Below are 114,277 nucleotides of genomic sequence, written 5' to 3'. Positions count from 1 at the left end.
GGCGGCATCGACGGGCATCGCCTGCCGCAAACCCGCAGCCTGCCGCTCGATGCCATCCGCGGACAGGTGACGCATCTGTCGGCCGCTTCCGTGAAAGCGCCGCCGCTGGTGATCTGCGGCGACGGCTACGTCACGCCGGAAGTGCAGGGCATCTGCACCGTTGGCGCCACGTATGACGACGATCGAGAGACGGTCCTGCGCCGGGACAGCCAGGAAGAGAACCTGCAGCGGCTGGCGCAGCTGCTGCCGGCTGCGGTGACTGTTACTCTGGGCGCGGAACTGCGGGGGCGGGTCGGCTTTCGCTGCGTGACGCCCGACCGCATGCCGCTGGTCGGCGCGCTGCCGGATGCCGATCTTCCGATCACCGGCAGCCGCCTGCGCGATGTGCCGCGCCATCCGGGCTTATACGGCCTGATGGGGTATGGATCGCGCGGATTGATCTGGGCGCCGTTCGCGGCGGAACTGCTGGCGTCGATGCTGGAAGGGGCGCCCTTGCCGATCGAGCGCAGCTTGGTGGATGTGATCGATCCCGCGCGGTTTGCGTTGAAGGCGTATCGGCGGGGGTAGGCAAATGAACAGAAGGGTTGGGGATGAGGGCGGCTGCAAGGGAAAATGACGTGGCAAGCACTGCTACCCCCGGCCCCTCCACGCGGACGAAAGAATCTTAGAGTTTTCGCTCGCGCTTACCGTTACTGCACATTGAAACGCGTCATCGCAATCGTGGTGAAATAGGAAAGCAAACTCCGCCCAGCCTCATTGCGCACCACCTTCAATGATGCGCTTTCTTCATCACCCCCAACGCGCGAACTGCGCTGCCTTTACGCTCCAATTCCCTTGATCGACGCTTCACTCTCCGCATCGGCACGCGAGGCGTCCAAACGCCTGTCGCATTTACGCAGCGCTGCTTAAAAATCGGGCATTGAAAAAGCGTTAAAAATTGACCGCCGCTGACCGCATCCGCACTAAAAAGTTTTGCGCAATCGAATCAAAAAATCAAAAAATCTCACGATAAATAATCGTTTGAAAAGAGTATTTGAAAACTCATTTTTTTAAGCTTCGGCGCTTACAAAAAAAAGCCGAAAATTTCCTAGCGACCAGCGAAATTCGGGCGTAGTATGAAATTGCGGAGTGGAAATTCAGTCTTGAATCCGACCCCGAAGCACCGGCATTTACATCAAAGGAAACCCCATGAAAATCTTTGACAACTACGCAGCACGGTATGAGCGGACTCGGGAAGAGGAATACTCCCTGCAGGAATATCTGGAACTGTGCAAGCAAGATCGTCTCGCCTACGCCACCGCTGCCGAGCGCATGCTCGAGGCCATCGGCGAGCCGGAGATGATCGACACGCGCCACGACTCGCGCCTGTCACGTGTCTTCGCCAACAAGGTTATCAAGATCTATCCCGCCTTCCGTGAGTTCTACGGCATGGAAGAGGTGATCGAGCAGGTGGTGTCCTACTTCCGTCATGCGGCCCAGGGCCTCGAAGAACGCAAGCAGGTTCTCTATCTGCTCGGCCCGGTCGGCGGCGGCAAATCCTCCATCGCGGAAAAGCTCAAGTCGCTGATGGAGCAGGTGCCCTTCTATGCGATCAAGGGCTCGCCCGTCAACGAATCGCCGCTCGGCCTGTTCAATGAACTCGAGGATGGCGACATCCTCGAAGAAGACTACGGCATCCCGCGCCGCTATCTCAAGACCATCCCCAGCCCGTGGGCAGTGAAGCGCCTGCACGAGTTCAACGGCGACATCAACCAGTTCCGCGTGGTCAAGCGCTATCCGTCGATCCTGAAGCAGGTCGCGATTTCCAAGACCGAGCCGGGCGATGAAAACAACCAGGACATCTCCTCGCTGGTCGGCAAGGTCGACATCCGCAAGCTCGAGGATTATTCCCAGGACGATCCGGACGCGTACAGCTACTCCGGCGGCCTGTGCCTTTCGAACCAGGGCCTGATGGAATTCGTCGAGATGTTCAAGGCGCCGATCAAGGTGCTGCACCCGCTCTTGACCGCAACGCAGGAAGGCAACTACAAGGGTACCGAGGGCTTCGGCGCGATTCCCTTCGACGGCGTGGTGCTGGCGCACTCGAACGAATCCGAGTGGAAGGCCTTCCGCAACAACAAGAACAATGAAGCGTTCCTCGATCGTATCTACATCGTGAAGGTGCCGTACTGCCTGCGCGTGTCGGAAGAGATCAAGATCTACGACAAGCTGATCCAGAGCTCCTCGCTGTCGAAGGCGCCCTGCGCTCCCGGCACGCTGAAGATGATGGCGCAGTTCGCGGTGCTGTCGCGCATCAAGGATCCGGAAAACTCCAGCATCTTCAGCAAGATGCAGGTCTATGACGGCGAGAACCTGAAGGACACCGATCCGAAGGCGAAGTCGCGCCAAGAGTACACCGACTACGCCGGCGTCGACGAAGGCATGAACGGCCTGTCCACCCGCTTCGCGTACAAGATCCTGTCCAAGGTCTTCAACTTCGACAACACCGAAGTCGCGGCCAATCCGGTGCACCTGCTGTACGTGCTGGAACAGCAGATCGAGCGCGAGCAGTTCGCGCCCGAGGTCGAGCAGCGCTACATGTCCTACATCAAGGAATACCTGGCGCAGCGTTACGTCGAATTCATCGGCAAGGAGATCCAGACCGCCTACCTGGAAAGCTATTCCGAGTACGGCCAGAACATCTTCGACCGCTACGTGACCTTCGCCGACTTCTGGATCCAGGATCAGGAGTTCCGCGATCCGGATACCGGCGAGAGCTTCGACCGCGATTCGCTCAACAATGAACTGGAGAAGATCGAGAAACCGGCGGGCATTTCCAATCCGAAGGATTTCCGCAACGAGATCGTCAACTTCGTATTGCGTGCCCGCGCGCAGAACAACGGCAAGAACCCGGCATGGACCAGCTATGAAAAGCTGCGCACCGTGATCGAGAAGAAGATGTTCTCGAACACCGAGGAACTGCTGCCGGTGATCTCGTTCAACGCCAAGGCCAGCGCCGACGACGCCAACAAGCACCAGGAGTTCGTCGCCCGCATGGTCGCCAAGGGCTACACCGCCAAGCAGGTCCGCCTGCTGTGCGAGTGGTACCTGCGCGTGCGCAAGTCGTCGTAATTGGTTGTACTCCTCTTCCGGACTAGCTGTTCTTAGCCGCAAGCTGCAAGACCTCGGTGGCTCCTTCCGCTTCAAGGGGACGTAGCAGGGAATTCGCAATGCATGCATTGCGCCTGCGAAGTCCGAGCAGCTTGCAAGCTGCGAGGTGGAAGGCCGGGATGGGGATGGGTTTGAATGCTGTTGGCTTGTAACCCATCCCCACCCTAACCCTCCCCTTGAAGGGGTGGGAACTCCAAGGTCTTGGCGAGTCGCAGTCAATGAACCGCGCTCCAGGAAGACGGATATAAGAAACAAACGCCCAACCCAGTTTCAGGAGGCATCTTGGCTCACCTCATCGACCGGCGTCTGCAAGGCAAGAACAAGTCCGCTGGCAATCGCGAACGCTTTCTTCGGCGTTACAAGGGCCAGATCAAGGACGCGGTTGCACGCGCCATCAAGGGCCGCTCGATCAAAGACATCGAGAAAGGCGAAAAAGTATCCATTCCCGTCAAGGACATCAACGAGCCCTCGTTCGGCCATACCCATGGCGGCGTCTGGGAAGTGGTCCGTCCCGGCAACAAGGAATACCAGAAGGGCGACCAGATCCAGCGTCCGAAGAGCGGCAGCGGGTCCGGCAAGGGCAAGGGCGGCAACAGCGAGGAAATCACCGAGGACGATTTCGCGTTCGAACTGACGCGCGAAGAGTTCATGAATTATTTCTTCGAAGACCTCGAACTGCCCAACCTGATCAAGACCCAGCTCAAGTCCATCACCGAGTTCAAGCAGCAGCGCGCCGGTTATACCGTGTCGGGCACGCCGTCCAACATCCATGTGCTGCGTTCGCTGCGCGGCGCTCTCGGACGCCGCATCGCGGTCGGAGCGAAGTCGCGCAAGCGGCTCAAGGAAGCGGAAGAGGAACTGGAAGCGCTGATGAAGACCGCGTTCGAGGACGATCACCGCATCCTCGCGCTGCGCAAGGAGATTCATCACCTGCGCACCCGCCTGCATGCGATTCCCTTCCTCGATCCGATCGACCTGCGCTACAGCAACCGCATCAAGGTGCCCAAGCCGTCCAGCAGCGCGGTGATGTTCTGCGTGATGGACGTGTCGGGCTCGATGGACCAGGCCAAGAAGGATGCGGCAAAGCGCTTCTTCATCCTGCTCTACATGTTCCTCGAGCGGGCGTATGAAAAGATCGAGGTGGTGTTCATCCGCCATCACACCCAGGCGACCGAAGTCACCGAGGACGAGTTCTTCAATTCGCGCGAATCCGGCGGCACCGTGGTGTCGTCCGCGCTGGTGCTGCTCGACAAGGTGATCCGCGAGCGCTATGCCAGCGGCGACTGGAACGTGTACGTCGCGCAGGCTTCCGACGGCGACAACTGGGACAACGATTCGGTGACCTGCCGCGAGCTGCTGATCAACAAGATCATGCCGCTGGTGCAGTACTACGCCTACGTGGAAATCACCGACGGCGAACCGCAGAACCTGTGGCACGAGTACACGCAGGTCCCCGACATCTGCCCGCACTTCGCGATGCAGAAAATCGAGTCGCCGGCCGACATCTATCCGGTGTTCCGTGAACTGTTCAAGAAGCAACCGAAATGACTACCGACATCATTGCGACCGAACCCACGATCAGGAAGCCTGCGCGCAAAGCTGCCGTGAAGGGCACGCGCAAGAAGGCGGCCAAGCCGTTCCGCCTGCCTGAGCAATCCGAATGGACCTTCGAGCTGGTCCAGCAGATCCATGACGAGATCCGCCGCGTGGCCGAAGGCTTCGGCCTCGATACCTATCCGAACCAGCTCGAGATCATCACCGCCGAGCAGATGATGGATGCCTACGCATCGGTCGGCATGCCGGTGTCGTATGCGCACTGGTCGTTCGGCAAGCAGTTCCTGTCGACCGAGAAGAACTACAAGCGCGGCCACATGGGACTGGCGTACGAGATCGTCATCAACTCCAATCCCTGCATCGCCTACCTGATGGAAGAGAACAGCCTGATGATGCAGGCGCTGGTGATCGCGCACGCATCCTACGGCCACAATTCCTTCTTCAAGAACAATTACCTGTTCCGCACCTGGACCGATGCTGAAGCCATCATCGATTACATGGTGTTCGCGAAGAACTATATCGCCGACTGCGAACAGCGCTACGGCATCGAAGCGGTGGAACTGCTGCTCGATTCCTGCCACGCGCTGCAGAACTACGGCGTGGACCGCTACAAGCGTCCCGCCAAGCTGTCGCTGGCGGAGGAGCGCGAGCGACAGGAAGAGCGCGAACGCTATCTGCAGTCACAGGTAAACGACCTGTGGCGCACGGTGCCGCGCCGGCAGGAAGTGGTGCAGGAAACCGGACCTTCGCGCTACCCGGCCGAGCCGCAGGAAAACCTGCTGTACTTCATCGAGAAGTCGGCGCCGCTGCTCGAACCCTGGCAGCGCGAGATCGTGCGCATCGTGCGCAAGATTTCCCAGTATTTCTATCCGCAGCGCCAGACCCAGGTGATGAACGAGGGCTGGGCGACGTTCTGGCATTACACCATCCTGAACCAGCTGTACGACGAAGGCGTGGTCGGCAACGGCTTCATGATGGAATTCCTGCAGAGCCATACCAATGTCGTGTACCAGCCGCCGGTCACCAGCCGCTACTTCAACGGCATCAATCCGTATGCGCTGGGCTTTGCGATGATGCAGGACATCCGCCGCATCTGCGAAAACCCGACCGACGAGGATCGCCACTGGTTCCCTGACATCGCCGGCAGCGACTGGAAGAAGACGCTCGACTTCGCGATGCGCAACTTCAAGGATGAAAGCTTCATCTCGCAGTACCTGTCGCCGAAGGTGATCCGAGATTTCCATTTCTTTTCGGTGCTGGATGACGACAAGAAAGACAAGCTGGCGATTTCCGCGATCCATGACGAGGCCGGTTACCGCTATCTGCGCGAGCAGCTCGCCGGGCAGTACAACCTCGGCAACCGCGAGCCCAACATCCAGGTCTGGTCGGTCGATACCCATGGCCACCGCGCGCTGACGCTGCGCCACAACCAGTACCTGCGCCGTCCGCTCAATAACCAGACCGGGGAGGTCCTGAAGCACGTGGCGCGCCTGTGGGGGTTCGACGTGATCCTGGAAACCGTCGATCCCGAGGGCAAGGTGCTGGAATCGATGGAATGCAAATGCGAGAAAAGGCAGCGCGGTAGCTGAAGCCGATTCCGGGACGGCCGCATGAAAGGGGGCGCATTGCGCTGCGGCGGATTCCGGAACGGTGGCATTGCGTTGTGAACCCTCGCATCGCGGTGCAGGCGACCGCAGCTCTTTTCATGGGCGCTTGCCGGGGCAATCCGGCAAGACTTGATGCCAAGGCGCAAGCCTTGGCATTTTTTTATGGCGGGCTCGAATCGCTACCAGGCGTTCCGCTCAGAAGTTGATGATGGATCTGTAATTTTTTCCGTCGCTCTGTACTCTCTTCCATCCCCTTACTTCCACTACGGCATTTCTATTGCGACAACAGGAGGCGAACGAGCAGGAAAGATCACTGGCATGCGGCTTGCGTTAACAGAATTTCCACATCAGGCGATGTTATCCGGTGGCGATTGCCATCACGTTCCAAGGAGATTCCAGATGCAACAACGCAAACACATCAACCGCATGCTCGGCATTGCCGCATTGGCAATGCTGTTCGGCGGCAGCTCCGTCTACGCGCAATCGACCGGCACCACCTCCGCCCAAGGCAGCGGCAGCAGCAGCGCCCAGGCTGGCTCCGGTTCCTCCTCCGCTTCCGCCGCCGCCAAGGGATCGAACGGCAGCGTCAGCAAGGCTGACCAGCGCATGATGAAAAACCTTGCTGAAGCCAACTTCGCCGAGATCGAGACCGGCAAGCTTGCGCTGCAGAAATCCCAGAACGACCAGGTCAAGGCTTATGCGCAGAAGATGATCGACGATCACACCCAGGCGCAAAAGGAACTCGAGCAGCTCGCCCAGCAGAAAGGCGTGACCCTGCCGACCGAAACCGACATGAAGCACAAGGCCGCTGCCAAGGCGCTGAGTGCGCTGGAAGGCGAGAAGTTCGACAAGATGTACATGAACCAGGTTGGCGTGCGTGATCACAAGAACACTCACCAGCTGCTGACCAAGGCGCAAAAGGATGCGAAGGACCCCGACCTGAAGGCGCTGGCCGCCAAGATGACCCCGACCGTCGACGGCCATCTGACCATGGCGCAGGAGCATACCGGCAAGAAAGGCGGCAGCTCAAGCGGCTCAAGCGGCTCCAGCGGCTCCGACAAATCCGGCGGCAGTTCTGCTTCCGGCTCCGGCAGCAGCTCCGGCTCCAAGTAAGCAGCGCGGTCAAGCGCGGCAGGCGGTCTTCGGGCCGCTGGCGCGTCCGCGCAACCGGCCACCGAATCCAACAGACGGGAGTGACATATGAATAACGACGACATCGTTTCCACCCTCAATGACCTGATCGAAACCAGCAAGGACGGCGAGGAAGGCTTCCGCACCTGCGCGGAAGATGCAAAAGATCCGACCCTGAAAACCTTTTTCTCCAACCGCGCGCAGAGCTGCGCGGCGGCGGTGATGGAGCTGCAAAGCCTGGTGCGGTCCTACGGCGGCGATCCCGAAACCACCAGCGGCCTGGGCGGCGCGCTGCATCGCCGCTGGGTCGACATCAAGTCGCTGGTCACCGGCATGGATGACAAGGCCGTGCTCAAGGAATGCGAGCGCGGCGAGGATGTGGCGGTATCGAGCTACCGCCGCGCGCTCGACAAAAGCCTGCCGGAAGAAGTGCGCTCGGTAGTCGAACGCCAGTACCAGGGAGTGCTGAAAAACCATGACCAGGTCAAGAGCCTGCGCGACCAGTACCGCAGCGCCTGACCGATCCGGTTCGAGCCGCCCAGGCGGGCAAGGGGGCAACAAGGCCCGCTTGCCCGCTTTTTCATGAGGACGCTCGCATGCCGCTCATTCGGCCCGACCCCATGGAGTAAAATACCGGCCTGCCGGCGACGCCCCTCCCATCCCGCCGGCAGCGGATTGCTGTCAGACTGCCAACGCATCGGCTCGCCGAGAGCCTGCAGGCCGTGCCCTTGCACGCATTGCGACAGTCCGCTCCCCATTTTTCCGGATTGCCCGCATGCTGCGATTGACCAACGTTATTCTTCCGCTCGACCATCCCGAAGCCGACCTCAGGGCCGCCATCCTCGACCGCCTGCAGATCGCCGATGCCGATCTCAACGGCTACACCGTCTTCCGGCGCGGCTACGATGCGCGCCGGCGCAGCGCCATCACGCTGGTGTACACGCTGGATGTCGACGTCGCCCGGGAGGATGGGGTACTGGCCCGCCTGCAGGGCGTGCCCAATGTCGTTCGCAGCCCGGACACCAGCTACAAATTCGTGGCGCAGGCGCCCGCCGCACTGCCGTCGCGGCCGGTGATCATCGGCTTCGGCCCCTGCGGCCTGTTCGCGGCGCTGATCCTGGCGCAGATGGGCTTCCGGCCCATCATCCTCGAGCGCGGGAAGGTGGTGCGGGAGCGCACCAAGGATACCTGGGGCCTGTGGCGCAAGCGCGAACTCAAGCCCGAGTCGAACGTGCAGTTCGGCGAAGGCGGCGCCGGCACCTTCTCCGACGGCAAGCTGCACAGCCAGATCAAGGATCCGAAGCATTACGGCCGCAAGGTACTGACCGAATTCGTCAAGGCCTATGCGCCCGAGGAAATCCTGTTCGTCAGCAAGCCGCACATCGGCACCTTCCGCCTGGTCAAGATGATCGAGGCAATGCGCGCGACCATCGAGTCTCTCGGCGGGGAATTCCGCTTCGAGGCCAGGGTGACCGACCTCGAGATCGACAACGGCAGGATGCGCGCGGTGATCCTGGAAAACGGCGAGCGGCTGGCTTCGGACCACGTGGTGCTGGCGGTCGGCCACAGCGCGCGCGACACCTTCCAGATGCTGTACGACCGCGGCGTCTATATCGAAGCCAAGCCGTTCTCTGTCGGCTTCCGCGCCGAGCATCCGCAGTCGCTGATCGACCGCGCCCGCTTCGGCAAGTTTGCCGGCCATCCGCTGCTCGGCGCGGCCGATTACAAGCTGGTCCATCATGCGAAGAACGGCCGCTCGGTCTACAGCTTCTGCATGTGCCCGGGAGGCACCGTGGTGGCCGCCACCTCCGAGCCGGAGCGCGTGGTCACCAACGGCATGAGCCAGTATTCGCGCAACGAGCGCAATGCCAACAGCGGCATCGTGGTCGGCATCACGCCGGACGACTATCCGAGCGATCATCCGCTGGCCGGCATCGACCTGCAGCGCGAGCTGGAGTCGCGCGCCTATGTGCTGGGTGGTCGCAACTACGATGCGCCCGGGCAGCTGGTGGGTGATTTCATCGCCGGCCGGGCGTCGACCGAATTGGGCTCTGTGATTCCTTCCTACAAGCCGGGCGTGCACCTGACCGACCTCGGCCCCTCGCTGCCCGATTACGCGATCGAGGCGATCCGCGAAGCCCTGCTGGCGTTCGATCGCCAGATCAAAGGTTATGCGATGCGCGATGCGGTGCTGACCGGGGTGGAGACGCGCACTTCTTCGCCGGTGCGCATCAAGCGCAAGGACAATTTCCAGAGCCTCAATACCGAAGGGCTGTTCCCGGCGGGCGAGGGGGCGGGTTATGCGGGAGGGATTCTTTCGGCGGCGGTGGATGGGATCAAGGTGGCGGAGGCGGTGGCGCTGAGCATGGTGGGGAGTGCGGATGCTAAGGGTGGGGGGATGGCGGGGGATATGCTGTATTGAGGTAGTGCAGGCCTCCGTGCCTGCACAAAGGCCTCTGGTCCGGAGAATGCTTGAACATTGCGCTCTCCGTGGAGGCTTGCTTCGCCGGGACTGGCCCCGGCGGGCCACCTACTTTTTTGCTTCGCCAAAAAAGTAGGCAAAAAAGGCGACCCCGCTACCGTCGCCCCTGCGGGGTTCCCAAAAGAGCGCAATGCAAAGCGGGAAGCGCGGAAACTCGCCTGCGGCTCAGACATCCGCGCTTCTTTATCCGCTTGGCATTGCGCTCTTTTGGCGTCGGCAGAGGGGGAACGTCTACAGCCTCTAAGCGGTAGCGTGGTCTCCGATAGACTCCCTTCTCCCGCAGGCGAGAGAAGGGCTGGGGATGAGGGGGCCGGCCAAACCCACATGCCTCATTGCTAGCTTAATGACGCCCCCTTTGGACTCACCCTAAATTATCTTCCACGCAAACCCTAATCCACCTCCAGCATCTCCAACTCCGCCTTCGCCACCCCGTCCCGTATATCCAAAAAACCCACCGAGATCGGCAGCCGGAAGCGGCGCGGACCAGCGCTGCCTGGATTGACGAAAAGCACGCCGCGCTCCTTCTTGACCACCGGCCGGTGCGAGTGGCCGGAAATTACCACCTTGATGCCTTCGGCGGCCGGATCGACATTCAGATCCTGCAAGTCGTGCACCACGCAGACGCGCACGCCGCCGATCTCGAGCACTTCCTTATCAGCCAGCCGCTGCGCCCACTCGCCGCGGTCATTGTTGCCGCGCACGGCAACGACAGGCGCAATCTCTCCCAGCTGTTCCAGCACGCCGGCATTGCAAATGTCGCCGGCATGAATAATGCGACTGACGCCCGACAGCGCGAAGCGCGCTTCCGGCCGCAGCAATCCGTGCGTATCGGAAATCAGTCCGATGCGATAGTTCTCCATATGATTTCGCTCAGGCAAATACGTAATGCTGTGTGAAGCGGGCCGCGGCGGCCCGCACGGGAAAAATGGAATTGTGCTCTAATGCGCTAACAGATTTCGCATATCGATATTCTCTTTTCAGTTTGACGCATGAGCTCGCAACTCGTTTCCGTGAATACTCCGGTTCTCCCGTGTTGTTGCCGATCGCGGCCCTGGATGGCAACGAACGGGTGCGTCGGCTGACGCCGTCTTTTCCCAGCTTCCCATGGCCGCAGTGTCTCACGACCTGCGGCCATTTTGTTTTTCGAGCGCCTGCCGCTTGAAACAGACGAAAGGATCCCAGTCATGAACAAGCCGTCAAGCCAGCCAATGCAGCGATTGTCGCAAGGACTTCGCCTTGCGGCGCGCCCGATCAGGATAGGCGCCGGCATTCCGCTCAAGCCGGACCGCCGCACGCCTGTCTGGGCCAATATCCTGGCGGCGGCCGACGCGCTGGCGCAGCGCGAACCCTTGCTGGCGAAGCGCCTGCAGACGCTTATCCTCGCCCACGACCGCCTCGGCGCCGGCATTGCCGCCATGCTGGCGCACCGGCTAGCCAGCGCCGACCTGGATGAAGCGGCATTGCGTGAGCTGTTCCTTCAGATTGCCGACGATGCCTTTGCGGAAAAAGTTGCAGCCGACCTGACCGCCGTCAAGGAGCGCGATCCGGCCGGCGGCGACGACTTGCACGTGCTGCTCAACTTCAAGGGCTTCCAGGCCCTGCAAACCTATCGCATCGCCCACGCCTTGTGGCAGCAGGGCCGGACCGAACTGGCCCATGCGCTGGCCAGCCAGGCCTCTGTCGTGTTTGCGGTCGACATCCATCCGGCGGCGCGCATCGGCACCGGCGTCATGCTCGATCATGGCACCGGCATTGTGATCGGCGAGACCACGGTCATCGAAGACAATGTCTCGCTGCTGCAGAACGTGACGCTGGGCGGCACCGGCAAGGAACACGGCGACCGCCATCCCAAGATCCGCAGCGGCGTGATGATCGGCGCCGGCGCGAAAATCCTCGGCAACATCGAGATCGGCACGATGAGCAAGATCGCCGCCGGCAGCGTGGTGCTGCACCCGGTGCCGCCGCATACGACGGTGGCCGGCGTGCCGGCAAGGGTGGTGCGGCGGCATGAGGATGACAGTTGTCCGTCGGTGGAGATGGATCAGAGGATTTGAGGGGGATATTTACGTAGATGGTCTTGGCGGGCCTCCTCATCCCCGGCCCTTCTCCACGAACTGGCTTGCAAGCCAGTTCGGCTACGGCAGCGCAAACCATGGTTTGCGAAACCCTGCCTTCGCCCCGCCTGCGCGAGAAGGGAGTCTATCGGAGACCATGCTAGCGCTTAGAGGCTGTAGACGTTCCCCCTCTGCCGACGTCAAAAGAGCGGGTGCCAAAGCGGATAAAGAAGCGCAGATGTTTGGGGTCGCCGAGGTGAGCCGAAGGCGAGTTTCTGCGCTTCCCGCTTTGGTACCCGCACTTTTGGGAACCCCGAAGGGGCGGCGGTGGGGGTGTCGCACCTCGGCGGCCCCCTTTCTTTGCCTACTTTCTTTGGCGAAGCAAAGAAAGTAGGTGGCCGCCGGGCCACCCCCGGCAAGCCTCCACGGAGAGCGCAATGTTCAAACCATCTCTGGACGAAAGCCCTCTGTGCAGGCACGGAGGCCTGCACTACCAAAACACTCAGGCATCAATCGTCCGCCTGCTCTGCCGCAGCAGCATCTCCGTAAACTCCTCCGCCGACACTGGCGCGCTGTAGTAAAACCCCTGCCCCGACGGACATCCATGACTCTGCAGAAAGCACCTCTGCTCATTGGTCTCCACTCCCTCCGCCAGCACCTTCAGCCGCAGGCTGTTGGCCATGGAAATGATCGCCGCCACCAGCGCCGTATCGTTGGAATCCTGCCCGATGCCGCTGACGAAGGATCGATCTATCTTCAATGCATCCACCGGAAAACGCTGCAGATACGCCAGGCTGGAATACCCGGTCCCGAAATCGTCGATCGACAGCTTGATGCCCATGTCCGACAGGATCTTCAAGGTCGCCACATTGTCTTCGGTGCGCTGCATCAGTATGCCTTCGGTGATCTCCAGGTCGAGCCGGTTGGGCGGCACGCCGGCGTCGTCCAGCGCATCGCGCACCATCTGCTCGAAGTTCGGCTGGAAGAACTGGCGCGGCGACAGGTTGACCGCCATGGTCAGGCCGCCGAAACCGCTTTCATGCCACTGCCGCAGCTGCTTGCAGGCTTCGCGCAACACCCATTCGCCGATCGGCAGGATCAGGCCGGTTTCCTCGGCGATCGTAATGAATTCGTTGCAGCCCACCGGCGCTTCGCCTTCGCGCTTCCAGCGCAGCAACGCCTCGGCAGCGAAAATGGCGCCGCTTTCGAGATCGACCTGCGGCTGGTAGTACAGCACGAATTCATTGCGGTTGAGCGCATGGCGCAAGGCGATCGTCAGCTGGTGCCTGCGCTGCGCCGCGCGGTTGAGGCTCTGGGTGAAGAACTGGAAATTGCCGCGGCCCTTTTCCTTTGCGTAGTACATCGCGGTATCCGCCGTGCGCATCAGGGTCGCGACATCCTTGCCGTCGTCGGGATACATGCTGATGCCGATGCTGCCCGACACATGCAGCTCGTGATCGCCGCAGTGGAACGGCGCATCGAGCGCGTCCAGCACCTTCTGCGCGACGAGGGCGACGTCCTGGCCGCCGCCCACCAGCGGCAGGGCCAGCACGAACTCATCGCCGCCCAGGCGCGCCACGCTGTCGCCCTCGCGCACGCAGTGCAGCAGGCGCCTGGCAACGTCGCGCAGCAGGCTATCTCCTACCTGGTGGCCGAGAGAATCATTGATGTGCTTGAAATAGTCGAGGTCGATGAACATCAGGGCGACCAGGGTATGCGTGCGCGCCGCATGGGACAGCGCCTGCTGCAGCCGGTCCTGCAGCAGCACCCGGTTCGGCAGGCCGGTCAGCACGTCGTGATCGGCCATGTAGCGGATGCGTTCCTCGGCCTGCTTGCGTTCGGTGAGATCGAGTACGAAGGCCACCCCGGATTGCTGGCGCTTGCTGATGACGGTGCCGCCGACCAGGATGGGCACGCGGCTGCCATCCTTGCGCAGATACTCCTTCTCATACGGCGCGAAGCTGCCGCTGGTGCGCAATTCGCTCCATGCACGTTCGCTGATCTCGCCGTACTCCGGCGGCGTGAGCGTATCCCAGCGCACGCGGCCCTGCTTCACGTCTTCCTGGTTGTAGCCGAGCAGCCGCAGGAAGGCATCGTTCGCTTCCACCACCAGGCCGTCGACCGACCAGAAATAGATGGCAATGATGTTGGCTTCCACCAGCCGGCGCATGCGTACCTCGCTGCGCCTCAGGTTTTCCTCGACGCGCGCGCGCTCGCTGATTTCCGCGGTCAGCATGGCATTGGCATGGGCCAGTTGCTCGGTGCGCTGGGCGACCCGCTCCTCGAGCATTTCGTACGCATGCTGCAGGTAGGATTCGATCTGTCGCCGCAGCGCGCTTTCATGCTGCAGCGCCGCTTCCAGTTCGTCCAGGCGGCGGCGCGCCGCATGCAGCGAAAGAAGGGTGTCGATGCGCGCCAGGGCCGCATCCGGTTCCAGCGGCCGGGCGAGATGGTCGGCCGCGCCGGACTGCAGGCAGCGCGTAGCGTCGGCGCGGGGATGTTCGGTCATCAGCAGCACCGGGACCTTGTGCAGCCGTTCATCATCCTTGAAGGCCCTGCAGGCCGTGAATCCATCGAGTCCGTCCGGTCCACGCTGCGCCGCATCGAGCAGGACGAGATCGGGAACGGCAAGGCCGGCTTGCCGCAGCGCCTGTTCGCCGTCGGGCGCAACGAGCACCCGGTGTCCCCGGCATTCGAGCGCATGCCTGAGCGCTGTGAGGTCGGGCGCATCGGGCAGGTCGGCTCCTGCCATCAGGATGAGGTGTCCGGAGTCCGATGGGCCGGCTGCTTCGGTCATGTACGGGCCCTCGCGGCGGGTGCCGCCGGCAGGCAACCGGAGTGAAGGTGCGATGGCTTTGTGCGTTGCAGGTTCATGGGCGGAGTGTCTGCAGGCAAGAAAAAATCCTGCCGGCGTTGCAAACAATGCAAATTTAGACGCGGCACCGCCGCCCGAGTTCAGGAGTCATGCCCTGGCGGCATCGGCTCCGGGTCTTTGCGCTTCTTCCTGCGCGTCCGCGGGCGGAATGTCATGCACCAGGATGCCGGCGCCTTCCGGCGACTGCTGCCGCCAGGCACCTTCGCCGATGGCGCGCAGGGCGTCGCGATAACCCTGTTCCCAGCGCCATTCGATCGAGCCGCGCGAAAAATTGATGTCCTTGGAAGCCATCTGCCAGTCGCGTCCCGCATAGGCCAGGCGCACGATGTGCACCGTGCTGTCGGCGCCGACGGCATCGATCTGGCGTCGCTCCTCGTCGCTCAGCGCGTCGCTCGGCAGCTTGTCGCGCAGCATGCGCACCATGCGGCGCAGCTTGTGCCCGCGCAGGTAAGCATCGATGTGCCGCTGCGAGCGGGAAGCGAACATCACGTCCTTCTGCCGCGTCTGTACCTGCTCCAGCGTCTTCGGCTCGGGTCCGTCCGCGCTCCACAGGTCGACCATGAAGCAGGTGGTATCGATGCGCGGCTCGTCGGCCAGCAATGTTTCCAGCGGGGTATTCGAATACAGGCCGCCGTCCCAGTACAGGTGGCCGTCGATTCGCACCGGCGGAAAGCCGGGCGGCAGTGCGCCGCTGGCCAGGATGTGCTTGAGCGTCATCCGCCGCGATGCGCTGTCGAAATTGTCGAGCTGGCCGCAATCGACCCGGATCGCGCTGACGGTCAGCCGGATGCCGCTGCCGCCGCCGATGCCATTGATGCAGTCGAAATCCACCAGCCCGGCCAGGGTCTTCTCGAGGGGCGCGGTGTCGAAGAAGCTGGCGGCCTCCGGCGCCACCGGCCAGCCGGCGGCAAAGGGATTGCACCAGCGCGGCGAATAGAAGCCCTGCACCCCCTGGGTGAGGGCGCTCATGGTATTGAACATGATATTGAACTGGCGAACCGGGTCGGGCACGCGGCGCATGTCGAGCAGGTCGTTCTGCGCCACCTCGTCCCAGAACTGCCGGAGCCGTGTCACGCGCTGGCTGCCGCGGTTGCCGGCGATCAGCGCCGCATTGATGGCGCCGATCGAGGTGCCGATGACCCAGTCGGGCGTCAGTCCATGTTCGTCCATCGCCTGGAACACGCCGGCCTGATAGGCTCCCAGGGCGCCGCCGCCCTGCAGCACCAGCGCGATGCGTGGCCGCGCGGCAATTGGCTTGACCGTGGCTGTCATGGTTTCCCTCCCTCTGCGTTGTGCCGGTTTCGGCGCTTACTGCTGCGGTTTCATCAAGCCTTCGGCCTGCAGGGCCGCGTGAACCGCCGGCCGCGCACCGGCGCGGTCGAAGAACGCCTGCACCTGCGGCCAGCGGCCAAGATCGATCTTCATCGCGCCCGCCCAGCGCAGCACGGTGAACAGATAGGCATCGGCCACGCTGAACTGCTCGCCGGTCAGGTAAGACTTGCCTTGGAGCTTCTGGTCGACGAAGTCCAGCCGCGAGGAGATGGTATCGAGTGCGGCCTTCTTTGTTTCCTCCGGTGTGTTCGGCTTGAACAGCGGGGAAAAGCTCTTGTGCAATTCAGTCGAAATGAAATTGAGCCATTCGACCAGGTGATACCGTTCCAGCGTGCCGGCCGGCGGGACGAGCCGCTTGTCGGGATGCTGGTCCGCCAGGTACTGCACGATGGCCGGACCCTCGGTCAGCACGTCGCCGTTGTCGAGCTGCAATGCGGGCACATAGCCCTTGGGGTTGATTGCGCGGTAATCATTGCCGCCGGCGGTGGTCTTGTCCGCAAGATTGACCTTTTCCCTGTCGAAGCCGATGCCAAGCTCGTGCAGGACGATATGCGGCGACAGCGAGCAGGCGCCCGGCGAAAAATAAAGTTTCATGGAGAATCTCCTTGTGGTTGCCGGCCGGTCGCTGGTGGTCCTGGCCGGAAGGGAAGCACGGGTTTAATCCGCGTCAAATTGTGAAGCCTTTGACATTCCCAATAGTAGTTCAGGGTGCAGAATCCTGCTGTTGGATGCGGCAACAGACATGCCCTTATAATCACCAGACACCATAAAAACCGGACGGAGACAATGAACACGCTTCACTATGCCCATTGGCCGGCAGGCATGCCGCGCGCCATCACCACGCCCGATACCAGCGTCTACGCCAACCTGCAGGTCTCGGCCCTGCGCTATCCGAACAAGCCGGGCATCATCTTCTACGATACCGTGCTGACCTATGCGCAGATCCATGAACAGGTGCTGGCGCTGGCCGGCTACCTGCAGCAGGTCTGCGGCGTGCAGCGCGGCGACCGCGTATTGCTGGACATGCAGAACAGCCCGCAGTTCATCATCAGCTATTACGCGGTCATGCGCGCCGATGCGATGGTGGTGCCGGTCAATCCGATGCTGATGACCGATGAGCTGCAGCATTACGTGGAAGACAGCGGCGCCAAGGTGGCGCTGGCATCGCAGGAAATTTTTGCGCGCATCGCGCCGCTGATCGGCAAGACCTGCCTGTCGCACGTCGTCGCGGCCGCCTACTCCGATTACCTGATCGCGCCGACCGAACTCAACGTGCCCGATTTCGTGCGCGCACCCTATGCGGTGCCGGCCATGCCGGGCGTGACGCCATGGAAGGAAGCGCTGGCCGCCGGCCACGCGCCCGGCCCGCACCAGGTCGGTCCCGATGACCGCGCCTGCATGCCCTATACCTCGGGAACCACCGGCAAGCCCAAGGGCTGCGTGCATACTCACCGTTCGGTGATGTTCAATGCCGTCGCCAGCCCGACATGGTCAGGCCCGATGGCGCCCGACCATGTGACGCTCGCGGTGCTGCCGTTCTTCCACGTGACCGGCATGCAGTCGGTGATGAATGCGATGATCTACACCGGCGGCACCATCGTGGTGCTGCCGCGCTGGGACCGCGACGCGGCCGGGCAGCTGATCACCCGCTACAAGGTCACCACCTGGACGCTGATCCCGACCATGATGATCGACTTCCTGTCCAATCCGCGCCTGGGCGAGTACGACATCTCGAAGCTGCAGCGTGTCTCCGGCGGCGGCGCGGCGATGCCGGCGGCGATCGCGCAGAAGCTCCTGCAGCTGACCGGCCAGACCTACATGGAAGGCTATGGCCTGTCGGAGACCATGGCGGCTTCGCATGTCAATCCGCCCGGCCGCATGAAGCAGCAATGCCTGGGAGTGCCTTACCTGAATGTCGATGCGCGCATCGTCGATCCGGTCACCCTCAAGGAAGTGCCGCAGGGAGAGAACGGCGAGATCTGGATCCATGGCCCGCAGGTTTTCCAGGGTTACTGGAACGATCCGAAGAAGACCGCGGAAGCCTTTGCCGAACTCGACGGCAAGCGTTTCTTCCGCTCCGGCGATCTCGGCTACATGGACGAGGAAGGCTTCTACTTCTTCACCGACCGCCTCAAGCGCATGATCAATGCCAGCGGCTTCAAGGTGTGGCCGGCGGAAGTGGAGTCGATGATGTACCAGCATCCGGCGGTGCAGGAATGCTGCATCATCGCCGCGCGCGATCCTTACCGCGGCGAGACCGTCAAGGCGGTGATCGTGAAGCGGCCAGGGGCCGACGCCGGTGCCGAGGACATCATCAAGTGGGCGCAGGAAAAGATGGCTGCCTACAAGGTGCCGAAGATTGTCGAATTCGTCGATGCGCTGCCGAAGTCGGCCACCGGCAAGGTGATGTGGCGGAGTCTGCAGGAGAAGGAGATGGCGGCGCAGGAGGCGGCGAAGGTGTGAAAAGCGGTTTAAGCAGGTGGAGCCGCATTAATAAATTCATGCCTTGAAGCTGATCACTAATCGCAATTTGCCAAGACATCGAAACTCCCTCCCCTTCAAGGGGAGGGCTGGGGTGGGGATGGGGTCCAAATGGCATACTGATCGCTGTCATAATCCATCCCCATCCCAACCTTCCACCTCGCAGCTTGTAAGCTGCTTGGACTTCACAGGCGCAATGCATGCATTGCGAATTCCCTGTTACGTCCCCTTGAAGGGGAAGGAGCACAGAGGTCTTGCAAACTTGTGAGGCAAATTTCAATCTCACGATGCAAGCGTTTCGTAGCAGAAGTCTTTTATTTTGCCGAGTCGAAGTAACTCCGAGCGAACGCTGAACCCTCAGCTCTTACGTCTCCATCCCCCCGCCCGGCGTAAAATAGCAGTTCTTCCTCCCGCTGTTTCCAAATGACCATCCTGCTGTCCACCCTCAACGCCCGCTACACCCATGCCTCGCTGGGCCTGCGTTACCTGCTTGCCAACATGGGCGAGCTGCGGGACATCACCCTGCTGCAGGAATTCGTGATCGGAGCCAAGACCGCCGACGTGGTCGAGCGCCTTCTCGTGCATCGTCCGCGCATCATCGGTTTCGGCGTCTACATCTGGAATGTCGAGGAAACCACGCGGGTAGTGGCACTGCTCAAGCGGGTTGCACCGGAGGTGGTCATCGTGCTCGGCGGGCCGGAAGTGTCGTACGAGCCGCAGGAGCAGCGCATCGTGCAGCTGGCCGATTATCTCGTCACCGGCTGGGGCGACGTTACCTTTCCGCAGCTGTGCCGCCAAATTCTAAACGGCCCCAAGCCGCTGATGAAGATCCATGCCGGCGCGCAGCCGCCGCTCGACGAGATCGCCATGCCCTACGGCCTCTATAGCGACCAAGACATCGCCCACCGCACGCTGTATGTCGAAGCATCGCGCGGCTGCCCGTTCAAGTGCGAGTTCTGCCTGTCCTCGCTCGACAAGACCGCCTGGCCCTTCGATCTCGACAACTTTCTCGGCGAGCTGGAAAGCCTGCATGCACGCGGCGCGCGGCTGTTCAAGTTCGTCGACCGCACCTTCAATCTCAACATCAAGTCCAGCCTGAGGATCATGCAGTTCTTCCTCGACAAGCTGGCGGCCAGTCCCGACGACCCGGTGTTCGCGCATTTCGAGGTGGTGCCCGACCATCTTCCGGATGCGCTCAAGGAAGCCATCCGGAAGTTCCCGCCCGGAACGCTGCAATTCGAGATCGGCATCCAGAGTTTCAATCCGGAGGTGCAGTCCACTATCAGCCGCAAGCAGAACAACGACAAGTCGGCCGACAACATCCGCTGGCTGCGCGAGCATTCGCACGCCCATCTCCACGTGGACCTGATCGCCGGCCTGCCGGGCGAGGATATCGATAGTTTCGCGCAGGGCTTCGACCGGCTGGTGGCGCTGGCGCCGCACGAGATTCAGTTCGGCATCCTCAAGCGCCTGCGCGGCACGCCCATCATCCGCCATACCGAAGCCTTCGGGCTGGTGTTCGATCCGTATCCGCCGTACAGCATTCTTGCTACCGACCGCATCGACTTCGCCGCCATGCAGCGGCTGGTGCGCTTTGCGCGCTACTGGGACCTGGTGGCCAACTCGGGGCGTTTCGCCAACACGCTGCCGGCGATCCTGGGCGATGCGCCGTTCGCCAATTTCATGGCGCTGTCGGACTGGCTGTATGCGCATACCGATGCCACCCACCGCATCGCGCTCGACAAGCTGGCGGCGCTGGTGGCGCAGTGGCTGGGCAGCCGCGGCATGGACGGCAAGGAAGCAGAGGCGCTGGTCGGCAGCGACTATGCGGGACAGGCGCACAAGGCCAGGCCGGAGACCGAAAAGGCGGAAAGGAAGGGCAAGGCGGACGCCGCGCCGCAGCGGCAGGCGCGGCATCTGGCGGCTTGATTATTGTTGCCGATTATCCTTGCTGCGCGCGCCAGTTTTCGAGTACCTGGCGCGTCGGCGCATCGAGGCTGTCGAGCGGAAGAGAGCGCGAACGATTGAAGATCATGATCGCGTAGACGGTGGCAAGCAGGTCGACTTCCGGCGACAGCGCGCGTTCTTCGCCGGTCGAAGGACGCAGCGCGCGCCAGTAATTGATCGCCTGTTCCAGTTCGGGGAGTGTGATGTCCATCCGCGTATTGTAAAACACCGGGACGGGCAGGGCCCCAGCCTGCGGGAACCGCGGCAGGAACCCGGTTCATGCCAATCAGAACTTGCCGTTCCTGTTCTTCCATTCCGATTGCGGCGGGATGGCCTCGATCGTGTCCCAATGCTCGACGATCTTGCCGTTCTCGACGCGGAACAAATCGTAGAACGAGGTCCATTTTCCGGCGAAGCTGCCTTCGCTGACAATCAGCACGAAATTGCCTTCGCCCAGTACCCGGTGGATGCGGTCGTATTTCATCGTGATGCCTTGCTTGGCCATCGCCTGCAGGGCGGTGGCAAGGCCGGACAGCCCGTTGCCGATCTGGGGATTGTGCTGGATGTAGTTCTCGCCTTCGATATAGCTGCCCAGCTTTTCCATGCGGCCATTGACCAGGATGTCGTCGACGAAGCTGCGAACCAGCTCCTTGTTTTGCGCAGTCTTTTCCAGGTCCTTGGAAGCTGTCGGCCCGTCGATCATGGTATTGCCGCTGGGGTTGGGCGAAGCGGGCGTCTCCTGCAGGTTATCCCAATGCTCGACAATCTTCCCATTCTCGAAGCGGAAGATGTCGAAGCCGATTTTCGGTCCGAAGAAGTTGTAGTCAGTGTGTGCGAAGACGAAATCGCCGTCGCCGAAGACCCGGACCGTATTCACTTTCGCGCTGCCTTTCGGAAGCTGCTGCAGCACCGCGCCGAAACCGGCCAGGCCGTCGCCCACCGCCAGGTTGTGCTGGATGTACTTGTCCGGATTGATGTATGAAACCGGCTTCGGATCTCCGGTTTCGATACTCTTGAGCAGTTCAACGACTTGTTTTTTTTGAATGGCGGAGACTTCGCTTTCCTGTTGAACGGGATCGGCACCGCCGGCGCAGGCGGTAAGGGCGATTGTCATGGCAGCGAAGCCGGTAGCGGAAATAAATTGAGATAGTCGGAAATTCATAGGTGTCCCAGAGAGCGGTTGAGTTATTAAATATTGGAAACTGCACTGGTAAGTATAGGAATCTGGATTGATTAATCACGGTACAATCAAGCCATTGAATGGTAGATTTCGGACAATCTCATGGGTGCCATCAAAACCGGGAGTTCGGAAATCCAGCGCATCGGCTATCTTCCCTCTGGCGATTATCAGCTTGACCTGGAAGTGTTCTTGATCGAGGAATTAAGGCGTCGTGTCGACAGCGCCAAGCTGCGAGCGCCGCAGCGCATCGAGTTTTATCAGCTGATCTGCGTTTCCGAAGGCACCTGCGTGCATACGGTCGATTTCAAGCCGGTAAGGTGCGAACCGGGCACCCTGCTGATGCTGCGCCCGGCGCAGGCCCAGCAGTTCGGCGCCGAAACCGACTGGAACGGCTGGATCGTGATCTTTCGCCCGGAGTTCCTGCTGCCGTTGAAGACGGACGGCGTCCTGTCGGACATGAAGATGACGGTGGATCTGGAAGCGCTGCCGAATGCCTTGCAATTGAACGAAGACGAAGCCCAGGCCCTAGCCTCGACCATGATGCAGATGCACAGGGACACGGCATCGCCTGCCTCGTCCGACCTGCATAACCTGCTGCGGCACCAGCTCTATGCACTGCTGCTGCGCCTGAAGATCTTTCATGGACAGGAGGAAGCCAGGAAGGGGACCACCTCCGCGACCCTGACGCGCTTCAAGCGATTTCAGCTGCTGGTCGAGCGCAATTTCAGCCAATGGCATCAGGTGGCCGACTATGCCAAGGTGATCGGATGTTCGGAAAAAAGCCTGAACCGCGCGGTGTCGGACACTGTCGGCATGACCGCGAAAGTCTTCATTGCGTCACGCATCAACCTGGAAGCGAAGCGCTTGCTGGCGCATACCGCCATGCCGATCGGCCTGATCAGCGATCAGGTCGGATTTGATGAGGCGACGAACTTCGTGAAGTTTTTCAAACGGGAGGTTGGCTGCTCGCCGGGAGATTTCCGCCGCCAATACGCGGGAAGCCGGCAGGGCAGGGACGGCTGATGCCCGCAGCCAGGTCAGCGGCGCAGGAATTTTTCCAGCCGCTGCGCGCCGTCTTCCAGCCGGTCGAGAGAACTGGCGAAGCACCAGCGGATATAGCCTTCGCCTTCGGGGCCGAAGGCGCTGCCCGGCGCAAGGCCTAGCCGCGCTTCGACCACCAGCCGCTTGCACAGGTCGAGCGTATCCCCGGCGCCGTCGACCCGGAAGAACAGGTACATCGCGCCCTTGGATTTCGGCGCGCTGATGCCCGGCATGGCATTGAGCCGCGCATGCAGGAAGTCGCGCGCCGCGCGATAGCGTTCCACGGTATGCGCAATGATTTCCTCGCCGCGCTCGACGGCAACGATGCCGCCGCGTTGCGCGAAGCCAGGCGCGCAGGAGGTGTTGTACTCGATCAGCTTGCCGAGATCGGCCATCATGGGTTCCGGCGCGATCACCCAGCCGAGGCGCCAGCCGGTCATCAGCCACGACTTGGAAAAGCTGTTGGCCGAGACGATGCGGTCGTCGGGATGGGCGAGGTCGAGGAAGGACGGCGCGCAGGCACGCATATCGGGCGCGCCGGGTGTGTCGTAGACCAGGCGTTCGTAAACGTCATCGGCAAGAATCCAGATGCCATGCCGGCGGCAGTGGGCCAGGATGATTTCCTGCTGCTCCCGCGTGATCACCCAGCCGGTCGGGTTGTTGGGCGAGTTCAGCAGCACGGCACGGGTGCCGGGCGTGAGCGCGTCGAGCAGCTGCTGCACATCCAGCTCCCAGGTCTGGCCGAAACGCAGCGGCACCTTGACCACTTCGGCGCCGAGGATCTTCGGAATCTCGACCAGGTTAGGCCACAGCGGCGTGACGGCGACGACCCGGTCGCCGGGATTGACAATGAGCTGCGACAGCAGCATCAGCGCCGACACGCCGGACGACGTGACTGCCACGCGGCCCGGCTCCACCGGCCGGTGCAGCGCGGAGACATAGTTCGCGATCGCTTCGCGCAGCGGCGCAATGCCGAAGTTGTGGGTGTAGAAGGTGTCGCCCGCATCCAGCGCCTGCTTGGCCGCGTCGCGGATGAATTCCGGCGTCTGCTGGTCCGGTTCGCCGAACCAGAAGGGTAGCACGCCTTGCATGCCGATGCCGGCATTGGCGACTTCGCGGATGCGCGAGGCCCCCAGGCTTTGCACGACGGCGCGGGCGGACGGCAGTGCGGCGGACAGCGCAGCGGAAGGCGCGGATGGATTCAGAAGCATAGGATGATGCGGTTGGCGAGATCGAAGACGAAGGAAGGCCGCAGGTAACCGACGAAGGCCAGCGCCAGCACCGCCGCCAGCACGGCGCCGAGCAGCAGGCGGAGCAGGCGGGAACGCATGGCGACGGTATTCATGATGCCTCCGGCTTCAGGTTTTGGGTTTCGGGCTTCAGGCCAATGCCGGCTGCTGCCGAACGATGGCTTTTTCATTGATCGGCAGGTTCACCAGCGCGGCGAATACGCCGAGCGCGATGATGATGCCCCATACGGTGTTGTAACTGCCTTCGAGCGTGAACAGGTAGCCGCCGAGCCAGACGCCGAGAAAGCTGCCGACCTGGTGCGAGAGGAACACGAAGCCCGACAGCATCGACAGGTATTTGACGCCGAAGATGCCGGCGATCACGCCATTGGTCAGCGGTACGGTGGACAGCCACAGCAGGCCCATCGCGCAGGCGAACACATAGACCGAGGCCGGCGTCAGCGGTGCCAGCAGGAACAGCGAAATCACCACTGCGCGGGTGAAGTAGATCGAGGACAGCAGATAGCGCTTGGGCAGCTTGCCGCCGAGCTTGCCGGCGTAATAGGAGCCGAAGATGTTGAACAGGCCGATCAACGCCAGCGCCATCACGGCGACATTCGGATCCATGATGCCCTTGTCCTTCAGGTAGGACGGCATGTGCACGCCGATGAAGACCACCTGGAAGCCGCAGACGAAATAGCCGGCCACCAGCAGCAGGAAGGGACGGTAGGCGAAAGCTTCGCGGGTGGCTTCCATGATGCTCTGTTCGGTGCCGTTCGATCTTTCCGCCGGCATCTCGCGCAGGAAGAAGGCCATCGGCACCATCACCAGCGCCACCATCGCGGCGAGGATATAGAAGGCGTTCTGCCAGCCGGCCTGGGCGATGAGCTGCTGCTCGACCGGCATCATCACGAACTGGCCGAAGGAACTGGCCGCGGAAGAAATGCCGAAGGCCCAGGAGCGCCGCGATTCCGGTGCTGCCCGTCCGATGATGCCGCTGACCGCACCGAACGCGGTGCAGGCCAGCGCCGCGCCGCCGAGCACGCCGGAGCCGATGACGAAGGCGGCCGGCTGCGACACCACGGCCATCCAGACGAGGCCGCCGACGTAGAAGGCCGCGCCCGCCAGCACCACGCGCGCGGTGCCGATGCGGTCGGCCGCCATGCCGGCGAAGGGAGCGAACACGCCCCACATCAGGTTTTGCAGCGCCAGCGCCAGCGAGAAGGGTTCACGCGTCCAGCCATATTCCTGTGAAATCGGCTGCAGCCAGAAACCGTAGCCGTGGCGCACGCCCATGGCGAGCGTGAGGACCAGTCCGGAGGCGATCAGGACGGTTTTCAGTTGCGGAGGGCGTGTGGCTGTCAGCATGGCTAAATCTCGGCGCGAAGGGAAAATCGAGTGTAGCGCAAAGCCGTGAAGCATGTGGCCTGCCGGTTTGACCGGGCCTGTTGGGGTGCGGATGCGGACGGAAACCAGCCGTCAGGGCTGGGACAGGCGCTGTGCGGCGAGCCATGTCCGCATGTCGGCAAGGCCCTCCTGCAGTGCCTGCGCGGTGGCATCGAACAGGGTTTCGATGGCGTCATCCGCAGCGGTGTCCCCCGGTTGCAGGCCCAATGCCTGCTCGGTCGCCAGGGCCGCCGCCGCGAAACGCCGCAGGCCGAAGGAGCCGAGCGAGCCGCGCACCGTGTGCAACTGACGGGCCGCATTGCCGGCCTTGCCTTCCTGCCACGACTGCCGGGCGGCATCGAACGGGGCGGTGCCGTTGCGCAGTATCGAATCGAGCAAATCGAACACCATGGCTGTGTGTTCCTGGCCATCCTGCATCAGCAGCAGGAGCTGGGTCGGATCGAAGGCGGGTGTTGAGGAAAACTTGGACGCAGCGGACACGATAAGCGGGATGAAAACAAGACAGCCCCATCATACACGCGGACCTTGCGCGAGCGCATGCAACAATCGGCCTGGCAAGCGGCCCCTGAAAAAAGAAACCGCGGAAGCTTGCGCTGCCGCGGTGGAGTTGCTGCCTGGTGCCGCACCGGCTGCGGTGCGGCGACTTCACTTATTGTTGTTGACCTGACTTATCGGGATCCGGGGGCTGCCGCCATGAATCCGCCCACCACCATCTGGCCGGTTGCAGGGTTGGTCATCCGGAAGGTGCCGCCCATTTCCGCCGGTGCGCCGTTGGCCACCGGTCCGAAGTAGCGTCCGCCGACGCCGCCGCTCAAGTTGCCGGCGGTCACGGTACCGGTCAGGTAGTTGGCGACGTTGGTGTTGGCCGCGCCCATGTTGACGGTCGTGCGGAACGCGACCGGCACTGCCACGCTGTTCTCTTCATTGGTGTTGGTGTTCTGCACCTCTACCGTGACCTGGCGGGTGGCGAAGTTCACGGTGATCGTCGCCGTGCCGCGGAACACCGATGGATCCGCTGAAGAGTTGGGCGAGTACCAGCCGTAGGAGAAGCCGGTGTAGGTGAACGTGCCGGTCGACGGCACGGCAGCCGGATCGGTGACCGCGCCGTAGGCTACGACGCCGCGGCGGTTCTTGTTGTGCTCGTTGCCGGCCCTTGCCCACTCCTCGATGATCACCGTGTCCTGCGTCACCCAGGCGCCGAGGTTGGCGTAGCGCAGGCTCCAGTTGTCGAAGCCGCGGTAGCCCTTGGAGCCGGGGAAGGGGATGCCGATGCCATTTCCGCCATCCAGCCATGCCGGGGTGGAACCGGGGGTCGCATTGCCGGAATGGATGTCGCCGTCTTCATGCAGGCGGGTTGCATACAGATTGTCCGGCGCGGCGGTATTGCCGGTTCTCCATTCGCCCGGGGTCAGGCGCGGGCCGGTGGTTTCCACGGTCGGGCAGGAGGTGACGCCGGGGCCGCAACGCGACGGATCGGCGCGCGGGAAGTAGCGGTTGTTCGCATAGTTGGCCTGGGTCGCGGCCGGGCCGAGCGTTGCGAAGTTGTAGTAGTTGAGATCGGTCGGGGCGGGCAGCGCGGCGGAGGAAACCGTGCCGTCCGCCGCCAGGATGGTGCGTCCCTGGGTGGTGTTGAAGGTTTCGACGATGGGCGGACGGTCAACCCTGTTGTCCCAGGACAGGCCGAGATTGCGCAGGATGACGATCGGCGCGGAAGGCGTCGCGCTGGCATCCACCTTGGAAATACGGATTTCGGCATGGCCGCCGGAAGCCGGGGCGAAGCCGGATGCCCCGGTCCTGACGACGATCGGGTTGGCGAGGTCGCTGGTGGACTGGCCATAAGCCTGCACGCCCGAACTGGTCAGCGTGATGTCGTTGTCGGTGCGGATGATGGAATCGCCGCTGCACTGGACGGTCGCGCCGCCAGGGCAGGACATGACCATGGACGCGGTCGAGGAAACCGGCGGCACCGCGGTGGACGGCGTGCCGGTGTCGGGCGTGGTACCGCCGGGCGTGGTACCGCCTGGAGTCGTGCCGCCCGGCGTTGTACCGCCCGGCGTTGTACCGCCCGGCGTTGTACCGCCTGGAGTGGTCGTACCGGGAGAAGGGGCGGCGCTGTCGCTTCCGCCTCCACCGCCGCAGGCAGACAGGAAGCCTGCCGCAAGCAGCGCCAGGCAAAGCGGTTTCAGATTCAGGCCGAATGTTTTCATCATGTTCTCCCAGTATCGCGGTACCGTGCCGGCGCCGTCGGTGTTGGCTTCATTGTTGGAAATCGTCGTTGGTTTAGGCTGCGATCGGCAAGGCCGGTAAACCGCTACCCTGGAAATCACCGCGCCGCTGTGTTCCGCAGTGTTATCGCATGTGCCGCAGGCACTGCATGTATTGCAGATGCGATGCTTCATGCATCGTGTCATCTTGCCGCGCTTTAATTGCCGTAGTCTTGATCAGCGTTAAGCATTCCATTGAGAATCCTCAGGCAAAGCACGTCATTGCCGCCGCCTGGCGTCGGAAATTGCACCATCTTTGAAACGCTCGGTGGCGGCGAAGGTACCGATACAACACTCCTGCAAAGATAATTAAAGACTTAGCGCTGCCGTTTGAGGACTCACAAGCCAGCCGTGTCTCGTACTGGAAAAGCCATCGCGCCCCCAGCATGATGATGTTGACTGTCGCTGCAGAGCGATCCTTACGGTTGACACCGGGCCTTGTCACGTCTTGCGCTTATGAATTCCGACCGCGTCCTCATTTCCGATTTCGAAAACGAATTTCCCGATGAACTGGAGCATGCGCTCGAAAGCCTGTATCACAGTCCTTTCGCAACGCTGGCGCATCACAGGCACTATTGCGATCTGCGGCGTGGCGTCCATGCCTATGTCGCGCGCGGCAGCGACCGCCAGGTGCGCGCCGCGCTGCTTTGGCGGCGTGAAGGACGGGTCGCGCGCGTGCTCAATGAACAGATCGAACTGACGAAGGAAGAGCTGGGGCGCTTTGCGCGGCATGTCTTTGCGACGCGGAAGGACATCGACATCATCGAACTGCATGCGGTGCATGCGGAACTGCCTGAGCGGGACGAACTGCCGCTTCCCCGCCAGCGTTTCGATTGCGCGGAAGATATCGTGCTGTCCCTTCCGGATTCGGTCGACGCCTATCGCGCCAGCCTCGGCAAGTCCACGCGCAGCTATCTCAACCGCTATATGAACAAGCTGCGGCGCGATCATCCCGGCATGCGCCATGAAGTGATCGAAAAGGATGATATTAGTGAAAGCCAGGTGCGGCGCATCGTCGCGCTCAATCATGCGCGGATGCGGGAACGATGCAGGGCTTCCGCCATCGACGAAGACGAGCTGGCGCGCATTCTGGAGCTGGTCAGGCGCTATGGCCTGCTCACCCAGGTGCACATCGACGGGCAGGTCCGCGCCGGCACCATCGAACTGCAGCTGGGCCAGCATTACTTCCTGCAGATGATTGCCCACGATTGCGCCTATAACGACTATGGCCTCGGCACGCTCTGCTGCTATCTGGCCATCTGCGAATGCATCGCGCGGGGCGGTACCGAATACCATTTTCTCTGGGGCCGTTATCCTTACAAGACACGGCTGCTCGGCCGGCAGCGCAGGCTTCAGCACATCGCGCTGTACCGCGATGGCGCCCGGCTCGCGCTGCACTGCGGATTGGCCGCGGCCAATGCATGGCATGCCGGGCAATTCCGCCGCCACGACTGGCTGATGAACCACCTGCATCAGCCCGACCTGCTGGGAGCGGGACTGCGCGCCGCGGCCCGGGGGGCGCATGCCGTGCGCGGCATGCTTGCGTTTCCCCGCTCGATCGCACATGCCGCCGCCCAGGCGGCGCGATCGCACCGGAAAGCCGGCTGATCAGGCCGCTCCCAGGCTTCTTTCGAACTCGTCCGGCGGCACCGCCCGGGAGAACAGGAAGCCCTGGCCATAATCGCATCCCGCCTCGATCAGCGCGGCTTTCTGCTCGGCTGTCTCGATACCCTCGGCGATCACCTGCAGGCCGAGTTCATGCGCCATCGCGATGATCGAGCGCACGATCGCGCGGTCGCCGGTATCGGATGCCACGTCGCGCACGAAGGATTGATCGATCTTCAGGTAATCGATATCGAACCTGCGCAGGTAAGCCATCGATGAATAGCCGGTGCCGAAGTCGTCGATCGCCACCTGGATTCCGGCATCGCGGTATTGCAGCAGCCGCTCCGTCACGCGCGAGGACGCATTGAGCAGCAGGCCCTCGGTGATTTCAACCGATATGCTGCTGCCCGGCAGGCCCAGGCTCTTCAGGTACTCCGGCCAGTCCACCTGTTCCGAGCGTGACATGAACTGCACCGGCGACTTGTTGACGCTGATCTGAAAAGGCTTGCCGAGGCGGCTGCCGAAGCGGCACGAACAGCGCGCCGCTTCCTGGAACACCCACTCGCCGATTTCATTGATGAGACCCGACTCCTCGGCGAAGGGAATGAAGCGTGGCGGATCGATCATGCCGAGCTTGGGATGCTGCCAGCGCAGCAACGCTTCCGCCTTGCTGACGGCGCCGGTGCGCAGGTCGATCACCGGCTGGTAATACACCCTTAGCTGGTTTCCGGACAGCGCATTGCGCAGGTCGCCGATCAGCCGCAGGCGGGTATGGGCTTCCTGCTGCATGGATCGGGTGAAGTAGCTGAACTGGTTGCGGCCGTTGCTCTTGGCCGCATACATTGCCTGGTCGGCGTTGCGGATCAGGTTTTCAGGCGTGGAGGCATCGCTCGGAAACAGGGTGATGCCGATGCTGGCGGACAGGTAGACCACTTCATTGCCGAGGCAGAAGGGCGATGCCAGGGAGTCGATGATTTTCTGCGCCAGGAATTCGACATGCGCGAGATCGTCGAGGTCGGTGAGAATCGCGGTGAATTCATCGCCGCCCAGCCTGGCCACGGTATCGGATGCCCGCACGCAGCCGTTGATGCGCCTGGCCGCCTCGATCAGCAGCTGATCGCCGATATCGTGGCCCAGCAAGTCGTTGGCTTCCTTGAAGCGGTCGAGATCGATGAACAGCAGCGCCAGCGGATCGCCGCTGCGCCTTGCCTTTTTCACGTCGTGGTCGAGACGGTCGCGGAACAGCCGGCGGTTGGGCAGGCCGGTGAGGGTATCGAAATTGGCATGGTGCCAGATGATTTCCTCGGAACGCCGCTTTTCCGAAATGTCGGAAACCGTGCCGGTCATGCGCAGCGGATGGCCGGCAACGTCGCGCGCCACCACCACGGCGCGCGTCATGACCCATTTCCATTTGCCATCCTTGCAGCACATCCTGTACTCGCTCTGGAACGACGCAGCCTTGCCGGCGAGGCAGGCGCGCAGCGCGGTCAGAGTGGGATGCAGATCGTCGGGATGCACGCGACGCTCCCAGTCGTCATAGCCTTCCAGCATGTCGTCCTCGGCCAGTCCCAGGATTTCCTTGAAACGTGGCGAGTACAGCATCTTGTTGGTAGGAATGTCCCAATCCCAGACGCCATCCCCCGATCCTTCGATGGCCAGCTTCAGGCGCTCATTGCTGATCAACAGTTCCTGCTCCGCCATCACCGTTTCGGTGATGTCGAGCGAGATGCCGACATGTCCCGCATAGCTGCCGTCTTCCTGGAACCAGGGCGAGGCATGGGTGGCGAGCCAGTGCCATTGATTTTCCTTGCCGCGCACGCGAAAGCGGTGATGCAGGGGTTTGCGCTCACGCTGCGCCTGCGACAGCGCGGCGACATAGGCGGGTCCGTCCTCCGGATGCAATAAATCCAGCCAGCCGGAGCCGAGCAGGTTTTCCATCGGCACGCCGGCCAGTTCGCTGGTGCGCTGATTGAGGTACAGCGCATGGCTTTCCGCATCGAGATGCCAGATCAGGGCGGGCGACGCTTCCGCCAGCGCGCGAAAGCGCGCTTCGCTGTCGGCCAGCGCCTGCTCGGCCAGCTTGCGCGCAGTCAGGTCGACGGTAACTGCCAGCAGCGAGCTGGGCCGTCCCTCGTCGTCATCGAGCCGCGAAATGCTGCTGCGGGCATACACGATGCCGCCGTCGCTATGCACATAGCGCTTGTCGAGCGATACCGATTCGCCGCTTTCGAGCAGTGCCGTCAAGGCCCTGATGCTCGGCGGAATATCGTCGGGATGGGTCACGTCCGGGACGCCTTGCGACAGCAGATCGTCGCGTGAGCGACCGAGCATGCTGCAGATCTCATCGTTGACCCGCAGGAAGCGGCCCTCCAGCGACAGCTCCGACAGGCCGACCTTGGCGCGCGCAAAAATCGCCGAGAGCTTGGCTTCGCTGCTGCGCAAGGCCTGTTCCATCGATATGCGCGGCGTGGTGTCGGTGACGATGGCAAGCGCGCCGGCCGCTTTGCCGTCCTCGCCCGGCACCGGTGAAAAATCGAGATCGAGCCAGACCGGCTGCAAGCCGCCGTTGCGCCCGACCAGGAATTCCCGATCGCGATAAACCAGCGAACAGCCGTCCAATACGGTCTTGAGTGCGGTTGCGTGGAAATCGGTATGCCCGATAGCACCTTCCTGCACCTTTCGCCCGAGCAGCCAGGGATGCCGGTCGCCAGCCAGGTCGGCATAGGCATCGTTGTAGAGCATCACGCCGTCCACGCTCCACAGCAGGATGGCCGGCATGGGCAGCGACAGAACGATGTCGGCCGCGGTGCGCAGGCATTGGGGCCAGAGCGGCAGCGGGCCCAGTGCGGTGGCGCTCCAGTCGCGCGCGCGGATCAGGCTTCTCATTTCACCGGTACCGACCGGCCATTCCGGATGAACCATCTGTCTCATGTCTCCCCGCTCAGCCGCCCCGCACCTCGTGCAAGGGCCGCAAGCTGCCATGAACGACAGGGTCTTGCGACCCTGTCGGCCTGATGCGCTCCGGTACGCATTTCATCGATGACATGCGCCAAGTCTGATTATTTCCTGCCTGTACGTGCATGTTGCATCGCAGGCGGAGTGCGCATTCATGGTAGGAAGAGCGGAATGTGATGCAAAAGTTCAGAAGCCGGGCCTGCAGGAAGTACTATTGGCATCCCGATGCACGCCTGGTAACAACTACACAAGGGAGATCGATATGCTGCTCGCGCGAATACTCATCGGCGCCGTACTTCTGATCCACGTCTACATCTTTCTGCTGGAAACCGTGCTTTTCCGCACGCGCGGGCGCAAGGTGTTCGGCCTCAATGATGCGCAGGTCGAGGCGATGGCGCCCGCGATGTCGAACCAGGGCTGCTACAACGGCTTTCTCGCCGCCGCGCTGGCCGTCGCGCTGCTGCATGGCGAACCGGCGGTGGCCAATGCCTTCGCGGTATTCGGGCTGCTGTGCGTGGCGGTTGCCGGCATATGGGGAGCGCTGACTGTGCAGAAAAGAATCCTGTATGTGCAGACCGTGCCGGCGGTGCTGGCGCTGGCTGCACTGTACGCCGGCATCTAGCGCCCAACATCCCGGCGCTGCAGGAAGTCGCGGACCAGGCCAATCTGCTGCGGCACGTTGAGCGCCGGGGCATTTCCTTGGCGGCCTCTGCAGCAGCAGGCCGGAACCGATGCCCTGCATCACCAGAGTCGGCATGGTCAGCGTGTCGTGGAAATCCCACGGCGCATAATCGTCTGGATAGAAGAAGAACTGGCGAAGAACTGGCGCACCATCGCCGGATCGTAATGCGGCGTGATCTTCCCGTCCGGCATGCGCCGCTCCGGCCGCGCAGCGCCAGCAGGCGGCCGGCGAGCGTGGCGAACACCGCCGCCAGCACATTCGACCAGGTGCGGAACACCACGGCGCGGTAGCCGATCGCGTCGGCGCGGACCATGGAAAGCCGCGCCGGATGGTGTCCGAAAACGGCTAGACGCTGCCCGGGCCCGGGCGTATAACGTCGCATATGGATACCTCGGCCACACCCCTTCACGACAGCCTGCGCGGCCTCGACAGCGACAGCTGCTACCGCGCGCTGGCCGCCCGCGACACGCGCTTCGACGGCGTGTTCTTCACCGGCGTCACCACCACCGGAATCTATTGCCGGCCTGTCTGCACCGTGAAGACGCCGCGCCCCACCTCCTGCCGTTTCTTCGGCAGCGCCGCCGCCGCGGAAGCGGCGGGTTTTCGTCCCTGCCTGCGCTGCCGTCCCGAACTGGCGCCGTATGCACTGCAGGAGAACCTCGCGCACGCGGTCTGGCAGCGCATCGCCGGCGGCGCACTCAACGACGGCAACGTCGAACGGCTGGCCGACGAAGTCGGCTTGTCCTCGCGCCAGCTGCGGCGCGTGCTGATGCAGCATTTCGGCGTGACTCCGGTCGAGCTGGCGCAGACGCAGCGCCTGCTGTTCGCCAAGAAGCTGCTGCAGGAAACCCGGCTGCCGATGGCCGACGTCGCCTTTGCCGCCGGCTTCGGCAGCGTGCGCCGCTTCAATGCGCTGTTTGCGCAACGCTACGGCATCGCGCCGGGAGATATCCGGCGCGCCGGCGAAGGAGCGGCGCCGGCAGCGCCCGGGGCGCTGACCCTGCGGCTCGCCTACCGGCCCCCGCTCGACTGGACGCAGATGCTTGCCTATCTGTCGCACCGAGCCATCGCCGGCGTGGAACAGGTGAGGCTCGATGACGGCAAGGGAGGCAGCTATGCGCGCAGCGTCTCCATTGACGGAAGCCTTGGCTGGCTGCGCGTAGCGCATCGGCCCGAACGCTCGCAGCTGGAGCTGGAAGTGGCACCGTCGCTGGCCGGTGTGCTGATGCCGCTGGTGGCGCGAGTACGGGCCCAGTTCGATCTCGATGCCAATCCCGCCGTCATTGCCGGCCACCTCGGGCGCGATGCCCTGCTCGGCGAAAGGCTGAAGAGCATGCCGGGATTGCGCGTGCCAGGCGCCTTCGATGCCTTCGAACTCGGCATACGCGCCGTGCTGGGCCAGCAGGTCAGCGTGGCCGGTGCCACCACCCTGTCGGGCCGGCTGGTCGAGCGCTTCGGCACCGGGATGGAGGCGCCGTTCGACCGCGTCACGCACCGCTTTCCGCTACCGGCCGCACTGGCCGGGGCAAGCGTGACCGATATCGCCGCGATCGGGTTGCCGCTGTCGCGGGCGCAGACCATTCTCAATCTCGCGCGCTTCGCCGCCGATGGCGGCATGCGCATGCGTCCCGGCCTTACGCTGGAAGAAAGCATTGCCCGGCTCAGGAGCGTGCGCGGCATCGGCGACTGGACCGCGCACTACATCGCCCTGCGCGCGCTGCGCTTTCCGGATGCTTTTCCCGCGGGCGATCTCGGCCTGCAGAAGGCAGCCGCCGATGAAGGCGGTCGCCTGACCGAAAAACAGCTTGCCGCTCGCGCCGCCGCATGGTCGCCGTGGCGCGGTTATGCGGCACTTGCACTATGGATGGGATAAACCATGATCAGCTATACCGAATATGACAGTCCGCTCGGAAGGCTCCTGCTGGCCGCAAGTCCACGCGGCATCACGGGCCTGTACTTCGAGGAGCACAAGTATTTCTCCGGTCCCGGCGACTGGAGGCGCGATGATGCGCATCCGCACCTGGTCGCGGCGGCAGCACAATTGCAGGAATATTTTTGCGGCGAACGCCAAAACTTCGATCTTGCGCTCGATCCTTCGGGTACCTCGTTCCAGCAAGCGGTATGGACGGCGTTATGCTCGCTGCAGTTCGGCACCACTACAACGTATTCCGCGATTGCGCAGCACATTGCCAAGCCGAATGCGATACGCGCAACCGGAACCGCCATCGGCAGGAACCCGATTTCCATCATCGTGCCATGCCACCGTGTGCTGGGATCTTCGGGAGGTTTGTCGGGTTTCGCGGGCGGCTTGCCGCGCAAGCGCTACCTGCTGGATCTCGAGAGCCGCCACGCGCGGACATGACCACGGCTTCAACCTGCACCGCACCGTGGCGCGGCAGGCAAGGGATTCGGATGTTGGGGTCGTGATGCGCAGTACGTGCGGGATGTGCGAAGCATGGCGATGAGGCTTCCATCGCGGAGCAGGAGGCAGTGCGGTGCCCGGGGGGGGGGCAGCATGAAACAAGGCGGAATGCATGCATTCCGCCTTGAGTAAAAGTCACATTCGTAAGTAGCGCAAGACTCGAAAGAGCCTTGCCGGCTTACAGGGACATAGGATTACTTGCCGCTTGCGCCGGAGCCGGCAGTGCCGGCTGCATTAGGACCAGTGCTGCCGCCAGGGCCGGTGTTGGTGCCGGTACCGATGCCTACGCCAGGGCTGGTGTTGATGCTGCCGGAGCCGCCAGTGGTACCCATGGTGCTCGAGGAACCGGAGGTGCCCATGGTGCTAGAAGAACCGGAGGTGCCCATGGTGCTCGAGGAGCCTGTGGAGCCGCTTGTGCCGTAGCTGCCGGAACCGCCGGAGCTGGATGTGGCGCTCGGAGAGCTGGTAGTGGAACGTGTGCTGGAATTCATGCCGGAGGTGCCGCATGCGCTCAATACCATGGCGCATACCAGGGGAATAGTCCACTTCATCATGAGAGTTCTCCTTAAGGAATCAATCGATAGTCGGTAACATGTAGCAGCAATTTGTCATGCCAAAATTGCATGCTGCGAGTGTGAGAATCTTTCAATAAGCGAAAGTTCCGACCGATGCATTTGGTTACACCGGGATGATGACCTGCGTTGATCTGCGTTGAAGAGGGAAGGAATCGTCTTCTTCGAAGAGGGGGGGAATCTTCTTCTGTGAAAGCGCGGCGCAGCTCAGGCGCGGCTGGCGACTGCAGCAGGACATGCACGGATGCGGGTAATCCGCGGGTGATCCGGTTTCTTTCCCGCATCCATGCAAGCATAGGCGTGTAGCCTATCGAGAACGGGAAAGCTTACTTGCTGATCTGGTTGCCGACCACGCCGCCCACGGCCGCGCCGCCGATCGTGCCCAACGTGCTGCCTCCGCTGACCGCATGTCCGGCGGCTCCACCCAGCACTGCGCCGGCACCGGTGCCCATCGTGGTGCGCGAAGGCGTGCCGCATGCGGTCAAGGTCGACGCCAGAGCAACAGCGCTAATCATCGATATCAAGAGACGTTGTTTCATAATATTCTCCGGTGAACTGAATCACATTGAATTTCCAACGACGTCAAAGCTGCTGAAGCAGGCTAAAGTCATTGGAGCGATAGTGAAATTACAATGTTTCGACTGCTTTTTCTTGGCTGGAGTTCCGACGTGGGATTTCCCGCAAGAATTTGATGTGTCCGACATGCGAAACGAGGAACCGGGAGGAGGGAACCATGATGCAAGGAAGCTGCATGTGCGGCGGTGTGCGCTACGAATATGCCGGCGGGTTCGGCACCATCACGATCTGCCATTGCAGCGACTGCCGCAAGGCGCAAGGCGGCGCAGGCGTGATCGCCGCGCCGGTGGAGAAGGAAAAGTTCACGTGGACGCAGGGCGAGGACTTGATCCAGGAGTACGAGTCCTCGCCCGGCAAGAAGCGGGCGTTCTGCCGCGCCTGCGGTTCGCCGCTCTATTCACGCCGCGATGCCGAGCCGGCGGTGCTGAGATTGCGCATGGGCAGTCTCGACAGCGAGACGGATGTCACCCCCGCCGCGCATATCTTCACGCTCGGCGTGCCGCCGTGGGCGGCCATCGATGACAACCTGCCGCATTACGATACCCACGAGCCGGGGCGCGTCAGCGATGCCGAATAGCGATTGTTGCCGGCTGCGATGGGCTGCAATAAGTTTGCGGCGGCCCGCCGAATGAAAACGGCCTCCTTGCGAAGGAGGCCGTTGCGGTTGTTGCGGCGCAGGGCTGCGGGGCTGCGCTGAGAATCTGCGTCAGGCCGCCTTCTTGGCCGCAGCTTTTCTGGCGACCGTTTTCTTGACGGCAGGCTTGGCCGCCGCTGTCTTGGTCGCCGCCGACTTGGCGGCGGTCTTCGTTGCCGCTGCCTTCTTCGGGGCTTCCGCCGTGGCTTCGTCCTTTTCTTCTGCCTTGCCCTTGGCCGGCGCCTTGCCCTTGCGCTCCTCGAACTCGAAGCTCACCTTGCCGTTCTTGTCCTTGACCAGGAAAGCCTTGAAGGGACGGCGCGTGCGCTGCGAAATGAAGCCGGGCAGCAGGTCGGTCTTGCCGTCGTTGAGCAGCTTGGCCATCTGCTCCGGCAGGATTTCCTGCTGCAGGATGATGCGGCCGCTGCGGAAGTCGCAAGCCTTGGGCTTGGCAACCGTCTTTTCGCAGACATAAGCCAGACCCATTTCGTAGACCCCGCTGTTGCACTTCGGGCAGGCGCCGAGCGGTGTCTGTTCCGAGAAGTCGACGCCTTCGCCGTCTTCGCCTTCATCCTGGTTTTGGCCGAAGTCGAATTCCAGCTTGAAGTTGTTGATGTCTTCATCGCGCACGATTTTCAGGATGGCGGCGAACGGACGGCCCATCTTCGAGCGGAATCCCTGCAGTGGACCGATCTCGCGCTTCTGCAGCAATTCCTCGACTTCCGCGATTTCGAACTGGCGGCTTCCAGGAATCTTGCTCATCGAGAACTCGCACTTGGTGCAGGCGAAGCGGCGATAGTTTTCCTTCACCACGCCGCCGCAGTTGGGGCAGGGCGTGTTCAGCGTCGCATAGTCGCCGGGAATGGTGTCGTTGTTGTATTCCTTCGCGCGCTTGACGATGATCTGGGTCATCTGCGCGATCTCGCGCATGAATTCCTCGCGGCTGATCCTGCCGCGCTCCATCTGCGACAGCTTGTATTCCCATTCGCCAGTCAGCTCCGGCGCCGTCAGTTCATTGACGCCGAGGCCGCGCAGCAAGGTCATCAGCTGGAATGCCTTGGCGGTCGGAATGATCTCGCGGCCTTCGCGCAGCAGGTACTTTTCATTCAGCAGGCCTTCGATGATGGCCGCCCTGGTTGCCGGCGTGCCCAGCCCCTTTCCAGCCATCGCTTCTCGCAAATCCTCGTCGTCGACCAGCTTGCCGGCGCCTTCCATGGCCGACAGCAGCGTCGCTTCCGAATAGCGCGCGGGCGGTTTCGTGACCAGGCCGTTTGCAACGATCTTCTCGGTCTGCACCTTCTCGCCCTTGGCCACGGGCACCAGCGTGCCCGCGTTTTCCTTGTCGTCGTCGTTGGCGGCTTCGCGGCCGTAGATCGCCAGCCAGCCGGGATTGGTCATCACCTTGCCTTCGGTCTTGAACTGGTGGCCGGAGACTTCGGTGTAGCGGGTGGTGACCTGGAATTCGGCGGCCGGGAAGAACACCGCCATGAAACGGCGGGTCACGAGGTCGTAGAGCTTCTGTTCCGGCTCGGACAGGTTCTTCGGCGCCTGCGTGGTCGGAATGATCGCGAAGTGGTCGCTGATCTTGGTGTTGTCGAAGATGCGCTTGTTCGGCTTGACCCAGTTCTTGTTGAGGATCTGCGATGCGAACTGCTGGTAGTTGTGGTTTTCGGCGACCACTTCCAGCGTCTGCCGTACCGTCTGCAGATAGTCTTCCGGCAGGTGGCGGGAATCGGTACGCGGATAGGTCAGCACCTTGTGCTTTTCATACAGCGCCTGCGCCAGTCCCAGCGTGTTCTTGGCCGAAAAGCCGAAACGGGCATTGGCTTCGCGCTGCAGGCTGGTCAGGTCGAACAGCGCGGGAGCGATCTGCGTGGCCGGCTTCGATTCCTCGGTGACGTTGCCCTGCTTGCCGCGGCAGGCGGCGACGATGGATTCGGCGGCCGCCTTGCTCCACAGGCGCTCCGCTTTCTTTTCCGGATCGGTTTCGTCCTTCTTGAACTTGGTGTCGAGCCAGCGGCCTTCGTAGATACCGGCCGCGCAGATGAACTCGGCGCGCACTTCCCAATAGTCGCGCGGCACGAAATTCTTGATCTTTTCCTCACGCTCGACCACGATCGACAGCGTCGGCGTCTGCACCCGGCCGACGGTGGTCAGGTAGAAGCCGCCTTCCTTGGAATTGAAGGCCGTCATGGCGCGCGTGCCGTTGATGCCGATCAGCCAGTCGGCTTCGCTGCGGCAGCGGGCGGCGTCGGCCAGCGGCAGCATCTCCTGGTCTTCGCGCAACTTGGAGAAGCCGTCGCGAATGGCGCCGGGCGTCATCGATTGCAGCCAGAGCCGCCTGATCGGCTGCTTGGCTTTCGCATACTGGGCGATCAGCCGGAAGATCAGTTCGCCTTCACGGCCCGCGTCGCATGCGTTGATCAGGCCGCTGACATCCTTGCGCTTGATCAGCCTGGTCAGCACCTTCAGGCGCGATTCGGTCTTGGCGATCGGATTGAGCGCGAAATGCGGTGGAATCATCGGCAGATGGGTGAATGTCCATTTGCCGCGCTTGACGTCGTATTCCTCGGGCACGCCGATCTCGACCAGATGGCCGACGGCCGACGAAAGCACATACTCGCTGGATTCGAAGTACTCATCGTGCTTTGTAAAGCCGCCGAGCGCCTTCGCGATATCGTTCGCGACAGAGGGCTTCTCTGCGATGATGAGGGTTTTGGTCATAAATTCGTCTCGAAAGTGGCGCGGACAGGCGCGCGGTCATGCATGAATAGCGGCCGGAACGGAATTGCGCAAATGCAACCCCTACTAATATAACAACTTATCCGGTGATTTAGCGGCCAATGATAAGCGCGTTGCGGGAGAATCCGCAAGCAAGGAGAAAAGCGGCGGCCGCTGCCCGAAAGCTTGACTGTTTGGTAATGGCGCAATAACAGTGAAATAAAGCAGCGCACCAAGCAACGCAATAAGCAACGCAATAAGCGGCAGGTCGATGCCGACCTATGTCGGCACGAGGTGAATGAATTTCAATGCAGCAGGCGCGGTTCGGAATCTTCGTCGTCGGAAAACAGTTCATCGAAGATCAGGCCGTCCGGTTCCTTGCCCTGGCTCCACAATACCATCAGGACAATCACCTTGATCTTGTCGAGGGAGACCTGGGAGTCGCTCGCCGCCAAAGCACGTTCGATAATGATTTCGCGCTGGATCGAATCGATGACCTTGGCCGATTCGAGGAACTGCAGAAAGCCTACCGTTTCGGTTCCCAGCACATCCAGTTCCTGCGGCGCATAAATGCGGATGCCGAAGGAAAAGGCGGTCTGCTGCGGATAACGGTCGGAAAACTCGTTGGTGGTTTCGGCAAGGTCTGTCAGCCAGCCCAGTGCCTTGGAAATTTCTTCTTCGTCGAAACCGACGGCCGACAGCTTCTTGACCAGTGCATCCGAGTCAGGGCAGGCTTCGGGCCGATAATAGGTTTCGTAGAGGTAAACGAGAACGTCGAACATGATTTCACTGTACCGTTAAGGCCGTGACGCCAACTGCGCGTCAAAACCTGGTTGCGAATAAATGACACTCTCGTGTTCATCTTTTCTTGCAAATAGACACCGAAAAAGCCAAGAAAAGAGGTGCCATGCCAGCGAAGGTACAAATAAATATTGCAGTCTTGCGTTCCAAGCATATCCGAAATCCGGAAATGCCGACAGCGGGTTTTTGGTTTCAGGATGTTGCGACCCGCCGTACTACGTTTCCGGGCAGCATCTCAACGATGCCGTCCAATTCATATATTAGAAGAGTTGATTGCAGCTCTGCAATATTTATATTGCAGCGTTCGGCCAGCACATCCAGATGCACCGGATCGAATCCCATGGTCGAAAGCACTGCGCATTCCGGCATGGCTGCGGTCGTCGGCGCCATCGAAGTTTGCTCGATCGGTTGCCGGCAATGTGTCAGCTCTTCAAGAATATCCTGTGCCGATTCAACCAGCTTTGCGCCTTGTCTGATAAGAAGGTGGCAACCCTTGGACAAGGGCGAGTGAATGGATCCCGGAATGGCAAAAACTTCACGACCCTGATCGCCTGCCATGCGCGCGGTGATCAATGAGCCGGAACGGGCGGCGGCCTCGACAACGAGCACGCCTTGTGCCAGTCCCGAAATGATTCTATTGCGCCGTGGAAAATTCGAGGCGACCGCCGCTGTGCCAAGCATGTACTCGCTGAGAATGCAGCCTGTCTCGGCGATGCGATGGGCCAGGTCGCGATTGCGTGCCGGGTAGACGATATCTGCGCCGGTGCCGATGACCGCGACGGTCGACCCGCTGCCGCAGAGCCCGCCGCGGTGGGCCGCAGTATCGATGCCCAGGGCAAGGCCGGAAATGATGGACAGACCGGCATGGCTGAGCGCTTCGGAAAACTTCTCCGCGTTGATGATGCCTTGTGCGGTCGCATTTCGACTGCCGACAACGGCAACGGCCGGTGCGTTCAGCAGACCGACGTGGCCCTTTGCGTACAGCATCAGCGGCGGGTCGGCGATGTCCAGCAGGGCGCGGGGATAGCGTGAGTCGCCCAGGGTCAGCACATGATTGACGGGATGGCCTGCCCAGTCCGATGTCTTGTCGATCTGCGCCTGCATCGCGCCGGTTGCCGGCGTCAGGAGCGCATCGGCAATGCGCGGCCCCACGTGCTGCGCAAGCGCCTGGAAATCCGCTTCGAAAATGGCCTGCGGCGAACCGAAGGCCGCAAGCAGCTTGCGGCCGGTCTGGTTGCCCACGCCGGGCGTCTCCACCAGCCTGATCCAGTGCGCCAGTTCCCCGGCGGGCAATAAGGACGGCATCAGCGGCAGCGAATCATTCGGGCGATTTGGCGACATCGCCGATCTGGACCGTGTCGGTCACCTGCATGACCAGGCCGTAGGAGATATTGTCGAAAATTCTGAAAATGAACAGGCTGCCGTACTGGTTGTCCGGCAGTTTCACTTTCGGTTTGCCCCAGGATCCGATGGAGAAAAAGGAACCCTTTTCGGTACGGTCGGTCACGACCTGGCCGTAGCGGTACAGCTCAAGCACCGTGCCCAGATCGATGCCGTCCTTGCTGCCGCGGTTGACCGTCACGATCTGGTTCTGGCCCGCCTGGGAAACGCCCCCATATACCGACACGATGCGGGCATCGACGTTTTTCTCTGGCGGATGGGGCACGTAGTTCAGGATGGGCGAGGGAGGCACGGGCAGCAGGCGGTCGCCAACTCCCATTTCTTCCTTCACCGTGACCACGCGGAAAACATGTGCTTCATTGGCAGCCTGCGCTGGCCGCTCCAGCTTGACGGTGCCGAGATAGACGGCTTCATGACCGATCACCTCGCGGCTGACCGGATCCTTCAGCGGCGTGCCGGGACGAAAGACCTGAAAGGAGGTGCCGGATTTGAGGTCGCCGCGGACGAAAGCCTTGTCGTTCTTGCCAAGGATGACGCGTCCTTCCTCGGTCGCCATGATGCGCGGCGCATCCTGCAGCTCGCCTTCGGCGACGATCAGCGGCTGCGACAGAAATGGCTCGATGACGCTGGAGGGAATTGCGGGAACGGCGTCCTGTCCAAGTCCTTCGGTACGGAGTTGAGGCGACAGGCGCACCGTCGGAATGCCGCCGGCATTGCCCTGGCCGACCGGAGCACCGAGGCGCAGCTTGCCCGAGGCGCGGTCGAAATAGACGATCTGGCCGGGATAAATCCAGTGCGGATTGCGGATCTGGTCGCGGTTCATGCCCCAGACCTGCGGCCAGCACCAGGGGTGCTGGAGAAATTTGCCGGAAATGTCCCATAGAGTGTCGCCGCGGACGACGGTGTGCTGGTCCGGTGCATTCTGCAGGAAGGCACAGCGCTGGGAAGTCGTTGTTTCCTCGGCCGCATGCGCACCGGAAGCCGATGCAACTGCGAGGAGAAGAGCTGCTGTGCTAAACTTTTTCATAGATCGATCCAATGAAATGTGGCGTATGTTTTTCTTCTTCTGACTTTGCCACGGCATGTTGCCAAGCTGGAAATGGTTTCTTGGCTATAACTTGCCAAATTGAATCAAATTCTGCACATAAATCCTTGAACTAGCAAGAGAATCGACACTTCGCTCAACCGGAGTTGTTGCACAAAAGCCGTATGTCCCTATTGAATATTTTGCGTTACCCCGATCCACGCCTGCATAAGGTTGCCAAGCCTGTGACGGTATTCGATGAACGCCTGAAGAAACTGGCTGCCGACATGGCCGAAACCATGTACGACGCGCCGGGCGTCGGCCTGGCCGCGACGCAGATCGATGTTCACGAGCAGCTGATCGTCATCGATACCTCCGACACCCACGATGCGCTGCAGGTGTTCATCAATCCCGAGATCGTCTGGGCCAGCGAGGAAAGGCAGGTCTATGACGAGGGTTGCCTGTCGGTTCCCGGCATTTACGACGGCGTGGAGCGGCCCTCGCGGGTGAAGGTGCGCGCGCTCGACCTGGAAGGCAAGCCCTTCGAGATCGAGGCGGACGGATTGCTTGCGGTCTGCATCCAGCATGAAATGGATCATCTCAAAGGCAAGGTATTCGTGGAGTATCTTTCGCCGCTCAAGCGCAACCGCATCAAGACCAAGCTGCTTAAGGAAGAGCGCGAACTCAACCGCGACAAGAACAAGGCCGCTGCCGCGCGCTGATCCGCTGAGCAGTCAAGCGCCCGGAGCGCGGCGCCGCGCTCCGTCAACAGCGGGCGCCGGCACGGTCGCGGTCATGGGCTGCCTCCATGAATTGCGCAACAATCCGCAACCGTCTTTCCCCCGCCCATGAAAATCATATTCGCCGGCACTCCCGAATTCGCAGCCACCGCGCTTGCAGCCCTGCATGCCGCGGGTTTCGAGATCCCGCTCGTCCTGACCCAGCCGGACAGGCCCGCCGGTCGAGGCATGCAGATGCACGCTTCTCCGGTCAAGCAGTTCGCGACGGCGCACGGAATTGCCGTCGCCCAGCCCATCTCCCTGCGCCTGGACGGCAAGTATCCCGACATTGCGAAAGAGGCACATGCACTGCTGCAGTCCACGCCGCATGACGTGATGGTGGTCGCGGCCTATGGCCTGATCCTGCCGCGCAGCGTGCTCGACATTCCCGCACACGGCTGCATCAACATCCATGCGTCGCTGCTGCCGCGCTGGCGCGGCGCCGCGCCGATTCACCGGGCCATCGAGTCGGGTGACGCGGAAACCGGCATCACCATCATGCAGATGGAAGAGGGGCTGGATACCGGTCCGATGCTGGCCATGGAACGCATGCCCATCGATGGCGGTACGACAACCGGCGAGCTGCATGACCGGCTGGCGGAAATGGGCGGCCGGATGATCGTCGACGTCATGCAGCAGCTGAAGCGCCAGGGCAGCCTGCCGCCGGGGACGCCGCAGCCGGATGCCGGCGTGACTTACGCGGCCAAGATCGCCAAGGAAGAGGGAACGCTGGACCTCAGCCAGCCGGCGCCGGTCCTGCATCGGAAAATACGCGCCTTCAATCCATTCCCCGGTGCCGTGGCGCACTTCAACGACATCCCGGTCAAATTCTGGCGGGCCGATCTGGTCGAGTCCGGTCCTGCGGCCGAGCCCGGCCAAGTGCTCGCGGCCAATGCGCAGGACGGCGTGGTCGTCGCATGCGGCGGCGGCGCATTGCGACTCCTCGAGCTGCAGAAGCCGGGCAGCAAGCGCCTGCCTGCCGCCGAGTTCCTGAAAGGATTCCCGCTGGAGGGCGGGCGCTTTCGCTGAGCCACTGAGTCACTGGGCGACTAAATCCTTGAGCCGCTGAGCTTCTCGGCGCGCCGGTCTTCTTTCATGCCTGATTTTCCGGAAAGGCCGGTTGCCCGGCCTCAAGCCGTGCGCCCAGCCCGCCGGGCGAATGCGGCTTATACCAATCCCATGTCATGGAATGCTTGGGATTGGTATTACCCAAGATATTGATTTCACGTATAATTTTTTGGCGCCGATTTGATTGGAAAAAGTCAAAACCCAGCTTGCGGGCGCCAGGGTCAAGTCCCGTTAGAAATGCAGCTAAAGCGGACGTCGAACCCGGTCCCGCTTTGCAGGCCGGGTTTTTTGCTTTGAAGGGAAATCATGAAACGCGACGCCATCTCCTCCACCGAAGCGCTATTGCGCGATCTGCTGTCCCAGCGCATCCTGATTCTCGACGGCGCGATGGGCACCATGATCCAGCAATACAAGCTGAGCGAGGAAGACTATCGCGGCACGCGTTTTGCCGATTTTTCCGTGCCCGGCAAGGAACTGTTCATCAAGGGCAACAACGACCTGCTGGTGCTGACCCAGCCGCAGATCATCAGCGAGATCCATGAACAGTATCTAGCCGCCGGCGCCGACCTGATCGAAACCAATACTTTCGGCGCGACCAGCGTGGCCCAGGACGACTATCATCTCGGCCACCTCGCCTATGAAATGAACCTGGCCGCCGCTAAACTCGCGCGCGCCGCCTGCGACAAGTATTCCACCGCCGACAAGCCGCGCTTCGTCGCCGGCGCGCTCGGCCCGACGCCCAAGACGGCATCCATCTCGCCCGACGTCAACGACCCGGCGGCCCGCAATATCACCTTCGACCAGTTGGTTGCGGCCTACCACGAGCAGACGCGCGGCCTGGTCGAGGGCGGTTCCGACGTGCTGCTGGTGGAAACCATCTTCGATACGCTCAACTGCAAGGCGGCGCTGTTCGCCATCGACACCTATTTCGAGGAGACCGGCAAGCGCCTGCCGATCATGATTTCCGGCACCGTTACCGATGCCTCCGGGCGCATCCTGTCGGGCCAGACCGTGGCCGCGTTCTGGCATTCGGTGCGCCATGCCAGGCCGCTGTCGGTTGGCCTCAATTGCGCGCTCGGCGCGGCGCTGATGCGGCCCTATGCGGAGGAATTGTCGAAGATCGCCGACACTTTCGTCTCCGTTTATCCGAATGCCGGCCTGCCCAATCCGATGGCGGACACCGGCTTCGATGAAACGCCGGACATCACGTCTTCCCTGTTGAAGGATTTCGCCGAGAGCGGCTTCGTCAACATCGCAGGCGGCTGCTGCGGCACCACGCCGGCCCACATCAAGGCGATCGCCGATGCGGTCGGCAAGCTGCCGCCGCGCAAGCGTCCCGAATCGACGCCGACGATGAAGCTGTCAGGCCTGGAACCTTTCGTCATTGATGAAAGCTCGCTGTTCGTCAATGTCGGCGAGCGCACCAACGTCACCGGCTCCAAGGCGTTCGCCCGCATGATCTTGAACGAGCAGTACGACGAGGCGTTGTCGGTCGCGCGGCAGCAGGTGGAGAACGGCGCCCAGATCATCGATATCAACATGGACGAGGCGATGCTGGATTCGGTCGCCGCGATGTCCCGCTTCCTCAACCTGATCGCATCCGAGCCCGACATCGCGCGCGTGCCGATCATGATCGATTCCTCGAAATGGTCGGTCATCGAAGCCGGCCTCAAATGCGTGCAGGGCAAGTCGGTGGTCAATTCGATCTCGATGAAGGAAGGCGAGGAGGAATTCCTGCGCCAGGCCACGCTGTGCCGCCGCTACGGCGCGGCCGTCATCGTCATGGCCTTCGACGAGACCGGACAGGCCGACACCTTCGAGCGCAAGATCGAGATCTGCGAGCGCGCCTACAAGCTGCTGACCGAGAAGGTCGGCTTCCCGCCGGAAGACATCATCTTCGATCCGAACATCTTCGCCATCGCCACCGGCATCGAGGAGCACAACAACTATGCGGTCGATTTCATCAACGCCACGCGCTGGATTCGCGAGAACCTGCCGCATGCGAAGATCAGCGGCGGCGTTTCGAATGTGAGCTTCAGCTTCCGCGGCAACGATCCGGCGCGCGAAGCGATCCATACCGTGTTCCTTTATCACGCGATCAAGGCCGGGCTCACCATGGGCATCGTCAATGCCGGCATGGTCGGCGTCTACGACGAGCTGGCACCCGAATTGCGCGAGCGCGTGGAAGACGTGGTGCTCAACCGCCGCGACGATGCCACCGAGCGCATGATCGAAATCGCCGCAACGCTGAAGGCCGGCGGCAAGAAGGAAGAGCAGAACCTGGAATGGCGTGGCGAGCCGGTGGAAAAGCGCCTGGCCCATGCGCTGGTGCACGGCATCACGCAATGGATCGTCGAGGATACCGAGGAAGCGCGCGCCAAGGTGGCGGCCAACGGCGGCCGCCCGATTAACGTAATTGAAGGTCCGCTGATGGATGGCATGAACATTGTCGGTGACCTGTTCGGCCAGGGCAAGATGTTCCTGCCGCAGGTGGTGAAGTCGGCGCGCGTGATGAAGCAGGCGGTGGCCCACCTGATTCCCTTCATCGAGGAGGAGAAGCGGCTGGAGGAAGAAAAGACCGGCATCGCCGCCAAGCCCAAGGGCAAGATCGTCATCGCCACCGTCAAGGGCGACGTGCACGACATCGGCAAGAACATCGTGTCGGTGGTCCTGCAATGCAACAACTTCGAAGTGGTCAACATGGGCGTGATGGTGCCGTGCTCGGAAATCCTGGCCAAGGCCAAGGCCGAGAATGCCGACATCATCGGCCTGTCGGGGCTGATCACGCCCTCGCTGGAAGAGATGGCCTACGTGGCCAAGGAAATGCAGCGCGACGAGCATTTCCGCATGCTGAAGATTCCGCTGCTGATCGGCGGCGCCACCACCAGCCGCGCCCATACCGCGGTGAAGATCGCGCCCAACTATGAAGGCCCGGTGGTCTACGTGCCGGATGCCTCGCGTTCGGTATCGGTGGCGCAGTCGCTGCTGACGCAGGAGCAGCGCGACCGTTATATCGAGGATATCAAGACCGATTACGAACGCATCCGCGAACAGCATGCGAACAGGAAGGCGGTGCCGATGGTGACGCTGGCCGAGGCGCGCGCCAACAGGACGAAGCTCGAGTTCGCGCCGGTCAAGCCGAAGTTCATCGGCCGCCGGGTGTTCAAGAACGTTGATCTGGCAACGCTGGCGCAGTACATCGACTGGGGACCGTTCTTCCAGACCTGGGACCTGGCCGGACCTTTCCCCGCGATCCTGAAGGACGAGGTGGTGGGCGAGCAGGCCAGCAAGGTTTATGAGGAAGGCCAGGCGATGCTGAAGAAGCTGATCGAGGGCCGCTGGCTGACCGCCAACGGCGTCATCGCGCTGCTGCCGGCAAACACCGTCAACGATGACGACATCGAAATCTATACCGACGACACGCGCACCAAGGTCGCCTTCACCTATTACGGCCTGCGCCAGCAGACAGCCAAGCCGGTGATCGACGGCATCGCACGGCCCAACCAGTGCCTGGCCGATTTCATCGCACCCAAGTCGTCGGGCATCGCCGACTACATCGGCCTGTTCGCGGTCACTGCCGGCCTCGGCATCGAGAAGCACGAGAAGCGCTTCGAGGATGCGCATGACGACTACAGCAGCATCATGCTCAAGTCGCTGGCCGACCGGCTGGCCGAAGCCTTCGCCGAGCACCTGCATGAACGGGTGCGCAAGGACCTGTGGGGCTATGCCTCCGAGGAAAAGCTGAGCAATGAAGAGCTGATCAAGGAAGCCTACCGCGGCATCCGCCCGGCGCCCGGCTATCCCGCCTGCCCGGAACACACGGTCAAGGCCGACATGTTCAAGGTGCTGCAGGCAGAGGAGGTCGGCATGCGCGTCACCGAATCGTTTGCGATGTTCCCCGGCGCGTCGGTGTCGGGCTTCTACTTCGCCCATCCTGATTCGAAATACTTCGTGGTCGGCAAGATCGGCGAAGACCAGGTGCAGGACATGGCGCAGCGCCGCGGTGTCGGCAAGGACGATCTGGAGCGCTGGCTGGCGCCGAATCTTTCCTGAGGTTTCAGGAAAGGAACAAGCCCGGGGACTGCTGGCGCGGGCTTCGGGCGTGGGCCTTATGGAGAAGGGTCGATGGGGTTCAGCAGGTGGTGCGCGCCACGCTGTCGCCCCATTCGAAGGCCGACACCTGCAGATTGTAGAGGTCCTGGTCTGAAAGCTCGAAGCGAAGGATCAGGTCATCGAGCATGGAGCCGGCTTCATCCACGCGCTCCATGTGCTCGGCCAGGCGCAGCATTTCGCCGTAAGGACCGGTGCGATAAAGCAGGGCGTCGCTGACATCCTCGCCGACGGAAACCTGTTCCAGGATTTGTGCCATCGGCATGCTGAACAGGGTATCCATCAGCGACATGATGCCGACGGTGAATGCCGCGTCGGCCAGTGCGCGATTGCGCGGATCGACCTGCTGGGCGATCAGTTCGAGCAGCTTGCCGCGCGTGGCCGCGAGCGTCAGCAGGGGCGTCATGTTGTGGCCCTTCTTGCACGGTTCCGCATACAGCATGATCTGCAGCCAGCGCTGCAGCTGGGAGCGGCCGAGCAGCATCAGCGCCTGGCTGACGGAATCGATGCGCCGCCGCGCGCCTATGGCCGGCGTATTCACCAGCCTCAGCAGATTGAAGCACAGCGTGACGTCTTTCTTGACGCTGCTTTCGATGGCGGCATTGTCGGCGTCGGAGCGGATCTGGTTCATCAGGTGCATGATCGCCAGTTGCGACGGCGACAGTTTCTTGCCGCTCAGGATCACCGGCTTGGCGAAGTAGTAGCCCTGGAAGTAATCGAAGCCGAGGTCGAGGCAGGTCTTGAACTGATCCGGCGTTTCCACTTTCTCGGCGAGCAGCTTCTTGTCGGCCGCCTTGAATTGCGCGGTGAGCTTGAGCAGCGCCGACAAGGGCATGTCGCGCAGGTCGAACTTGACGATTTCCACCAGCGGAAGCAATTGCCGCACATCTTCGCCGTCGGTGATCACATCGTCCAGCGCGAACCTGAAGCCGGCCTTGACCAGTTCCGCAATGCGCTCCAGGATTTCCGGCGTGACCTTCAGGGTCTCCACGATTTCAAGCACCACCTTTTCGCGCGGCAGGAACTGGAAGATATCGCTCATGAGCACCGCGGCATCGACATTGATGTAGCCGAGCGAGTCACCGACGACTTTCTCCATTCCCAGTTGCGAGGTATGCGCAATGACCGAGGCGGTCGCCGAGAGGTCGCTGGTCACCTGCGCCGGGCCGCTGGCGGCATTCCTGAACAGGAGTTCGTACGCGACCAGCGACTGGTTTCGGTCCAGGATGGGTTGGCGGGCGAGGAAGAATTCACGGACGCGCAGCGGAATCGCTGCGTTTTCGGTGGGCATGAGGTTGGCAATCATCACGGTTTGTCTCGCCTTCTCGGGGTCGTATTGCGCTGTGAATCAGCATGCCGCCATGAAATGCGAACAGGTCGTATGGGTCGCCGCCGACTGCCGGACAGGAAGTTTCGTCGCCGCTGTCGAACATCAACGCATACGGCCTCTTCGCACTTGCGTTGCTTGGGCAAGCCGTCTCTGAGTCGCCGTCTGTTAACACTCTAGCCTATTTTTAATTGCCGCGGCGCAACTTTCAATTGTGCAGTGCAGATTTCATGCGAGCAATGATGAATCAAAGCGCAACGGGTTCGCCCTCGACGAACACTTTCATCTCGCCCTGTCCGAATTGCGTCCAGGTTTCATTGTCGGTCAGGGGGGCCGTTACGATAACTGCGACCCGGTCATTGGGCGTGGTGACCTGGGAGAAATCAACCGTCATATCCTCGTCCGACAACTTGGCGGTGGCAAAGGGATGCTTGCGGACGATGTAATGAAGATTGGTCGAGCAGTGGGCAAACAGGGCCGAACCATCGGACAGCATCATATTGAATGCGCCATGCGCTGCGATGGCGCCGGTCAGTTCGCGCAGCGCGGAAGTCAGCTCCGGCAAGCCGGGCGGCGTACCGCCGAAACGGCGCCGCATTTCCTGCAGCAGATAGCAGAATGCCATTTCGCTGTCGGTATTGCCCACCGGCTGAAAGGCGCCATTCAACTCCGGCTTGAAGTCCTTGAGATCGCCGTTATGGGCAAAGACCCAATAGCGCCCCCATAGCTCGCGTACGAAGGGATGACAGTTTTCCAGCGCGATCCTGCCTTGCGTCGCCTTGCGGATGTGTGCGATCACGTTCTTCGATTTGATCGGCCATCGCTTGATCAGGTCCGCGACGGGCGAGGCGACGGCTGCCGCATGGTCGACGAAATGGCGCACTCCGGCGCCTTCGAAAAAGGCGATTCCCCAGCCGTCGTGATGGACGTCGGTGCGGCCGCCCCGCGTTGCGAAACCGGTAAAGCTGAACACAATGTCGGTCGGGACATTGCAATTCATTCCAAGAAGCTGGCACATGGATGAAAAGGATGAGTGGAGTGGTTGATCATGAAAACATACCATGTTCACGGCAACGGCAACGGCAAAGCGCTCGACATGTCAACCGCTGTCAGCCCGCCGCCGCCCGCACGCCCAACTGCTGTGCGCGTGATTGCCACGGGTCTTCTTCCGGCCGCGGAAACTGGCGCGCCATGAAATCGACGAAGGTGCGCACCTTGGCCGACAGCAGCCGTCTGCTCGGATAAACCAGCATCACCGGCAATTGACCAAGGTGGTGATCTGGCAGCAGGCGCACCAGGCGCCCCGCTGCCAGATCGTCGCCCAGCGCAAAGGATGGCCGGATCGTGATGCCCATGCCGGCAAGCGCGCATTGCCGCAGCAAGTCGCCATTGTTCGACACCACCTTGCCGGTGACAGGAATATTGATGGTGTTTCCCTCCCTGTCCTTGACCGGCCAGTGATGGCGTAATTGCTCATAGGAAAAATTAAGGCAGGAATGACGGGAAATGTCGTCAAGCTCCTCCGGTGCGCCATGACGCTTCACGTAATCCGGGGATGCGCACAACAGGGCTTCGGCCACCGCCAGCTGCCGCGCAATCATGCTGGAGTCGAACTTCTGGAAATCTATGAAAATGCCAACGTCGAAGCGGTCCTCTACCAAGTCTACCGTCTTGTCCGAAAGTGTTACATCAAGCGTTACGTCGGGATACTGGCTTGCATACGCCGGCAGAAGGTGGGCCAGTTGCTGCTGGCCAAAGCCAAGATGCGAATAGATGCGCAAAATCCCGCTTGGCTTCTTGGACTGGGCGGAGGCGATGGCTTCCGCATCCTCGACTTCCTGAAGGATCTGCAATACCCGTTCGAGATAAGCGTGCCCGGTCTCCGTCAGGGACAATTTGCGGGTCGTGCGATTCAGGAGCCTGGTGCCGAGATGATCTTCAAGGTCTGCAACATGCCGGGTGACGACGGCGTTGGACATTTCCAAGGCTTGCGCGGCGCGGGCAAAGCTACCTTGCTCCACGACTTTCGCGAAAACCCGCATTGATTGCAGACGGTCCATACATGCTCCAATTATTTCTTTTGTGTAAATAGTGGGCTGAAATTATTTGATATTTTTGCGCTATTTGCAAATGCACGCCTTTCCAGCAGTGCCAGACGAGGATCCCCTCCTCGAAGACATCGCGATCTGGCCGAACGAGGCGCATTCATAAGGCCGCTCGCATGTACTGCAGCTTGAAGGTTGGCCATTCCTGATTCGCGGCTTATACATCAATGGACCTGATTGAATGCGGCTCCTTGTGTTTCGGCGAAAGAGGCTAAAAGAATCAAGCCTTTGGCTACGTCGGCACAAGTCTTGCGATAGCCATGTTGACATGTGTGCGACTGGTCACGGCCCCTGCTGGCTTGAATGCCGACTGCCACTTCAACTTTACTCTCCGGTTCCCGTCACTGCCTGCCTCAAGCAGAAGTGGCGGGCTTTTTTTATACGCACCTCCGTCGCGCTGTAAATCAAGGGGGTTTTCAGCACTGGACAATGATTTACACATTTGGACTGCAAAAGTAAGGTGCCATACACAGCTTGGAAAAAGAGATCATAAGAAAACTTGATGACAACTTGTTCGCACGTGCTGCGGCATCTTCCGCGATATGGCGCGATTGGATGTTATTTCTTAAATCACAGGAATAGATCCTAGTCGGAAAATCCCTTTTTTAATGCTGGATGGCAAAGTGCATATCAGCAATGTAGCCGTGAAGATTTTTTCCATTCTCAGCCGTAACGCTTTGATTGGAGTGGTCTGATTAAGACGTTACACATTTGGACGAAAGATTTGACGCACCTCGAATTTGCCCTGATAAATCAAGGGCTTGGTGCGCAGGCTTGGGAATTGCTATGGCGGAGTAAGCCAAGGCCTGCCAGATTCCGGCGTTGGCAGATCCTGATCATTTGCATTGGCCAGCAATATTCACGATTCGTCGAAAGATAAAGGAAGAAATAGATGACGCAATTGAGAACCCAGCCCTTAAGTCAGCCGGCACGACTGGACGCACCCCGGGCAACCTTTCGTTCGCGGCCGCACGATATCCATAACATCTACGTCAGCTTGAAACAGTGGCGCATTTTTCACGCGGTAATCGATTGCGGAGGATTCGCCGAAGCTGCCAAGTCCCTGCATCTGAGCCAGTCGACCATCAGTTATACCGTCTCCAAGCTGCAGGAGCAGCTGGGTACGTCCTTATTGCGCATCGAAGGCCGCAAGGCCAACCTGACACCGGAGGGGCGGGCGCTGCTGGACCGTTCTCGACATGTCCTGAAGGAAGCCATCGAACTGGAGACTTTCGCCAAGAATCTCGGACAGGGGTATGGCGGCGAGGTGCGACTAGTGGTTGACCACAACTTTCCACCCCATCTGCTCATGCGTGCGCTCAGCGACTTTTCCAAGATCGGACGCGCGGCCAGTCATGTCAAGCTCAGCGAGGTTGACACCTTGCAGGCGGAAGATGTTCTGCGCGACCTGAACGTGGATCTCGCCATCAGCGAGCGCGTGCCGCTCGGTTTTCTCGGCGAGCCCCTGGTAGAGGTCGAGCACCTGCCGGTCGCGCATCCGGATCATCCCCTTCTTCGCCTGGGGCGCGATGTCACCGCCGCAGATCTTGCTCAGCATGTCCATGTCGGGATCGGCCATGCCTTCGAACGCGACCGTGGCGCCGGCTCCTCAAAGCCGACGCGGCGCTGGGCAATGAGCAGCCTCGACACCGTAGTTCAAGCCGTCGCGGAAAAGCTGGGATATGCATGGCTGCCGGAACACCGCATCCGTCACTGGCTCGATGAGGGCATGCTGGTTCGCTTGCCGCTGGGCGATAAGCGCGCCTACAAGACTATGTTGTATCTGATCCATGGGCGGCCTTGGGCTTCAACCGCCGCAGCGGGTCGGCTGGCCGAAGTGCTGCGCGGGCTCACCGCGGAAGGGAATGCCGGCGGTAGCGGCCTTTCGCCAACGGTAAATCGCGTGATGTAATTCACCTGCGGGATTGCAAAGGCCGAAGTCACGGAGCGCATGCCTCATGCTCCGTGACTTCGGCCTTTTATCCCTTGCTGCAACCGCCTGGCGAAAACTTGGGTGGCTTTGACCGACGCGTACTTACGCGTGACGCAGGCGCCGCATATGCAGCTGCCTGATATTCAAACCACCATTTTGCCGCGACCCGAACCTGTGAGCTCGCCACTCATGGCTCGCGGCGCCATTGCATGGGCATGCCAACTTCAAGCTGAGGTAACGCTGAAATAGACGCACGAACAAATCGACACTGCAAGTCCGTGAAGGCTTGCAGCGTCGATGCCACTTCGGCGCCGCCTGTGCGCAGGCTGATCTACTTGTGGAGCTCTATGTCATGCTTGGGGGCGCCAACATAGGGAGCCCTGGCCGCGGAGATGACTTCCGGACGGATGTTGTACTTCTCTATCAGACGATACAGCGTGACGCGCGAGACCCCGAGCAGCGTAGCGGCGCGCGATATCTGATTACGGGATTGAGATAGCGCGCGGCGTATCATCGTGCGCTCCGCCGCTGCGCGTGCATCTTCCAGCGACATCAGCGGCGCCTGTTCGGTGCCGCGTTCAAAGCCAAGGTCTTCCGGCTGTATGAAGCGCCCTTCAGCCATGACGGTGGCACGCTGGACGCGATTGACCAGTTCCCGCACATTGCCCGGCCAGCTATGGCTGAGCATGGAATTCATCGCCGCCTTGGAAAATCCGCGCAGGCTGCGATTGTGCATGACCGCAAACTTCTTGAAATAGTATTTGGCGATGTCTTCGATATCCTGGCCGCGATCGGCCAGCTGAGGCATGGAGATGCACACCACATTGATACGATAATAAAGATCTTCGCGGAAACGCCCCTGGCGTACGGCTTCGCTCAAATCGACATGGGTTGCCGCGATCACGCGCACATCGATTTCCAGGCTTTCAGTGCCGCCCACGCGCTCGATGGTCTTCTCCTGCAGGAAGCGCAGCAGGTTGACCTGCATGTCGAACGGCATGTCGCCTATCTCGTCGAGAAACAGCGTGCCGCCCTGCGCCGCTTCAATGCGGCCGATCTTTCGCTGCCCGGCGCCGGTAAAAGCGCCTTTTTCATAGCCGAACAGCTCCGACTGGAACAATTGCGGTGCAATTGCGCCGCAATTGACTGCAACGAACGGTGCATTCCTGCGCGCCGACTGACGATGTATCGACAGCGCGGCCAATTCCTTGCCGGTTCCGGAGGGACCGGTGATCAAGACCGAGGCGTCGGTGCGGGCAACTTTCTGCAACTGGCTGAACAGCTGCAGCATTTGCGGCGTCTTGCCAACCATCGCAAACTCGCCATCGGTGACATGCGGCGGCGGCGAGTGCGCTTCCTGGCTGGCGTCGCGCAGGTAAGCCATGCCCCATGCGTGGCGCAGCGTCAGCACGATATGGTCGAGCTGGGCCGGCAGCGTGATGAAATTGAACAGATGCTCGCCGATGAAGCTGCGCATGCGAGGCTGTGAAATCAGTTCCTGAGCGACCAATGCCACCCAGGTGATGCGGTTGTTGCTGATGAAGGGTTCGCACCTGTCGAGGCAATGCAGGTCGGTTTCCTGGTTGAGGATGAGCAGGCCGACGCGGCATCCCGCCTTCGTTGCGTCCTGCGCGGCATCGAAGTCAAAGCACTCGACCAGGTCGAGCCCCTGCTTCTTCAGCGTTTCGGAGTAATAGCACTGGTGTCCGTTGCGGCTGGTCAGGCGCAGTACGAGGACAGGTTGAGACATGGGTGCAGAGTTGGACGCATAAAGCATTTCACAATACCTTCTTGTTGATGCTTGTCGAGGCGTCTGACCAGCGCAGAAACATTTTGCACGTCATGCACGCATGCGTGCGGCCGCGTAGCAAACAATTTCAGGGAAGGCCTCGACGACTGTCGTTGGCAAAGAGTCTATTCAAAGCTTTTATCGGTCGAGCTTAGCGTCTTTTACAGGGCCGAACAATGCCATAAATAGGGGATTTCCACAGAACCGGATAGCCGTTTGCTTTCTGTCAAAGTGAGGTCAAACGGGTTTGATACCCCCTTCCCAACAGGCTGTTTCCGACCTCATGTTTGACCGGGAATCGATGCGCGGCAACGCCATAGGCGATGTCCGGAGACCAGGTATTTGTGCTCGAAGGGCGTGATGGGCGACTGCGGTTCGAATGGTTCGCAGGCAGTCGCATAGCCGCTCAGTCGCTGGAGCGCGGCAGCGAATTCATCAATATAAATCCGCCAGTTGCTGCGGCATTCCAGTTCGCCGCCGAGCGTAACTATCGTCGGAAAGACCGGGTGGCCATGCCAGCGCCTCGCCACATGTCCGATCTTGGGCCAGGGATTGGGATAAAGAATGTAATGCCGCGCCGGGCGGATGCCTGTCATGGCCATCAAGCGCCAGTAGTCGACGAGATCGGCGCGTACGCGGATGAGATTCGAAGGCGCCTCGCCTTGCCATGCGGTCATGCGCGCGAGGCGGTCGGCCGACTGGTCGATACCGATCACGAAATGATCGGAATAGCGAGCCGCGAGGTGCAGCGTCGACAGGCCGACTCCGCAGCCCGCGTCAATGATGAGCGGAGCTTCACCGGCCTGCTTCCAGGCTGCAAGGCTGAGATCGAAGGCCTGCCGGTTGTAATCGAGGATCGGCTTCAGGAACCGTGTCCGGGCATGCCTGTCGACGAGGGTAAACAACTGCTCGTGAATGGCGGTCTGCGCGCTGGAAATGGGGCTGGAATTGGCAAACATGGCGTGTCAGCTCCAGGCCGGCCAACGGTAGACCCCGGCCGCGAATTCAACAAATGCCCGCACTTTTGCGGAGACATGATGACTCTGAGGGTAGACGGCATACAGGCTTCGCGACCGCTTCGGATAGCCAAGCTGCACAGGCGCCATGCTTTCCTGGGCGAGATCATTCTGCACGTTGAACGATGCCGTGGTCGCTATCCCGGTTCCGCCCAGCACCGCGAGCTGCAGCGCAAGATCGGACGTCCCCAAGGCCATGGGCGAGTTGATCCGCAATCGTCCCTCCGTGGTGGTGTGATGCTGCGCCATGGCGAGATCGGCATCCTGCAGATCGTCCGCGATAGGGCGCGCGCGCTCGCAATAGCCGCGTCCCGCTCCGGTCAGGGCGATCTTGCGCGTGGTGGGATTGATCGGCTGCACGCCCAGCCGGTCTTCAGGCTGGCGTACCTGTCTGGAAACCCCCGTGTGCGACACATTGACGGCCGCAGCCGCGGCCGAGAAACTGCCGGCTTCCGCCACGCGGCGGCATGCCCTCAATTCACTTAGCTGATCCATTCCTGCCTCGTAGAGCACGCCTCATCGATCGGGCAAAGGAAGGCCGCACCGCATGGTTTGCGGTGGGCGGTTTGCGATCTCGAGGGATGTCGTTTGAAATGCCGCCATCATGCCACAGGGCAGCATTCAGGCACGGAATAAGAATCAGCTTGGCGACGCGACGCTATGTCGCCGGCACACCAGAAAATGCGGACATTTCATGGCATGCCATCGTGCGGCTCAATGCAGAGTCACGGGTTGACGCATCAACTCGTCATATTTACCGAGGAAGTCATCGATTTCTTCAACGCTCGGTTCGGTTGCGATAAGGTTTTCCACTTCTTCACGGAAGGATCTTGCCAGCGTACCGCCGATGAAAATCTCGCGTTTGCCGGATTTGTCCATAATTTCATATCCGCCAAAGCGCAAGGCGTCACGGCCGTCGTCAGCACCAAATTCCACGACGCTATACTGCTCGCTGTTGTAGATTAAGTTCATGTTGCGCTCCTTGTTAGGGGAAATATTCTGGTCACCCAGTTCCCTTCAATGCAAAAATGGGGCCACCCCACTTCTTTTCAAGCCATTACGCCAAGGAGTTTGCGCCGGCTGCGGAATCGGTAAATTTCGCGGTGCCGGAGCGAGTAAGATTTTCATGCAGTGATGTCCGGTGTCAACATCAGCAGCGATGCATACGGGGGCTGGTTCAGGAATTCCCGGATGCGGGCAAGATGTTCGGAGCTGGACAGGCCGATATACAGCCGTGCCGGCCGCCGGCGGAGCATGCGGTTGAGCGTGACTCGCATGGTAAGGTTGCCGGTGCAGCAAAGGCAGCCGGGAGCGATGCGCGTAACATGAAGGCCAGGCAGGTGCTGCAGGTCTTCAAGCGGCTGCATGCCGTCTGGAAGCCCTTCGAGGATAACCGCGACATCGGACGCATTGTTCAATGCTTCGGCGATGGCAGCTTCGCGCCGGGAAGGCGTGGCCCCGGTGACGAGCGTGGCAGCAATCACCCCTTACTGACCTTTTCTCGCCGCCTTGCTGGGTTCAACGCCAAGCTGCTTGAGCTTGCGATAGAGATGCGTCCGCTCCAGCCCTGTCTTTTCGGCAACACGCGTCATGCTGCCACCTTCCCGTACCAGATGGTGTTCGAAGTAGGCGCGCTCGAATGCATCGCGGGCTTCGCGCAAGGGCATGTCGAACGACACGCCGAACAGCGGCGTTTCCACCGGCGGTGCCGGCTGCGCCAGCGGCGCGGCGGCGGCGATTCCCGCCGTCATGGCCTGCGCATAGGGCGTGGTGGCTGCCACCATTTCCTCTGCCGGAGCTAGCGCGGGGCGCGGCTGGTAGACCGGAGGGGCGGGCCGTATGGTTTCCGGCGTACGGGTCAGGCCTTGTTGTACCGCCTTGAGTAATTTTTGCAGGGCGATCGGTTTCTCAAGGAAGTTCAGCGCGCCGATCCGTGTGGCTTCAACGGCGGTGTCGATGGTGGCGTGCCCGGACATCATGATCACGGGCATCGTCAGCATGCCGTCACGCTGCCATTCCTTGAGCAGGGTGACGCCATCCGTATCGGGCATCCAGATGTCCAGCAGGACCAGATCCGGAGTTGCCTGCGCCCGCGCCTCGCGCGCCTGCTGCGCGTTTTCTGCCGTAGTGACGACATGACCTTCGTCGCCAAGGATTTCCGAGAGCAATTCCCGGATGCCCATCTCATCATCGACTACCAGAATATTTGCCATATGCTTACCTTATCTACATACATTGTCGCGGAGTGTTATTGCCCGCATGGCGACTCATGCTGCCGTTCCTTCCGGCAAGTCCGCAATGATGCTGCCCGAACCCGGCGCTAACTTTAACAGCAAAATTGACACTTTGGCACCATTTGCACCTGTTCGGTTTTTGATGTCGATTTTCCCGCCGTGTTCATCGACAATCTTCTTCACCATCGCCAGGCCGAGTCCGGTGCCACGCGCCTTCGAGGTCACATAGGGTTCGAAGGCGCGCGAAATGATCTTTGCGGAAAAGCCTGGACCGTTGTCGGTGACCGAAATGCGTACCGCCGTCTGCCTGCCGCCATCGGAGTCTTCATAGTGGACCGTCTCGGTGACGACCTCGATGCGCGGAATATCGGCGGCCGGTCCGCGATCGGCGATGGCGTCCTGCGCATTCTGCAGGAGGTTGTGAATGACCTGGCGCAACTGGGTTTCGTCGCCCATGACCCCGGGCAGGTCCGGCGCCAGCGACGCATGGATCACGTCACGCTCGTCGCCGTTCATGTAGAGGTGCAGGATTTCCTGCACCAATGCATTCAGGTTGAGCGGTGACAGCACCGCCGGCGGCGTCTTTGCATAATCGCGGAAATCGTCGACCATGCGCTTCATCGCCGATACCTGGTTGACGATGGTGGTCGTGCTTCTGGTCAACATCGCAACATCGGGTTCGGGCAGCTTGGACTCGAGCTTCATTTGCAGGCGCTCCGCCGACAACTGGATCGGTGTCAGCGGATTCTTGATTTCATGCGCCAGGCGCCGCGCCACTTCACCCCAGGCAATCGAGCGCTGCGCGGAAATCACTTCGGAGATGTCGTCGAATACGACGATATAACCCTTGCCGCCGGTGATGGGCAGATAGGAGCCGCGCGCCAGCAGCGTGATGTCATTGTCCGGATCGGAAGCCCCGGCGCGGCGCGGCACCTCGATCTGCTTTTGCCAGTGCAGTTCGTCGGCATGCTCGGCAGCCCCCGCCAGTTGCGCGCGCCGCTCCGAAAAGGCCTTGGTGATCGCATTGGCCATCGGCTCCAGGCCATCGATGGCCGACAGCGGCTTGCCGATGTGCGCATTGAAATCCTGGTGCAGGATGCGCTCGACCGATTCATTGCAGGTGACCAGCCGGAATTGTCCGTCGAGCACCATCACGCCGGCCGACATGTTGGCCAGCACCGATTCCAGGTAGGCTTTCGCATTCTCCAGCGCCGCGCGATTGCGCTCCACCGATGCGCGCGCGTCGGATAGCTGGCGCGTCATGGTGTTGAAGGACTGCGTCAGCGTGCCTAACTCGTCGTTCGTCGCCACGATCGGGCGCGGCGACAGGTTGCCCTCGGCGACCGCCTTGGTGCCTTCGGCCAGAACCAGCAGCGGCTGGGCGAGGTCGCCGGCGATGAGGAAGGCCGCCGCGATCGCTCCGAAGATGGCCAGGAGCAGGGTCAGCGTCAGCGTCACGATGTAGATCTTGCGCAGGCCGGTACGGGCAAGCGAACGTTCCTGGTATTCGCTGTAGGCGGCGCGCAGCGCCTCGGCATTGGTCGCCAGGTGGGAAGGAGCGGGCTGCAGCAATTGCAGATAGCGCGATTCCGACTGAAAGTTCAGTCCTTCGCCCGAGGAGGAAGGCAGGGCCACTACCACGCGCAAACGCAGATCGCCGGTAGCGCCGGCCGGGGTCGATGTTGCCTGCTGTTGTTGTGCATCGCTGCTCTGGTTTTCCTTGGTCGCGGGGTCTTGCAGGTCGGGGCCGCCCTCGATCGCGGTATAGCCCCGCGTCATGCGCGCCTGGCGCAGCATCGCGGTGGTCGGCAAATCAGGGATCAATGCGCCGATGCGCCCGCCGACGGTCGCGACGATTTGACCGCTGGAAGTAACGATGGTTGCTTCCTGGGTTTGACTTTGGTCACGCAGGCGCGACAATTGGGTCACCTGGGTTGCTTCCGACATCTCGGACAGTTCCAGCGCCATGCTGCGTGCCTTGGCATGCAGGTCGGTGAGCGAAGCATCGAGTGCGGTGCGGCCCAGCGTCAGGCCGGCTTCCAGCGCTGATTCCACCCGCACGTCGAACCAGGACTCGATGGAGCGCGACACGAACTGCACCGAGACTATATAGATCACCACCCCGGGCAGAATGCCGATGATCGCGAACAGCAGCACCAGGCGGGCCATCAGGCGGGAACCGAATTCGCGCCGCTTGTATCCCCTGTACAGGCGCATCAGCAGCAGCGCGACCAGTGCCAGCAGCGACACCGCGATGACGCCGTTGAGCACCAGTAACTCCGGATAATGGCGATCGAAGAAGGCCGAATTCTCGGAGGCCGACGCGAGCAGGAACAGCAGGATGCTGACGATGGCGCCGCCGACTACCAGAAAATATCGAAGGAAACGCTGCACGCTTATTCAGCCTTGAAAGTGAACTGGTGCCAGTCCGAGGAAAAGCGCCAGTCGGAACTATTGAGCGCATGCACCTGAAACGGCTTCGGCAGGCGCGCCACGTCCAGGCCCATGCGGACCGCCACATGATAGGTCTCGCCCGGCTTAAGCGCGCCCCGTTCCGCGATGATCCAGCGGCTGGGGCGCCGCACGAGCGACAGCGCATCGTCAAGCGAGCTGAAGCTTTGCTGCAGGAGCCCGCTGATCGACGCATGGTACTGATGCGTCAGTACATTGTAAGAGATGCGAATGGTCTGGGAGGCATTGATGGCTTTTTCATCGAACCAGTACCAGCGCGGCCGCGTCAGCTGGACATCGGTCGTGAAGTACAGCGGAATGCCGCGCGTCACCGCGTCTTCCAGCCCGCGCGTGAGCTCGAAGGAAAACCCCAGCGACAGCCGGTAGCCGTCCTCGGTGCTTTCCAGGCTGGCGCGGGTAATGTCAACGCCTTCCGCCGCATGCGCGGAAAGGAAGGCAAACGGCGACAGCAGCAGTGCGGCGATGCACCAGCCGGCCAGGAGTCGGAAGAAGCGATGAGTCACTCGAATTGCGCCGCAGTCAGAAATGGAAGGGTATACGCATGCCGGTCACAATCAGCACGGGTCTGGCATTGTAGCAACGCCGGCGGAACGGCCGCCGGATGAGCGATGCGCCTGCCGGAGCGCCATGCCAGTGATGCCGATGACGCCGAAGCCGCCCAAGTCGCCGTAGCCGCCAGAGTCCCCAGAGCCGCAATTGTTTGTTTTCATGCATCCTTCCAGCGAAGACCATTTCTTGCCAAAGATACTATCAGAGCCCACTCTTTTGGAATAGCGCATAGAACAAGCCATCGTGATCCTGCCCGTTCCCTGCAACAGGAAGCAGCTGTCCCGGCGCCTGCAGCCGCAATGCCCCGTTTCTCTTGGCAAAGGCCGCAGCCTGCATTTCCGATTCCTGCGGCCACAGCGAGCATGTCACGAACAGCAACTTGCCGTTCGGGCGCAGCATGCGCCACAGGTTGTCGAGAATGCGCGCCGACAGCGTTGCCAGCTGCAGGGCGTCGCCCTTGCGGCGCAGCCAGCGGATATCCGGATGGCGGCGCACGATGCCGGACGCGGTGCAGGGCACATCGGCCAGAATGCGGTCGAACGGTTGCCCGTCCCACCATTGCCCGGCGGCGGCATCGCCCTGCCGCAGGGTCGCATTGAGTTGCAACCGCTGCAGATTCTCGTCGATGCGCTTGAGGCGCTGGGCGTCGCTGTCGAGCGCCACCAGGTCGATATCGGCCTGTTCCAGCAGATGACCGGTCTTGCCGCCCGGCGCAGCGCAGGCATCGAGTACACGCATGCCGTCCTGAACATCGAGCAGCGGCGCGGCAAGCTGGGCCGCCGCATCCTGCACCGACACCATGCCTTCGGCGAAGCCCGGAATCTGCGCCACCGGCACCGGCTTTTCCAGCCGAACCGCGAAAGGCCCCAGCGGGCTGGCCGCGATGTCCCGGGCGGCAAGCGATTGCAGGTAGGCGTCCCGGTCCGTCTTGCGGCGATTGATGCGCAGCGTCAGCGGCGGCGCGCTGTTGCCTGCGTTGAGAATGCCTTCCCACTGCGATGGGTAGGCCTGGCGCACCGTATCGATCCACCATTTCGGATAATTCCATCTCGCCGCAGGCTGGTCGCCGATCTGTTGCAGCAGGCCTGCGCGTTCGCGCAGGAAGCGCCTCAGCACCGCATTCACCATGCCCTTCGCATGCGCGATGGCTGCATCGGTGCTGGCGGCGGTCACGGCCTGGTCGACCACGGTAAATTCCTCGTAGGGCGCATCGCCGTCCGAAGGGAGCATCAGGGCCAGCGCGCAGCAGAGCAGGCCGTGCAATTCCGCGGGCGAGGGCGGCTTGCTGGCCAGGGTCGAAAGCAGGGCCTCGGCCTGGCCGAGGCGGCGCATCGTGCGGTAGGCGATATCCTGCATCGCGCCCCGGGCCTGTGGCGGCGGACTGAACTGGTCGAAGACCGTTGCGAGTGCCTGGGGCAGGGCGGTTCCTGCCTTTACCCTGGCAACCGCGCGTGCGGCGCCGAGCAGGCTGAAGGCAAGGGAATCATGTTTGAGTGAAGAGTTCGTCACGGACTTTCAGGCTATGGCTAAGGCGCGGGAATCGCGCATGGTTGAATTGAATGGGATTGCATGTTGATGCCGCGCCGTTCCATGACAAGGTTGCGCTCGTCACTGGCGCGTCAGGGCCAGCTTGACGCCGAGTCCGACGAATGTGGCGCCGACCGTGCGTTCCAGCCAGAGCCGGACCCGCGGATTGCGCCCGGCGCCGCGCGCCAGCGTGCCGGCCAGGAAGGCGGTGCCGCTGTTCCATACTGTGCTGATCAGCGTGAACGCGATCCCCAGCAGCAGGAATCCCATTGTCTTTTGATCGGAATCGGCCCGCACGAACTGCGGAATGAATGCCAGGAAAAACAGCACCACCTTCGGATTGAGGACATTGGTCAGCATCGCTTGCCAGAAGATGGTGCCCAGGGAGCGGGTGTTCTCGGCCGTCGCGCTGCCGGATGTGTCGGCGCCGGGTTTGGCGAGAATCATGCGCAGGCCGAGATAGACCAGGTAGGCGCCGCCCGCGAGCTTGATGACGGTGAAGGCGGTGGCCGAAGCGGCGATCACCGCGCTCAGGCCGATCGCCGAGGCCACCGCATGAACGCAGCAGCCGGCCGAAATGCCGAGCGCGGACAGCAGGCCGGCGGTACGGCCCTGTGCAATGCTGCGTCCCAGGATGTATGCGGTGTCGGGGCCGGGCGTCGCATTGAGCAACAATACTGCCACGACGAACAGGCTGAAGTTGTAGATGCCGAACAGTTCCATGATGCGGATGCGCCTCGCTAGATGTCGAAAGAATAAGGCGTTTGCATATGCCCAGGAAAGAATTGTAGCCGCAATGGCGGCCGGCGCAGGGAAGCCCGAGTCCAGGCTGCAATCAAGACGAATTCGGGGCGGACTCAGGCCGGACAAGTGTCCTTCATGTCCAGAGAGGCATGGGCATCCAGCCAGCGGTGCAGGTCGGCGAAGACTCGCGCGGCGCCGGTTTCGTTGAACAGTTCATGGTAATAGCCGGCGTAGCGATGACAGCTTGCAACATGCACTGGCAAACTCGCAAGAAAGCGGTCGCTGCCGCTCGCGTCGACCAGATGATCCTCGCCGGCCACCAGCAGCAGAACGGGAATGCCGAGCGCGGCCGCATGACTGTGGGTAAAGGCCATGGCGTCGAGCATGGCGCCGAGCAGGCGGGCGCTGATCCTGGCATGAACCAGCTTGTCGTTCTGGTATGTCTGCACTACCGCTGCGTCGTGTGACAGGTAACGGGACTGCAAGCCGTTGCTGATCCCCAGGCCCGGCGCCGTTGCCTCGAGCAGCTTGAACAGCAGTCGCTGGGCGGCTGACAGCCTGACGGCCAGTGCCGGCGAAGAAAGAATCAGGCCGCGCAGCGGCACCAGGCCGGCGGTCGCCAGGCGCGCCGCGAACAGGCCGCCCATGCTGTGGCCGAGCAGGAAGGGCGGACTGCCGCAGCTTTGCGTGAAATCCTGGATGACCATGACCGCATCGCGCAGCAATGCCTCCCTGTCGGGGACGTCGCCGCGCCTGCCGCCGGAGCGCCCGTGTCCGCGATGGTCATAGCCGCGGACCATCCAGCCATGCGAGGCCAGAAATTCCGCCACATGCGCGTAACGCCCGCAATGCTCGCCCAGGCCATGCATCAGGACGATGCCTCCGCGCCTGCTTGCCGCCGGCGCTTTCCAGTCTGCAATGAACAGGCTTACGCCGTCGGACGCGGCAAGCCGGGACGGCTGGCAGGATGGCTGCATGTGGGCTTCGTCGAGTGCTGCGGGCTGATAGTTAGTAGTGATTGAGTGATGCGCGGACTATACACCCCACATGACGTCTTGTTTTTCCTGCCTGGCTGCTCGCAGCATTTCAAGCAGGGGATAGGCACGGGTTGCAAAGCTGACAAACTGGACAGGTTCGTGCTCGTTGTCGTCACCATTCTCGTTATGATGGGCGGCAACATCGCGCTGCACTTCTTCCGTCATCGGATGCAGCCGGCTTTCCGCAATTTCGGCTTCCAGCCTGGCGACTGCCTGCGGCGCTTCTTCGGCGGTAATGACACCGCGCTTGACGTCCTTGTGGAACAAATCAAGGATGCGCTTTGCATGCTCTTCGTACATCGTCACTTCGGCGGCGGCTTTAGATTTGAATTTCACCAGCATGGAACCTCCATTGTCCGATCTTATGATTGAAACATAGCACGAGTTTTTGCTTTTGCTATCTGCCAAATCAGACTGCAGGCAATTTGCGCGGTTCATTTTGCGCTTTTCCGGCGTATGTTCGTCGTACCGGAAAGCATGCATTGCGCCGGTGCGGTTCAGTCCGGTTCAACCCGGCTTGAACGACCCGAGAAAGGTATCAACCGCCTCCCGCGGCACTTCCTTTTCCTTGCCGACCACGACCGCCTGGTAAACCCGGCGCTCCCGCGCGGCAAAGCGCGCCACCATCAATCGGCCCTGGCCTGTGACCTCGATTTCCGACATGCCGGGAGCGGCGGGCGCGGCGAGCTGCCGTTCCTGCGTCACCGTCCCGCCAAGATTGCGCACCATTGCTGTTTTCATGGCGGCCACTGCGGTCCCGGCCTGGGCCGCATCGGGCAATTCCGCGGTGCCCACAGCGAAGGTGACGCCGTTGATTTCCGCAGCGGTCATGGTCATGGTGACCTTGATGCCGTCGAGATCGATGGGGCGCGAATGCGAGGATGGCTTGGCCGGCATCAGCACCACGTAGGGCGCGTCGGGCCCGCGCGTCTCGCGCCAGTTATAGGTGGGATTGCATGCCTGCAGGCATGCCAGGCTCGCAAGAAGAAGCGTCTTTCGCGCAAGGGAAAAGGAAATGAAGGCCATGGTCGACATGGTAGCAGGTCGGGCATGCCGCTTCCGGCCGCGCGGCTCCGCCATCCGCCGGCTTACCCCGCCACCGCTTCCGACGCGGCCGTGTTGCGTGCCTGCTGGAAAGTCCGCATGCCGAGCAAGACGCCGACGCAGAGCAGGGCGATACTGGCCATCACCGCCGCATTGGGCGCCGCGCCGCGCCATGCGAAGGCATACAGCAATGCCGAGAGCGTTTCGAACACGATCAGCTGGCCGGCTAGCGAGGTCGGCAGGCGCTGGCTGGCCTTGTTCCACAACATGGTCCCCAGCCAGGAGGCGCAGAAGCCGAGGGTCAGCATCAGGCCGATGAAAGGCAGCGGCCGCGGACCGAGCGGGAAATCAAAGTCCTGGCCCTGCACCGCATCGAAGATGCCGTAGCCGATGAAGCCCGCCAGCGCCAGCGGCAATGTGGCAAGGCCCTGCGCTGTCGACCAGGTGGACGAGCGCAGTTGCGGATGCCGTTTCATGTGGCGCGCATTCATGATCGGATACCAGGTCCATGAGGCCAGGGCCACCAGCGCGATGAGGCAGCCAAGCGCATAGCTGGCTGTCGAACGGGAGCCGTCGAGGTGCGCCAGTTCGCTGGCATTGACCAGCATGAGGCCGGCGAAGATGATGAGCAGGGAAGGCGCCAGGCGGCGCCACGCCACCGCTTCGGACGGATGGCCGGGCGACCAGTTGGAAAAGATGGAAATGATCACCGGCAGCGTGCCGATCAGCATGGCGGGCAGCGGCGCATCGGCAAGCTGGATCGCGGTGGCCAGCGCGGCGTAATACAGGATATTGCCCACCAGCGAAAGCTTGAGCGCCGCGATCCAGTCGGCCTTGGTCAGCGCCAGGATGCGCTCGCGGTCGAACCAGGCTGGAACCAGCGCGATCAGGCCGAAGCCGAGATAGCGTCCGAAGGACAGGATCAGGCCGGGATAATCGCCCAGCATCAGGGGAGCGACGAAAACCAGGCCCCACAACAGCCCGGCGCCGAGCGCGCACAGCAAACCGATGAACATGACAGCAATGAAAGGATCGCAGGAGCGGTCGATTATCGCCGCGCCGATGCCTGCGGTCTTGTACCGATTTGCTGTTGATACTGAGCGGGGGTGACGCCGTAGGCGCGCTTGAACCAGCGATTCAGGTGGCTCTGGTCGGTCAGGCCGGCGGCGGCGGCGGCCTCCGACGGCGTGACGCGCCGCGCCAGCAGCCGCTTGGCGCGCGCGGCCCGGCGCGCCTGCACATACTGGTGCGGCGTGACGTGGAAGAGTGCGGCAAAGCTGCGCACGAAATGAAATACCGAGAGTCCGGCTTCGGCTGCCAGCGTCTCGACGCTCAGCGTTTCGTCCAGCCTGTCCTCGATGCAGTCGAGCACGCGCCGCATAGCCGCCATGCGCAGCCGTCCGCGCGCCGATTCCTGTTGCAGGTCGCGCGCGTTGCGGCCGTAGCGGGCGACGATGGCATCAACCAGCCGCGTGAAGCCGGAGATGAAGGCGAGATCGTCGGGCGCGGACCACATCTGCCTGAATATCCGTTGGTAAGCGGCAGCCAGCGCCGGGTCATGCACCGCGGCGTCGGGGAAGAAGGCTTCGCTGCCGGCCATGTCGCGCAGCGTGGCGGGTTCGATGTAAAGCATCTGGTAAGTCCAGCCGGCGTCGATCTCGGCTTCGCCGGTGTGCATTTCATCCGGATTGAGCATCACCAGCGTGCCGGCCGGCGCCAGGTGCTCGGCGCCCTGGTAGCGGAAGCGCTCGACGCCGGCTTCGATGGCGCCGATCGAGTAGCCGTCATGCACGTGCGGGGCGAACGCATGATCGACCAGGCGCGCCGAATACAGCTCGACGCCGGGCAGGTGCGGGCTTGCCTTGAAGGTAACGAATTCGGATGGATGCTGAAACATGACGGTGTCCTTGCCGCACCCGCATTGCAGGTCTGCAATGCGGATGCAGCACGATATCACGTGATGATAAATCGGTGGCCGCATCCTTGCCGAAGGCCCCAGGCTCAAACTCAGGCTCAGGCGCGGCGATTCGAAAGGCGCCTGCGCCAGCCGCCGAGCGCCTGAGCAAGGCGCAGCGGAACGTCAAGCCATGCCGGCCGGCGGTGCCTGCGCGGAAAGGCGATGATCTCGGCCGTCGCCAGCGCGGTCACGCTGATCCAGCCGCCGCTGCCGACCGCATGGGCTTGTCCCTCGGCCAGTACGGTGACCTGCGTCGGGAATTGCTCTCCAAGCCAATGCCGGGACTGCGTCACCGACAGCCTGCCGCTGGCAATGACAATGGAAGCGGCCTGGTCGGCATGCAGGTGCAAGGTCTGTCCGCGTTGCAGGAAAAATCGATCGACGGTGCGTTCCATGATTCAGGTCCTCTGCTCGTTGCTGCGATGTTGAAGTGACTCCATCGTACGAGCCGGAGCATGAGCGCAACAGGCACAGGAAATGCCGCGGCGTATCGCAACAGAGCGTTACCTGCGCATCTGTTATTGTTCGATTTGGCGAAATCTATATCTGTTCAGGCCGTGCCTGGCGGATCATCATGCGATATGGACGCTCTACCCCTTTATCGCCAGCTGGCGGACCATTATCTCGGCGCCATCAAGGCAGGCACGCTGCCGCGCGGCGAACGCATGCCCTCGGTGCGCTCGATGATGCGCCTGCATCAGGTCAGCCTGTCGACGGCGCTGCAGACCTGCCGCGTGCTGGAAAGCGAAGGATGGGTAGAGGCGCGGCCGCGTTCCGGCTACTTCGTGCGCCAGCCGCATCGCGCGGCCATCCTGCCGCTGGAGGAACCCAGCATCTTGCAGGCGCCGGACCCGGCCCAGTATGTCGGCATCCATGCGCGCGTGTCGGATTTCATCGCGCGCGGGCGCAGTCATCCGGTCCGGGTCAATTTTTCCGGTGCGCGCGCGGCGCCGGAGTTCTATCCATCCGAACAGCTGAAGAATGCCGCCATTCGCGCGGTGCGCCGTCATCCCGAGATGCTGGTGCGGGCGGCGCCTCCGGGCGGCAATGCCTATTTCCGCGCCGCGCTCGCCAGGCGCGCGCTGGCCAGTGGCATGGTGCTGTCGGCGGACGAGATCACCATCACCCACGGCTGCATCGAGGCGCTGAACCTGGCGCTGCGGGCCGTCACCCAGCCCGGTGATACGGTGGCGGTCGAATCCCCGACCTTCTACGGCTTGCTGCAGATACTCGAGAGCCTCGGATTGCGCGCGCTGGAGATTCCCACCAGCGCCACGCGCGGCATCTCGGTCGATGCGCTCGACATGGCGATACAGGCCTATGACAACATCAGGGCGGTGGTGGTGGTGCCGCATTTGCAGAATCCGCTCGGCAGCATCATGTCGGACGCCGACAAAGAGCGGCTGGTGCAGCTGTGCGAGCGGCATGGCATTCCGCTCATCGAAGACGATACCTACACCGCGCTGGCCGACGGCGATGCGCCGCTGCAGGCGCTCAAGTCCTGGGACCGCAGCGGCAACGTGATCCACTGCGCATCGCTGCACAAGATTCTCGCGCCCGGCATGCGCCTGGGATGGATGGTGGCCGGCAAGTGGCAGGCGCGGGTCGCCATGCTCAAGTACGCGCAGACCCGCGACAACGAGGAATGGTCGCAGATCACGGCCGCCGAATTCCTGAATTCCGCCGACTACGACCGCCACCTCAGAAAGCTGCGCGCCGCATTGCGCCCGCAGCGCGAGCGCATCGCCGAAACCATCGCGGCCAGCTTCCCCGCCGGCACCCGTCTCACGCTGCCGCAGGGCGGCATCACGATGTGGCTGGAACTGCCGGGCAGGCTGCCGTCAACGCCGGTGTTCGATGCGGCGCTGCGCCAGGGCATTTTGATTGCACCGGGTTCGATGTTTTCCAACTCGGGCCGCTTCGATGCCTTCATGCGCATCAGCTGCGGCGCGCGGCATACGATCGAGGTGGAGGAAGCGGTGCGCAGCCTCGGGCAGATCGTCGGCGGATTGCTGCGCGAGGCGGCTTAGTTCATTGTTCCCGCAGCGCGCGCCGGTACTGTATCGCTTCGGCCACATGCGGCTGCGAGATGGTGTCGGCGCCGGCCAGGTCGGCGATCGTGCGCGCCACCTTCAGCACCCTGTGATAGGCGCGCGCCGACCAGTTCAGCCGCGTCATCGCGCTATTGAGAAGCTGCTCCCCGTTCGCGTCCGGCCTGCAGAGCTCGTCGATCTCGGACGTGCCGAGCGCCTGGTTGTTCTTGCCCTGGCGTCGCAGCTGCCGTTCGCTAGCGAGGTGAACGCGCTCGGCGATGGCTTGCGAGCTCTCGCCTTCGGCTTTCTTCAGCAATTCCTCGTGCGGCAGTGCGCCCACCTGGATCTGCAGGTCGATGCGGTCCAGCAGCGGGCCCGAGATCTTGTCCTGGTAGCGCGCCACCATGTCCGGCGTGCAGCGGCAGCGGTTGGCGGCATGGCCGAGATAGCCGCAGGGGCAGGGATTCATTGCTGCGATCAGCTGGAAGCGGGCAGGGAAATCGGCCTGGCGCGCCGCGCGCGAAATCGTGATGTGGCCGGACTCCAGCGGTTCGCGCAGCACCTCCAGCACCTTGCGGTCGAACTCGGGCAGTTCGTCGAGAAACAGCACGCCGCGATGCGCCAGCGAGATCTCGCCCGGGCGCGGCGTGCCGCCACCGCCGACCAGGGCGGCGCCGGACGCGGTGTGATGCGGAGCGCGGAATGGCCTGGCTTTCCAGCGCGAGATGGAAAAGCCGCTGGTCAGCGATTGCACCGCGGCCGATTCCAGCGCCTCGTCATCGGTCATCGGCGGCAAGATGCCCGCGAAGCGCTGCGCGAGCATCGACTTGCCGGTGCCGGGCGGGCCCACCATCAATACACTATGTCCGCCGGCGGCCGCCACTTCCAGCGCCCGCTTGGCCTGGGCCTGGCCCTTCACATCGGAAAAGTCCGGATAGGCCGGACGCGCCGCATCCGCCCCATTGGCCTGCGCGCGGTGGCGGCCCAGCTTCGCTTCGCCGTCCCTGGCGGCGAAATGGGCGCAGACCTGCAGCAGCGAATCGGCCGGATGGATCACGGCATCGCTCACCAGGGCCGCTTCGTCGGCGTTGGCGCGCGGCAGGATGAAGGCGCGCCGCTTGCCCGACGCGTGTTCGGAGCGGTGCATCGCAAAGGTCATGGCCAGCGCGCCGCGGATCGGGCGCAGTTCGCCTGACAGGGAGAGTTCGCCGGCGAATTCATAGTTGCCCAGTTCATCGGCGGGCATTTGTTCGGATGCGGCAAGGATGCCGAGCGCAATCGGCAGGTCGAAGCGGCCGGATTCCTTGGGCAGGTCGGCGGGGGCGAGATTGACCGTGATGCGGCGCGCGGGAAATTCGAAGCGGGCATTCTGCAAGGCCGCGCGCACCCGGTCCTTGGATTCCTTCACTTCCGTTTCCGGGAGGCCGACGATGGTGAAGCTGGGCAGGCCATTGGCAAGATGCACTTCCACCGTGACTTCGGGCGCGTGCATGCCTGCCAGCGCCCGGCTTTTCAGAACCGCAAGCGTCATCGGCTTATTTCGGCGTCTTCAGCAGGACTTCCAGTTCCGCCACGCGGGCTTCGAGCGCTTCCAGCTTGGCACGCGTTCTTTCCAGCACCTGCGACTGGATATCGAATTCCTCCCGGGTGACCAGATCCAGCTTCGAAAAGCCCTGGCTCATCATGGCCTTGACGTTCTTCTCGACATCCTTCATCGGGGAGTTCTCAATGACTTGATTGATCTTGCTTTGAAGATCATTGAAGAAGTTGTTTTTGTCCATCATCAATCCTTGTGTCGAAAAATCGCACTCATCTGGTGCGAAGGGAAGGAAGCGCTTCAGCATGGTGCGCCTTGAATGGTGCAAGGCTCCAAATGCGGTGCATTCCGCAGCCAAGCGCGGGAAAAATGTAAAAAAAGATAACGCAATTGTGGCATGAAAACGGTGGCATGAGTCCTGCTAAGACGTTGGATATATGCAATACCAGTGTCATTCAAACTCACAAAAGGGAACCGCAATGAAAAAAATGATCCTTGCCGCCGCCGTGTTCGCTGCTTTCGCAACTTCCGCTTCGGCACAGCAAGCAGCCGCTACCCCGGAGCACAGCTTCACCGGCAATCTCACCCTGGCAAGCGACTATCGTTTCCGTGGCATTTCCCAGACCTACCGCAAGCCCACCATCCAGGGCGGCTTCGACTACGCGCACAGCAGCGGCTTCTACGTCGGCAACTGGAATTCCAACGTCAGCGGCAACCAGTACCCCGACGGCGCCAGCCTCGAGATGGACTTCTACGGCGGCTACAAGTTTGAAGTCATGCCCGACCTGAACGCCGATGTCGGCCTGCTCAAATACTACTACCCGGGCGCATCCATCGCCGGCGTCAAGCCCGATGCGCTGGAATTCTACGTGGGCGCCACCTACAAGTGGTTCTCCGCCAAGTACAGCCATGCGGTCAGCGACGACTACTTCGGCTTCACCAATGCCGACGGTTCCTATTACCTCGACCTGAACGCCAACTTCGAAATCGCCGAAAAGACCACGCTCGGCCTGCACGTCGGCCGCCAGAAGTTCAAGAACTACGGCGCCTTCGACTATACCGACTACAAGATCGGCGTGGCACGCGACTTCGGCTTCGCCACCGTCGGCCTGGCCTATGTGGGTTCGAATGCCGAATCCGCTTCCTACACCTATTCGAACGCCAGCGGCACGCGTTCCAAGGATGTGAGCAAGAGCACGGTCGTCCTCTCGCTTTCCAAGACTTTCTAAATTTCGTAGAGGTTCATCATGAAACTGATCACTGCGATCATCAAGCCTTTCAAGCTCGACGAGGTGCGCGAATCGCTCTCCGCGATCGGCGTGCAAGGCATCACGGTTACCGAGGTCAAGGGTTTCGGCCGGCAGAAGGGCCACACCGAGCTGTATCGCGGCGCGGAATACGTGGTTGATTTCCTGCCCAAGACCAAGATCGAAGCGGCGGTCGATGACGCGATCGTCGACCGCGCGATCGAAGCCATCGAAAGCGCCGCTCGCACCGGCAAGATCGGCGACGGCAAAATCTTCGTCTACGACCTGCAGCAAGTTGTCCGTATCCGCACGGGCGAAACCGGCAAAGACGCCCTCTAAGGAGATTTCAATGAAGAAATTACTAGCAAGCTTCCTCGCGACCAGCACGCTGCTGTTCGCGGTCGGCTTCGCGCAGCCCGCGCTGGCTGCGGACGAACCCGCGAAACCCGAGGCGACCGTGGTCGCACAGGCCGCAGCGCCGGCTGCCGCAGCCACGCCGGCCGCACCTGCAGCACCTGCAGCCGAAGCAGCTGCAGCGGCTCCCGCTGCGGCACCCGTGCCCAACAAGGGCGATACTGCCTGGATGATGACGGCCACCGTCCTCGTCATCCTGATGACCATCCCCGGCCTGGCTCTTTTCTACGGCGGCCTGGTCCGTTCGAAGAACATGCTGTCGATCCTGATGCAGGTCTTCATGATCTTCTCGCTGATCACGGTGTTGTGGGCGATCTACGGTTATTCGCTCGCCTTCACTACCGGCGGCAGCTTCATCGGCTCCTTCGATCGCCTGTTCCTGAAAGGGATCAACCTGGAATCGGTGGCGGCGACCTTCAGCAAGGGCGTGGTGATCCCGGAATACGTGTTCGTGGCCTTCCAGGCGACCTTCGCGGCCATCACCTGCGGCCTGATCGTCGGCGCCTTCGCCGAGCGCATCAAGTTCTCCGCCGTGCTGCTGTTCATCACGCTGTGGTTCACCTTCTCCTACCTGCCGATCGCGCACATGGTCTGGTTCTGGGCCGGCCCGGATGCCTACACCGATGCCGCCGCAGCGGAAGCCGCGACCGCAACCGCAGGCTGGCTGTTCCAGCAGGGCGCGCTCGACTTCGCCGGCGGCACCGTGGTCCACATCAATGCGGCCGTTGCCGGCCTGGTGGGCGCCTACGTGATCGGCAAGCGTGTCGGCTACGGCAAGGAATCGATGGCGCCGCACTCCCTGACCATGACCATGATCGGCGCGTCGCTGCTGTGGGTGGGCTGGTTCGGCTTCAACGCGGGTTCGGCCTATGAATCCACTGCCGCCGCGGGCCTGGCCATGGTCAACACCATCCTGGCAACCTCCGCCGCGACACTGTCCTGGACCTTCGGCGAGTGGATGAGCAAGAGCAAGCCGTCGATGCTCGGCGCCGCTTCCGGCGCAGTCGCCGGCCTGGTGGCCGTCACCCCGGGTGCCGGTTTCGTCGGCCCGATGGGCTCGCTGGTGATCGGCCTGCTGGCCGGCGTCATCTGCCTGTGGGGCGTCAACGGCCTCAAGCGCATGCTCGGCGCGGATGACTCGCTCGACGTGTTCGGCGTGCACGGCGTCGGCGGTATCCTCGGCGCGCTGCTCACCGGCGTATTCGCATCGCCGGCGCTCGGCGGCACAGGCATCTACGATTACGTGGCCAACAAGGTCGCCGAAGACTACTCGATCGCGGGCCAGGTCTGGATCCAGTTCGAGGGCGTGCTGGTCACGGCGGTCTGGTCCGGCGTCGTCGCCTTCGTGGCCTTCAAGCTGGTGGACCTGATCGTCGGCCTGCGCGTGCCGGAAGAGGAAGAGCGCGAAGGCCTCGACATCTCCAGCCACGGCGAATCCGCCTACCACATGTAATCATTCACGCAGCAGCGGTTTCCATTCCGCCAGCCTGCATCGAAAACGCCTCCTCGGAGGCGTTTTTTTCGTTTGCACTGCCCAAGTCGCAAGCCAGGCACTTGTATCCCGGACTGATCGGACTTTCCCGGCATTTGTTCGTTATGCAACAAACGGCGCCCGTGCCGCCGTCCGCCGGCCGCCTGTAACCCCACAAACAGTGATGTTATTGGCCATTCGGCGCCAAGCCGACCACGCGGTTCGGGGATTACCATTAGAATCAACATCGTTCCGATATGGCAAAACCGCGGTGGCGAGTTGAAAAGCGCCGTGTCGCCCCCAATCTCGGGTGTGCGAGCGGCAGCCCCGGCAAACGTCCCGGATTGTCTCGTGATGATCCGGCATGTCCAGCCCAGCTGTCTGCTGTCCGCCGCTTGCAGCCTGCCGCCGCATCCAGCCTCGGACCGGCCGCAGGCAACGAGAGAAGGGCCTCGCGCCACGGCTATCGGCCAGCCGGTGAAATAGAGCACCTCATACTTGGAAGGTTTATATGGTTCCGCACCTCGTCACGGCCCTGAACGGTCCGCTACTCGATCTTGAAAAGAAAATCCTGGCCGCGACGCCGGCCATCGAACGCTGGTTCCGACTCGAGTGGCAGGAGCATACGCCGCCGTTCTATTGTTCGGTGGACCTGCGCAATGCCGGCTTCAAGCTGGCGCCGGTCGATACCAACCTGTTTCCTGGCGGCTTCAACAACCTGTCGCCGGAAATGCTGCCGCTGGCCGTGCAGGCCGCCATGGCCGCCATCGAGAAGTATTGTCCCGACGCCAAGAACCTGCTGCTGATCCCCGAGCGCCATACCCGCAACACCTTCTACCTGCAGAACGTCGCCCGCCTGATTCAGATCTTCCGCCAGACCGGCCTCAACGTGCGGCTCGGCTCGCTGTCCGACGATGTCAAGGAACCGACCAACATCGACCTTCCCGACGGCAGCACGCTGACGCTGGAACCGCTGGAGCGCTCGGCCAATGGCCGCCGCCTTGGCCTGAAGAACTTCGATCCCTGCACCGTGCTGCTCAACAACGACCTGTCGTCCGGCATTCCCTCGGTGCTCGAAGGCCTGCATGAGCAGACCCTGCTGCCGCCGCTGCATGCCGGATGGGCGGTGCGCCGAAAGACCAACCATTTCGCCGCCTACGACGAAGTGGTCAAGAAGTTCGCCAAGCTGATCGACGTCGACGGCTGGATGCTCAATCCTTACTTCGCCCGCTGCGGCGAGATCAATTTCCAGGAGCGCACCGGCGAGGAATGCCTGGCGACAAACGTCGACACGCTGCTGACCAAGATCCGCAAGAAGTACAAGGAATATGGCATCAAGGAAACGCCGTTCGTGATCGTCAAGGCCGACGCCGGCACCTATGGCATGGGCATCATGACGGTCAGGGATGCAAGCGAAGTGCGCGACCTCAACCGCAAGCAGCGCAACAAGATGTCGGTGGTGAAGGAAGGCCTGGAAGTGTCCGACGTCATCATCCAGGAAGGCGTGCATACCTTCGAGCACATCAACGACGCGGTGGCCGAGCCTGTGGTCTACATGATCGACCGCTACGTCGTGGGCGGCTTCTACCGGGTGCATTCCGAGCGCGGTGTCGACGAGAACCTCAATTCGCCGGGCGCGCATTTCGTGCCGCTGGCCTTCGCCCAGCAGCATGCCTTGCCCGACCTGCAGGCCAAGCCCGGCACCGCGCCGCCGAACCGCTTCTACATGTACGGCGTGGTCGCGCGCATGGCCTTGCTGGCGGCCTCCATCGAGCTTGAAAAGACCGATCCCAATCCGGAAGTCTACTGATGAAATTCGCTTTCCTCGCCGACCCGCTCGACCACTTCAAGATCTACAAGGACACCACCTTCGCAATGATGTCCGAGGCCGCGCGGCGCGGCCATGAAGTCTATGCCTTCCAGCAGAAGGACATGGCCTTCGAGGGCGACCGCGTGACGGCCAATGTGGCGCGCATCGCCATGACCGGCGACGCCGAGCAGTGGTACCGGGCCGATCCGGCCGCTCCCGTGTCGCTCGACATGTTCGACGCGGTGCTGGTGCGCAAGGACCCGCCGTTCAACATGGAATACGTGTACCTGACCTATCTGCTCGAAATCGCGCAGAAGCAGGGCGCGCGCGTGTTCAACCGGCCGGAAGCGATCCGCAGCCACAACGAAAAGCTGGCTATCGCCCAGTTTCCGCAGTTCACCTCCCCCACGCTGGTCACCAGCGACGCCGCCCGGCTCAAGGCCTTCCATGCGCAGCACAAGGACGTGATCCTCAAGCCGCTCGACGGCATGGGCGGCGCTGGCATCTTCCGCGTGAAGGAAGATGGCATGAACCTCGGCTCCGTCATCGAGACGCTGACGGTCAACGGCGCGCATTCCATCATGGCGCAGCGCTACATTCCCGACATCGCCAAGGGCGACAAGCGGGTGCTGCTGATCGGCGGGCAGGTCGTGCCCTATTGCCTTGCGCGCATTCCGCAGGGCGGGGAAGTGCGCGGCAACCTCGCCGCCGGCGGCCTCGGCGTGGCCCAGCCGATCTCGGAGCGCGACCGCGAAATCGGCGAAACCCTGGGGCCGATCCTGTTCGAGCGCGGCTTGCTGCTGGTGGGACTGGACGTGATCGGCGACTGCCTCACCGAGATCAATGTCACCAGCCCGACCTGTTTCCAGGAAATCGCGCAGCAGACCGGCTTCAATGTCGCGGGCATGTTCATCGACGCCGTGGAAAAGCAATGACAATGACAGGTGCCGAAAGCACCGGCAACCGACAGGCCGCATCGAATGCCGGCCTCCTTGAAGAACAGCCATGATCGGGATTCTCCTTTTAACGCATGCGCCGCTGGGCAATGCATTCATCGATGCGGCGACCCATGTGTTCCGCGCCCGGCCGGAACGCATGGAAGCCATCGACGTGCGCGCCGACCAGGATACCGGCGAAGTCAACCGCGTCGCCCAGGAAGCGATCATCCGGCTCGATGACGGTTCCGGCGTCCTGGTGATCACCGACGTCATGGGAGGCACCCCGTCGAACTGCACGCTGAAACTGTGCAGCCCGGGCCATGTGGAAGTCATCGCCGGCATCAGCCTGCCGATGCTGCTGAGGGCGCTGACCTACCGCAATGATACGATTGACGTTGTCGTCGAAATGGCGCTCGCCGGCGGGCAGAGCGGCGCCGTGCGCGTCGACAACCGCGTTCGCCTCTCTCCCAACTGAAATACCGACAAAAGAAGAAGACCAGACGAGATGATTCAACAGGAACTCGAAATCGTAAACAAACTCGGCCTGCATGCGCGCGCGTCGGCCAAGCTCACCCAGCTCGCCGCAAAATACAAGAGCGAAATCTGGATCAGCCGCAACTCCCGGCGGGTCAATGCCAAGTCCATCATGGGCGTGATGATGCTGGCGGCCGGCAAGGGCGCCAAGGTGACGCTCGAAGCAGACGGCGCGGACGAGAAGGAAGCGTTCGATGCGCTGGCCGAGCTGATCCGGAACCGCTTCGGCGAAGGCGAATAGGAACAGGCACCGTTCATCCAGCACACGATCAGGGACATCGATGGCTTCCTTCACGCTCCATGGCATTCCGGTATCGCGCGGCATCGCGATCGGCCGCGCCCACCTGCTTGCGCCTGCGGCGCTTGACGTCAAGCATTACCTGGTCTCCGAAGAGCAGGTGGAAGCGGAAGTGCAGCGCCTGCAGAAAGCCATCGCCACCGTGCACCGCGAACTGCAGACGATCTGGAACGAACTGCCCAAGGATTCCCCGGCCGAACTCGGCGCCTTCATCGACGTGCATGCGCTGATCCTGTCGGACCCGATGATCGCAGAGGTGCCGCTCGATATCATCCGCTCCCGTCATTACAACGCGGAATGGGCGCTGGTGACGCAGATCGATGAATTGTCGGCGCAGTTCGACGAGATCGAGGATGCCTACCTGCGCGAGCGCAAGAGCGACATCCAGCAGGTCGGCGAGCGCGTGCTGAAGGTATTGACCGGCACCGCCACCGCCTTGCCGCCGCAATCCGACAGCGAGGAAACGGCCGGCCGCATGATCGTCGTCGCCCACGACATCTCGCCGGCCGACATGCTGCAGTTCAAGGACCGCGCCTTCGGCGGCTTCGTCACCGATCTCGGCGGCCAGAATTCGCATACCGCGATCGTCGCCCGCAGCCTCGACATTCCGGCGGCGGTGGGCATGTACAACGCCTCGGCCCTGATCCAGCAGGATGACTGGGTGGTGATCGACGGCGATGCCGGCGTGGTCATCGTCGATCCGGCGCCCAGCGTGCTGGATCAGTACCGCGAGCGCCAGGCGCGCCTGCTGCGCGACCGCAAGAAGCTCAGCAAGCTGAGGAAGACGCCGGCCGTCACCAAGGACGGCACGGCCATCACCCTGCTGGCCAACATCGAGCTGCCCGAGGACTGTCCGCCGGCGCTGGAAGCCGGCGCCATGGGCGTGGGCCTGTTCCGTTCCGAATTCCTGTTCATGGGCCGCACCGGCCCTGCCCACAAGCTGCCGTCCGAGGATGAGCAGTTCGAGTCCTACCGCAAGGCGGTGACGGCAATGAAGGGGCGGCCGGTGACCATCCGCACGCTCGACATCGGTGCCGACAAGCCGCTCGACACGGTCGAGCACACCGCGCTCAATCCCGCGCTCGGCCTGCGCGCCATCCGCTTCTGCCTGGCCGAGCCGCAAATGTTTTTGGCCCAGCTGCGCGCGATCCTGCGCGCGTCGGCCTACGGTCCGATCAAGCTGCTCATCCCAATGCTGGCGCATGCCTTCGAGATCGACCAGTCGCTGGCGATGGTCGAGCAGGCCAAGGCGCAGCTGCGCGACGCCGGCAAGAAGTTCGATCCGCTGATCCAGGTGGGCGCGATGATCGAGATCCCGGCGGCGGCGCTGACGCTGCCGCTGTTCGTCAAGCGCATGGATTTCCTGTCGATCGGCACCAACGACCTGATCCAGTACACGCTGGCCATCGACCGCGCCGACCATGAAGTCGCGCATCTCTACAACCCGCTGCACCCGGCGGTGATCTACCTGCTGGCCAGCACCATCGCCACTGCATCGAAAGCCGGCGTGCCGGTATCGGTCTGCGGCGAAATGGCCGGCGACATCAAGCTCACGCGCCTGCTGCTCGGCATGGGCTTGCGCGAGTTCTCCATGCATCCCACGCAGCTGCTGGCGGTGAAGCAGGAAATCCTCAACAGCGACTTGAACGAGATCGCGCCGCACATGAGAAAGATTCTGAAGGCAATGGAGCCGGCGGCGATCGCGGCGGCGGTGGAGCAGCTGCGCGGCATTTGACTTCCGTCGCGCTGGCCGAAGAAACCCCGTGTGAACAGAGTAGTGCAGGCCTCCGCGCCCGCACCCGCTCCGGTCGTCCGAAGAACGTGCAGGCACGGAGGCCTGCACTACTGTTGATGCTGTTTCAAATGAAAAGAGGGCCGTCAGGCCCTCTTTGCGTTCGCCATGCTATCCGCGATTACAGGATTAGAGCATCATGTCGACGCCGATGCTTCCCTGGCCGATGCATCGGCCTGTTTCTTCGCATGCACCCGCTTCCACACCGCCGGCGCGACCAGCAGCACCGCGGTCAGCCCCAGCACGCTGGCCGAAATCGGCTGGGTGAAGAAGATGGACGGATCGCCTTGGCTGATCGCCAGCGCGCGGCGCAGCTGCTGCTCCGCGATCGGGCCGAGGATCATGCCGACGATGGTCGGCGCCACCGGAATGTCGTAGCGGCGCATGATGAAGCCGACCAGTCCGATGATGTAGAGCAGCAGCAGGTCGAACCAGGAATTGCGCAGGCCGTAGGCACCCAGCGTGGCGAAGATCAGGATGCCGCCGTACAGCAGCGGACGCGGGATCGACAGCAGCTTGATCCACAGACCGACCAGCGGCAGGTTCAGCACCAGAAGCAGCACGTTGCCGATGTACATCGAGGCGATCAGGCCCCAGACCAGCAGCGGCTGGGTCTCGAACAGCAGCGGGCCCGGTTGCAGGCCGTACTGCTGGAAGGCAGCGAGAACGATGGCCGCGGTGGCCGAGGTCGGCAGGCCGATGGTCAGGAGCATCGCCAGCGTACCGGTGCTGGCCGCGTTGTTGGCCGCTTCCGGACCGGCCACGCCTTCGATCGCGCCCTTGCCGAATTCCTCCGGATGCTTGCTCAGCTTCTTCTCGATCGCATACGACAGGAAGGTCGGGATCTCGGCGCCGCCGGCCGGCATGGCGCCGATCGGGAAGCCGAGGAAGCTGCCGCGGATCCAGGGCTTCCAGGAACGTCCCCAGTCCGCCTTCGACATCCAGATCGAGCCCTTGACCTGTTCCAGCTTGTCTGCCGTCTTGTTCAGGTAAGTCGCCAGGTAAAGCGTCTCCCCGACCGCGAACAGGCCGACCGCAGCCACCACGACGTCGATGCCGTCGAGCAGCTCCGAAATGCCCATGGTGAAGCGTGGCTGGCCGGTCTGGCCGTCGATGCCGATCAAGCCGATCCACAGGCCGAAGAACAGGCTGGCAAGGCCGCGCGCCATCGACGAGCCGAGCAGGGTGGAGACGGTGATGAAGGCCAGCACCATCACCGAGAAGTATTCGGCCGGACCGAACTTCAGCGCCACATTGACCACCAGCGGCGCGACCGCGGTCAGCAGCACCACCGAGATGGTGCCGGCGACGAAGGAACCGATCGCCGAAGTCGACAGCGCCGGGCCGGCGCGCCCGCGCTTGGCCATCATGTTGCCTTCTAGCGCGGTGACGATGGTGGCCGATTCGCCCGGGGTGTTGAGCAGGATGGAGGTGGTCGAGCCGCCGTACATCGCGCCGTAATAGATGCCGGCGAACATGATCAGCGCGCCGGTCGGGTCGAAGCTGCCGGTGGCCGGCAGCAGCAGCGCCACGGTCAGCGCCGGGCCGACACCGGGCAGCACGCCGACCAGGGTGCCGAGCGTGACGCCGATGAAGCCGAGCAGCAGGTTTTGCATGGTCATTGCCACCGCGAAGCCCGACAGCAGGGAGTTCAGGATATCCATGCTTATGCGCCTCCCAGGAAGCCGAGCAGACCGGCCGGCAGGTTGAGGCCGAGGCCGCGGGTAAAGATGAAATAGGCGCCGGCCGACAGGATCACGCCGACCACGATGTCGCGCACCAGCCTGCGGCTGCCGAAGCCGCGCGCTATCAGGATGAACAGGAAGGTCGAGGCCAGGATGAAGCCGGCCCAGGCAATGGCAGCCATGTGCAGCAGCACCGCGGCGCTCAGGATGCCGAAGGCCATCCAGTCGGGCGTGTGATGCGCTTCGTCCTCCGGCACGTTGCGCCAGCCGCCGGAGACGGCTTGCCAGGTCAGGATGCCGCCGAGAATCAGCAGCCCGGCGCCGATCATGTTGGGAAAGGCGCGCGGCCCGACCTGGGAATATCCGCCCCCGGCGGAAATGTCCTGCGTTCCGACCAGAGTGAAGATCCCCAGGCCGATCAGACCGAGCGAGACCAGCAGCTCTCCGAAAACGATAGGAGAACGAGATGTCATGTTGTCACCTAGAAGTGAGGGTAACTAAGGTTTAGACCAAGGTTGCCGCAGCGGCAAGCGCTATCGACGCGCGCTCTGATCTGAGCACGGGTGTGATGCTGTCGCGCATGCAATGAATCGCTTTTACGGAAGCTGATGACGGCTTAAAAGCTGGCAAGCCCTTGGTACTCCTCCTCTTTCACGGGCGCCCTGCGCAGGGAAGAGAGGTTGAAGGGGGATGGGGTATGGCGGCGGGCGTTTAAACCCATCCCCATCCTAACCCCCGACCTCGCCGGTCGCCCTCGAAGGGGCGGGAATTCAAGGTCTTGTCGAACCGCAGGAGGAACTCAGCTCTAGAAAGAGGGGCAATTCATTGATGGCTGAAATCGACGAAACTCGTCGACAGCAAGCCGGCAGCCCCTGCAGGGCGCCGGCCCGCCGTCGTCTACTTACTTCTTCGCCAGCCCGAGGCCGTTGATGATCTTTTCGGTATTGGCGATCTCGCTGTCGAGATAGGTCTTGAAGGCGTCGCCGGGCAGGTAGGCATCGCTCCAGCCGTTCTTGGCCAGCGCATCCTGCCAGGTCTTGCTGCGCACGGCCTTGTCGACGACCGCCATCAGATCTTTCTTCTGCTGGTCATTGATGCCGGGTGCTGCGAACACCGCGCGCCAGTTCGCCAATTCAACATCGACGCCCTGTTCCTTGAGGGTCGGCACGTCGATGCCGGGCAGGCGCTTGGCGGAAGTGACCGCGATCGGGCGCAGCTTCTTGGCTTCGATCTGGCCGGCGAATTCGTTGTAGCCGGACAGGCCGACCGTCACGTGGCCGCCCATGATGGCCGCCTGCGCCTCGCCGCCGCCGGCGAACGGAATGTAGTTGATCTTGCTGACGTCGACGCCGGTCGCCTGCGCGATCATCGCCACGATGATGTGGTCGGTGCCGCCTGCGGAACCGCCGCCCCAGGACACGCTGCCCGGGTTGGCCTTGAACTGGGCCACCAGGTCCTTGACCGACTTGATCGGCGAACTTGCGGGAACCACGAGCACGTCGTATTCGCCGGTCAGGCGCGCAATCGGCGTCACCTGGGAGAGATTGACCGGGGACTTGTTAAGGGCGATGCCGCCCACCATCACGCTGCCGCCGACCAGCAGCGCGCTGCCGTCGCCCTTGGCGGAATTGACGAACTGCGCCAGGCCGATGGTGCCGGCCGCGCCGCCCTTGTTGTCGATCTGGACTTTCTTGACTTCACCACCCTGCTGGATCGCCGCCTGCAAGGCGCGGCCGGTCTGGTCCCAGCCGCCGCCCGGATTGGCCGGCACCAGCATCTTGATGCTGTCCAGCGCCAGGGCGGGTGCGCTGGCGATGAAGCCGATCGCGGTCACGGAAGTGAGCAGCCAGCGGCTGAGGGAATGCTTTGCTGATTTCATGTCTGATCTCCTTGTTGGGATTGGTAGCCCCGGTGGTAGTTGTCCGAGTGCCCGGGTTTGTGCACCTTTTTCTACTGTAAACGACATTGGCTTGCAATTAGCTTTCGATGCCCAAACTTTGGCTTATATCGAGTATCGTCGACGATGATTCCCGGCCGGGCACCTCTCCCTCGGCTGTCCCACCTCCTGCACCTCGCTTGATTTCACGGTTTGACGCATCAGGCCGACTTAGTTATTCTTATGCAAGGCGCCGATTTGATAATCAGCTTGCGGGCGCGTAATAAATACGGCTAAAGCGTGCCCCACCATGCGCCCCAATTAGCCCGAAAAGCTGTCCGCTTCTCGGGCTTTTTGTTTTTGCGCGGCAGTAAACCGGGGCACAGGAATTCACTTGCCGCGGACATGGCGCCGCGGCCTTCATCTGGAACCCTATGTCATCAGTTGGAATCGTTACGCCGCAATCGATGCATTTCGCCGAGCCGCTGCCGCTGTCCGGCGGCGCCTCGCTGTCCGGCTATACGCTGGTCTACGAGACTTACGGCAAGCTCAATGCCGACCGCTCGAACGCGGTGCTGGTCTGCCATGCGCTCAATGCCTCCCATCATGTCGCCGGTATTTACGAAAACGCCGACGGCAGCAAGAGCGTCGGCTGGTGGGACAACATGGTCGGCCCAGGCAAGCCGCTCGACACCGACCGCTTCTTCGTCATCGGCGTCAACAACCTAGGCTCCTGCTTCGGATCGACCGGCCCCATGCATACCAATCCCGCCACCGGCAAGCCCTACGGCGCGGACTTCCCGGTGGTCACCGTCGAAGACTGGGTGCGCGCCCAGGCGCGCCTGGCCGATGCGCTCGGCATCCGGCAATTCGCCGCGGTGATGGGCGGCTCGCTCGGCGGCATGCAAGCCTTTTCCTGGAGCATGATCTTTCCCGAGCGGCTGCGCCATTGCATCGTGATCGCCTCGACACCCAAGCTGTCGGCGCAGAACATCGCGTTCAACGATGTCGCGCGCCAGGCCATCCTGACCGATCCCGATTTCCACGGCGGCGACTTCTACGCGCACGGCGTGGTGCCCAAGCGCGGCCTGCGTGTGGCGCGCATGGTCGGCCACATCACCTATCTGTCCGACGACAGCATGGCCGAGAAATTCGGCCGCGAGCTGCGCAACGGCGGCTACCAGTTCGGCTACGGCATCGACTTCGAGATCGAATCCTATCTGCGCTACCAGGGCGACAAGTTTTCCGAATACTTCGACGCCAACACCTACCTGCTGATCACCAAGGCGCTCGACTACTTCGATCCGGCCCGGGAGTACGGCGACGACCTGTCCAAGGCGATCGAGCCCACCCAGGCGCAGTTCCTGGTGGTGTCCTTCACCACCGACTGGCGCTTTTCGCCGGAGCGCAGCCGCGAGATCGTGCAGGCGCTGGTCAAGAACAAGCGCAAGGTCTCGTATGCGGAAATCGCCGCGCCGCACGGCCATGACGCCTTCCTGCTGGAAGATCCGCGTTACATGAATACCGTGCGCGCCTATTACGACAGGGTGTGGCAGGAAACCGAAGGGAGGTCCGCATGAATTTCCATGAACTGAGCGTGCTGCGCGCCGATCTTGCCTTTATCGCACACTGGGTCAACCCGGCCTCGCATGTGCTCGACCTCGGCTGCGGCGACGGCGTGATGCTGCAATACCTGCAAACCGACAAGCACTGCATCGGCTACGGCGTCGAGATCGACGATGCCAAGATACCGCTGTGCGTCGAGCGCGGCGTCGCCGTCATCCAGCAGGACCTGGAAGGCGGACTGGCGATGTTCACCGACAATGCGTTCGACACCGTGCTGTGCCTGTCGGCGCTGCAGATGATGAAGAACGTGGAAGGCGTGCTGCGCGACATCGCCCGCGTCGGCCGCGAAGCCATTGTCTCTTTCCCCAACTTTGCATACTGGCCACACCGGATGTCGCTGATGGGCGGACGGATGCCGGTGTCGAAATCGCTGCCGTATGAGTGGTATGACACGCCGAATGTCCGGTGCGCAACTATTTACGATTTTCAGGAACTTGCCAATGATGTGGGGCTCGAAGTGCTCGAGTGCATAGCGTTGCACGAAGGCAAGCCCGTGACGTTTCTTCCGAACTGGCGTGGTAGTCTTGCCGTGTTTCGATTACGTAAGAAATCTCCCGCATGAGCGTCCCCGCAAGTCAGGCTGCCACCACCGCAGCGCCCCCCAAGCTTCTCCGTTCCAAGCTGTTCTGGATCAGCCTGATGTATTTTTCAGAAGGCTTTCCGCTTGGCTTGTTCTTCGACCTGTTTCCGGTGTACTTCCGGCAACAGGGCATCGAGCTGTCGAAGATCGGCCTGCTCAGTCTGCTCGGCCTGTCATGGACGCTCAAGTTCCTGTGGGCGCCGCTGATCGACTTCACCCGCCGCCACCGCTACTGGATGGCCGCCGCCGACGTCGGCATGGGCATCGTGATGATCATCTGCGCGCGCGAGGCGGGATTCGGCCCCTGGGTCTGGTTCGCCATCGGCGCTTTCACCGCGCTGTCGGCCACCAATGACATCGCCATCGACGGCTACACCATCGAACAGCTCGACAAGCGCGAGCTGGGCCTCGCCAACGGCTTCCGCATCGGCTTCTACCGGGTCGGCATGCTGGCCGCCGGCATCCTGCTGTGGTTCTCCGACGTCGCTGGCTGGACCTCGACCTATGGCCTGGCCTCGGTCCTGTTCTTCATCATCGCCGCGATCAGCATCTTCGCGCCGAAGGAGCCGCCGCGCCCGGTGCGCGATGCGCCCGCCAGCCTGAAGAGCGAAATGTCGGCGCTGGGCCAGCAGCCGATGCTGGTCGTCGCGCTGCTGCTGTTCATCGGCGGCCTGCTGTGGCCGGTGCTGGGCGTGCTCGATGCCGAATGGCTCAAGCCGTACAAGAGCGCGTGGTGGTTCAAGGGCGGCGCGCCGGTCGGCCTGATCCTGCTGTCGGCTTACCTCTTTACCAAGGGCATACGCGGCCAGTCCGAACAGCTGTCGGCGGCCTCGGCCAAGGGGCCGATGTTCGGCGCCATCGTTTCCCTGCTTAACAAGCCGCATGCGCTGCTGCTGATCGGCTTCATCCTGATCTTCAAGCTGGCCGATTCCTCGATCGGCTTCATGATCAAGCCGTTCTGGGTCGACAGCGGCTTCACCAATACCCAGATCGGCCTGGTCTCGGTCAACCTCGGCCTCGGCCTGTCGATCGCCGGCGGCATCATCGGCGGCTGGTACACCGACCGCGCCGGCATCTTCAAGGCGCTGTGGGTGCTCGGCCTGTGGCAGGCCCTGTCGAACATCGGCTATGTCGCCGCCGCCTATTTCATTCCGCGCGCCGCGCAGGGAGCGGATATCGCGATGGCGCACCAGGTGCTGATGTACAGCGCCAGCGCAATCGAGTCCTTCACCGGCGGCCTCGGCACCGCGGCCTTCCTCGCCTTCCTGATGGCCATCGTCGACAAATCGCGCGCGACCACGGAATATGCGATCCTATCCTCCATCTTTGCCTTTTCCCGTTCCATCGCAGGATGGGCAGGCGGCATCGGCGCGCAGGAAATGGGATACGCGGCCTACTTCGCGCTGACCTTCGTCCTCGCCTTTCCGGCCTATGCCCTGCTGCCATGGATCAAGTCAGTGCTGAAGTTATCCGAGGAGCCTCGACCATGAATCTGTCCGCACCCCTGAGTTTCGCTTTCGCCACGCTGATTTCGCTGGCGCCGCCAGTCTTTGCCAAGGATGAGGTCAGTCCGGATGGCGTCAAGGTCGACAAAATGTCGTCCCTGCGAAATCTTGTCTCGGAGGAAGAACTGGAGGCGGCGGCGGCTCAGCAATACAATGGCATGATGCAGCAGGCCAGACAGCAGGGCGCGCTGGCACCGGATGATCATCCCGAGGTGCAGCGGCTGCGCAAGATCGCCAAGGACCTGATTCCGCATGCGGTCAGGTGGAATGAACGCGCCGCCCAGTGGAAATGGGAAGTCAACCTGATCGGCTCGAAGGAAATCAATGCCTTCTGCATGCCGGGCGGGAAGATTGCCTTTTTCAGCGGCATCATCAACAACCTCAAGCTCACCGATGATGAGGTCGCCATCGTGATGGGCCATGAAATCGCGCATGCCTTGCGCGAGCACGGGCGCGAGCGTGCCGCCAAGTCAGGCCTTGCCAGTGCCGGCGCCAGGATCGCCGGCCTCGGGTTGTCGGCCGTCCTCGGCATCGATCCCAATCTCGCCGGCGCCGCCACGGGCGGCCTGGCCAATCTCACCATGCTGAAGTTCTCGCGCGATGACGAAACCGAAGCCGATCTGGTCGGCCTCGATATCGTCGCCCGCGCCGGCTACGATCCGCGCGCCGGCGTGGCGCTCTGGCGCAAGATGGGCATGGTCAGCCAGAGCAATACGCCGCAATGGTTTTCCACCCATCCGGCGGGCAAGAGCCGCATCGCCGAAATGGAGCGCCACCTGCCCACGGTCATGCCACTGTATGCGAAGGCCAAGGGCGTGCAGCCGACCGCGCTGCCGCCTTACCAGACCAATGTGAAGGGCATTGCGCCAATCCGCTGAGAATCCACTGAGCCGGCACGAAAGCCCGTCGCTTATTTGGCCGTCAGGAAGGCCGACGCGCCGTTGTACTCGACGGTCAGCGGAGCATGGTCGGAAAACCGCTCTTCCTTGTAGATGCTGGCCGCGCTGGCCTTGGCCGCGATGTCCGGCGTCGACACATGGTAGTCGATGCGCCAGCCGACGTTGTTGGCCCAGGCCTGGCCGCGGTTGCTCCACCAGGTATAGGCTTCGCCGGTGGTTTCCGGATGCAGCGCCCGGTACACGTCGACCCAGCCGGTCTCGCCCAGCACGCGGCTCATCCAGGCGCGTTCCTCCGGCAGGAAGCCGCTGTTCTTCTGGTTCGATTTCCAGTTCTTGAGGTCGATTTCCTTGTGCGCGATATTCCAGTCGCCGCAGATCACCACCTCCTGGCCGCACGCGCGCAGCTTCTGCAGGTGCGGCATGAACACGTCCATGAAGCGGAACTTGGCCTGCTGGCGTTCCTCGCTCGACGAACCCGAGGGGCAGTACACCGAGATCACGCTGAGCTTGCCGAAATCGCATTGCACGTAGCGGCCCTCGGCATCGAATTCGTCGCAGCCGAAGCCGATGGTCACCGCATCCGGTTCATAGCGCGAGTACACGCCGACGCCGGAATAGCCCTTTTTCTCCGCGTAGTGGAAATGGCCGTGGAAGTTGTGCGGACGCAGGAAATCGGGCGTCATGTCGGCGGCCTGCGCCTTCAGTTCCTGCACGCAGACGAAGTCGGCCGACTGCTTGTCCATCCAGTCGAAAAAGCCTTTCTTGCTGGCGGAGCGGATACCGTTGAGATTGGCGGAAATAATCTTGAGCATGGTTCTTTGGGTGACGATGAGGCCGCTAGAATAACTTATCCGGACGGGGAATGATAAGGCCTTAGAATGTCGGTTTTGCCGGTTGAGCATGTCTTTGCGCTGCTTTCGCCGGGCTTGTCATTCATTCATTTTTTCGGGGTTCATCTTGAGCACACTGCGCCAGGAATTCATTGCCTTTTCCGTCTCGACCGGCGTCCTGCGTTTCGGCGATTTCGTCACCAAGGCCGGCCGCAACTCGCCTTACTTCTTCAATGCCGGATTGTTCAATGAGGGCGCCACGCTTGGCAGGCTGGCCGATTTCTATGCGCAGACGCTGATCGATTCCGGCGTCGAGTTCGACATGCTGTTCGGGCCTGCGTACAAGGGGATTACCTTGGCGGCGGCTACCTCGGTCGCATTGGCGAACAAGGGCCGCAACGTGCCTTTCGCCTACAACCGCAAGGAAGCCAAGGACCACGGCGAGGGCGGCACCATCGTCGGCGCCAAGCTGCAGGGCAGGGTAGTGATCATCGACGACGTGATTTCTGCAGGCACCTCGGTGCGGGAATCGGTGGACATGATCCGCGCGGCCGGGGCCACGCCGTGCGCGGTGCTGATCGCGCTGGACAGGATGGAGCGTTCGGGCAAGGATGGGGCGCTGTCGGAAAGCTCGGCGGTGCAGGAGGTGACGAAGGCTTACGGGATGCCGGTGGTTTCCATTGGCAATCTGAATGACTTGCTGGAGTATATTTCTGCGGCTGGAGAGGGCGGGGAGTTGGCTCGGTACAAGGAAGCTGTAGCGGCTTATCGTGAGCGGTATGGGATTGCTTGATTTTCTCTTCGGTGCCCCGGTGAGGTAATCACGCTGTGGATACTTGCCGGGACTGGCCCCGGCGGGCCACTTACTTTCTTTGCTCCGCCAAAGAAAGTAAGCAAAGAAAGGGGGCCGCCGAGGTGCGGCCCCGGTACGCAGCCCCTTCGGGGTGCCCGAAAAAGAAGCGGGTTGCGCGGGAAGCGAAGCAAACTCGCCTTCGGCTCAGACAAGCTTCGCTTCTTGTCCGCGCAACCCGCTTCTTTTTCGGCTGCGCACAAGGGGTTGAAAACCTCAACCCATCCCCACCCTAACCCTCCCCTTGAAGGGGAGGGAATAGTAGGTTGTGCATGCTGCATCTATTGTTTGAACGGTACGATGATTACGGCGTTTGAATTTATAGTCTCCGCTCGTTCAGCGCACTACAGTTCCCTCCCCTTCAAGGGGAGGGTCAGGGTGGGGATGGGGTAAAAGCTTTTCACCCCTTGTGCGCAGCCGAAGCAAGCGCGGTGTCGGCGGATAAGAAGCGCAAATGTCTGAGCCGAAGGCGAGTTTTTGCGCTTCCCGCCGATGCCGCGCTTGCTTCGGGAACCCCGTAGGGGCTGCGTACCGGGGTCGCCTTCTTTTGCTTACTTTTCTTGGCGAAGCAAGAAAAGTGAGTGGCCCGCCGGGGCCAGTCCCGGCAAGCATCCACAGCGTGACTACCTCATCGGGGCACCGAAGAGAAAGCCAAAGAGATCAGGCAGTCACCTACCCTAATCACCCCGCCAACTTCTTCTTCAACAACTCCGTCAACTGCGCCGGATTCGCCTTCCCCTTGGTCGCCTTCATCGCCTGCCCGATGATCGCATTGAACGCCTTCTCCTTGCCGGAGCGGAATTCCTCCACCGACTTGGCATTCGCCGCCAGCACCTCATCGACAATCTTCTCCAGCGCACCGCTGTCGGAAATCTGCTTCAGCCCCTTGGACTCGATGATCTCGTCGGCCAGGGTCGCCTTGTCCGACTTCGCTTCCCACATCCCGGCAAACACTTCCTTGGCGATCTTGTTCGAGATCGTGCCATCGGCGATGCGCTGCAGCAGCAACGCCAACTGCTCGGCATTGACCGGCGAATCGGCGATATCCACGCCCTCGCGGTTGAGCGTCGACGACACGTCGCCCATCATCCAGTTGGCCGCCGGCTTGGCCTGCTCCTTGCCGGCCTTGTTCACCACCGCTTCGAAGTAGGAGGCCATCGCCTTCGACTGCGTCAGCACCGCCGCATCGTATTCCGGCAAGCCATAGTCATTGACGAAGCGCTCGCGCATCGCTCCCGGCAGTTCCGGCATGGTCGCTTTCACGCGCTCGATCCAGTCCTGCGCGATTACCAGCGGCGGCAGGTCGGGGTCGGGGAAGTAGCGGTAGTCCTGCGCATCTTCCTTGCTGCGCATGGAGCGGGTTTCCTTGCGGTCAGGGTCGTACAGGCGGGTTTCCTGCACCACCTTGCCGCCGTCCTCGATCAGCTCGATCTGGCGGCGCACTTCGAAGTTGATGGCTTCCTCGAGGAAGCGGAAGGAGTTCAGGTTCTTGATCTCGCAGCGGGTGCCGTATTCCTTCTGCCCGGCGGGGCGAACCGAGACGTTGGCGTCGCACCGGAACGAGCCCTCCTGCATGTTGCCGTCGCAGATGCCGAGCCACATCACCAGCGAATGCAAGGCCTTCGCATAGGCCACCGCTTCGGCGGCGCTGCGCATGTCGGGCTCGGTCACGATCTCGAGCAGCGGCGTGCCGGCGCGGTTGAGGTCGATGCCGGACATGCCCTGGTAGTCTTCGTGCAGCGACTTGCCAGCATCCTCTTCCAGGTGGGCACGCGTCAGCTGCACGGTTTTCATCTCAGCCTTGCCATCCTTTTCCAGCACGAAGGAAATCGTGCCGCCCTGGACCACCGGGATTTCATACTGGCTGATCTGGTAACCCTTGGGCAGGTCGGGGTAGAAGTAGTTTTTGCGGGCGAAGATCGACTGCGGCGCCACCTTGGCGCCGATCGCCAGGCCGAACTGGATCGCGCGTTCCACCGCGCCCCGGTTCATCACCGGCAGCACGCCGGGCAAGGCCAGGTCCACCGGCGAGGCCTGGGTGTTGGGCTCGGCGCCGAAACGCGTCGGCGAACCGCTGAAGATCTTGGATTGAGTCGAGAGCTGCGCGTGGGTCTCGAGACCGATTACGACTTCCCATTGCATGGTGTTGTCCTCTTGTGTACTGATGAATGGCGCCTGCCGCATTTGCTTGCCATTGCTTCAAGGGCAGCGCAGGGCAGGACAGCCACGTCATCCGTGTTTATTCGTCATACCGGCAGGTGCCGGTCTTCAGGTTGACCGACAGCTCGGTGAAATTGGGCCGCGATCCGCACAATGCCGGGCAGGTCGGCCTGATGTTGAGCGAATCGCCTTCGCGTTCCAGCCGTATCGTGCAATTGAGCCTGCGGCCGAAATCGTAGCCGCGCTGGAAGCGCGCGTCCGCCGCATCCTTCAGGCTGACGCGCCAGGTCACGCGCGGCGTTTCATCGCGCACCTCGGCGTGCAGGCCGTCTTCCATGTCGATGCTGCAATCGAAACCGTGGGTGCTGCGAAACAGCGACGATTCCCAGCGAAAGGTTTCGATCGCATCGCCATCGAGCCTGAACTCGCCGCTGTCGGCATAGATGGTCTTTTCACCCATCTCGCTGCGCGTGTCGCTGCAGGAAAAGCGCGTGTCGAGCCGCTGCGCCGATGCTGCTGACATGCCGGCAAACATGCCCGCCAGCAGCAATGCCAGTGCGATGGCACGCGGCGCGATCATCATACGCCCGCCGGTGCGCGGCGATGCCAGTCGGTCGCCTGCTGATACTGATGGGCGACATTGAGCAGCTTCGCCTCCTGGAAGTAGTTGCCAATGATCTGCAGGCCGACCGGGCGCTTGCCGTTCTTGTCGCCCTGACCGAAGCCGCAGGGGATCGACATGCCGGGCAGGCCGGCAAGGCTGGTCGACAGCGTGAAGATGTCGGCCAGATAATTGGCCACCGGATCGTCGGCCTTGTCGCCGAGATCCCAGGCCACCGTCGGCGACACCGGCCCCATGATCACGTCGCACTGGCTGAAGGCGTTCTGGAAATCCTGCGCGATCAGGCGGCGGATCTTCTGCGCCTGCAGGTAGTAGGCATCGTAATAACCATGCGACAGCACATAGGCGCCGACCAGGATACGGCGCTTGACCTCGTCGCCGAAACCTTCCGCGCGCGACTTGCGGTACATGTCGCCCAGGTCCTTGTATTCGGCGGCACGGTGGCCGTAGCGCACGCCGTCGAAGCGGCTCAGGTTGGACGAGGCTTCCGCCGGCGCGATCACGTAATACACCGGGATCGACAGCTCGGTCTTGGGCAGCGAGATGTCGACCAGCGTCGCACCCAGCTTTTCATATTCGGCAAGCGCGGCGCGCACCGCCTGTTCGACGTCGGGTGCCAGGCCCTTGCCGAAGTACTCGCGCGGAATGCCGATGCGCAGGCCCTGCAGCTTGCCGTTCAGATCACGGGTGAAGTCTTCCTGCGGACGCTCCAGGCTGGTCGAGTCGCGCGGGTCGAAGCCGGCCATCGCATTGAGCAGCAGGCCGCAGTCTTCCGCGGTCTGCGCCATCGGGCCGCCCTGGTCGAGGGATGATGCGAAAGCGATCATGCCGAAGCGCGAGACGCGGCCGTAGGTCGGCTTGATGCCGGTGACGCCGCACAGCGATGCCGGCTGGCGGATCGAGCCGCCGGTGTCCGTTGCGGTGGCCGCCGGCGCCAGGCGCGCCGCGATCGCGGCCGCCGAGCCGCCGGAGGAGCCGCCCGGGATGGCGGTCTTGTCCCACGGGTTCTTCACCGCGCCGAAGTAGCTGCTTTCATTCGACGAACCCATGGCGAATTCATCACAGTTCAGTTTTCCAAGCGTAACCATACCTGCCGTACGGAACTGTTCGACCACAGTTGCATCGAAGGGGCTGACGTAATTTGAGAGCATCTTGGAGCCCGCGGTGGAGCGCCAGCCGCGCGTGACGAAAATGTCCTTGTGCGCGATCGGGATGCCGGTCAGGGGTGTAGTGTCGTTTTTGGCAATGCGCGCATCGGCCTCGGCGGCCTGCTGCAATGTCAGCTGCTCGTCGACGTGGATGAAGGCATTGAGATCGCTCTGGCCGATGCGGTCGAGGAACAGCTTCGCCAGCTCGGTCGCCGAAACCTGCTTTGCCTGCAGCAGCGCTGAGAGTTCTTTTAGAGTTTTGGTATGCATAAGTTGGGCTGGCCGGTTCGCTGGGAACCGGCGGTGATCCGGCAAGGTTATTCGATGACTTTCGGCACGAGGTAGAGGCCGTCCTGTGTTGCCGGAGCAACTTGCTGATAATCGTCGCGGCGGTTCGGTTCCGAAACGGCATCTTCGCGCAGGCGCAGGGCCACATCGTTTTGATGGGCCGCGATCGGATGGTTCAAGGGTTCGACGCCGCTGGTATCGACAGCGCGCATCTGCTCGACGAGCGAGAAAATGCCGTTGAGCTTGTCCAGGGTTTTTCCGGCCTGGGATTCTTCCAGGTCGAGCTGCGCGAGGCGGGCCAGGCGCTTAACATCGTTGAGATCGAGTGACATGATTGATAGGTGAACAAGCCGTTGAACAAGCCTTTGTGCAAGCCGTTGTCGGGCAGTATTTTCAGGAAAACAAATAGTGTTTTTGTTGTGGCAAAAACTTGTCAAAAGCCGTGGCAAATGCGTGTATCAGGCGTGCTTTTTGAAGTTTCCCCCAACTAATTTCGGTTAAATTATAAGGTAGAATGACGGGTTAATACCTCGGCGGCGGGCAGGCTTCGCCCTTATGCCGGAAGGGGCTTTTACCACAATGACCATCGCGCCATCATTGCGCTTCAGGACAATACATGTTTGGATTTTTACGCAGTTATTTTTCTAACGACCTGGCGATCGATCTGGGCACTGCCAATACACTGATCTACGTACGCAACATGGGCATCGTGCTGGACGAGCCTTCGGTCGTGGCGATCCGCCAGCAGGGCGGCCCCAATGGCAAGAAGACCATCCAGGCGGTCGGCAAGGAAGCCAAGCAGATGCTGGGCAAGGTGCCGGGCAATATCGAAGCCATCCGTCCGATGAAGGACGGCGTGATCGCCGACTTCACCGTGACCGAGCAGATGCTCAAGCAGTTCATCCGCATGGTCCATGATTCCAAACTGTTCAAGCCTTCCCCGCGCATCATCATCTGCGTTCCCTGCGGCTCCACCCAGGTCGAGCGCCGCGCGATCCGCGAATCCGCGCTGGGCGCGGGCGCATCCCAGGTCTACCTGATCGAGGAGCCGATGGCGGCCGCGATCGGCGCCGGCCTGCCGGTATCGGATGCGACCGGTTCGATGGTGGTCGACATCGGCGGCGGCACCACCGAAGTGGGCATCATTTCCCTGGGCGGCATGGTGTACAAGGGTTCGGTGCGCGTCGGCGGCGACAAGTTCGACGAAGCCATCGTCAACTACATCCGCCGCAACTACGGCATGCTGATCGGCGAACAGACCGCCGAACTGATCAAGAAAGAAATCGGCTCCGCCTTCCCGGGTTCCGAGATCAAGGAAATGGAAGTCAAGGGCCGCAACCTGTCGGAAGGCATTCCGCGCTCCTTCACCATCTCCAGCAACGAAATCCTCGAGGCGCTGACCGATCCGCTCAACAACATCGTCTCCGCCGTCAAGAACGCGCTTGAGCAGACGCCGCCTGAACTCGGCGCCGACATCGCCGAGAAGGGCATGATGCTGACCGGCGGCGGCGCGCTGCTGCGCGATCTCGATCGCCTGCTGATGGAAGAAACCGGCCTGCCGGTGATCGTCGCCGAAGATCCGCTGACCTGCGTCGTGCGCGGTTCGGGCATGGCGCTCGAGCGGATGGACAAGCTTGGTTCGATCTTCTCCTACGAGTAATGCTTTACCTGCGTGTCCTGCCCGCATGCACTGCCGGGCAGGATACGTCGGCGGACAGACGCTTCTTGTCATTTCCCCGGAACATAGTTAGCCCCTGATGGAATACAGTCCACCGCCACTCTTCAAGCAAGGCGCCTCCGCGCGCGTCAAAGTGGTGTTCTTCTCCCTGATTGCCCTGGTCCTGCTGATTGCCGACGCGCGCCTGCGCACCATGGGCACCATCCGCCAGCTGGTCGGCACCGGCCTGTACCCCTTGCAGGTCGTGGCGCTGCTGCCGCGCGATGCGATCTACATGGTCGGCGATTATTTCTCGACACTGTCGTCGGTGCAGCGCGAAAACGACAAGCTCAAGCAGGAGCAGGTGAGCAATGCCCAGACGCTGCAGCAGGTGCAGCAATTGCTTGCCGAGAATACACAGCTGCGCAAGCTGCTGGATGCGAGCGAGCGCCTGCCGGTCAAGTCGGTGCTGAGCGAGATCCTCTACGATGCGCGGGACGCCTTCACCCGCAAGGTCATCGTCGACCGAGGCAGCCGCAACGGCGTGCAGCCCGGGCAGCCGGTGATCGATGATATCGGCGTGGTCGGGCAGGTGACCCGGGTGTTCCCGTTCACGTCGGAAGTCACGCTGTTGACCGACAAGGAGCAAGCCATCCCGGTGCAGGTGGTACGTACCGGCTTACGCAGCATCGTCTACGGCCAGGGCCATTCCGGCTCGCTGGACCTGCGCTTCATGCCGGCTACCGCCGATATCAAGAACGGCGATGTACTGGTCACCTCCGGCATCGACGGCATCTATCCGGCCGGACTCGCGGTGGCAAAGGTGGCGCAGGTCGAGAGCAAGTCCTCCGATGCATTCGCCCGCATCGTGTGCCAGCCGATCGCAGGCGTCGACCGCAACCGCCATCTGCTGATCCTGCTGACGGAACAGCATCTGCCGCCGCGTCCCGAGCCGGACAATCCCAAGGAAAAAGGCAAGGCCGGCAAGCGCAATGGCGAAGCCGGCAAGGAGCAAGCTCCCGCCGATGCTGCGAAAGACGCCGTCAAGCCCGCCGGCCAGAATGCAACGGCCGTTCCTGCTGCTCCTGTCGCCACCGTGCCGCAAAATGCGACGACGACAACGGCGCCTGCCAAGCCGGCGTCCGGCAATGCGCAAGCTGCCGCTCCCGGCAACACGAACAGGCCCGCTCCGGCTCAATCGGCACCTGTCGCAACGCCGGCGAACCGGCCAGCCGCCCCAGCAAACGTCGCGACGAGCCCGAATGCGTCCACGGCATCGGCATCGAGAGCGGCACCTGCAGCGGCGACCCCCGCTCCCGCTAGCAGGACAGCCCCGGCACCGGTGCCGAACCCGCAGACCAATACCGACGCTCCGGCGCAGAAGGCAACGCCATGAACAGTCCGCATTACATCCTGCTGCCGGCCAACCCGCTGTTCATTGCCGCCAGCATTTCATTGGCCTTCCTGCTGAACCTGCTGCCCTGGGGGCACTGGGTGGGCGTGCCGGATTTCGTCGCGCTGGTCCTGGTGTTCTGGAGCATCCATCAGCCGCGCAAGGTCGGCATCGGCATTGCCTTCATGATGGGCTTGCTGATGGACGTGCACGACGCCACGCTGCTCGGCGAGAATGCCCTGTCCTATACCTTGCTGTCTTATTTTTCAATCATGATCCATCGCCGTGTGCTGTGGTTCAAGATGGGAACGCAGGCCGCGCATGTGCTGCCCCTGCTTTTATTTATGCAGGCGGTGCAACTTGTGATCCGCATGCTGGTCAGTGGAAAGTTTCCGGGATGGATGTATTTCCTTGAGAGCCTGGTTGCCGCCGCATTGTGGCCCGTCGTATCGGCCATCCTCCTTGCGCCGCAGCGCAGGGCGATCGACCGCGACGATACCCGTCCGATATGACATGCGATGACATGCGATCAGCTCCGGCTGCTCGTCCCGAATGTTGAATGTTGAATGCAACAGCGCTCTCGCGGGCGCAGTCCTCGCCGCACCATTGCCGCCGGCAGTGCATGCGAAAGAGGCAAGTGTGATGGTGCGGACGGCAAGATGGCGTTTGCACGAAATGGAACATGACCGAATTCAAAAACACTGAGCGTGAAGTCCACCTGTTTCGCCTGCGGCTGTCCGTCGCTGGCGTATTCGTGCTGATCTGTTTTGGCCTGCTGCTGTCGCGCTTCGTCTGGCTGCAGGTGGTGCGCCATAACCACTATCAGGCGCAGGCTGAAGATAACCGCATCTCGGTGGTGCCGGTGGTGCCCAACCGCGGCCTGATCCTCGACCGCAACGGCGTGGTCCTGGCACGCAACTTTTCCGCGTATACGCTTGAAATCACGCCGTCCAAGCTGGTCGAACCGCTCGACACCGTGATTACCAACCTCTCCACGCTGGTCGACATCCAGCCCAAGGACCGCCGCCGCTTCCGCAGGCTGCAGGAAGAAGCAAAGAACTTCGAAAGCGTGCCGATCCGCACCCGCCTGAGCGACGAGGAAGTCGCCCGCTTCACCGCGCAGCGCTACCGTTTTCCCGGTGTCGAGATCCAGGCGCGCCTGTTCCGCCAGTACCCGCTCGGCGAAACCGCATCGCACGTCATCGGCTATATCGGCCGCATCAACCGGCGCGACGCGGACAGAATTGCCGACTCCGAAGATGCCGCCAATTACATGGGCACCGACCATATCGGCAAGGAAGGCGTCGAAAAGAAGTACGAAAAAATGCTGCATGGCGTCACCGGCTACGAAGAGGTCGAAGTCTCGGCCGGCGGCCGCGCCGTGCGCACGCTGTCCCGCACTCCGGCCACCCCGGGCAGCAACCTGATACTGTCGATCGACATCGAGCTGCAGAAGATCGTCGAGGAAGCTTTCGGCGACCGCCGAGGCGCGCTGGTGGCGATCGAGCCCTCGACCGGCGACGTGCTGGCCTATGTATCCAAGCCAACCTACGATCCCAACCTGTTCGTCGACGGCATCGACCAGTTGAGCTGGGACGAGCTGAACACGTCCATGGACCGTCCGCTGCTGAACCGTCCGCTGATCGGCACCTATCCGCCGGGCTCGACCTACAAGCCCTTCATGGCGCTGGCGGCGCTGGAGACCGGCAAGCGCACTCCGGCCAACGCGATCTCCGATCCCGGGTATTTCTGGTTCGGCAATCACAAGTTCCGCGACGACAAGGTGGATGGACACGGCACGGTCGACATGTACAAGTCGATCGTCCAGTCATGCAATACCTACTATTACACCCTCGCCAACGATCTCGGGGTGGACACCATCCACGACTTCATGAAGCCCTTCGGCTTCGGCCGCCTGACCGGCATCGACCTCGACAACGAGCGCAGCGGCACGCTGCCGTCCACCGCGTGGAAGCGGGCCGCCTACAAGCGTCCCGAACAGCAGAAATGGTATGCCGGCGAAACCATCTCCATCGGCATCGGGCAGGGCTACAACGCATTCACGCCCTTGCAGCTCGCGCATGCGACGGCAACCCTCGCCAACAACGGCATCGTGATGAAGCCCCACCTGGTCAAGAGCATCGAAAACAGCGTGACCAAGGAACAGGTGCCGGTGGTCAACGGCGAAAGCGCGCGGATCAAGCTCAGGCAGGAAAACATCGACTTCGTCAAGAAGGCGCTGGTGGGCGTCACGCGCGAAGGAACCTCCTCGCGCGTGTTTGCCGGGGCGCAGTATGTCTCGGCCGGCAAGACCGGAACGGCGCAGGCCATCGGCATCAAGAAAAATGAAAAGTACGATGCGAGAAAAATGGCGGAGCATCATCGCGACCACTCCTGGTACATGACTTTCGCGCCCGCCGAGAATCCGACCATCGCCCTGGCCGTGATTGTCGAGAATGCCGGCTTCGGCGCACAGGCGGCGGCGCCGATCTCGCGCATCGCGCTCGACTATCACCTGCTCGGCAAGCGCCCCGAACCGGCGCCGGACAAGAACGCGCCGGTCGGCAACGGCGCCGCGGCGCACGCGCCGTCAACGTCACCATCACCACAGCAGCCCGCCCGGCCGCAGGCCAGGCCCGACCAGTCGGTTCGCCAGAGCGCGTCGGCCGCGGTCATCCCCGTTTCGGCGACAGCCAAGGAGCAAGCGCACTAATGGCGACCATGCAATTCAGTAATGAACGACCGGCGCTCTGGCCCATCATCAAGCGCTACATCCTGGTCTTCGATGTGCCGCTGACACTCACCTTGTTCCTGATTCTTTCGGTCAGTTGCACCGCCATGTTCTCCGCGGGCCTGGACGCGCCGGGACGTTTCGAAGATCACATGCGCAATACCATCATTGCCTTCGTCGTGATGTGGATCGCCGCCTGCGTGCCGCCGCAGCTGCTGATGCGCTTTGCAGTGCCGCTCTATACGATAGGAGTTGCCCTGCTGATCGCGGTGGCGATGTTCGGCATCGTCAAGAAGGGCGCGCGCCGCTGGGTCAATGTCGGCGTGGTCATCCAGCCATCCGAAATCATGAAGATCGCGGTGCCGCTGATGCTGGCCTGGTTCTTCCAGAAGCGCGAAGGCGTGCTGCGCTGGCAGGAATTCGCGCTCGCGGCGGTATTGCTTGCCATTCCGGGGGTATTGATCCTGAAGCAGCCCGACCTGGGTACCGCGACACTGGTGATGGCCGCCGGCTTCTACGTCATCTTCCTCGCGGGCCTGTCCTGGAAGATAATTTTCGGCCTTGGGGTTGCGGGCCTGGCGAGCCTGCCGGTGGTGTGGTCCATGATGCACGATTACCAGCGCCAGCGCGTGATGACTCTCATCGATCCCACCACCGATCCGCTGGGCAAGGGTTTCCACATCATCCAGTCGATGATCGCCATCGGTTCCGGCGGCGTTACCGGAAAAGGCTGGCAAAGCGGCACGCAGGCCCATCTCGAATTCATTCCGGAGCGTACCAGCGACTTCCTGTTCGCCGTGTTTTCCGAGGAATTCGGCTTGATCGGCAATTGCGTGCTGCTCGTGCTGTACCTGATGCTCATCGCCCGCGGCCTGTTCATCGCGGCCAATGCGCCGACGGTGTTCAGCCGCCTGATGGCCGGCGCGATCACGATGATTTTCTTTACCTATGCCTTCGTCAACATGGGCATGGTCAGCGGCATTCTGCCTGTGGTCGGCGTACCGCTGCCGTTCATGAGTTACGGCGGCACGGCATTCGTCACTCTCGGCCTCGGCATGGGCATCCTGATGAGCATCCAGCGTCACCGCAAACTCATACAAAGCTAATACCAATCCCAAGCCATTCCTTGCGAGAACGGCCGCCGGCGCAGAATGCCGGCGGCCGTTTTTCCATTCAAAAGCAACAAAACCATTCCGCTCTTGCGGCAAAGGCATTGCCAAGGCAAACTGTTGCCGAATTGCAGTGACAAGAAGAAAAGTCACCGCCGCCGCGACAGACCGCCGCTTCCGCAACGCCAGTCCCTGCGCATCTGCATACCTGCACATTAAAGCGCTCCACCTGCTGGCCCCGGTCTTCGCATCTCTTCAATAAAAAGCTTCAGGGAGAAAGCGATGGAACCGCGAACGCCGCATCCATGTTACCGACGATTAGTCCAATTGATTGCCGGCTGCGTGCCGCCGCTGCTGCTCATCGGATGCAGCAGCACGCCCCTCAACATGTCCGACAGCACTCCGCAGGTGGCTGACGCCGGCGCCAGGCCTCAGGCTGCCGCCCGCCGCAATGCTCCATTGCCTGCCTTGCCGCCCGCCGGCTCGGGCCGGGGCGGCTACTACAAGGACGACGGCCCCGGCGACTCGCCGCCGGAAGGCTTGCTCGACACGCCGGATGCCGAGCCGAAAGTCGAGGCATATTACCCGCGCAATCTGCGTCCGTATGTCGTCTTCGGCAAGACGTATGTGCCGATCTCGGATGAGAGGCCGTTCAAGCAGCGCGGCATCGGCAGCTGGTATGGCAAGAAGTTTCACGGGCAGAAAACCTCGTCCGGCGAGCCATACGACATGTACAAGATGACGGCGGCGCATCCCACCCTGCCGATCCCTTCCTATGTGCGGGTCACCAACGTCTCGAACGGCAGGCAGGTGATCGTGCGCGTCAACGACCGGGGGCCATTCCATTCGAACCGCATCATTGATCTTTCGTACACGGCCGCATTGAAGCTCGGTTATCTGAGCAGCGGCAGCAGCGAGCTTGAAGTGGAGCGACTGCTGCCCGAAGAAATACTCAGGATGGCGGCCGCGAGAAACAACCCCTCCCCGCAGGCGAGCAGCATTCCGGCGTCACAGGAGACGGCAGGCATGGCAAGTCCGGCAGGCTCAGTAAGCGCGGCGACGGAAGCGCGGCCCGTGCTGGTGCCGGACAATATCTCCACCTTCACCTTGCCCGATGCACCGGTTGCGGCCGCCAGCCCGGCGGCCATTAGCCCGGTACCGGCGGCTGTACCTAGTACGACGGGTACGACAGGTTCGGCAAGCGTCTCCAGCCGCACCGCCGGCACGCCCGGCAGCAGTCCCGGCACCTCCGGCTATTACCTGCAGCTCGGCGCCTATTCCCAGGCTTCCAACGCGGAAGCGGTACGCATGCGGCTGACGCAAGGCAGCATCGCCGGGGTACCGATGGAAGTCGTCGCCAACGGCAATATCCATCGCCTCTACGGTGGTCCGTTTGCAAGCCGGTCGGAAGCCGCCGCGGCGGCCGCGCAGCTCCAGGAAGGCGCGGGCGTCAAGGCCATGATCGTGCAGCGTTGATTGGCTGCCTGTGCCGGTGCAGACGCCCGGCACAGGCAGCCCCGTCATGCATCCTGCTTCAATTGCAGAGCGCGTTCATATAGGGCATTTTTCTTCTTGCCGGTGATCTGCGCCGCCATGGCGGCGGCCTGCTTCACCGGCAGCTCCCCAAGCAGGATCGATAGAATGCGATCGGCGTCGGCATCATCGGCCGAGGCCGCCGCCGAAGCACCTTCGACCAGCAATACGTATTCGCCTTTTTCCCGGTTCGGGTCCGCCGCGACCCAGGCACTCGCTTCCCGCAGCGGGCAGCGGTGTATTTCCTCGAACAACTTCGTCAATTCGCGAGCAAACACGACCTGGCGGTCCGGCCCGAACGCCTTTGCAAGGGCAGCGGCCGTTTCCACGATCCGGTGCGGCGCTTCATAGAACACGAGCGTCGCCGTCACCGCCATCAGTTCCTGCAGCGACTGTTCGCGCTGCCTTGCCTTTACGGGCAGGAAGCCGACGAAAAAGAAGCGCTCCTGCAGCAGGCCGCTTGCCGACAGCGCGGTGACCGCTGCCGACGCGCCGGGCAGCGGCATGACCCGCAATCCCGCCGCGCGCACCGCGTCGACGATGCGCGCGCCGGGATCGGAAACCGCAGGCGTGCCCGCATCCGACACCAGCGCTATGCGCTGCCCGGCCTGCAGGCGCGACACCAGCTTGGCGGCTGCCTCGCGCTCATTGTGCTCATGCGCGGCAATCAGGTCCTTGGACAAGCCGTAGCGGCTCAGAAGCTGGGCGGTATTGCGGGTGTCCTCGCAGGCCACGGCATCGGCGATCGACAGCACATTGAGAGCGCGCAACGTGATGTCGCCCGTGTTTCCGATGGGCGTGGCCACCACATATAATGTAGACAAAGGATAAACTTGCTGCGACACCTCCTGCATGATGAACGGGAAAGGCGGCGAATTGGGCAGGGTAGACGTCATGGGGGAAGGATGTTGAGCCGTTGGGCAAGAGTGGGCGTGCTGGCATGGGTGCTGGGTGGATTTTGCCTTCCCCTGTCGGCAAACACAACCGCCGCGTCCGGCGGCGTCAATTATCGATCCCATCAATTGCATCCTCGGCAGATGCCTGCCGTGCAGCTTGCTCAGACGGACCTGTCGATATCCCGCGACCCGCCGTCCATTCCGCAGCCCAGGTCATTGCGGATCGCGCTGTTCCTGCCGATCTCCTCAGAATCGTTTCGCCAGGCCGCCGAAGCGGTCGGTGCCGGCGTGCACGCCGCACACGAGCGCGAACCGGATGGCGTGGAAATTCACCTGGTCGACAGCGGCGACGCGGCACAGGACATCGCCGAGCGCTACCGGATCGCCGCGGAACAGGCCGATCTTGTCATCGGGCCGCTGTCGCGCAGCGCCGTCGCAGCCGTCGCGCAAGCCGGTGGCATCGCCAAGCCAACGATCGCGCTGACGGCTCCCGAGGTGTTGCCCGACACCTCGCTTGCGATGCCGGCGCAGATGCTGGTAATAGGCTTGGCTATCGAAGACGAAGCGCGCCAGGTTGCCGATTGGGCCAGCCACGACAATGCCAGCAGGAAAGCTGTAGTGCTGCACGCCGGCGCCGCATGGCAGCGGCGCGCAGCCAAGGCTTTCGAGCTGCAATGGAGTAAGCAGCGACGCGAGCTGCGGGTAGTCGAGCTTGCCGCCGCCGACAGCCTCCTGAACGGACGTGTCTTGCTGCAGCTGAAAAAAGAACTTGCCGAAGAGTCCACCGTCATTTTCGCCGCACTGGATGCGCAGCAGGCGCGTCAGGTCCGCGCCGTTCTCGGTCCCCGGCATCCGTTGTACGGCACCTCGCAGCTCAACCCGGTGACGCTCGCCGGTCGCGGCAGCGCGGAGCGCATGACCGACATGGATGGCGTGCGCCTGCTCGAAATTCCCTGGCAGCTCGACCCCGGGCACGCGATGGTTGCCGCCTATGCCCGGCCGGCAAATCCTGCGGAGCCGCCGCCCAGCGCGGACATGGAGCGCTTGTACGCGCTCGGTATTGATGCTTACCGTGTCGCGCGGGAAGTCGCAGCGCAGCAAGGCGAATTTGAACTGGACGGCGTGACCGGCCGGCTGGCGGTGCAGATCGATACGCGGCAGGGCCGGTTTCAGCGCAGCACCGAGCGAGCGGTGTATCGCGACGGCGGCGTCATCCCGCTAGAGGCGCAACGCTGATGCCGCTGTTCAGACATGCCACAGCCCGAACCGCAAGGCAGCTGACGGGAGATGCCGGCGAAGACCGGGCGCTGGCCTATCTCGAGCAACAAGGCCTGTCGCTGCTGCAGCGCAATTTCCGTTGCAAGGGCGGAGAGATCGATCTCATCATGCGGGAGAAATCGGTTGTCGTATTCGTGGAAGTCAGAAAGCGCGCGCCCAGCCGCTTCGGCGACGCCGCGGCCAGTATCGGACCACGGAAACAGGCCCGGCTGATGATCGCGGCACAGGTATATCTTCAAACCCTGCGCACCGTGCCGCCATGCCGTTTCGATATCATTGCCATCGATGGCGAGCGGCTGAACTGGATGCGCAACGCCATCGAGGCCTGATCCGCCTTTCCACTGTCGTGCCATCCTGGCATGAGGCCGGCACATCCGTACTTTCCGCAGGCAACGCGGGCGGGACTGCGCTTCCTCCCTGCACTATAATCCCCTGCATCATGACAAACCAACGCATCCAAGCGCACTTCCAGGAAAGTGCCGAACTCAAGCAGCGCGCTGCCGCCGCGCTTTCGCAACCGATTGCCGAAGCGGTGGAACTCATGTTCTCCGCCTTGTCTAATGGCAACAAGATACTTGCCTGCGGGAATGGGGGCTCGGCGGCGGACTGCCAGCATTTCGCCGCCGAGCTGGTCGGCCGCTTCGAGCGCGAACGCCTGCCGCTGCCGGCCCTGGCGCTGACGACCGATACCTCGATCATGACGGCGGTCGGCAACGACTACAGCTTCAATGACATTTTCAGCAAGCAGGTGCAGGCCTTCGGCCAGGCCGGCGACATCCTGCTGGCGCTGTCGACTTCCGGCAATTCGGCGAATGTGCTGGCGGCGGTGGAAGCGGCGCTGGAGCGCGACATGCGCATCGTGGCCCTGACCGGCAAGGGCGGCGGCGCCATCGGCAGGCTGCTGACCGATGCCGACGTGCATATCTGCGTGCCGCATGACCGTACCGCGCGCATCCAGGAAGTGCATTTATTGACGATTCATTGTTTGTGCGACGGCATCGACGTCGCTTTATTTGGGGAGGAACCGGATGAATAACTGGACGCGCTTCACACGTCCGCTTGCCGCGCTCGTATTGTGCGGCACCGTGGCAGCCAGCTTGCAGGGCTGCGTAGAAATGGCTGTCGGCAGCGCCGTGGTCGGCACGCTCGCGGCAACCGATCGCCGTACATTCGGCGCGCAGACCGAGGACAAGGCCATCGTGTTCAAGGGAGAAGGACGCGTGGCGAGCCTGGTCGGCGGCGCGGGGCATGTCAATGTGGCCAGCTTCAACCGCAAGGTACTGCTGACCGGCGAAGTGCGCGACGAAGCAATGAAGGCTGCCGTCGAGCGCGAAGTCGCCGCCATCGAAGGGGTGCAGTCGGTCGTCAACGACCTGGAAATCGCCGGCGTATCGAGCTTCACGTCACGCTCCAACGATTCGCTGCTGACCGGCCGCGTCAAGGCCGCCTTTGTCGATACCCGTGACCTGTATGCCAATTCCATCAAGGTGGTGACCGAACGCGGCATCGTCTACCTGATGGGCCGCGTCACGCAGCGCGAAGGCCATCTGGCCGCCGAAGTGGCGAGCAACATCAGTGGCGTGCAGAAGGTCGTCAAGGTGTTCGAGTACATCTCCGAAGAAGATTACCGTCGGCTGACGAAGGCTTCGGACACGCAGGGCAGCAAGTAAAATCTAAGCAAGGCAATGCAGGTTTCCGGCAATTGCCGCGTCGGGCCGCAGATCCAATCGGTCTGCGGCCTTTTTCATTTTTTGGACTGACATGGAAAGCATCATTGTTGGCATACTCCTGGCGCTCTTCATCCTGTCCTGGGCTGTCGGCGCCTACAAGCGCCTGCTCCTGCTTCAGCGGCAGGTCAGGCAGGCCTTCGCCAAGCTGGAAACTCCCTTGAAGCAGCGGCATGAAAAGGTGCCGGTTCTGGTGGAAACCGCGCGCGCCTGTCTCGACGACGAGCGCGAATTGCTGGAAGCGGTCATCGAGGCGCGCAACCGGGCGCAGGAGGCGCTGGTACTTCCCGCCCTCTCCCCCTTCAACCGGGATGCAGTGCAGCGCGTGGCCGCATCGGAAGGCGAGCTCGATCTCGCGCTGGCCAGGCTGTTCACCGCCTGCAGGAGCAAGGGAGAGCTTGCCGTGAATGCACCGCTGGCGGGCCTGGTCGACCAGGTCGGGGCGCTGAACACGCAGATCGGTTTCCTGCGGGACGCCTACAACGACAGCACCCGGCAATACAATGTCGTGCGCAAGCTGGTTCCCGGCATACTGGTCGCAGTCGTCTTCGCATTCACTCCGGCCGCGCCGATGGGCCTGGTGCCGGTTCGCCGCAATCAGATCTGAGTTCCGTACATGGGTCGCCGGCGCACATTGGCAAACCGGATTATCATCTGCCAGGTCATGTGATCCGCCATGCGCCCCATCCGATTTCCGCCGATTTCCGTCCGACCCAGACCCATCATGAAGCGACGTACCGTACTCAAAACTTTCGCCGGCCTTGCGCCGGCAATCCTGCTTGCCGCCATGCCGGCGCACGCCGCCGAAGAGGTCAGGGTGGTCTATCACCTGGCTGACGGCCTCGACCAGGCGGCGCGCGCAATGGGCAACATCCGCAATCACCTGCGCGCCGAACCCGATACCAGGATTGTCGTGGTCGCCAATGGCGACGGCATCCGCTTCCTGCTTGCCGATGCGAAGGAACGCAGTGGCAAGCTTTTCGATGCCCAGGTGAAGGCGCTGGCCGAGCGGGGCGTGGAATTTCGCGTCTGCGGCAATACGCTGACCGCGCATAACGTGCCGGTATCGCAATTGTTGCCGCAGGCAAAAATCATCACGGCGGGTGTAGTCGAACTGGCACGCCTGCAGGCGAAGGAAGGCTACGTTTATATCCGTCCCTGATGCCTGCCGCCTGTCGACCCAGCCGCGAACGGCCGGGAATGCATGAGACTATAATCATCCTGTTTTCAACGCACAGTCGACACCGCCATGGACGCCGCACACTCCAACCCACCCCGCAACCGCACCTGGATCAAGATCCTGGGCACATTGGTGATCGCGGTCCTCGCCACGATCGGCTATCTTTCCCTGTCCAGCCAGAAGGCCGCACCGGAAGTGACCTTCAATGCCATCACTGGCCAGCAGGTATCCATGCAAAGCCTGCGCGGCAAGGTGGTCATGGTGAATTTCTGGGCCACCAGCTGCACCACCTGCGTCAAGGAAATGCCGCAAATGGTGCAGACCTACCAGAAATACAAGGACAAGGGGCTGGACTTCGTGGCGGTGGCAATGAGCTACGATCCGCCCAACTATGTGCTCAATTATGCGCAGACGCGCAATCTGCCGTTTCATGTGGCGCTCGACACCAAGGGCGACGTGGCGAAATCATTCGATGACGTCAAGCTGACGCCGACCACCTATGTGATCGACAAGAAGGGCAACATCATCAAGCGCTACGTGGGCGAGCCCGATTTCGCGGCCCTGCACCAACTGCTGGAAAAGGCACTGGCCGCCTGATCGCCGGCAGCGACCGAGAGGCCGCATGACTCGCCAATAAAGACTTGCCAACAAAAAAGCGCCCGCGGGCGCTTTTTTGTTGGGGCTCAGTTTCACGACGCCGCTACTCTTCCACCTTCTCTTCGTGCGCAGATGAAGCGGTGCTGAGCCTGGGCTTGAGCTGCTGCCATTCCTTGCGCGGAAAAGGTTCGTCATGGCCGCTGAAGTAAAGCGTCAGCGAGGTCAGCCATTGCTGGGTCGGAGCGGGATGCACATACGGCGCGGTCAGCAGGGCCGCCGCGCTCAGCACTATGCGCACCGGATTGAATACCTGCCTGCGCAGCGTCGTGCCCGCCACCCAGATGAAACTGATGCTGACCGCCGCGCCCAGCAGGCAGCCCGCAATCACTTCCGATGCGGAATGCGCATGCACGGCGATGCGTGAAATCCCGACCACGGCGCCGAAGCCCAGTCCGAAGATCGCGCCGAATGCGCGCAGGGGACGCGGCGCTTTTTCCAGCATCAGGTAGAAGAGCACCGGCAGCACCGCGGTCGCGCGCATCGCATGGCCGCTGAAGCCGGTGAAGTCGATGGAACGTATGCCGATGCCCCAGCCGATGAAAGCCATCTTGGTGGCAATGACAACCGCCATGCCTACGGCGAACAGCAGGCTCCAGCACAGGGCGAGCTTGTTTTCATTTTCGGCGAGCAGCCACGCCGCAATCGCCAGCGCGGCGAACGAGGTGATGGTGACATCGCCGAATCGAGTAATTTCATTCCAGTCAATCATGGTGTTCGATAGGGCCGATGCATCAAGGAGAAGTTCATGAGGATTTGTAAGCGTTTATTCCAGGGCGCGCTGCGAGCAAAGCTGCAAGGAAAGCCGATAATCAAATGGGCGCGGCCATGCCGGCCCGCGCTTTTCGCATGCTAACGGCATTCTCGACGATTCACTGCAGGTTCTTCTTAATTCCGCTCAAAGCGGCACTGGACGGAGGACAAAGGCGTGGCGCTTTGGCGACAGCGGCAAGCCGGCGGGAAGCGCCGGCTTGCATTGGAGGGAGTGTGAGGCGAAGTGCGAGGAGGCGAGCGGGACGGGATGGATCAGACCACGCCTGCGCCGTGCGCCTGCTGGTCGGCATGATAGGAGCTGCGCACCATGGCGCCGACGGCGGCGTGAACGAAGCCCATCTTGTAGGCTTCTTCCTCGAACATCTTGAAAGTGTCGGGATGCACATAGCGGCGAACCGGCAGATGGTCGCCCGAAGGCATCAGGTACTGGCCGATGGTGAGCATGTCGACATTGTGCGCGCGCAGGTCGCGCATCACTTGCAGGATTTCCTCGTCGGTCTCGCCCAGGCCGACCATGATGCCGGACTTGGTCGGCGTTTCCGGATGAAGTTCCTTGAAGCGCTTGAGCAGGTTCAAGGAATACGCATAATCGGAGCCGGGACGCGCTTCCTTGTAAAGGCGCGGCACGGTTTCCAGGTTGTGGTTCATCACGTCCGGCGGCGCGGCCTTCAGGATTTCCAGCGCGCGGTCCATGCGGCCGCGGAAATCGGGCGTCAGCACTTCGATGCGGGTCATCGGCGACAGCTCGCGCACGCGGCGGATGCAATCGGCGAAATGGCCGGCGCCGCCATCGCGCAGGTCGTCGCGGTCGACCGACGTGATCACCACATAGCTGAGCTTGAGCTGGGCGATGGTCTTGGCAAGGTTCTCCGGCTCGTTGGGGTCGAGCGGATCGGGGCGGCCGTGGCCGACATCGCAGAACGGGCAGCGGCGGGTGCACTTGTCGCCCATGATCATGAAGGTGGCCGTGCCCTTGCCGAAACACTCGCCGATGTTCGGGCAGCTGGCTTCCTCGCACACCGTCACCAGCTTGTTGGCGCGCAGGATGTCCTTGATTTCATAGAAGCGCGTGGTCGGCGATGCCGCCTTGACGCGGATCCAGTCCGGCTTGGCAAGCTTCTCGGCCGGAATGATCTTGATCGGGATGCGGGCCGTCTTGCCTGCGCCTTTCTGCTTCTCGCTAGGATTGTATGCAGGGGCCGGAACGGCGAGGGCTTCTTTTTCAATAGTCATCGTGCAGATCGCTTTGTCGGTAGTGGGGCGCCAGGTGGCGCGGGCGGCGCCGGGGCGACATCATTGGTCAGGCGGTCAATAGTTCGGTCAGCTTGCCGGCGAGCCGCGAGCGGACCTCGGCCAGCGGCGCTTCGGTTCCCGCGGTTTTCATGTCCACCGTGGCCAGGCCTTCATAGCCGCAGGGGTTGATCCAGGAAAAGGGCGCAAGATCCATCGATACGTTCAGCGAGACGCCGTGATAGGTGCAGCCGTTTCCGCGCACCTTCAGGCCGAGCGCGGCGATTTTGGCACCTTTCCATGGCGCGTTCGCCATGTAGATGCCGGGCGCGCCGGGCTTGCGTTCGCCCGAAAGATTATACGCCTGCAGGGTCTCGATGACCGACTGTTCGATTTTGTGCACGAACTCGCGGGCGAACAGCCGGGCGCCGGGCCGGCGCCGCAAATCCATGAGCAGATAGACAACGGCCTGGCCGGGGCCATGGAAGGTGACTTCGCCGCCGCGGTCGGTCTGCACCACGGGAATGCCGTGCGCATCCAGCACATGGGAAGGATCTGCGCCGAGGCCCAGGGTATAGACCGGCGGATGCTCGACCAACCACAGTTCGTCGGGGGTATCTGCGCCGCGGGCATCGGTGAAGGCGCGCATCGCCGCGAACGTGGTCTCGTAGGCTTCAATGCCGCGCTCGATGAGGCGCGGGCGGCGCGGCGCATCGGGCAGGGGAGACGGCGTGGCGCTCATAGGGGAATCGTGTAGAAGTGGTTCTGGTCCTTGTGCGGCGAATTGTCGATCGCCTTGAGGATGGTGGCGTCGATTTCTCCCTGGTTCGGATCGAACAGGCCGCACAGCCGCATGGCCTTGCGTACGTCGATGGTCTTGCCGAGGAACTCGAATACCACCCGGGCGCAGGCGATCGAGCGCTGGCTGCTGGCGGCGACGCCCAGCATCAGGCCCGACAGCCGCGCCACCTTGTTCTTGTAGGTCGGGAACAGGATGGTCTGCGCGATCTCGTTGCCGGTCAGCGACTCGTAGTCGATCAGGAAAATGCGGTCGTTCAGGTAGAAGGTGCCGCCGACATATTTGCACTTGTAGGTCTGGTCGAGGTTGGCATGCTGAGGAAAGCGTTCCAGCCGCTCGTGGTAGACCGCGCCGTCATGCAGGAAGATGCGCACCAGCCCGCGCAGCACCTTGCCCGGCGCGCTCATCGACTTGTAATACTCGTAGTAGTAGCCGAGGTATTTGTCGAACTTGCCAGTGCTCTGGTGCTGCAGATGCGCGATATGGTCGCTGAAGACGGTGCGCTCGGTGCGCTGCTTCGGGCGGACCTGAACGATCTGGTGAAAATGCTCGCGCGGGAGATAGATTTCGGCCGGCTCCACGCCGAAGAAATCGCAGATGCGCTCCAGCGTGTGACTCGACGGCTTGCTGGTGCCGTTCAGGTAGCGGTTGAACTGGGCGCGGTTGAGATTGAGCTTGCGACACACATCGGCGACCGAGCGGTAGTAACTGCACAGCATGCGCAGGTTTTCGCAGAATTCGCGCTGCGCGGGATGCGCCGGCTTGCTGCTGGCGTGTGAAATGTTTCCGGATACCAAGAATTTTCCTGTTGCGAAAGTGGATTGTCGCTGGTTGACGCTAGTTTAGCATCAACCAGCATCAAGTCGCGCCAAATAGCGAAATGGCATTCTGAACAGTTTCTCCCTAAAGTTGCCATCCAAGTTGCATGCGCCTTTTCACCACGGAAGGCCATAAAAAGCAGGAAACAATCAAAGCATGCCAACGAAGCAACCACCTGAAGCGCAACCGGCCACGAACCGGCAGCGCAGCGGGCGGGATGACCTCAAAAAGGAGACACCATGACCACCGTAGAAGATTACATTCTCGGCAACGGCGCATTGCACGACCGTTTCTTCGCTACCACCGAGATCCTTGCCAAGCTCGTTTCGAGCGCTCCCCGTTCCGTCAGCATTGCCCAGCTTGAAGAAGAGACCGGCCGCCCGGCGCGTGAACTCGGCAAGCTGTGCGCGGGGCTGGCCCGTTCCAGCCTGCTGATGCCCGATCCGCGTGCCCCCGAGCGCTGGATGCTGACCTGCGATGCCAGCATGGTCACGCTGGAAGACGTGTTCCGCTGCGTGCTGGCTGAGCAGCAGACGCAGCAGACGCGCAAGGCGCCTGGCAAGGCGGGCACCGAACGCACGCCCAATGATGTGGACCTGCTGGTGATGCAGGCCATGATTGCGATAAATCAAAGCGTGTTCAAACATTTGCGCCAGTTTTCACTTGACCGGCTGAAAATCAGCGCAGCCGGCATGTTTCCGGCACCGCGTCGCACCTCGCGTCCCGCGTTCACGGGCAGTCCGTTCGACGTGGCGCTTACATAACAATACCGGCCAGGGGGACCGCGCCTGCGGGCCCGCTCATCGGCCTGACGACCTTTGCAGCACCATTACCCGTTCACATTAGGAGGCAACACCATGCAGTTCACACCAAAAATGATTCCGTTGGCCGGTGCAATCGCCTTTGCTTTCGCAGGCGCAGCTTCGGCACAGGAACAGGTCGTGAGGATCGGCCACGTCGGCCCGATCTCCGGCGCCATTGCCCACCTCGGCAAGGACAATGAATACGGCGCCCGCATGGCGATCGACGAACTCAACGCCAAGGGCGTGACCATCGGCGGCAAGAAGGTCAAGTTCGAACTGCTGGCCGAAGATGACGGCGCCGATCCGAAGCAGGGCACCGCGGCAGCGCAGAAGCTGGTCGACGCCAAGGTCAACGGCGTCATCGGCCACCTGAACTCCGGCACCACCATCCCGGCGTCGAAGATCTATCACGATGCGGGCATCCCGCAGATCTCGCCGTCGGCGACCAATCCGAAGTACACCCAGCAGGGCTTCAAGTCGGCCTTCCGCGTCGTCGCCAACGACGGCCAGCTGGGCGGCACGCTCGGCCGTTATGCGGCAGAGAAGCTCAACGCCAAGAAGGTTGCGGTCGTGGACGACCGCACCGCCTACGGCCAGGGCGTCGCCCAGGAATTCATCAAGGGTGCCAAGGGCAAGGGTGTCGAGATCGTCGCCCAGCAGTACACCAACGACAAGGCGACCGACTTCAACGCCATCCTGACAGCGATCAAGGCCAAGAATCCTGACGTCGTCT

103 protein-coding genes (1 of these 103 cut by a window edge) are annotated in these 114,277 nt (G+C 62.2%); 50 read left to right on the top strand and 53 right to left on the bottom strand.

The features are described 5' to 3' along the window. The 7 genes from mnmC to RY831_RS06765 all read left to right on the top strand — a co-directional run. Positions 1-567, top strand: the 3' end of a protein-coding gene (gene mnmC, locus RY831_RS06795; protein ID WP_326505562.1) for a bifunctional tRNA (5-methylaminomethyl-2-thiouridine)(34)-methyltransferase MnmC2/FAD-dependent 5-carboxymethylaminomethyl-2-thiouridine(34) oxidoreductase MnmC1. 1,338 nt of this gene lie to the left of the window's left edge; the window shows 567 of its 1,905 coding nt (coding positions 1,339-1,905); its start codon lies beyond the left edge, outside the window; the stop codon is at positions 565-567. A gap of 621 nt (positions 568-1,188) precedes the next feature. After that, on the top strand, positions 1,189-3,111 hold the full coding sequence (locus tag RY831_RS06790) for a PrkA family serine protein kinase (protein ID WP_151631925.1): 1,923 nt from the start codon (positions 1,189-1,191) through the stop codon (positions 3,109-3,111). A gap of 321 nt (positions 3,112-3,432) precedes the next feature. Beyond that, entirely contained in the window at positions 3,433-4,698 is a 1,266-nt protein-coding gene (locus tag RY831_RS06785) for a YeaH/YhbH family protein (protein ID WP_326505561.1), read from the top strand. Further along, complete coding sequence (locus RY831_RS06780; RefSeq protein ID WP_326505560.1) at positions 4,695-6,293, top strand: SpoVR family protein; 1,599 nt, start codon at positions 4,695-4,697, stop codon at positions 6,291-6,293. The genes RY831_RS06785 and RY831_RS06780 overlap by 4 nt, the downstream gene beginning before the upstream one ends. Positions 6,294-6,710: 417 nt before the next feature. Continuing rightward, entirely contained in the window at positions 6,711-7,424 is a 714-nt protein-coding gene (locus tag RY831_RS06775) for a DUF4142 domain-containing protein (protein ID WP_326505559.1), read from the top strand. Positions 7,425-7,511: 87 nt separating this feature from the next. Beyond that, a complete protein-coding gene (locus RY831_RS06770; protein WP_326505558.1) occupies positions 7,512-7,961 on the top strand; it encodes a PA2169 family four-helix-bundle protein in 450 nt (149 codons plus the stop codon). Positions 7,962-8,217: 256 nt separating this feature from the next. Next, entirely contained in the window at positions 8,218-9,864 is a 1,647-nt protein-coding gene (locus RY831_RS06765; RefSeq protein WP_326505557.1) for an NAD(P)/FAD-dependent oxidoreductase, read from the top strand. Positions 9,865-10,313: 449 nt separating this feature from the next. On the opposite strand, the gene RY831_RS06760 is transcribed toward RY831_RS06765, so the two are convergent. After that, positions 10,314-10,784 (bottom strand): metallophosphoesterase family protein, encoded by a 471-nt coding sequence (locus tag RY831_RS06760; protein ID WP_326505556.1) that lies wholly within the window; start codon positions 10,782-10,784, stop codon positions 10,314-10,316. 324 nt (positions 10,785-11,108) lie between these two features. Between RY831_RS06760 and cysE the strand changes: the two genes are divergently transcribed. After that, positions 11,109-11,978, top strand: coding sequence for a serine O-acetyltransferase (gene cysE / locus RY831_RS06755; protein ID WP_326505555.1), 870 nt, complete (start codon positions 11,109-11,111; stop codon positions 11,976-11,978). Positions 11,979-12,480: 502 nt separating this feature from the next. On the opposite strand, the gene RY831_RS06750 is transcribed toward cysE, so the two are convergent. From RY831_RS06750 to gstA, 3 genes are all read right to left on the bottom strand, one after another. Further along, positions 12,481-14,775 carry a two-component system response regulator gene (locus tag RY831_RS06750; protein ID WP_326505554.1) on the bottom strand — a complete coding sequence of 765 codons (2,295 nt, stop codon included), beginning with the start codon at positions 14,773-14,775 and terminating at the stop codon, positions 12,481-12,483. 165 nt (positions 14,776-14,940) lie between these two features. Then, positions 14,941-16,125, bottom strand: coding sequence for a patatin-like phospholipase family protein (locus tag RY831_RS06745; protein WP_326505553.1), 1,185 nt, complete (start codon positions 16,123-16,125; stop codon positions 14,941-14,943). A gap of 36 nt (positions 16,126-16,161) precedes the next feature. Continuing rightward, entirely contained in the window at positions 16,162-16,779 is a 618-nt protein-coding gene (gene gstA, locus RY831_RS06740) for a glutathione transferase GstA (protein WP_326505552.1), read from the bottom strand. 192 nt (positions 16,780-16,971) lie between these two features. Here gstA and RY831_RS06735 point away from each other — a divergent pair, with 192 nt between their 5' ends. After that, entirely contained in the window at positions 16,972-18,648 is a 1,677-nt protein-coding gene (locus tag RY831_RS06735) for a long-chain fatty acid--CoA ligase (RefSeq protein ID WP_326505551.1), read from the top strand. A gap of 441 nt (positions 18,649-19,089) precedes the next feature. Next, a complete protein-coding gene (locus RY831_RS06730; protein ID WP_326505550.1) occupies positions 19,090-20,595 on the top strand; it encodes a B12-binding domain-containing radical SAM protein in 1,506 nt (501 codons plus the stop codon). A gap of 13 nt (positions 20,596-20,608) precedes the next feature. Here the strand turns inward: RY831_RS06730 and RY831_RS06725 are convergent, their stop codons facing one another. After that, a complete protein-coding gene (locus RY831_RS06725; RefSeq protein ID WP_326505549.1) occupies positions 20,609-20,824 on the bottom strand; it encodes a DUF3717 domain-containing protein in 216 nt (71 codons plus the stop codon). Positions 20,825-20,899: 75 nt separating this feature from the next. Further along, positions 20,900-21,727, bottom strand: coding sequence for a nuclear transport factor 2 family protein (locus RY831_RS06720; protein ID WP_326505548.1), 828 nt, complete (start codon positions 21,725-21,727; stop codon positions 20,900-20,902). Positions 21,728-21,895: 168 nt separating this feature from the next. Here RY831_RS06720 and RY831_RS06715 point away from each other — a divergent pair, with 168 nt between their 5' ends. Then, entirely contained in the window at positions 21,896-22,816 is a 921-nt protein-coding gene (locus tag RY831_RS06715) for an AraC family transcriptional regulator (protein WP_326505547.1), read from the top strand. Between the two features lie 14 nt (positions 22,817-22,830). Here the strand turns inward: RY831_RS06715 and RY831_RS06710 are convergent, their stop codons facing one another. The 5 genes from RY831_RS06710 to RY831_RS06690 form a co-directional block, all read right to left on the bottom strand. Continuing rightward, complete coding sequence (locus tag RY831_RS06710) at positions 22,831-24,045, bottom strand: pyridoxal phosphate-dependent aminotransferase (RefSeq protein ID WP_326505546.1); 1,215 nt, start codon at positions 24,043-24,045, stop codon at positions 22,831-22,833. Continuing rightward, complete coding sequence (locus RY831_RS06705; protein WP_326505742.1) at positions 24,036-24,179, bottom strand: hypothetical protein; 144 nt, start codon at positions 24,177-24,179, stop codon at positions 24,036-24,038. The genes RY831_RS06710 and RY831_RS06705 overlap by 10 nt, the downstream gene beginning before the upstream one ends. Before the next feature lie 34 nt (positions 24,180-24,213). Then, entirely contained in the window at positions 24,214-25,431 is a 1,218-nt protein-coding gene (locus tag RY831_RS06700) for an MFS transporter (protein ID WP_326505545.1), read from the bottom strand. Positions 25,432-25,542: 111 nt separating this feature from the next. After that, positions 25,543-25,950, bottom strand: a complete 408-nt coding sequence (locus tag RY831_RS06695) for an Hpt domain-containing protein (RefSeq protein WP_326505544.1) — start codon at positions 25,948-25,950, stop codon at positions 25,543-25,545. Between the two features lie 188 nt (positions 25,951-26,138). Continuing rightward, positions 26,139-27,680: a transferrin-binding protein-like solute binding protein gene (locus RY831_RS06690; protein WP_326505543.1), complete on the bottom strand. Its 1,542-nt coding sequence runs from the start codon at positions 27,678-27,680 to the stop codon at positions 26,139-26,141. A 510-nt stretch (positions 27,681-28,190) separates the two neighbouring features. Between RY831_RS06690 and RY831_RS06685 the strand changes: the two genes are divergently transcribed. After that, entirely contained in the window at positions 28,191-29,342 is a 1,152-nt protein-coding gene (locus RY831_RS06685; RefSeq protein WP_326505542.1) for a GNAT family N-acetyltransferase, read from the top strand. On the opposite strand, the gene RY831_RS06680 is transcribed toward RY831_RS06685, so the two are convergent. Further along, entirely contained in the window at positions 29,343-32,270 is a 2,928-nt protein-coding gene (locus RY831_RS06680; RefSeq protein ID WP_326505541.1) for a bifunctional diguanylate cyclase/phosphodiesterase, read from the bottom strand. Positions 32,271-32,556: 286 nt separating this feature from the next. On the opposite strand from RY831_RS06680, the gene RY831_RS06675 reads away from it, so the two are divergent. The 3 genes from RY831_RS06675 to RY831_RS06665 all read left to right on the top strand — a co-directional run bounded on the left by RY831_RS06675 (position 32,557) and on the right by RY831_RS06665 (position 35,338). Next, positions 32,557-32,916: a DUF1304 domain-containing protein gene (locus tag RY831_RS06675; RefSeq protein WP_326505540.1), complete on the top strand. Its 360-nt coding sequence runs from the start codon at positions 32,557-32,559 to the stop codon at positions 32,914-32,916. 442 nt (positions 32,917-33,358) lie between these two features. Further along, a complete protein-coding gene (locus RY831_RS06670; RefSeq protein WP_326505539.1) occupies positions 33,359-34,849 on the top strand; it encodes an AlkA N-terminal domain-containing protein in 1,491 nt (496 codons plus the stop codon). 3 nt (positions 34,850-34,852) lie between these two features. After that, the gene (locus RY831_RS06665) at positions 34,853-35,338 is read left to right on the top strand and encodes a methylated-DNA--[protein]-cysteine S-methyltransferase (protein WP_326505538.1); all 486 of its coding nucleotides are present in this window, start codon (positions 34,853-34,855) and stop codon (positions 35,336-35,338) included. A 254-nt stretch (positions 35,339-35,592) separates the two neighbouring features. Here RY831_RS06665 and RY831_RS06660 read toward each other — a convergent pair whose 3' ends face one another. Together RY831_RS06660 and RY831_RS06655 are read right to left on the bottom strand one after the other, a co-directional pair. Continuing rightward, the gene (locus RY831_RS06660; protein WP_326505537.1) at positions 35,593-35,952 is read right to left on the bottom strand and encodes a hypothetical protein; all 360 of its coding nucleotides are present in this window, start codon (positions 35,950-35,952) and stop codon (positions 35,593-35,595) included. Between the two features lie 344 nt (positions 35,953-36,296). Next, positions 36,297-36,509: a glycine zipper 2TM domain-containing protein gene (locus RY831_RS06655; protein WP_326505536.1), complete on the bottom strand. Its 213-nt coding sequence runs from the start codon at positions 36,507-36,509 to the stop codon at positions 36,297-36,299. Positions 36,510-36,703: 194 nt separating this feature from the next. Between RY831_RS06655 and RY831_RS06650 the strand changes: the two genes are divergently transcribed. Then, positions 36,704-37,123, top strand: a complete 420-nt coding sequence (locus tag RY831_RS06650; protein WP_326505535.1) for a GFA family protein — start codon at positions 36,704-36,706, stop codon at positions 37,121-37,123. Between the two features lie 129 nt (positions 37,124-37,252). On the opposite strand, the gene RY831_RS06645 is transcribed toward RY831_RS06650, so the two are convergent. From RY831_RS06645 to RY831_RS06630, 4 genes are all read right to left on the bottom strand, one after another. After that, the gene (locus RY831_RS06645) at positions 37,253-39,904 is read right to left on the bottom strand and encodes a DNA topoisomerase III (RefSeq protein ID WP_326505534.1); all 2,652 of its coding nucleotides are present in this window, start codon (positions 39,902-39,904) and stop codon (positions 37,253-37,255) included. 302 nt (positions 39,905-40,206) lie between these two features. Further along, entirely contained in the window at positions 40,207-40,683 is a 477-nt protein-coding gene (locus RY831_RS06640) for a Smg family protein (RefSeq protein ID WP_326505533.1), read from the bottom strand. Positions 40,684-40,894: 211 nt separating this feature from the next. Then, complete coding sequence (gene dprA, locus RY831_RS06635) at positions 40,895-42,043, bottom strand: DNA-processing protein DprA (protein WP_326505532.1); 1,149 nt, start codon at positions 42,041-42,043, stop codon at positions 40,895-40,897. Further along, complete coding sequence (locus RY831_RS06630) at positions 42,021-43,130, bottom strand: LysM peptidoglycan-binding domain-containing protein (RefSeq protein ID WP_326505531.1); 1,110 nt, start codon at positions 43,128-43,130, stop codon at positions 42,021-42,023. The genes dprA and RY831_RS06630 overlap by 23 nt, the downstream gene beginning before the upstream one ends. A gap of 182 nt (positions 43,131-43,312) precedes the next feature. Here RY831_RS06630 and def point away from each other — a divergent pair, with 182 nt between their 5' ends. From def to metH, 3 genes are all read left to right on the top strand, one after another. Then, positions 43,313-43,849 (top strand): peptide deformylase, encoded by a 537-nt coding sequence (gene def / locus RY831_RS06625; RefSeq protein ID WP_326505530.1) that lies wholly within the window; start codon positions 43,313-43,315, stop codon positions 43,847-43,849. Between the two features lie 126 nt (positions 43,850-43,975). Then, positions 43,976-44,935, top strand: coding sequence for a methionyl-tRNA formyltransferase (gene fmt / locus RY831_RS06620; protein ID WP_326505529.1), 960 nt, complete (start codon positions 43,976-43,978; stop codon positions 44,933-44,935). A gap of 345 nt (positions 44,936-45,280) precedes the next feature. After that, positions 45,281-49,027 (top strand): methionine synthase, encoded by a 3,747-nt coding sequence (gene metH, locus RY831_RS06615; protein ID WP_326505528.1) that lies wholly within the window; start codon positions 45,281-45,283, stop codon positions 49,025-49,027. Between the two features lie 79 nt (positions 49,028-49,106). Here the strand turns inward: metH and RY831_RS06610 are convergent, their stop codons facing one another. The 3 genes from RY831_RS06610 to RY831_RS06600 all read right to left on the bottom strand — a co-directional run bounded on the left by RY831_RS06610 (position 49,107) and on the right by RY831_RS06600 (position 52,471). Then, positions 49,107-50,390: an EAL and HDOD domain-containing protein gene (locus tag RY831_RS06610; RefSeq protein ID WP_326505735.1), complete on the bottom strand. Its 1,284-nt coding sequence runs from the start codon at positions 50,388-50,390 to the stop codon at positions 49,107-49,109. Positions 50,391-50,658: 268 nt separating this feature from the next. Then, on the bottom strand, positions 50,659-51,429 hold the full coding sequence (locus RY831_RS06605; protein ID WP_326505527.1) for a class II glutamine amidotransferase: 771 nt from the start codon (positions 51,427-51,429) through the stop codon (positions 50,659-50,661). A 91-nt stretch (positions 51,430-51,520) separates the two neighbouring features. Further along, complete coding sequence (locus RY831_RS06600) at positions 51,521-52,471, bottom strand: LysR family transcriptional regulator (RefSeq protein WP_326505526.1); 951 nt, start codon at positions 52,469-52,471, stop codon at positions 51,521-51,523. 937 nt (positions 52,472-53,408) lie between these two features. On the opposite strand from RY831_RS06600, the gene RY831_RS06595 reads away from it, so the two are divergent. Then, a complete protein-coding gene (locus RY831_RS06595; protein ID WP_326505525.1) occupies positions 53,409-54,428 on the top strand; it encodes a LysR family transcriptional regulator in 1,020 nt (339 codons plus the stop codon). 352 nt (positions 54,429-54,780) lie between these two features. Here RY831_RS06595 and RY831_RS06590 read toward each other — a convergent pair whose 3' ends face one another. The 17 genes from RY831_RS06590 to RY831_RS06510 all read right to left on the bottom strand — a co-directional run bounded on the left by RY831_RS06590 (position 54,781) and on the right by RY831_RS06510 (position 69,213). Further along, positions 54,781-56,199, bottom strand: a complete 1,419-nt coding sequence (locus tag RY831_RS06590; RefSeq protein ID WP_326505524.1) for a sigma-54 dependent transcriptional regulator — start codon at positions 56,197-56,199, stop codon at positions 54,781-54,783. 320 nt (positions 56,200-56,519) lie between these two features. Then, positions 56,520-57,197, bottom strand: a complete 678-nt coding sequence (gene trmB / locus RY831_RS06585; RefSeq protein WP_326505523.1) for a tRNA (guanine(46)-N(7))-methyltransferase TrmB — start codon at positions 57,195-57,197, stop codon at positions 56,520-56,522. 6 nt (positions 57,198-57,203) lie between these two features. Continuing rightward, positions 57,204-57,749 (bottom strand): LysR family transcriptional regulator, encoded by a 546-nt coding sequence (locus RY831_RS06580; protein WP_326505522.1) that lies wholly within the window; start codon positions 57,747-57,749, stop codon positions 57,204-57,206. Positions 57,750-57,968: 219 nt separating this feature from the next. Beyond that, positions 57,969-58,226 carry a BTH_I0359 family protein gene (locus RY831_RS06575; protein ID WP_194725224.1) on the bottom strand — a complete coding sequence of 86 codons (258 nt, stop codon included), beginning with the start codon at positions 58,224-58,226 and terminating at the stop codon, positions 57,969-57,971. Between the two features lie 152 nt (positions 58,227-58,378). Beyond that, a complete protein-coding gene (locus RY831_RS06570; RefSeq protein ID WP_326505521.1) occupies positions 58,379-58,738 on the bottom strand; it encodes a GTPase in 360 nt (119 codons plus the stop codon). A gap of 3 nt (positions 58,739-58,741) precedes the next feature. Next, entirely contained in the window at positions 58,742-59,467 is a 726-nt protein-coding gene (locus tag RY831_RS06565) for a response regulator (protein ID WP_326505520.1), read from the bottom strand. A gap of 54 nt (positions 59,468-59,521) precedes the next feature. After that, a complete protein-coding gene (locus tag RY831_RS06560) occupies positions 59,522-61,882 on the bottom strand; it encodes a sensor histidine kinase (RefSeq protein ID WP_326505519.1) in 2,361 nt (786 codons plus the stop codon). A 2-nt stretch (positions 61,883-61,884) separates the two neighbouring features. Further along, positions 61,885-62,463: a DUF4390 domain-containing protein gene (locus RY831_RS06555; RefSeq protein ID WP_437126229.1), complete on the bottom strand. Its 579-nt coding sequence runs from the start codon at positions 62,461-62,463 to the stop codon at positions 61,885-61,887. A gap of 51 nt (positions 62,464-62,514) precedes the next feature. After that, positions 62,515-62,670, bottom strand: coding sequence for a hypothetical protein (locus tag RY831_RS06550; RefSeq protein WP_326505518.1), 156 nt, complete (start codon positions 62,668-62,670; stop codon positions 62,515-62,517). Between the two features lie 40 nt (positions 62,671-62,710). Continuing rightward, complete coding sequence (rsmB, locus tag RY831_RS06545) at positions 62,711-64,018, bottom strand: 16S rRNA (cytosine(967)-C(5))-methyltransferase RsmB (RefSeq protein WP_326505517.1); 1,308 nt, start codon at positions 64,016-64,018, stop codon at positions 62,711-62,713. Between the two features lie 99 nt (positions 64,019-64,117). Beyond that, positions 64,118-64,753, bottom strand: coding sequence for a LysE family translocator (locus RY831_RS06540; protein WP_326505733.1), 636 nt, complete (start codon positions 64,751-64,753; stop codon positions 64,118-64,120). Positions 64,754-64,893: 140 nt separating this feature from the next. Then, entirely contained in the window at positions 64,894-65,757 is an 864-nt protein-coding gene (locus RY831_RS06535) for an alpha/beta hydrolase (RefSeq protein WP_326505516.1), read from the bottom strand. A 57-nt stretch (positions 65,758-65,814) separates the two neighbouring features. Continuing rightward, a complete protein-coding gene (locus tag RY831_RS06530) occupies positions 65,815-66,159 on the bottom strand; it encodes a DUF1840 domain-containing protein (RefSeq protein WP_326505732.1) in 345 nt (114 codons plus the stop codon). 165 nt (positions 66,160-66,324) lie between these two features. After that, a complete protein-coding gene (locus tag RY831_RS06525) occupies positions 66,325-66,852 on the bottom strand; it encodes a hypothetical protein (protein WP_326505515.1) in 528 nt (175 codons plus the stop codon). A 53-nt stretch (positions 66,853-66,905) separates the two neighbouring features. Next, complete coding sequence (locus RY831_RS06520; RefSeq protein ID WP_326505514.1) at positions 66,906-67,877, bottom strand: DMT family transporter; 972 nt, start codon at positions 67,875-67,877, stop codon at positions 66,906-66,908. 32 nt (positions 67,878-67,909) lie between these two features. Then, the gene (locus tag RY831_RS06515; RefSeq protein ID WP_326505513.1) at positions 67,910-68,758 is read right to left on the bottom strand and encodes an AraC family transcriptional regulator; all 849 of its coding nucleotides are present in this window, start codon (positions 68,756-68,758) and stop codon (positions 67,910-67,912) included. Positions 68,759-68,874: 116 nt separating this feature from the next. Beyond that, positions 68,875-69,213, bottom strand: a complete 339-nt coding sequence (locus tag RY831_RS06510; RefSeq protein WP_326505512.1) for a hypothetical protein — start codon at positions 69,211-69,213, stop codon at positions 68,875-68,877. 186 nt (positions 69,214-69,399) lie between these two features. Between RY831_RS06510 and RY831_RS06505 the strand changes: the two genes are divergently transcribed. Next, positions 69,400-70,848 carry an aminotransferase-like domain-containing protein gene (locus tag RY831_RS06505; RefSeq protein ID WP_326505511.1) on the top strand — a complete coding sequence of 483 codons (1,449 nt, stop codon included), beginning with the start codon at positions 69,400-69,402 and terminating at the stop codon, positions 70,846-70,848. A 1-nt stretch (position 70,849) separates the two neighbouring features. Here the strand turns inward: RY831_RS06505 and RY831_RS06500 are convergent, their stop codons facing one another. Further along, positions 70,850-72,382, bottom strand: a complete 1,533-nt coding sequence (locus RY831_RS06500; RefSeq protein ID WP_326505510.1) for a YifB family Mg chelatase-like AAA ATPase — start codon at positions 72,380-72,382, stop codon at positions 70,850-70,852. A 4-nt stretch (positions 72,383-72,386) separates the two neighbouring features. Then, positions 72,387-72,632 carry an accessory factor UbiK family protein gene (locus RY831_RS06495; RefSeq protein WP_326505731.1) on the bottom strand — a complete coding sequence of 82 codons (246 nt, stop codon included), beginning with the start codon at positions 72,630-72,632 and terminating at the stop codon, positions 72,387-72,389. Between RY831_RS06495 and RY831_RS06490 the strand changes: the two genes are divergently transcribed. The 9 genes from RY831_RS06490 (at position 72,625) to ptsP (ending at position 80,835) form a co-directional block, all read left to right on the top strand. Continuing rightward, on the top strand, positions 72,625-72,789 hold the full coding sequence (locus tag RY831_RS06490) for a hypothetical protein (protein ID WP_326505509.1): 165 nt from the start codon (positions 72,625-72,627) through the stop codon (positions 72,787-72,789). The two genes, RY831_RS06495 and RY831_RS06490, sit on opposite strands and share 8 nt — an antisense overlap. A 78-nt stretch (positions 72,790-72,867) precedes the next feature. After that, positions 72,868-73,617: a TorF family putative porin gene (locus RY831_RS06485; protein WP_326505508.1), complete on the top strand. Its 750-nt coding sequence runs from the start codon at positions 72,868-72,870 to the stop codon at positions 73,615-73,617. Between the two features lie 18 nt (positions 73,618-73,635). Next, entirely contained in the window at positions 73,636-73,974 is a 339-nt protein-coding gene (locus tag RY831_RS06480) for a P-II family nitrogen regulator (RefSeq protein ID WP_194725239.1), read from the top strand. 10 nt (positions 73,975-73,984) lie between these two features. Beyond that, complete coding sequence (locus RY831_RS06475) at positions 73,985-75,502, top strand: ammonium transporter (RefSeq protein WP_326505507.1); 1,518 nt, start codon at positions 73,985-73,987, stop codon at positions 75,500-75,502. Positions 75,503-76,031: 529 nt separating this feature from the next. Next, positions 76,032-77,330 (top strand): glutamate--cysteine ligase, encoded by a 1,299-nt coding sequence (gene gshA, locus RY831_RS06470; RefSeq protein ID WP_326505506.1) that lies wholly within the window; start codon positions 76,032-76,034, stop codon positions 77,328-77,330. Then, a complete protein-coding gene (gene gshB / locus RY831_RS06465; RefSeq protein WP_326505505.1) occupies positions 77,330-78,265 on the top strand; it encodes a glutathione synthase in 936 nt (311 codons plus the stop codon). The genes gshA and gshB overlap by 1 nt, the downstream gene beginning before the upstream one ends. 70 nt (positions 78,266-78,335) lie before the next feature. Beyond that, the gene (locus tag RY831_RS06460; protein WP_326505504.1) at positions 78,336-78,743 is read left to right on the top strand and encodes a PTS sugar transporter subunit IIA; all 408 of its coding nucleotides are present in this window, start codon (positions 78,336-78,338) and stop codon (positions 78,741-78,743) included. A gap of 30 nt (positions 78,744-78,773) precedes the next feature. After that, on the top strand, positions 78,774-79,043 hold the full coding sequence (locus tag RY831_RS06455) for an HPr family phosphocarrier protein (protein ID WP_326505503.1): 270 nt from the start codon (positions 78,774-78,776) through the stop codon (positions 79,041-79,043). 40 nt (positions 79,044-79,083) lie between these two features. Further along, positions 79,084-80,835: a phosphoenolpyruvate--protein phosphotransferase gene (gene ptsP, locus RY831_RS06450; protein WP_326505502.1), complete on the top strand. Its 1,752-nt coding sequence runs from the start codon at positions 79,084-79,086 to the stop codon at positions 80,833-80,835. Between the two features lie 194 nt (positions 80,836-81,029). Here the strand turns inward: ptsP and RY831_RS06445 are convergent, their stop codons facing one another. The 3 genes from RY831_RS06445 to RY831_RS06435 all read right to left on the bottom strand — a co-directional run bounded on the left by RY831_RS06445 (position 81,030) and on the right by RY831_RS06435 (position 84,456). Then, positions 81,030-82,556, bottom strand: coding sequence for a tripartite tricarboxylate transporter permease (locus RY831_RS06445; protein ID WP_326505501.1), 1,527 nt, complete (start codon positions 82,554-82,556; stop codon positions 81,030-81,032). Positions 82,557-82,558: 2 nt separating this feature from the next. Beyond that, the gene (locus tag RY831_RS06440; RefSeq protein WP_326505500.1) at positions 82,559-83,050 is read right to left on the bottom strand and encodes a tripartite tricarboxylate transporter TctB family protein; all 492 of its coding nucleotides are present in this window, start codon (positions 83,048-83,050) and stop codon (positions 82,559-82,561) included. A 428-nt stretch (positions 83,051-83,478) separates the two neighbouring features. Next, a complete protein-coding gene (locus tag RY831_RS06435; RefSeq protein ID WP_326505499.1) occupies positions 83,479-84,456 on the bottom strand; it encodes a Bug family tripartite tricarboxylate transporter substrate binding protein in 978 nt (325 codons plus the stop codon). A gap of 431 nt (positions 84,457-84,887) precedes the next feature. On the opposite strand from RY831_RS06435, the gene metX reads away from it, so the two are divergent. From metX to RY831_RS06415, 4 genes are read left to right on the top strand one after another with little or no spacing between them, the layout of a single operon-like run. Continuing rightward, positions 84,888-86,033 carry a homoserine O-succinyltransferase MetX gene (gene metX / locus RY831_RS06430; protein WP_326505498.1) on the top strand — a complete coding sequence of 382 codons (1,146 nt, stop codon included), beginning with the start codon at positions 84,888-84,890 and terminating at the stop codon, positions 86,031-86,033. After that, positions 86,030-86,641, top strand: coding sequence for a methionine biosynthesis protein MetW (gene metW / locus RY831_RS06425; protein WP_326505497.1), 612 nt, complete (start codon positions 86,030-86,032; stop codon positions 86,639-86,641). Before metX ends, metW begins: the two co-directional genes overlap by 4 nt. After that, complete coding sequence (locus RY831_RS06420) at positions 86,638-88,149, top strand: MFS transporter (RefSeq protein ID WP_326505496.1); 1,512 nt, start codon at positions 86,638-86,640, stop codon at positions 88,147-88,149. Before metW ends, RY831_RS06420 begins: the two co-directional genes overlap by 4 nt. Next, positions 88,146-89,042: a M48 family metallopeptidase gene (locus RY831_RS06415; protein ID WP_326505495.1), complete on the top strand. Its 897-nt coding sequence runs from the start codon at positions 88,146-88,148 to the stop codon at positions 89,040-89,042. Before RY831_RS06420 ends, RY831_RS06415 begins: the two co-directional genes overlap by 4 nt. Positions 89,043-89,074: 32 nt before the next feature. Here RY831_RS06415 and RY831_RS06410 read toward each other — a convergent pair whose 3' ends face one another. Next, entirely contained in the window at positions 89,075-89,875 is an 801-nt protein-coding gene (locus RY831_RS06410) for an exodeoxyribonuclease III (RefSeq protein WP_326505494.1), read from the bottom strand. A 145-nt stretch (positions 89,876-90,020) separates the two neighbouring features. Between RY831_RS06410 and pyrE the strand changes: the two genes are divergently transcribed. Further along, positions 90,021-90,686 carry an orotate phosphoribosyltransferase gene (pyrE, locus tag RY831_RS06405; protein ID WP_326505493.1) on the top strand — a complete coding sequence of 222 codons (666 nt, stop codon included), beginning with the start codon at positions 90,021-90,023 and terminating at the stop codon, positions 90,684-90,686. Positions 90,687-91,424: 738 nt separating this feature from the next. Here pyrE and gatB read toward each other — a convergent pair. From gatB to gatC, 4 genes are all read right to left on the bottom strand, one after another. Beyond that, positions 91,425-92,885 carry an Asp-tRNA(Asn)/Glu-tRNA(Gln) amidotransferase subunit GatB gene (gene gatB, locus RY831_RS06400; RefSeq protein WP_326505492.1) on the bottom strand — a complete coding sequence of 487 codons (1,461 nt, stop codon included), beginning with the start codon at positions 92,883-92,885 and terminating at the stop codon, positions 91,425-91,427. Positions 92,886-92,982: 97 nt separating this feature from the next. Continuing rightward, the gene (locus RY831_RS06395) at positions 92,983-93,486 is read right to left on the bottom strand and encodes a hypothetical protein (protein ID WP_326505491.1); all 504 of its coding nucleotides are present in this window, start codon (positions 93,484-93,486) and stop codon (positions 92,983-92,985) included. Continuing rightward, positions 93,483-94,943, bottom strand: a complete 1,461-nt coding sequence (gatA, locus tag RY831_RS06390; RefSeq protein WP_326505490.1) for an Asp-tRNA(Asn)/Glu-tRNA(Gln) amidotransferase subunit GatA — start codon at positions 94,941-94,943, stop codon at positions 93,483-93,485. Before gatA ends, RY831_RS06395 begins: the two co-directional genes overlap by 4 nt. 47 nt (positions 94,944-94,990) lie before the next feature. Next, positions 94,991-95,293, bottom strand: coding sequence for an Asp-tRNA(Asn)/Glu-tRNA(Gln) amidotransferase subunit GatC (gene gatC / locus RY831_RS06385; protein WP_326505489.1), 303 nt, complete (start codon positions 95,291-95,293; stop codon positions 94,991-94,993). A gap of 284 nt (positions 95,294-95,577) precedes the next feature. On the opposite strand from gatC, the gene RY831_RS06380 reads away from it, so the two are divergent. From RY831_RS06380 to RY831_RS06355, 6 genes are all read left to right on the top strand, one after another. Continuing rightward, the gene (locus RY831_RS06380; RefSeq protein ID WP_151631771.1) at positions 95,578-96,621 is read left to right on the top strand and encodes a rod shape-determining protein; all 1,044 of its coding nucleotides are present in this window, start codon (positions 95,578-95,580) and stop codon (positions 96,619-96,621) included. 97 nt (positions 96,622-96,718) lie between these two features. After that, positions 96,719-98,014, top strand: coding sequence for a rod shape-determining protein MreC (mreC, locus tag RY831_RS06375; RefSeq protein WP_326505488.1), 1,296 nt, complete (start codon positions 96,719-96,721; stop codon positions 98,012-98,014). Further along, a complete protein-coding gene (mreD, locus tag RY831_RS06370; protein ID WP_326505487.1) occupies positions 98,011-98,523 on the top strand; it encodes a rod shape-determining protein MreD in 513 nt (170 codons plus the stop codon). Before mreC ends, mreD begins: the two co-directional genes overlap by 4 nt. A gap of 170 nt (positions 98,524-98,693) precedes the next feature. After that, positions 98,694-100,724 (top strand): penicillin-binding protein 2, encoded by a 2,031-nt coding sequence (gene mrdA / locus RY831_RS06365; protein ID WP_326505486.1) that lies wholly within the window; start codon positions 98,694-98,696, stop codon positions 100,722-100,724. Continuing rightward, complete coding sequence (gene rodA / locus RY831_RS06360; protein ID WP_326505485.1) at positions 100,724-101,848, top strand: rod shape-determining protein RodA; 1,125 nt, start codon at positions 100,724-100,726, stop codon at positions 101,846-101,848. The genes mrdA and rodA overlap by 1 nt, the downstream gene beginning before the upstream one ends. A gap of 285 nt (positions 101,849-102,133) precedes the next feature. Further along, positions 102,134-103,327: a septal ring lytic transglycosylase RlpA family protein gene (locus tag RY831_RS06355; RefSeq protein WP_326505484.1), complete on the top strand. Its 1,194-nt coding sequence runs from the start codon at positions 102,134-102,136 to the stop codon at positions 103,325-103,327. A 44-nt stretch (positions 103,328-103,371) separates the two neighbouring features. On the opposite strand, the gene rsmI is transcribed toward RY831_RS06355, so the two are convergent. Then, complete coding sequence (gene rsmI / locus RY831_RS06350; protein WP_326505483.1) at positions 103,372-104,280, bottom strand: 16S rRNA (cytidine(1402)-2'-O)-methyltransferase; 909 nt, start codon at positions 104,278-104,280, stop codon at positions 103,372-103,374. Between the two features lie 9 nt (positions 104,281-104,289). On the opposite strand from rsmI, the gene RY831_RS06345 reads away from it, so the two are divergent. From RY831_RS06345 to RY831_RS06315, 7 genes are all read left to right on the top strand, one after another. Further along, positions 104,290-105,516 carry a penicillin-binding protein activator gene (locus tag RY831_RS06345; protein WP_326505482.1) on the top strand — a complete coding sequence of 409 codons (1,227 nt, stop codon included), beginning with the start codon at positions 104,290-104,292 and terminating at the stop codon, positions 105,514-105,516. After that, positions 105,516-105,887: a YraN family protein gene (locus RY831_RS06340; protein WP_326505481.1), complete on the top strand. Its 372-nt coding sequence runs from the start codon at positions 105,516-105,518 to the stop codon at positions 105,885-105,887. The genes RY831_RS06345 and RY831_RS06340 overlap by 1 nt, the downstream gene beginning before the upstream one ends. Before the next feature lie 110 nt (positions 105,888-105,997). After that, the gene (locus tag RY831_RS06335; protein ID WP_326505480.1) at positions 105,998-106,594 is read left to right on the top strand and encodes a phosphoheptose isomerase; all 597 of its coding nucleotides are present in this window, start codon (positions 105,998-106,000) and stop codon (positions 106,592-106,594) included. Beyond that, positions 106,587-107,228 (top strand): BON domain-containing protein, encoded by a 642-nt coding sequence (locus tag RY831_RS06330; RefSeq protein WP_326505479.1) that lies wholly within the window; start codon positions 106,587-106,589, stop codon positions 107,226-107,228. Before RY831_RS06335 ends, RY831_RS06330 begins: the two co-directional genes overlap by 8 nt. Positions 107,229-107,319: 91 nt before the next feature. Next, positions 107,320-107,892 (top strand): LemA family protein, encoded by a 573-nt coding sequence (locus RY831_RS06325; protein WP_326505478.1) that lies wholly within the window; start codon positions 107,320-107,322, stop codon positions 107,890-107,892. Between the two features lie 117 nt (positions 107,893-108,009). After that, positions 108,010-108,447 carry a DsrE family protein gene (locus tag RY831_RS06320; RefSeq protein ID WP_437126228.1) on the top strand — a complete coding sequence of 146 codons (438 nt, stop codon included), beginning with the start codon at positions 108,010-108,012 and terminating at the stop codon, positions 108,445-108,447. Positions 108,448-108,534: 87 nt separating this feature from the next. Next, the gene (locus RY831_RS06315; protein ID WP_326505477.1) at positions 108,535-109,062 is read left to right on the top strand and encodes a peroxiredoxin family protein; all 528 of its coding nucleotides are present in this window, start codon (positions 108,535-108,537) and stop codon (positions 109,060-109,062) included. Positions 109,063-109,165: 103 nt separating this feature from the next. Here RY831_RS06315 and RY831_RS06310 read toward each other — a convergent pair whose 3' ends face one another. From RY831_RS06310 to RY831_RS06295, 4 genes are all read right to left on the bottom strand, one after another. Next, a complete protein-coding gene (locus tag RY831_RS06310; RefSeq protein WP_326505476.1) occupies positions 109,166-109,831 on the bottom strand; it encodes a phosphatase PAP2 family protein in 666 nt (221 codons plus the stop codon). Between the two features lie 314 nt (positions 109,832-110,145). Beyond that, positions 110,146-111,126: a lipoyl synthase gene (gene lipA / locus RY831_RS06305; protein WP_326505475.1), complete on the bottom strand. Its 981-nt coding sequence runs from the start codon at positions 111,124-111,126 to the stop codon at positions 110,146-110,148. Positions 111,127-111,193: 67 nt separating this feature from the next. Then, the gene (gene lipB / locus RY831_RS06300; protein ID WP_326505474.1) at positions 111,194-111,865 is read right to left on the bottom strand and encodes a lipoyl(octanoyl) transferase LipB; all 672 of its coding nucleotides are present in this window, start codon (positions 111,863-111,865) and stop codon (positions 111,194-111,196) included. Continuing rightward, complete coding sequence (locus tag RY831_RS06295) at positions 111,862-112,719, bottom strand: helix-turn-helix domain-containing protein (RefSeq protein ID WP_326505473.1); 858 nt, start codon at positions 112,717-112,719, stop codon at positions 111,862-111,864. The genes lipB and RY831_RS06295 overlap by 4 nt, the downstream gene beginning before the upstream one ends. Positions 112,720-112,980: 261 nt before the next feature. Between RY831_RS06295 and RY831_RS06290 the strand changes: the two genes are divergently transcribed. Together RY831_RS06290 and RY831_RS06285 are read left to right on the top strand one after the other, a co-directional pair. Beyond that, a complete protein-coding gene (locus RY831_RS06290) occupies positions 112,981-113,505 on the top strand; it encodes a hypothetical protein (protein WP_326505472.1) in 525 nt (174 codons plus the stop codon). Positions 113,506-113,598: 93 nt separating this feature from the next. Next, a partial coding sequence (locus tag RY831_RS06285) for a branched-chain amino acid ABC transporter substrate-binding protein (protein WP_326505471.1) occupies positions 113,599-114,277 on the top strand: 679 nt, incomplete at its 3' end.

The sequence above is a fragment of the Noviherbaspirillum album genome (assembly GCF_035916955.1).
Classification (GTDB): Bacteria; Pseudomonadota; Gammaproteobacteria; order Burkholderiales; family Burkholderiaceae_D; genus Noviherbaspirillum; species Noviherbaspirillum album.
This window is presented reverse-complemented; position numbering and strand designations above follow the sequence as displayed.

What these genes read in the sequence shown, in the direction of transcription:
- RY831_RS06790 (WP_151631925.1), top strand. Translation starts at nt 1,189, where the DNA reads ATGAAAATCTTTGACAACTACGCAGCACGGTATGAGCGGACTCGGGAA.
- RY831_RS06780 (WP_326505560.1), top strand. Translation starts at nt 4,695, where the DNA reads ATGACTACCGACATCATTGCGACCGAACCCACGATCAGGAAGCCTGCG.
- RY831_RS06775 (WP_326505559.1), top strand. Translation starts at nt 6,711, where the DNA reads ATGCAACAACGCAAACACATCAACCGCATGCTCGGCATTGCCGCATTG.
- RY831_RS06770 (WP_326505558.1), top strand. Translation starts at nt 7,512, where the DNA reads ATGAATAACGACGACATCGTTTCCACCCTCAATGACCTGATCGAAACC.
- RY831_RS06765 (WP_326505557.1), top strand. Translation starts at nt 8,218, where the DNA reads ATGCTGCGATTGACCAACGTTATTCTTCCGCTCGACCATCCCGAAGCC.
- RY831_RS06760 (WP_326505556.1), bottom strand. Translation starts at nt 10,784, where the DNA reads ATGGAGAACTATCGCATCGGACTGATTTCCGATACGCACGGATTGCTG.
- cysE (WP_326505555.1), top strand. Translation starts at nt 11,109, where the DNA reads ATGAACAAGCCGTCAAGCCAGCCAATGCAGCGATTGTCGCAAGGACTT.
- RY831_RS06750 (WP_326505554.1), bottom strand. Translation starts at nt 14,775, where the DNA reads ATGACCGAAGCAGCCGGCCCATCGGACTCCGGACACCTCATCCTGATG.
- RY831_RS06745 (WP_326505553.1), bottom strand. Translation starts at nt 16,125, where the DNA reads ATGACAGCCACGGTCAAGCCAATTGCCGCGCGGCCACGCATCGCGCTG.
- gstA (WP_326505552.1), bottom strand. Translation starts at nt 16,779, where the DNA reads ATGAAACTTTATTTTTCGCCGGGCGCCTGCTCGCTGTCGCCGCATATC.
- RY831_RS06735 (WP_326505551.1), top strand. Translation starts at nt 16,972, where the DNA reads ATGAACACGCTTCACTATGCCCATTGGCCGGCAGGCATGCCGCGCGCC.
- RY831_RS06730 (WP_326505550.1), top strand. Translation starts at nt 19,090, where the DNA reads ATGACCATCCTGCTGTCCACCCTCAACGCCCGCTACACCCATGCCTCG.
- RY831_RS06725 (WP_326505549.1), bottom strand. Translation starts at nt 20,824, where the DNA reads ATGGACATCACACTCCCCGAACTGGAACAGGCGATCAATTACTGGCGC.
- RY831_RS06720 (WP_326505548.1), bottom strand. Translation starts at nt 21,727, where the DNA reads ATGACAATCGCCCTTACCGCCTGCGCCGGCGGTGCCGATCCCGTTCAA.
- RY831_RS06715 (WP_326505547.1), top strand. Translation starts at nt 21,896, where the DNA reads ATGGGTGCCATCAAAACCGGGAGTTCGGAAATCCAGCGCATCGGCTAT.
- RY831_RS06710 (WP_326505546.1), bottom strand. Translation starts at nt 24,045, where the DNA reads ATGCTTCTGAATCCATCCGCGCCTTCCGCTGCGCTGTCCGCCGCACTG.
- RY831_RS06705 (WP_326505742.1), bottom strand. Translation starts at nt 24,179, where the DNA reads ATGAATACCGTCGCCATGCGTTCCCGCCTGCTCCGCCTGCTGCTCGGC.
- RY831_RS06700 (WP_326505545.1), bottom strand. Translation starts at nt 25,431, where the DNA reads ATGCTGACAGCCACACGCCCTCCGCAACTGAAAACCGTCCTGATCGCC.
- RY831_RS06690 (WP_326505543.1), bottom strand. Translation starts at nt 27,680, where the DNA reads ATGATGAAAACATTCGGCCTGAATCTGAAACCGCTTTGCCTGGCGCTG.
- RY831_RS06685 (WP_326505542.1), top strand. Translation starts at nt 28,191, where the DNA reads ATGAATTCCGACCGCGTCCTCATTTCCGATTTCGAAAACGAATTTCCC.
- RY831_RS06680 (WP_326505541.1), bottom strand. Translation starts at nt 32,270, where the DNA reads ATGAGACAGATGGTTCATCCGGAATGGCCGGTCGGTACCGGTGAAATG.
- RY831_RS06675 (WP_326505540.1), top strand. Translation starts at nt 32,557, where the DNA reads ATGCTGCTCGCGCGAATACTCATCGGCGCCGTACTTCTGATCCACGTC.
- RY831_RS06670 (WP_326505539.1), top strand. Translation starts at nt 33,359, where the DNA reads ATGGATACCTCGGCCACACCCCTTCACGACAGCCTGCGCGGCCTCGAC.
- RY831_RS06665 (WP_326505538.1), top strand. Translation starts at nt 34,853, where the DNA reads ATGATCAGCTATACCGAATATGACAGTCCGCTCGGAAGGCTCCTGCTG.
- RY831_RS06660 (WP_326505537.1), bottom strand. Translation starts at nt 35,952, where the DNA reads ATGATGAAGTGGACTATTCCCCTGGTATGCGCCATGGTATTGAGCGCA.
- RY831_RS06655 (WP_326505536.1), bottom strand. Translation starts at nt 36,509, where the DNA reads ATGAAACAACGTCTCTTGATATCGATGATTAGCGCTGTTGCTCTGGCG.
- RY831_RS06650 (WP_326505535.1), top strand. Translation starts at nt 36,704, where the DNA reads ATGATGCAAGGAAGCTGCATGTGCGGCGGTGTGCGCTACGAATATGCC.
- RY831_RS06645 (WP_326505534.1), bottom strand. Translation starts at nt 39,904, where the DNA reads ATGACCAAAACCCTCATCATCGCAGAGAAGCCCTCTGTCGCGAACGAT.
- RY831_RS06640 (WP_326505533.1), bottom strand. Translation starts at nt 40,683, where the DNA reads ATGTTCGACGTTCTCGTTTACCTCTACGAAACCTATTATCGGCCCGAA.
- dprA (WP_326505532.1), bottom strand. Translation starts at nt 42,043, where the DNA reads ATGTCGCCAAATCGCCCGAATGATTCGCTGCCGCTGATGCCGTCCTTA.
- RY831_RS06630 (WP_326505531.1), bottom strand. Translation starts at nt 43,130, where the DNA reads ATGAAAAAGTTTAGCACAGCAGCTCTTCTCCTCGCAGTTGCATCGGCT.
- def (WP_326505530.1), top strand. Translation starts at nt 43,313, where the DNA reads ATGTCCCTATTGAATATTTTGCGTTACCCCGATCCACGCCTGCATAAG.
- fmt (WP_326505529.1), top strand. Translation starts at nt 43,976, where the DNA reads ATGAAAATCATATTCGCCGGCACTCCCGAATTCGCAGCCACCGCGCTT.
- metH (WP_326505528.1), top strand. Translation starts at nt 45,281, where the DNA reads ATGAAACGCGACGCCATCTCCTCCACCGAAGCGCTATTGCGCGATCTG.
- RY831_RS06610 (WP_326505735.1), bottom strand. Translation starts at nt 50,390, where the DNA reads ATGATTGCCAACCTCATGCCCACCGAAAACGCAGCGATTCCGCTGCGC.
- RY831_RS06605 (WP_326505527.1), bottom strand. Translation starts at nt 51,429, where the DNA reads ATGTGCCAGCTTCTTGGAATGAATTGCAATGTCCCGACCGACATTGTG.
- RY831_RS06600 (WP_326505526.1), bottom strand. Translation starts at nt 52,471, where the DNA reads ATGGACCGTCTGCAATCAATGCGGGTTTTCGCGAAAGTCGTGGAGCAA.
- RY831_RS06595 (WP_326505525.1), top strand. Translation starts at nt 53,409, where the DNA reads ATGACGCAATTGAGAACCCAGCCCTTAAGTCAGCCGGCACGACTGGAC.
- RY831_RS06590 (WP_326505524.1), bottom strand. Translation starts at nt 56,199, where the DNA reads ATGTCTCAACCTGTCCTCGTACTGCGCCTGACCAGCCGCAACGGACAC.
- trmB (WP_326505523.1), bottom strand. Translation starts at nt 57,197, where the DNA reads ATGTTTGCCAATTCCAGCCCCATTTCCAGCGCGCAGACCGCCATTCAC.
- RY831_RS06580 (WP_326505522.1), bottom strand. Translation starts at nt 57,749, where the DNA reads ATGGATCAGCTAAGTGAATTGAGGGCATGCCGCCGCGTGGCGGAAGCC.
- RY831_RS06575 (WP_194725224.1), bottom strand. Translation starts at nt 58,226, where the DNA reads ATGAACTTAATCTACAACAGCGAGCAGTATAGCGTCGTGGAATTTGGT.
- RY831_RS06565 (WP_326505520.1), bottom strand. Translation starts at nt 59,467, where the DNA reads ATGGCAAATATTCTGGTAGTCGATGATGAGATGGGCATCCGGGAATTG.
- RY831_RS06550 (WP_326505518.1), bottom strand. Translation starts at nt 62,670, where the DNA reads ATGAAAACAAACAATTGCGGCTCTGGGGACTCTGGCGGCTACGGCGAC.
- RY831_RS06535 (WP_326505516.1), bottom strand. Translation starts at nt 65,757, where the DNA reads ATGCAGCCATCCTGCCAGCCGTCCCGGCTTGCCGCGTCCGACGGCGTA.
- RY831_RS06530 (WP_326505732.1), bottom strand. Translation starts at nt 66,159, where the DNA reads ATGCTGGTGAAATTCAAATCTAAAGCCGCCGCCGAAGTGACGATGTAC.
- RY831_RS06525 (WP_326505515.1), bottom strand. Translation starts at nt 66,852, where the DNA reads ATGTCGACCATGGCCTTCATTTCCTTTTCCCTTGCGCGAAAGACGCTT.
- RY831_RS06520 (WP_326505514.1), bottom strand. Translation starts at nt 67,877, where the DNA reads ATGTTCATCGGTTTGCTGTGCGCGCTCGGCGCCGGGCTGTTGTGGGGC.
- RY831_RS06515 (WP_326505513.1), bottom strand. Translation starts at nt 68,758, where the DNA reads ATGTTTCAGCATCCATCCGAATTCGTTACCTTCAAGGCAAGCCCGCAC.
- RY831_RS06510 (WP_326505512.1), bottom strand. Translation starts at nt 69,213, where the DNA reads ATGGAACGCACCGTCGATCGATTTTTCCTGCAACGCGGACAGACCTTG.
- RY831_RS06505 (WP_326505511.1), top strand. Translation starts at nt 69,400, where the DNA reads ATGGACGCTCTACCCCTTTATCGCCAGCTGGCGGACCATTATCTCGGC.
- RY831_RS06500 (WP_326505510.1), bottom strand. Translation starts at nt 72,382, where the DNA reads ATGACGCTTGCGGTTCTGAAAAGCCGGGCGCTGGCAGGCATGCACGCG.
- RY831_RS06495 (WP_326505731.1), bottom strand. Translation starts at nt 72,632, where the DNA reads ATGGACAAAAACAACTTCTTCAATGATCTTCAAAGCAAGATCAATCAA.
- RY831_RS06485 (WP_326505508.1), top strand. Translation starts at nt 72,868, where the DNA reads ATGAAAAAAATGATCCTTGCCGCCGCCGTGTTCGCTGCTTTCGCAACT.
- RY831_RS06480 (WP_194725239.1), top strand. Translation starts at nt 73,636, where the DNA reads ATGAAACTGATCACTGCGATCATCAAGCCTTTCAAGCTCGACGAGGTG.
- RY831_RS06475 (WP_326505507.1), top strand. Translation starts at nt 73,985, where the DNA reads ATGAAGAAATTACTAGCAAGCTTCCTCGCGACCAGCACGCTGCTGTTC.
- gshA (WP_326505506.1), top strand. Translation starts at nt 76,032, where the DNA reads ATGGTTCCGCACCTCGTCACGGCCCTGAACGGTCCGCTACTCGATCTT.
- gshB (WP_326505505.1), top strand. Translation starts at nt 77,330, where the DNA reads ATGAAATTCGCTTTCCTCGCCGACCCGCTCGACCACTTCAAGATCTAC.
- RY831_RS06460 (WP_326505504.1), top strand. Translation starts at nt 78,336, where the DNA reads ATGATCGGGATTCTCCTTTTAACGCATGCGCCGCTGGGCAATGCATTC.
- RY831_RS06455 (WP_326505503.1), top strand. Translation starts at nt 78,774, where the DNA reads ATGATTCAACAGGAACTCGAAATCGTAAACAAACTCGGCCTGCATGCG.
- ptsP (WP_326505502.1), top strand. Translation starts at nt 79,084, where the DNA reads ATGGCTTCCTTCACGCTCCATGGCATTCCGGTATCGCGCGGCATCGCG.
- RY831_RS06445 (WP_326505501.1), bottom strand. Translation starts at nt 82,556, where the DNA reads ATGGATATCCTGAACTCCCTGCTGTCGGGCTTCGCGGTGGCAATGACC.
- RY831_RS06440 (WP_326505500.1), bottom strand. Translation starts at nt 83,050, where the DNA reads ATGACATCTCGTTCTCCTATCGTTTTCGGAGAGCTGCTGGTCTCGCTC.
- RY831_RS06435 (WP_326505499.1), bottom strand. Translation starts at nt 84,456, where the DNA reads ATGAAATCAGCAAAGCATTCCCTCAGCCGCTGGCTGCTCACTTCCGTG.
- metX (WP_326505498.1), top strand. Translation starts at nt 84,888, where the DNA reads ATGTCATCAGTTGGAATCGTTACGCCGCAATCGATGCATTTCGCCGAG.
- metW (WP_326505497.1), top strand. Translation starts at nt 86,030, where the DNA reads ATGAATTTCCATGAACTGAGCGTGCTGCGCGCCGATCTTGCCTTTATC.
- RY831_RS06420 (WP_326505496.1), top strand. Translation starts at nt 86,638, where the DNA reads ATGAGCGTCCCCGCAAGTCAGGCTGCCACCACCGCAGCGCCCCCCAAG.
- RY831_RS06415 (WP_326505495.1), top strand. Translation starts at nt 88,146, where the DNA reads ATGAATCTGTCCGCACCCCTGAGTTTCGCTTTCGCCACGCTGATTTCG.
- RY831_RS06410 (WP_326505494.1), bottom strand. Translation starts at nt 89,875, where the DNA reads ATGCTCAAGATTATTTCCGCCAATCTCAACGGTATCCGCTCCGCCAGC.
- gatB (WP_326505492.1), bottom strand. Translation starts at nt 92,885, where the DNA reads ATGCAATGGGAAGTCGTAATCGGTCTCGAGACCCACGCGCAGCTCTCG.
- RY831_RS06395 (WP_326505491.1), bottom strand. Translation starts at nt 93,486, where the DNA reads ATGATGATCGCGCCGCGTGCCATCGCACTGGCATTGCTGCTGGCGGGC.
- gatA (WP_326505490.1), bottom strand. Translation starts at nt 94,943, where the DNA reads ATGCATACCAAAACTCTAAAAGAACTCTCAGCGCTGCTGCAGGCAAAG.
- gatC (WP_326505489.1), bottom strand. Translation starts at nt 95,293, where the DNA reads ATGTCACTCGATCTCAACGATGTTAAGCGCCTGGCCCGCCTCGCGCAG.
- RY831_RS06380 (WP_151631771.1), top strand. Translation starts at nt 95,578, where the DNA reads ATGTTTGGATTTTTACGCAGTTATTTTTCTAACGACCTGGCGATCGAT.
- mreC (WP_326505488.1), top strand. Translation starts at nt 96,719, where the DNA reads ATGGAATACAGTCCACCGCCACTCTTCAAGCAAGGCGCCTCCGCGCGC.
- mreD (WP_326505487.1), top strand. Translation starts at nt 98,011, where the DNA reads ATGAACAGTCCGCATTACATCCTGCTGCCGGCCAACCCGCTGTTCATT.
- mrdA (WP_326505486.1), top strand. Translation starts at nt 98,694, where the DNA reads ATGACCGAATTCAAAAACACTGAGCGTGAAGTCCACCTGTTTCGCCTG.
- rodA (WP_326505485.1), top strand. Translation starts at nt 100,724, where the DNA reads ATGGCGACCATGCAATTCAGTAATGAACGACCGGCGCTCTGGCCCATC.
- RY831_RS06355 (WP_326505484.1), top strand. Translation starts at nt 102,134, where the DNA reads ATGGAACCGCGAACGCCGCATCCATGTTACCGACGATTAGTCCAATTG.
- rsmI (WP_326505483.1), bottom strand. Translation starts at nt 104,280, where the DNA reads ATGACGTCTACCCTGCCCAATTCGCCGCCTTTCCCGTTCATCATGCAG.
- RY831_RS06345 (WP_326505482.1), top strand. Translation starts at nt 104,290, where the DNA reads ATGTTGAGCCGTTGGGCAAGAGTGGGCGTGCTGGCATGGGTGCTGGGT.
- RY831_RS06340 (WP_326505481.1), top strand. Translation starts at nt 105,516, where the DNA reads ATGCCGCTGTTCAGACATGCCACAGCCCGAACCGCAAGGCAGCTGACG.
- RY831_RS06335 (WP_326505480.1), top strand. Translation starts at nt 105,998, where the DNA reads ATGACAAACCAACGCATCCAAGCGCACTTCCAGGAAAGTGCCGAACTC.
- RY831_RS06330 (WP_326505479.1), top strand. Translation starts at nt 106,587, where the DNA reads ATGAATAACTGGACGCGCTTCACACGTCCGCTTGCCGCGCTCGTATTG.
- RY831_RS06325 (WP_326505478.1), top strand. Translation starts at nt 107,320, where the DNA reads ATGGAAAGCATCATTGTTGGCATACTCCTGGCGCTCTTCATCCTGTCC.
- RY831_RS06320 (WP_437126228.1), top strand. Translation starts at nt 108,010, where the DNA reads ATGAAGCGACGTACCGTACTCAAAACTTTCGCCGGCCTTGCGCCGGCA.
- RY831_RS06315 (WP_326505477.1), top strand. Translation starts at nt 108,535, where the DNA reads ATGGACGCCGCACACTCCAACCCACCCCGCAACCGCACCTGGATCAAG.
- RY831_RS06310 (WP_326505476.1), bottom strand. Translation starts at nt 109,831, where the DNA reads ATGATTGACTGGAATGAAATTACTCGATTCGGCGATGTCACCATCACC.
- lipA (WP_326505475.1), bottom strand. Translation starts at nt 111,126, where the DNA reads ATGACTATTGAAAAAGAAGCCCTCGCCGTTCCGGCCCCTGCATACAAT.
- lipB (WP_326505474.1), bottom strand. Translation starts at nt 111,865, where the DNA reads ATGAGCGCCACGCCGTCTCCCCTGCCCGATGCGCCGCGCCGCCCGCGC.
- RY831_RS06290 (WP_326505472.1), top strand. Translation starts at nt 112,981, where the DNA reads ATGACCACCGTAGAAGATTACATTCTCGGCAACGGCGCATTGCACGAC.